The organism is Phycisphaeraceae bacterium (assembly GCA_020851465.1).
Classification (GTDB): Bacteria; Planctomycetota; Phycisphaerae; order Phycisphaerales; family Phycisphaeraceae; genus JADZCR01.
On record JADZCR010000010.1, the window covers coordinates 1 to 115,343 of the forward strand.

The 115,343-nt window shown below is 60.8% G+C and carries 106 protein-coding genes and 1 tRNA gene (1 of these 107 running past the window's edge); 56 read left to right on the forward strand and 51 right to left on the reverse strand.

Annotation, left to right across the window (positions count from 1 at the left end):
- The 3 genes from IT444_10875 to IT444_10885 form a co-directional block, all read left to right on the forward strand.
- On the forward strand, window positions 1-941 hold a 941-nt coding region (locus IT444_10875; GenBank protein MCC7193273.1), incomplete at its 5' end, for a hypothetical protein.
- A gap of 261 nt (window positions 942-1,202) precedes the next feature.
- Window positions 1,203-1,466 carry a hypothetical protein gene (locus IT444_10880; protein ID MCC7193274.1) on the forward strand — a complete coding sequence of 88 codons (264 nt, stop codon included), beginning with the start codon at window positions 1,203-1,205 and terminating at the stop codon, window positions 1,464-1,466.
- Between the two features lie 125 nt (window positions 1,467-1,591).
- Window positions 1,592-2,287 (forward strand): hypothetical protein, encoded by a 696-nt coding sequence (locus IT444_10885; protein MCC7193275.1) that lies wholly within the window; start codon window positions 1,592-1,594, stop codon window positions 2,285-2,287.
- A 186-nt stretch (window positions 2,288-2,473) separates the two neighbouring features.
- Here the strand turns inward: IT444_10885 and IT444_10890 are convergent, their stop codons facing one another.
- The 5 genes from IT444_10890 to IT444_10910 all read right to left on the reverse strand — a co-directional run bounded on the left by IT444_10890 (window position 2,474) and on the right by IT444_10910 (window position 10,819).
- On the reverse strand, window positions 2,474-5,596 hold the full coding sequence (locus IT444_10890) for a type I restriction endonuclease subunit R (GenBank protein MCC7193276.1): 3,123 nt from the start codon (window positions 5,594-5,596) through the stop codon (window positions 2,474-2,476).
- A gap of 15 nt (window positions 5,597-5,611) precedes the next feature.
- Window positions 5,612-6,106, reverse strand: coding sequence for a DUF4411 family protein (locus tag IT444_10895; GenBank protein ID MCC7193277.1), 495 nt, complete (start codon window positions 6,104-6,106; stop codon window positions 5,612-5,614).
- Window positions 6,106-7,239, reverse strand: coding sequence for an ImmA/IrrE family metallo-endopeptidase (locus IT444_10900; GenBank protein MCC7193278.1), 1,134 nt, complete (start codon window positions 7,237-7,239; stop codon window positions 6,106-6,108). Before IT444_10900 ends, IT444_10895 begins: the two co-directional genes overlap by 1 nt.
- Before the next feature lie 137 nt (window positions 7,240-7,376).
- On the reverse strand, window positions 7,377-8,708 hold the full coding sequence (locus IT444_10905) for a restriction endonuclease subunit S (GenBank protein MCC7193279.1): 1,332 nt from the start codon (window positions 8,706-8,708) through the stop codon (window positions 7,377-7,379).
- A complete protein-coding gene (locus IT444_10910; protein MCC7193280.1) occupies window positions 8,705-10,819 on the reverse strand; it encodes an SAM-dependent DNA methyltransferase in 2,115 nt (704 codons plus the stop codon). Before IT444_10910 ends, IT444_10905 begins: the two co-directional genes overlap by 4 nt.
- Before the next feature lie 405 nt (window positions 10,820-11,224).
- On the opposite strand from IT444_10910, the gene IT444_10915 reads away from it, so the two are divergent.
- Window positions 11,225-11,455, forward strand: a complete 231-nt coding sequence (locus IT444_10915; protein ID MCC7193281.1) for a helix-turn-helix transcriptional regulator — start codon at window positions 11,225-11,227, stop codon at window positions 11,453-11,455.
- The gene (locus tag IT444_10920; protein MCC7193282.1) at window positions 11,452-12,696 is read left to right on the forward strand and encodes a type II toxin-antitoxin system HipA family toxin; all 1,245 of its coding nucleotides are present in this window, start codon (window positions 11,452-11,454) and stop codon (window positions 12,694-12,696) included. The genes IT444_10915 and IT444_10920 overlap by 4 nt, the downstream gene beginning before the upstream one ends.
- A gap of 87 nt (window positions 12,697-12,783) precedes the next feature.
- Here IT444_10920 and IT444_10925 read toward each other — a convergent pair whose 3' ends face one another.
- The 3 genes from IT444_10925 to IT444_10935 form a co-directional block, all read right to left on the reverse strand.
- Window positions 12,784-13,860, reverse strand: coding sequence for a transposase (locus tag IT444_10925; protein ID MCC7193283.1), 1,077 nt, complete (start codon window positions 13,858-13,860; stop codon window positions 12,784-12,786).
- 730 nt (window positions 13,861-14,590) lie between these two features.
- Entirely contained in the window at window positions 14,591-15,292 is a 702-nt protein-coding gene (locus IT444_10930) for a hypothetical protein (GenBank protein MCC7193284.1), read from the reverse strand.
- Window positions 15,282-16,241: an RHS repeat-associated core domain-containing protein gene (locus IT444_10935; protein MCC7193285.1), complete on the reverse strand. Its 960-nt coding sequence runs from the start codon at window positions 16,239-16,241 to the stop codon at window positions 15,282-15,284. Before IT444_10935 ends, IT444_10930 begins: the two co-directional genes overlap by 11 nt.
- Here IT444_10935 and IT444_10940 point away from each other — a divergent pair.
- The 5 genes from IT444_10940 to IT444_10960 all read left to right on the forward strand — a co-directional run bounded on the left by IT444_10940 (window position 16,143) and on the right by IT444_10960 (window position 21,563).
- Window positions 16,143-16,493, forward strand: coding sequence for a hypothetical protein (locus IT444_10940; GenBank protein MCC7193286.1), 351 nt, complete (start codon window positions 16,143-16,145; stop codon window positions 16,491-16,493). The genes IT444_10935 and IT444_10940 overlap by 99 nt on opposite strands.
- Before the next feature lie 132 nt (window positions 16,494-16,625).
- The gene (locus tag IT444_10945; GenBank protein ID MCC7193287.1) at window positions 16,626-16,973 is read left to right on the forward strand and encodes a DUF488 domain-containing protein; all 348 of its coding nucleotides are present in this window, start codon (window positions 16,626-16,628) and stop codon (window positions 16,971-16,973) included.
- Between the two features lie 422 nt (window positions 16,974-17,395).
- The gene (locus tag IT444_10950) at window positions 17,396-18,481 is read left to right on the forward strand and encodes a GntR family transcriptional regulator (protein ID MCC7193288.1); all 1,086 of its coding nucleotides are present in this window, start codon (window positions 17,396-17,398) and stop codon (window positions 18,479-18,481) included.
- A gap of 80 nt (window positions 18,482-18,561) precedes the next feature.
- Entirely contained in the window at window positions 18,562-20,526 is a 1,965-nt protein-coding gene (locus tag IT444_10955) for a hypothetical protein (protein MCC7193289.1), read from the forward strand.
- Window positions 20,527-20,705: 179 nt separating this feature from the next.
- Window positions 20,706-21,563, forward strand: coding sequence for a hypothetical protein (locus IT444_10960; GenBank protein MCC7193290.1), 858 nt, complete (start codon window positions 20,706-20,708; stop codon window positions 21,561-21,563).
- Between the two features lie 65 nt (window positions 21,564-21,628).
- On the opposite strand, the gene IT444_10965 is transcribed toward IT444_10960, so the two are convergent.
- Window positions 21,629-22,072, reverse strand: coding sequence for an Rrf2 family transcriptional regulator (locus IT444_10965; protein ID MCC7193291.1), 444 nt, complete (start codon window positions 22,070-22,072; stop codon window positions 21,629-21,631).
- A gap of 121 nt (window positions 22,073-22,193) precedes the next feature.
- Here IT444_10965 and ric point away from each other — a divergent pair, with 121 nt between their 5' ends.
- The 4 genes from ric (at window position 22,194) to IT444_10985 (ending at window position 26,755) form a co-directional block, all read left to right on the forward strand.
- The gene (ric, locus tag IT444_10970; protein MCC7193292.1) at window positions 22,194-22,910 is read left to right on the forward strand and encodes an iron-sulfur cluster repair di-iron protein; all 717 of its coding nucleotides are present in this window, start codon (window positions 22,194-22,196) and stop codon (window positions 22,908-22,910) included.
- 107 nt (window positions 22,911-23,017) lie between these two features.
- Complete coding sequence (locus tag IT444_10975; GenBank protein MCC7193293.1) at window positions 23,018-24,073, forward strand: MFS transporter; 1,056 nt, start codon at window positions 23,018-23,020, stop codon at window positions 24,071-24,073.
- Window positions 24,074-24,075: 2 nt separating this feature from the next.
- Entirely contained in the window at window positions 24,076-24,477 is a 402-nt protein-coding gene (locus IT444_10980) for a cupin domain-containing protein (protein MCC7193294.1), read from the forward strand.
- A gap of 10 nt (window positions 24,478-24,487) precedes the next feature.
- Complete coding sequence (locus IT444_10985; protein ID MCC7193295.1) at window positions 24,488-26,755, forward strand: molybdopterin oxidoreductase family protein; 2,268 nt, start codon at window positions 24,488-24,490, stop codon at window positions 26,753-26,755.
- Window positions 26,756-26,823: 68 nt separating this feature from the next.
- Here IT444_10985 and IT444_10990 read toward each other — a convergent pair whose 3' ends face one another.
- A complete protein-coding gene (locus tag IT444_10990; GenBank protein ID MCC7193296.1) occupies window positions 26,824-27,930 on the reverse strand; it encodes a hypothetical protein in 1,107 nt (368 codons plus the stop codon).
- A 133-nt stretch (window positions 27,931-28,063) separates the two neighbouring features.
- Here IT444_10990 and IT444_10995 point away from each other — a divergent pair, with 133 nt between their 5' ends.
- Genes IT444_10995 through IT444_11010 form a run of 4 tightly spaced genes read left to right on the forward strand, consistent with a single transcriptional unit; the run spans window position 28,064 to window position 30,637 of the window.
- Window positions 28,064-28,708 (forward strand): 4Fe-4S binding protein, encoded by a 645-nt coding sequence (locus IT444_10995; protein ID MCC7193297.1) that lies wholly within the window; start codon window positions 28,064-28,066, stop codon window positions 28,706-28,708.
- Window positions 28,705-29,352, forward strand: coding sequence for a Rieske 2Fe-2S domain-containing protein (locus IT444_11000; protein MCC7193298.1), 648 nt, complete (start codon window positions 28,705-28,707; stop codon window positions 29,350-29,352). Before IT444_10995 ends, IT444_11000 begins: the two co-directional genes overlap by 4 nt.
- A complete protein-coding gene (locus IT444_11005; GenBank protein ID MCC7193299.1) occupies window positions 29,349-29,573 on the forward strand; it encodes a hypothetical protein in 225 nt (74 codons plus the stop codon). Before IT444_11000 ends, IT444_11005 begins: the two co-directional genes overlap by 4 nt.
- Window positions 29,570-30,637, forward strand: coding sequence for a tellurite resistance/C4-dicarboxylate transporter family protein (locus tag IT444_11010; protein MCC7193300.1), 1,068 nt, complete (start codon window positions 29,570-29,572; stop codon window positions 30,635-30,637). The genes IT444_11005 and IT444_11010 overlap by 4 nt, the downstream gene beginning before the upstream one ends.
- 64 nt (window positions 30,638-30,701) lie before the next feature.
- On the opposite strand, the gene IT444_11015 is transcribed toward IT444_11010, so the two are convergent.
- A complete protein-coding gene (locus IT444_11015) occupies window positions 30,702-31,448 on the reverse strand; it encodes an AAC(3) family N-acetyltransferase (GenBank protein MCC7193301.1) in 747 nt (248 codons plus the stop codon).
- A 124-nt stretch (window positions 31,449-31,572) separates the two neighbouring features.
- Here IT444_11015 and IT444_11020 point away from each other — a divergent pair, with 124 nt between their 5' ends.
- The 3 genes from IT444_11020 (at window position 31,573) to IT444_11030 (ending at window position 38,394) form a co-directional block, all read left to right on the forward strand.
- Complete coding sequence (locus IT444_11020; GenBank protein MCC7193302.1) at window positions 31,573-35,211, forward strand: DUF1800 family protein; 3,639 nt, start codon at window positions 31,573-31,575, stop codon at window positions 35,209-35,211.
- A gap of 68 nt (window positions 35,212-35,279) precedes the next feature.
- Window positions 35,280-36,578 (forward strand): DUF1501 domain-containing protein, encoded by a 1,299-nt coding sequence (locus IT444_11025; protein MCC7193303.1) that lies wholly within the window; start codon window positions 35,280-35,282, stop codon window positions 36,576-36,578.
- A 118-nt stretch (window positions 36,579-36,696) separates the two neighbouring features.
- Entirely contained in the window at window positions 36,697-38,394 is a 1,698-nt protein-coding gene (locus IT444_11030) for a CocE/NonD family hydrolase (protein MCC7193304.1), read from the forward strand.
- A gap of 69 nt (window positions 38,395-38,463) precedes the next feature.
- Here the strand turns inward: IT444_11030 and IT444_11035 are convergent, their stop codons facing one another.
- On the reverse strand, window positions 38,464-39,453 hold the full coding sequence (locus IT444_11035) for a zinc-binding dehydrogenase (GenBank protein ID MCC7193305.1): 990 nt from the start codon (window positions 39,451-39,453) through the stop codon (window positions 38,464-38,466).
- 171 nt (window positions 39,454-39,624) lie between these two features.
- On the opposite strand from IT444_11035, the gene IT444_11040 reads away from it, so the two are divergent.
- The 3 genes from IT444_11040 (at window position 39,625) to rsfS (ending at window position 41,427) form a co-directional block, all read left to right on the forward strand.
- The gene (locus IT444_11040; protein MCC7193306.1) at window positions 39,625-40,410 is read left to right on the forward strand and encodes a sugar phosphate isomerase/epimerase; all 786 of its coding nucleotides are present in this window, start codon (window positions 39,625-39,627) and stop codon (window positions 40,408-40,410) included.
- 83 nt (window positions 40,411-40,493) lie between these two features.
- Window positions 40,494-40,820, forward strand: a complete 327-nt coding sequence (rpsU, locus tag IT444_11045; protein MCC7193307.1) for a 30S ribosomal protein S21 — start codon at window positions 40,494-40,496, stop codon at window positions 40,818-40,820.
- A 139-nt stretch (window positions 40,821-40,959) separates the two neighbouring features.
- The gene (gene rsfS / locus IT444_11050; protein ID MCC7193308.1) at window positions 40,960-41,427 is read left to right on the forward strand and encodes a ribosome silencing factor; all 468 of its coding nucleotides are present in this window, start codon (window positions 40,960-40,962) and stop codon (window positions 41,425-41,427) included.
- Window positions 41,428-41,487: 60 nt separating this feature from the next.
- On the opposite strand, the gene tilS is transcribed toward rsfS, so the two are convergent.
- On the reverse strand, window positions 41,488-42,522 hold the full coding sequence (gene tilS, locus IT444_11055; protein ID MCC7193309.1) for a tRNA lysidine(34) synthetase TilS: 1,035 nt from the start codon (window positions 42,520-42,522) through the stop codon (window positions 41,488-41,490).
- Between the two features lie 192 nt (window positions 42,523-42,714).
- Between tilS and IT444_11060 the strand changes: the two genes are divergently transcribed.
- Both IT444_11060 and IT444_11065 read left to right on the forward strand, forming a co-directional pair.
- Window positions 42,715-43,311, forward strand: coding sequence for a hypothetical protein (locus tag IT444_11060; GenBank protein ID MCC7193310.1), 597 nt, complete (start codon window positions 42,715-42,717; stop codon window positions 43,309-43,311).
- A 168-nt stretch (window positions 43,312-43,479) separates the two neighbouring features.
- Window positions 43,480-44,355 carry a 4-hydroxy-tetrahydrodipicolinate synthase gene (locus tag IT444_11065; protein ID MCC7193311.1) on the forward strand — a complete coding sequence of 292 codons (876 nt, stop codon included), beginning with the start codon at window positions 43,480-43,482 and terminating at the stop codon, window positions 44,353-44,355.
- A gap of 12 nt (window positions 44,356-44,367) precedes the next feature.
- On the opposite strand, the gene IT444_11070 is transcribed toward IT444_11065, so the two are convergent.
- The 5 genes from IT444_11070 to mnmA all read right to left on the reverse strand — a co-directional run bounded on the left by IT444_11070 (window position 44,368) and on the right by mnmA (window position 49,596).
- Window positions 44,368-45,651 (reverse strand): hypothetical protein, encoded by a 1,284-nt coding sequence (locus tag IT444_11070; protein ID MCC7193312.1) that lies wholly within the window; start codon window positions 45,649-45,651, stop codon window positions 44,368-44,370.
- A 164-nt stretch (window positions 45,652-45,815) separates the two neighbouring features.
- A complete protein-coding gene (iscX, locus tag IT444_11075) occupies window positions 45,816-46,055 on the reverse strand; it encodes a Fe-S cluster assembly protein IscX (GenBank protein ID MCC7193313.1) in 240 nt (79 codons plus the stop codon).
- A gap of 58 nt (window positions 46,056-46,113) precedes the next feature.
- Window positions 46,114-47,214, reverse strand: coding sequence for a DNA polymerase III subunit beta (gene dnaN, locus IT444_11080; GenBank protein ID MCC7193314.1), 1,101 nt, complete (start codon window positions 47,212-47,214; stop codon window positions 46,114-46,116).
- Window positions 47,215-47,393: 179 nt separating this feature from the next.
- Window positions 47,394-48,329, reverse strand: a complete 936-nt coding sequence (gene murB / locus IT444_11085) for a UDP-N-acetylmuramate dehydrogenase (protein ID MCC7193315.1) — start codon at window positions 48,327-48,329, stop codon at window positions 47,394-47,396.
- Window positions 48,330-48,432: 103 nt separating this feature from the next.
- Complete coding sequence (gene mnmA, locus IT444_11090) at window positions 48,433-49,596, reverse strand: tRNA 2-thiouridine(34) synthase MnmA (protein ID MCC7193316.1); 1,164 nt, start codon at window positions 49,594-49,596, stop codon at window positions 48,433-48,435.
- A gap of 106 nt (window positions 49,597-49,702) precedes the next feature.
- Between mnmA and IT444_11095 the strand changes: the two genes are divergently transcribed.
- Window positions 49,703-51,457, forward strand: coding sequence for a hypothetical protein (locus IT444_11095; protein ID MCC7193317.1), 1,755 nt, complete (start codon window positions 49,703-49,705; stop codon window positions 51,455-51,457).
- 11 nt (window positions 51,458-51,468) lie between these two features.
- Here the strand turns inward: IT444_11095 and IT444_11100 are convergent, their stop codons facing one another.
- Entirely contained in the window at window positions 51,469-52,608 is a 1,140-nt protein-coding gene (locus tag IT444_11100; GenBank protein MCC7193318.1) for a hypothetical protein, read from the reverse strand.
- Window positions 52,609-52,699: 91 nt separating this feature from the next.
- On the reverse strand, window positions 52,700-55,156 hold the full coding sequence (locus IT444_11105) for a DUF4838 domain-containing protein (GenBank protein ID MCC7193319.1): 2,457 nt from the start codon (window positions 55,154-55,156) through the stop codon (window positions 52,700-52,702).
- A 118-nt stretch (window positions 55,157-55,274) separates the two neighbouring features.
- On the opposite strand from IT444_11105, the gene purD reads away from it, so the two are divergent.
- The 4 genes from purD (at window position 55,275) to IT444_11125 (ending at window position 59,743) form a co-directional block, all read left to right on the forward strand.
- The gene (purD, locus tag IT444_11110; GenBank protein ID MCC7193320.1) at window positions 55,275-56,558 is read left to right on the forward strand and encodes a phosphoribosylamine--glycine ligase; all 1,284 of its coding nucleotides are present in this window, start codon (window positions 55,275-55,277) and stop codon (window positions 56,556-56,558) included.
- 110 nt (window positions 56,559-56,668) lie between these two features.
- Window positions 56,669-57,685, forward strand: coding sequence for a phenylalanine--tRNA ligase subunit alpha (pheS, locus tag IT444_11115; protein ID MCC7193321.1), 1,017 nt, complete (start codon window positions 56,669-56,671; stop codon window positions 57,683-57,685).
- A 107-nt stretch (window positions 57,686-57,792) separates the two neighbouring features.
- Window positions 57,793-58,761 (forward strand): phosphoribosylaminoimidazolesuccinocarboxamide synthase, encoded by a 969-nt coding sequence (locus IT444_11120; GenBank protein ID MCC7193322.1) that lies wholly within the window; start codon window positions 57,793-57,795, stop codon window positions 58,759-58,761.
- Window positions 58,762-58,822: 61 nt separating this feature from the next.
- On the forward strand, window positions 58,823-59,743 hold the full coding sequence (locus IT444_11125) for a cation transporter (protein MCC7193323.1): 921 nt from the start codon (window positions 58,823-58,825) through the stop codon (window positions 59,741-59,743).
- Window positions 59,744-59,903: 160 nt separating this feature from the next.
- Here the strand turns inward: IT444_11125 and IT444_11130 are convergent, their stop codons facing one another.
- Complete coding sequence (locus IT444_11130; GenBank protein ID MCC7193324.1) at window positions 59,904-60,659, reverse strand: DNRLRE domain-containing protein; 756 nt, start codon at window positions 60,657-60,659, stop codon at window positions 59,904-59,906.
- A gap of 431 nt (window positions 60,660-61,090) precedes the next feature.
- Here IT444_11130 and IT444_11135 point away from each other — a divergent pair.
- Window positions 61,091-61,164, forward strand: a tRNA-Pro gene (locus IT444_11135).
- A gap of 218 nt (window positions 61,165-61,382) precedes the next feature.
- Window positions 61,383-61,802, forward strand: a complete 420-nt coding sequence (locus IT444_11140; protein ID MCC7193325.1) for an HTH domain-containing protein — start codon at window positions 61,383-61,385, stop codon at window positions 61,800-61,802.
- Window positions 61,803-61,847: 45 nt separating this feature from the next.
- Here the strand turns inward: IT444_11140 and IT444_11145 are convergent, their stop codons facing one another.
- Window positions 61,848-62,795, reverse strand: a complete 948-nt coding sequence (locus tag IT444_11145; GenBank protein ID MCC7193326.1) for a hypothetical protein — start codon at window positions 62,793-62,795, stop codon at window positions 61,848-61,850.
- Between the two features lie 397 nt (window positions 62,796-63,192).
- Between IT444_11145 and IT444_11150 the strand changes: the two genes are divergently transcribed.
- The 3 genes from IT444_11150 to IT444_11160 all read left to right on the forward strand — a co-directional run bounded on the left by IT444_11150 (window position 63,193) and on the right by IT444_11160 (window position 64,815).
- Window positions 63,193-63,558, forward strand: coding sequence for a hypothetical protein (locus IT444_11150; GenBank protein MCC7193327.1), 366 nt, complete (start codon window positions 63,193-63,195; stop codon window positions 63,556-63,558).
- 140 nt (window positions 63,559-63,698) lie between these two features.
- Window positions 63,699-63,968 (forward strand): hypothetical protein, encoded by a 270-nt coding sequence (locus IT444_11155; GenBank protein MCC7193328.1) that lies wholly within the window; start codon window positions 63,699-63,701, stop codon window positions 63,966-63,968.
- Between the two features lie 28 nt (window positions 63,969-63,996).
- Window positions 63,997-64,815 carry a metallophosphoesterase gene (locus IT444_11160; protein MCC7193329.1) on the forward strand — a complete coding sequence of 273 codons (819 nt, stop codon included), beginning with the start codon at window positions 63,997-63,999 and terminating at the stop codon, window positions 64,813-64,815.
- Window positions 64,816-65,013: 198 nt separating this feature from the next.
- Here IT444_11160 and IT444_11165 read toward each other — a convergent pair whose 3' ends face one another.
- Window positions 65,014-65,385 carry a hypothetical protein gene (locus tag IT444_11165; GenBank protein MCC7193330.1) on the reverse strand — a complete coding sequence of 124 codons (372 nt, stop codon included), beginning with the start codon at window positions 65,383-65,385 and terminating at the stop codon, window positions 65,014-65,016.
- Between IT444_11165 and IT444_11170 the strand changes: the two genes are divergently transcribed.
- Window positions 65,384-65,530, forward strand: a complete 147-nt coding sequence (locus IT444_11170) for a hypothetical protein (GenBank protein ID MCC7193331.1) — start codon at window positions 65,384-65,386, stop codon at window positions 65,528-65,530. The two genes, IT444_11165 and IT444_11170, sit on opposite strands and share 2 nt — an antisense overlap.
- A 188-nt stretch (window positions 65,531-65,718) precedes the next feature.
- Here the strand turns inward: IT444_11170 and IT444_11175 are convergent, their stop codons facing one another.
- Window positions 65,719-66,096, reverse strand: coding sequence for a hypothetical protein (locus tag IT444_11175; protein MCC7193332.1), 378 nt, complete (start codon window positions 66,094-66,096; stop codon window positions 65,719-65,721).
- On the opposite strand from IT444_11175, the gene IT444_11180 reads away from it, so the two are divergent.
- Complete coding sequence (locus IT444_11180) at window positions 66,095-67,837, forward strand: DUF4091 domain-containing protein (protein ID MCC7193333.1); 1,743 nt, start codon at window positions 66,095-66,097, stop codon at window positions 67,835-67,837. The two genes, IT444_11175 and IT444_11180, sit on opposite strands and share 2 nt — an antisense overlap.
- A 34-nt stretch (window positions 67,838-67,871) precedes the next feature.
- On the opposite strand, the gene IT444_11185 is transcribed toward IT444_11180, so the two are convergent.
- From IT444_11185 to IT444_11210, 6 genes are all read right to left on the reverse strand, one after another.
- On the reverse strand, window positions 67,872-69,443 hold the full coding sequence (locus tag IT444_11185) for a hypothetical protein (protein ID MCC7193334.1): 1,572 nt from the start codon (window positions 69,441-69,443) through the stop codon (window positions 67,872-67,874).
- 95 nt (window positions 69,444-69,538) lie between these two features.
- On the reverse strand, window positions 69,539-69,955 hold the full coding sequence (locus IT444_11190) for a hypothetical protein (protein ID MCC7193335.1): 417 nt from the start codon (window positions 69,953-69,955) through the stop codon (window positions 69,539-69,541).
- Between the two features lie 46 nt (window positions 69,956-70,001).
- Window positions 70,002-70,628, reverse strand: a complete 627-nt coding sequence (locus tag IT444_11195) for a ParB-like nuclease domain-containing protein (GenBank protein ID MCC7193336.1) — start codon at window positions 70,626-70,628, stop codon at window positions 70,002-70,004.
- A gap of 50 nt (window positions 70,629-70,678) precedes the next feature.
- Window positions 70,679-71,473, reverse strand: coding sequence for a hypothetical protein (locus IT444_11200; protein MCC7193337.1), 795 nt, complete (start codon window positions 71,471-71,473; stop codon window positions 70,679-70,681).
- A complete protein-coding gene (locus tag IT444_11205; protein ID MCC7193338.1) occupies window positions 71,470-72,186 on the reverse strand; it encodes an ATP-binding cassette domain-containing protein in 717 nt (238 codons plus the stop codon). Before IT444_11205 ends, IT444_11200 begins: the two co-directional genes overlap by 4 nt.
- 80 nt (window positions 72,187-72,266) lie before the next feature.
- Window positions 72,267-72,707, reverse strand: coding sequence for a hypothetical protein (locus tag IT444_11210; GenBank protein MCC7193339.1), 441 nt, complete (start codon window positions 72,705-72,707; stop codon window positions 72,267-72,269).
- 175 nt (window positions 72,708-72,882) lie between these two features.
- On the opposite strand from IT444_11210, the gene IT444_11215 reads away from it, so the two are divergent.
- Window positions 72,883-73,728 carry a LexA family transcriptional regulator gene (locus IT444_11215; protein MCC7193340.1) on the forward strand — a complete coding sequence of 282 codons (846 nt, stop codon included), beginning with the start codon at window positions 72,883-72,885 and terminating at the stop codon, window positions 73,726-73,728.
- A 119-nt stretch (window positions 73,729-73,847) separates the two neighbouring features.
- On the opposite strand, the gene IT444_11220 is transcribed toward IT444_11215, so the two are convergent.
- A complete protein-coding gene (locus IT444_11220; protein ID MCC7193341.1) occupies window positions 73,848-76,040 on the reverse strand; it encodes a glycogen debranching enzyme family protein in 2,193 nt (730 codons plus the stop codon).
- Between the two features lie 147 nt (window positions 76,041-76,187).
- Between IT444_11220 and IT444_11225 the strand changes: the two genes are divergently transcribed.
- Window positions 76,188-77,000 (forward strand): hypothetical protein, encoded by an 813-nt coding sequence (locus IT444_11225; GenBank protein ID MCC7193342.1) that lies wholly within the window; start codon window positions 76,188-76,190, stop codon window positions 76,998-77,000.
- A gap of 74 nt (window positions 77,001-77,074) precedes the next feature.
- On the opposite strand, the gene IT444_11230 is transcribed toward IT444_11225, so the two are convergent.
- The 4 genes from IT444_11230 to IT444_11245 all read right to left on the reverse strand — a co-directional run bounded on the left by IT444_11230 (window position 77,075) and on the right by IT444_11245 (window position 82,086).
- Window positions 77,075-78,259, reverse strand: a complete 1,185-nt coding sequence (locus tag IT444_11230; GenBank protein ID MCC7193343.1) for a phospho-N-acetylmuramoyl-pentapeptide-transferase — start codon at window positions 78,257-78,259, stop codon at window positions 77,075-77,077.
- 120 nt (window positions 78,260-78,379) lie between these two features.
- Window positions 78,380-79,993 carry a UDP-N-acetylmuramoyl-tripeptide--D-alanyl-D-alanine ligase gene (locus tag IT444_11235; protein MCC7193344.1) on the reverse strand — a complete coding sequence of 538 codons (1,614 nt, stop codon included), beginning with the start codon at window positions 79,991-79,993 and terminating at the stop codon, window positions 78,380-78,382.
- On the reverse strand, window positions 79,956-81,599 hold the full coding sequence (locus tag IT444_11240; protein MCC7193345.1) for a UDP-N-acetylmuramoyl-L-alanyl-D-glutamate--2,6-diaminopimelate ligase: 1,644 nt from the start codon (window positions 81,597-81,599) through the stop codon (window positions 79,956-79,958). Before IT444_11240 ends, IT444_11235 begins: the two co-directional genes overlap by 38 nt.
- 289 nt (window positions 81,600-81,888) lie before the next feature.
- Window positions 81,889-82,086, reverse strand: a complete 198-nt coding sequence (locus tag IT444_11245; GenBank protein MCC7193346.1) for a hypothetical protein — start codon at window positions 82,084-82,086, stop codon at window positions 81,889-81,891.
- 218 nt (window positions 82,087-82,304) lie between these two features.
- Between IT444_11245 and IT444_11250 the strand changes: the two genes are divergently transcribed.
- Window positions 82,305-82,739, forward strand: coding sequence for a hypothetical protein (locus tag IT444_11250; GenBank protein ID MCC7193347.1), 435 nt, complete (start codon window positions 82,305-82,307; stop codon window positions 82,737-82,739).
- Window positions 82,740-82,831: 92 nt separating this feature from the next.
- On the opposite strand, the gene IT444_11255 is transcribed toward IT444_11250, so the two are convergent.
- Complete coding sequence (locus IT444_11255; GenBank protein MCC7193348.1) at window positions 82,832-83,971, reverse strand: hypothetical protein; 1,140 nt, start codon at window positions 83,969-83,971, stop codon at window positions 82,832-82,834.
- A gap of 45 nt (window positions 83,972-84,016) precedes the next feature.
- On the reverse strand, window positions 84,017-85,078 hold the full coding sequence (locus IT444_11260; GenBank protein ID MCC7193349.1) for a hypothetical protein: 1,062 nt from the start codon (window positions 85,076-85,078) through the stop codon (window positions 84,017-84,019).
- Window positions 85,079-85,280: 202 nt separating this feature from the next.
- Between IT444_11260 and IT444_11265 the strand changes: the two genes are divergently transcribed.
- Both IT444_11265 and IT444_11270 read left to right on the forward strand, forming a co-directional pair.
- Window positions 85,281-87,005, forward strand: a complete 1,725-nt coding sequence (locus tag IT444_11265) for a peptide ABC transporter substrate-binding protein (GenBank protein ID MCC7193350.1) — start codon at window positions 85,281-85,283, stop codon at window positions 87,003-87,005.
- A 57-nt stretch (window positions 87,006-87,062) separates the two neighbouring features.
- Window positions 87,063-87,986 (forward strand): ABC transporter permease, encoded by a 924-nt coding sequence (locus IT444_11270; GenBank protein MCC7193351.1) that lies wholly within the window; start codon window positions 87,063-87,065, stop codon window positions 87,984-87,986.
- Window positions 87,987-88,026: 40 nt separating this feature from the next.
- On the opposite strand, the gene lgt is transcribed toward IT444_11270, so the two are convergent.
- The 4 genes from lgt to IT444_11290 all read right to left on the reverse strand — a co-directional run bounded on the left by lgt (window position 88,027) and on the right by IT444_11290 (window position 91,277).
- Window positions 88,027-89,070, reverse strand: a complete 1,044-nt coding sequence (gene lgt / locus IT444_11275) for a prolipoprotein diacylglyceryl transferase (protein ID MCC7193352.1) — start codon at window positions 89,068-89,070, stop codon at window positions 88,027-88,029.
- Between the two features lie 95 nt (window positions 89,071-89,165).
- Window positions 89,166-89,567, reverse strand: coding sequence for a YlbF family regulator (locus tag IT444_11280; GenBank protein MCC7193353.1), 402 nt, complete (start codon window positions 89,565-89,567; stop codon window positions 89,166-89,168).
- A 93-nt stretch (window positions 89,568-89,660) separates the two neighbouring features.
- Window positions 89,661-90,707 (reverse strand): hypothetical protein, encoded by a 1,047-nt coding sequence (locus tag IT444_11285; protein ID MCC7193354.1) that lies wholly within the window; start codon window positions 90,705-90,707, stop codon window positions 89,661-89,663.
- A 108-nt stretch (window positions 90,708-90,815) separates the two neighbouring features.
- Window positions 90,816-91,277, reverse strand: a complete 462-nt coding sequence (locus IT444_11290) for a hypothetical protein (protein MCC7193355.1) — start codon at window positions 91,275-91,277, stop codon at window positions 90,816-90,818.
- Window positions 91,278-91,384: 107 nt separating this feature from the next.
- Between IT444_11290 and IT444_11295 the strand changes: the two genes are divergently transcribed.
- Window positions 91,385-93,010, forward strand: coding sequence for a leucyl aminopeptidase (locus IT444_11295; protein MCC7193356.1), 1,626 nt, complete (start codon window positions 91,385-91,387; stop codon window positions 93,008-93,010).
- Between the two features lie 44 nt (window positions 93,011-93,054).
- On the opposite strand, the gene IT444_11300 is transcribed toward IT444_11295, so the two are convergent.
- The gene (locus IT444_11300) at window positions 93,055-95,484 is read right to left on the reverse strand and encodes a VacB/RNase II family 3'-5' exoribonuclease (GenBank protein ID MCC7193357.1); all 2,430 of its coding nucleotides are present in this window, start codon (window positions 95,482-95,484) and stop codon (window positions 93,055-93,057) included.
- A gap of 71 nt (window positions 95,485-95,555) precedes the next feature.
- Window positions 95,556-97,277: a sigma 54-interacting transcriptional regulator gene (locus IT444_11305; GenBank protein MCC7193358.1), complete on the reverse strand. Its 1,722-nt coding sequence runs from the start codon at window positions 97,275-97,277 to the stop codon at window positions 95,556-95,558.
- A gap of 480 nt (window positions 97,278-97,757) precedes the next feature.
- Between IT444_11305 and IT444_11310 the strand changes: the two genes are divergently transcribed.
- The 3 genes from IT444_11310 (at window position 97,758) to IT444_11320 (ending at window position 100,038) form a co-directional block, all read left to right on the forward strand.
- A complete protein-coding gene (locus tag IT444_11310) occupies window positions 97,758-99,242 on the forward strand; it encodes a phage portal protein (protein ID MCC7193359.1) in 1,485 nt (494 codons plus the stop codon).
- 84 nt (window positions 99,243-99,326) lie between these two features.
- Window positions 99,327-99,743, forward strand: coding sequence for a hypothetical protein (locus tag IT444_11315; GenBank protein ID MCC7193360.1), 417 nt, complete (start codon window positions 99,327-99,329; stop codon window positions 99,741-99,743).
- Window positions 99,744-99,834: 91 nt separating this feature from the next.
- The gene (locus IT444_11320; GenBank protein MCC7193361.1) at window positions 99,835-100,038 is read left to right on the forward strand and encodes a hypothetical protein; all 204 of its coding nucleotides are present in this window, start codon (window positions 99,835-99,837) and stop codon (window positions 100,036-100,038) included.
- Here IT444_11320 and IT444_11325 read toward each other — a convergent pair.
- Window positions 99,987-101,750 carry a recombinase family protein gene (locus IT444_11325; GenBank protein MCC7193362.1) on the reverse strand — a complete coding sequence of 588 codons (1,764 nt, stop codon included), beginning with the start codon at window positions 101,748-101,750 and terminating at the stop codon, window positions 99,987-99,989. The genes IT444_11320 and IT444_11325 overlap by 52 nt on opposite strands.
- A gap of 189 nt (window positions 101,751-101,939) precedes the next feature.
- Here IT444_11325 and IT444_11330 point away from each other — a divergent pair, with 189 nt between their 5' ends.
- Window positions 101,940-102,272 carry a winged helix-turn-helix domain-containing protein gene (locus IT444_11330; protein MCC7193363.1) on the forward strand — a complete coding sequence of 111 codons (333 nt, stop codon included), beginning with the start codon at window positions 101,940-101,942 and terminating at the stop codon, window positions 102,270-102,272.
- On the opposite strand, the gene IT444_11335 is transcribed toward IT444_11330, so the two are convergent.
- Entirely contained in the window at window positions 102,262-102,534 is a 273-nt protein-coding gene (locus tag IT444_11335) for a hypothetical protein (protein MCC7193364.1), read from the reverse strand. The genes IT444_11330 and IT444_11335 overlap by 11 nt on opposite strands.
- Window positions 102,535-102,604: 70 nt before the next feature.
- Here IT444_11335 and IT444_11340 point away from each other — a divergent pair, with 70 nt between their 5' ends.
- Complete coding sequence (locus tag IT444_11340; GenBank protein ID MCC7193365.1) at window positions 102,605-102,991, forward strand: hypothetical protein; 387 nt, start codon at window positions 102,605-102,607, stop codon at window positions 102,989-102,991.
- Between the two features lie 125 nt (window positions 102,992-103,116).
- On the opposite strand, the gene IT444_11345 is transcribed toward IT444_11340, so the two are convergent.
- The 4 genes from IT444_11345 to IT444_11360 form a co-directional block, all read right to left on the reverse strand.
- Complete coding sequence (locus IT444_11345) at window positions 103,117-104,760, reverse strand: AAA family ATPase (GenBank protein MCC7193366.1); 1,644 nt, start codon at window positions 104,758-104,760, stop codon at window positions 103,117-103,119.
- Window positions 104,761-104,763: 3 nt separating this feature from the next.
- A complete protein-coding gene (locus tag IT444_11350) occupies window positions 104,764-104,961 on the reverse strand; it encodes a hypothetical protein (GenBank protein ID MCC7193367.1) in 198 nt (65 codons plus the stop codon).
- Between the two features lie 195 nt (window positions 104,962-105,156).
- Window positions 105,157-106,971: a Mu-like prophage major head subunit gpT family protein gene (locus IT444_11355; GenBank protein MCC7193368.1), complete on the reverse strand. Its 1,815-nt coding sequence runs from the start codon at window positions 106,969-106,971 to the stop codon at window positions 105,157-105,159.
- A complete protein-coding gene (locus IT444_11360) occupies window positions 106,971-107,528 on the reverse strand; it encodes a hypothetical protein (protein MCC7193369.1) in 558 nt (185 codons plus the stop codon). Before IT444_11360 ends, IT444_11355 begins: the two co-directional genes overlap by 1 nt.
- Before the next feature lie 603 nt (window positions 107,529-108,131).
- Between IT444_11360 and IT444_11365 the strand changes: the two genes are divergently transcribed.
- Entirely contained in the window at window positions 108,132-109,100 is a 969-nt protein-coding gene (locus tag IT444_11365) for a hypothetical protein (protein ID MCC7193370.1), read from the forward strand.
- A 4-nt stretch (window positions 109,101-109,104) separates the two neighbouring features.
- Here IT444_11365 and IT444_11370 read toward each other — a convergent pair whose 3' ends face one another.
- A complete protein-coding gene (locus tag IT444_11370) occupies window positions 109,105-111,345 on the reverse strand; it encodes an N-6 DNA methylase (GenBank protein MCC7193371.1) in 2,241 nt (746 codons plus the stop codon).
- A 202-nt stretch (window positions 111,346-111,547) separates the two neighbouring features.
- Between IT444_11370 and IT444_11375 the strand changes: the two genes are divergently transcribed.
- The 6 genes from IT444_11375 to IT444_11400 all read left to right on the forward strand — a co-directional run bounded on the left by IT444_11375 (window position 111,548) and on the right by IT444_11400 (window position 115,151).
- On the forward strand, window positions 111,548-112,576 hold the full coding sequence (locus tag IT444_11375; protein ID MCC7193372.1) for a DUF5309 family protein: 1,029 nt from the start codon (window positions 111,548-111,550) through the stop codon (window positions 112,574-112,576).
- 278 nt (window positions 112,577-112,854) lie between these two features.
- Window positions 112,855-113,490 carry a hypothetical protein gene (locus tag IT444_11380; GenBank protein ID MCC7193373.1) on the forward strand — a complete coding sequence of 212 codons (636 nt, stop codon included), beginning with the start codon at window positions 112,855-112,857 and terminating at the stop codon, window positions 113,488-113,490.
- Window positions 113,491-113,568: 78 nt separating this feature from the next.
- On the forward strand, window positions 113,569-113,841 hold the full coding sequence (locus tag IT444_11385) for a hypothetical protein (GenBank protein ID MCC7193374.1): 273 nt from the start codon (window positions 113,569-113,571) through the stop codon (window positions 113,839-113,841).
- On the forward strand, window positions 113,816-114,313 hold the full coding sequence (locus tag IT444_11390; protein MCC7193375.1) for a hypothetical protein: 498 nt from the start codon (window positions 113,816-113,818) through the stop codon (window positions 114,311-114,313). The genes IT444_11385 and IT444_11390 overlap by 26 nt, the downstream gene beginning before the upstream one ends.
- Entirely contained in the window at window positions 114,313-114,570 is a 258-nt protein-coding gene (locus tag IT444_11395; protein MCC7193376.1) for a hypothetical protein, read from the forward strand. The genes IT444_11390 and IT444_11395 overlap by 1 nt, the downstream gene beginning before the upstream one ends.
- A gap of 56 nt (window positions 114,571-114,626) precedes the next feature.
- Entirely contained in the window at window positions 114,627-115,151 is a 525-nt protein-coding gene (locus IT444_11400; GenBank protein MCC7193377.1) for a hypothetical protein, read from the forward strand.
- A 14-nt stretch (window positions 115,152-115,165) separates the two neighbouring features.
- On the opposite strand, the gene glmM is transcribed toward IT444_11400, so the two are convergent.
- A protein-coding gene (gene glmM, locus IT444_11405) for a phosphoglucosamine mutase (GenBank protein MCC7193378.1) crosses the window boundary here: on the reverse strand, window positions 115,166-115,343 show its final stretch. 1,229 nt of this gene lie beyond the right edge of the window; only the last 178 of its 1,407 coding nucleotides appear in the window; its start codon lies beyond the right edge, outside the window — the gene reads right to left on this strand; the stop codon is at window positions 115,166-115,168.

A 115,343-nucleotide genomic window follows, 5' to 3' on the forward strand; every position in this document is an offset into this window, starting at 1 on the left:
AGAACATGAAGCGATCACATCTCATCGCGGTTCTCGTGGGGTTCATGGCCATCGTCGCCTTCGCCAATACGGCCTCGGCGTACTACCACCCTGGTCTGGGGCGGTTCACCAGCCGCGATCCGGGGCCAGCGCGCGTGGGATCGGGGGGAATGGGGGCTGGCGGGCAGTTCGTCCAGCGCGATGCTTATGCAGGAGGGATGAACCTGTATCAGTACGCAAGTTCGAATCCGATTGCCCGATCCGACGCCTGGGGCCTGAAAGACTACAAGATCGGAACAGGGCCAAAGCCGGACATCAAATGGGATAACGGATATGCATACGATCCAAACGCTGATTGGACGTGGGGTGATCTGTACGCCTGGAACAAATACGGCGCATTGTTAGGCGGTGCACAGGCATTGGGCCATCTGCCAAATGGCACCAGAGCATATCGACACTACCGGGATAAGACAGGCAAGGATCTCTGGGTCAACTACGAGAACGCCATTGCAGACGACGGAGGGATTGACAATGGCTTCAAAGCGGAACTGGCCGGAGCACAGGCCGACATCGAGCGAGAGCATGATGGAAAGACGCAGCAGTTCAGCGTGTATTCCACGTCGGCAAGGTTGGTGAACAGTAGCACTGAAGACTGGCAGAAAGCATTAGGTGGGCACAACATATGGGGGACCGGCACGGTCACCTATGACCCAGCCAAGTGCACCTATACGCTGCAGATCAAGGTGGACATGGAGGATTTCTACAATTTCAACAAAGGACAGGCTGATTTAGCGACAGGCCTTCCAGATGATGAGAACGGTAGATTTGAGGTCTTTGGATGGGCTAAGTCCTTTTACTCACGCGGGCAGGTAACCCGTACTATCACATGGAAGAAGGGAGAGGCCGATAAGACGACGCAGATCGAGGGCGACCCACGGCGCAGTGGATCGCGGAGACGTTAGCGCAAAGGTGTGGTCATGTATTTGACGCTATTCCTTCGAGGTATAATGAGCACTACCTTAGCTATGATGCTCGGGGTGATGGTGGCTTGCGTTTCCTCATGCGGTCGAGCGGCTCCTGCTGCCTCTGGGACCCGAAGCACCTCTGTTGCAGACCTGCTGAAGTTCTTACCTAACCTCAATGCCATTGATGTGACATCAGCCGACTACACCATCACAAAGAATTCCGCATCACGAGGCGTACCGTCTCCATCGGACATTCGAATGGAATTGCTCGGCACTGCTGATCTGTCGGAAGACGCGGCCAAGAAACTCCAGCAGAGCTTTGAGTGGAAAGCCGTGCATCACGAGAAAATGCCCGCCAAGATATTGACGATTCTGCCTTCGGGAGACTACCTAGCCAGTTCCAAGCTCAATGACAGCTTCTCGGGAAATCCGACGTATGCCCATGGCCGTGTCGTTGTGATAGCTGGCAACTGGGGCCGGCTCTATTTTCTGGCGTCGGATAGGGATCATCCAATCGAGTAAGGGTCTGCATCCTACGGGCCGACGATCTCTCCGCGTTTCCACGCGAACTTCAAATTTGTCACTCGCGCTGCGCTCGGGTCGGCGAGGACGACGCTAAGCTCCTTACGCGCCACGAGGCGGCGCTTGTGCTGTTTGACCAAGGCATCCAGCGCGGCGCGGTGCAATTTCCCCGCGCACGGGGCGCCGACGCCGAGCTGCCCGGTCTTACTGCGCTCCGCGACCTCGGGAAACTCAAGGCCTTGCGTGCCCGGTCGCTCGCAGCCCAGAATCGCTGGGACGACGCCGCGCAGGAGCTCGCCGGCCTGGAGTCGGCAGGCGAGATGATCTCGCGCAGGGACGCTCTCTTGATTCAATACCTCGTCGGCCTGTCGCTGCGTAACCTCGCCTGCAACGAAATGGCCGCGTTCGCCGCGCACGATGTGGTTCCCGATTCGGCGCTTAAGATCCTGAGCGATCACCTGGCTCAGGCGTCGGACCCGCGGACGTCGCTGATCAGCTCGCTCGCGGTTGAGTTTGACGACTTTTACCTCGTCGAGTTGGGGCGATTCGCCGCCAAACGGAACGCGGCGCTCTATTACCTCGCAGTGCTCGACGATCTGGCCGGAACTTCGAACGATCCCTCTCCGAAACGCGAGGCCGCAGCCTACAAGGTCCTTCAGGACACGCTTGACGCAGGAGCGAAGCGACTACGTGTTGAGCCACTCGATCTGTTGGCAACCATCAAGCTCGGCGCGGCTCCCTATCTCAAGGCTCAAGACATGGCGCGCGACACCAGCGCCGCTGCCATCCCTGCCGCGTTCCGCCTTGTGGATGAAGCGTAACCTGCGTGAATGCCGAGCCGGCGCCACGCCTCTTGATGTCCGTATAGAGCGCCGCGGCGACCGTGGCGTGCGAGGTCTTGCCGCTGGTCTACCACAACCCGCCGGCCAACATGCGCCGGGCGATTTCATGGGCGGTCAGCGGGCCATTTGCCTGCTGCAAGACTTGGACTGCGGCCTTCTTCACGCTCATGGCTGTACTCCTGCGCTCTCCGCCGCCGCTTGCTCCCGAATCTGGTCATACACCTGCCGGCGGAGCGTTTCCTCGACGACCTGCTGGAACCGCCCGTCGTTCATGAAGCGGTTGAAGATGTCCTCGTTCTGCTCCATGCGGTCGATGAACAGCCCCTCCAGCGCCCGCCGGAAGACGTAACTGAAATTGTCGATGGTGTTGGCCATCGCCGCCTGCCGGAGGTCTTCATTCGCCACGGCGTCCTCCCGCACCGAATCAAGGAAGAGCTGGTCGGCCGGCTTGAAGTCCGTCCCGAATCGCTCATTGAGAAGGTCGATCAGGCGGGAAAGCTCGATCTCCTCATCCTTCCCGCGGCTCGTGCCCACCGCCGTCGGCCCCTTAAGCTGTCCGCCCACTCCCGACTGCAACGCGATGCTTCCCTCGCTGATCTTCTGGAGGCGGTAGAACTTGAGGGCCACATCGTCATCGAAATCGTACTGCGGGCCGGTGGCTGGCCGCGGCAGCTTCGTGAGCAGGAAGCGCCCGTAGATGTAGAGCTTCTCCAGGTCCGAATCCTGGTACGGGATTACCTGCGACAGGAACGAATACAGGTTGCGGAACGCCTGGAGCTTGCCACGGAACGCCTCCTGTGCCTCTTCCTTAGCCTGTTTCCATCCCTTCTCCGATACCTGCGTCTTCAGTTCGTCCCGCATCGTCACGAAGCGCGAGACCGCCTTGTCGAGGATCGCGTTCATCGCCCCGTGGTCCGCGGGGGTATTCTGCGCCCGCGGCTTAAAGAACACCTGCGCGAACTGCTCTACCTCGTCTGTGTGGTACACGCCGGCGCCATTCAACTCGGATGTCAGCGCGTAGAGTTGCTGCGGGTTGGCCTGGTCGCCAACCGCCGTCACTTCGTAGTAGTCCTGGAACGCCTTGAGGATTTCCTCGCGGTCGTTGTAGAAGTCCAGGACGAAGGTGTCGTCCTTGCCGGGGTGCGTGCGGTTGAGCCGTGACAGGGTCTGGACCGCCTGAATGCCGGCCAGCCGTTTATCCACGTACATCGTGTGCAACAGCGGCTGGTCGAAGCCGGTCTGGAACTTGTCGGCCGCGATGAGCACCTGATATTCCTCGGTGCCGAACCGCTCCGGGATTTCCCGGCCGCCGATACCCTTGTTCATCCCGCCTTCCGTGTAGGTCTTGTTGGGGTCCAGGTCGTCGATGACCGTGCCCGAAAACGCGACCAGCGTTGCGATTTCCTTGTAGCCCTTCTCCAGGATGTACTTGTCGAACGCCTGCTTGTACCGCACGGCGTGGAGCCGCGAGCCGGTGACAACCATCGCCTTGGCCTTGCCGCCGATCTTGTGCCGCGTGGAGGCGCGGAAGTGCTCGACCATCACTTCTGTCTTCTGCTCGATGTTGTGCGGGTGCAGGGTCATGAACCGGGCCAGCGCCTTGGCTGCGGCCCGTTTCTCGACGTTCGGGTCTTCCTCCACCGACTTGATGAGGCCGAAGTAGGTCTTGTAGGTCGTATAGTTCTTAAGCACGTCGAGGATGAAGCCTTCCTCGATGGCCTGACGCATGGAATACAAGTGGAATGGGTGCGGCTTGCCGTCGCTGCCGGGGGTACCAAACACTTCCAGCGTCTTGTGCTTGGGGGTCGCGGTGAAGGCGAAGAAGCTGATGTTGGGCTGCCGCCCGCGCTTGGCCATCGTGCGGAGGACTTCCTCTTCGTAATCGTCCAGCCCCTGGGCCTCCGCCTCTTCCTTGGCCTTCTGCTTGATGTGGTCGCCCGCAAGCACCGCCTTGAGTTCCGTGGCCGTCTCGCCGGAATGGGAACTGTGGGCCTCGTCAATGATGACGGCAAACTGTTTGCCTGGCAGCGTCAGGTCATCGGCCGTGGGCGCTGGCAGCCCATTGGCCTTGGCCTCTTCCTCCGCCTGCTTGCGTATCTGCTCGGTCACGAACGGAAACTTCTGTAGCGTGGTGATGATGATCGGCACGCCTTCGCGCAGCGCCCGCGCCAGTTGGGCCGTGTTTTCGTCGATCTTCTGCACGACGCCGTGCTTGTGCTCGAACTGGTAGATCGTGTCCTGCAACTGCTGGTCGAGCACGATGCGGTCGGTCACGACCACCACCGAATCGAACACTTTCTTGTCTTGGGCGTTGTGCAGGAACGCCAGCCGGTGCGCCAGCCAGCCGATGGAGTTGCTCTTGCCGCTGCCGGCCGAGTGCTGCACCAGGTAGTTCTGGCCCGGCCCCTTGGCGCGGGCGTCGCCCTCCAGCCGCCGCACGCAGTCCAGTTGGTGATACCGCGGGAAGATCATCGACTCCTTGCGCACCGTCTTGCCCTGAAACCGCCGCTCCTTCACTTCCAGGTGGATGAACCGCGCGATGATGTCCAGCAATGAGTCCCGCTCCCACACCTGTTCCCAAAGGTAGAACGTGCGATGGCCACCGGAGTGTTCCGGATTGCCGGCGCTGGTCCCGTCGCCTAGGTTGAACGGCAGGAAGAACGTGTCCTTGCCGTTCAGCCGCGTGGTCATGTACACCAGGTCGGGGTCCACGGCGAAATGAACCAGCGTCCGCTTCCAGGTCTGAAAGATCAGCTCGCGCGGGTCGCGGTCCCGCATGTACTGCGTTCGGGCGTGGTTGACGTTTTGCCCGCTCATCGGGTTCTTGAGTTCCGCCGTCACCAGCGGGATGCCGTTGAGGCTCAACACCAGGTCGATGCTGTTTTCGCTTTTCGTGCTGTACCGCAGTTGCCGCGTCACTGTCAGCCGGTTTGCCTGATAGAGCTTCAGCGTGTCCGGATTCATGCCGTGGGCCGGCCGGAAGAACGCGACCTCCAGTTGTTTGCCGAACGTCTTGAAGCCGTGCCGCACCACATCGAGACTGCCCCGGCTCTCCATCGCCTTACAAAGATCGTCCAGCACGACCGTCGCGGTGTTCGCGCCGTGTAGCCCCTCCAACGTCTTCCACTTCTCGCCTTGCGTCTCCTGGATGAACGGGATCAGCACCGTCGGGTCGAGGGCGCGCTCGCGGTCGAAGTTCTGTGGGTCCGCCTTGACGAAGCCGCCATTCGTGAGCAGGTGCTCCTCGATGGCGACCTCGAACGCCTTTTCTTTGTATTCAGCCGGCACGGGGCTTCCTCCTGGCTACGGCGGCGGGGCCAGGACGAACCGCACCCGCTCCCGTCTCAGCATTTCATAGGGGTTGAAGCACTTGACCTTCATCCCAATGCAAACGGTGGGAATCTTCACCCGCTTCACCCCATCGCTGGCGATCTCATGAGTCACCACCGTATGCCCGTGCGCCAGCGCGAACGCAACGAGGTAATAATCCGCGTCCTGCAAGAACGCGTTGACCGCAGCCGGGCGGTAGTTCTGCCTGCGTACCCAAACAGCCACCTGGGTCAACGCGGGCATAGTCGCGTCATCGGGAGGCAGGAAGAAACCGTCTGCCCGCTGTTTGGCCCATTCGGCCAACTCATCGTCTCCGGCCAGCAACTCGTCGCCCACCTTCTCAATGCTGTAGACGCTCTTGGCCCGGTTGGCCGCAACCAGCCAATCCCAGAAGGCCGGGCAGAAATCCATCCCATAGTGCAGGTTCTTGGCCTGAATGAAGATGTTCGCGTCGAGGAGGTAAGCCATTACGGCAATACCTCCAGCATGCGCCCCAGTTCCCGGAATGTCTGTTCCTTCTTCACACCCAGCATCTGGAACGCATCCCGGTAGAGCGTCTGCCCCTCGGCCGTGCTGGTAATCACCGCGCGGGCGAATCGACGGCTGAGGCGCCTGACTTGTGCTAAGTAGAAGTCTCCGCCGCCGCTGCTGCGGGGCAGGCTGGCCAGCCGTTCGATTTCCGCATCATACGCCTGTTGGAACCGCTGTCGGCTGATACGACCCGCATCCAAGAGCCGACGCAGTATCACCAGCGTACTGACCTTGAACGCCCGCGACATGGCATTGACCGACTCCAGCGCGTCTCCCCGCGGCAGTTGTTTTCGCAACTCCGCCAAGGGCACCAGCACTTCGGCCGCCACGCGGTTGCACCACACTTCCACATCTTGCCCCGGCGCCGCCGCCATACCGGCATTGGTCACAGCGGATTCACCCAGCCAGATATGCGCCAGTTCGTGGGCCAGCGTGAACATCTGTGCGGCTTTCGTATCGGCCCCATTGATGAATACCAGCGGAGCCAGCGTATCGGCGAGCGCGAAGCCGCGAAACTCCTGCGGGTCCAGCGTGCGACGGTTGTTGCTGCCCACCACACCGCTGACCATGACCAGCACGCCGACGGCCTCGGCCTGTTCGATGAACAGCCGCAGCGCCTCGCTCCAGGTCGAACAGTCCCGCCGCGCGCTAACGCTGAAGCCGAGTTTCTCCGCGATTCCCTCGGCGACCGCATCCGGCGAACTTCGGAGGTTGACTGAACCGACAAACTTCCGCGGCTCTTCGCCAACGCTCTCGGCGTACTCCTGATACCACGCCTGCCGGCGCTGACACAGGTAGATCACGTCCAGCAGGTCCGGGCTGGCCCGCCGCACACCCTTCCCGGCAAATGTGCGCAAGTCCTTGACCGGCAATTGTTCTTCCGGCGGCTCCGGCAGCAGCAGATACCCGATGGGCACCCGCGACGCCTTGGCGAAATCCTCAAGCTGCCGCAGCGACGGGTTGGCGTCGCCCCTGAGCCAGTCCACGAGCCGAGGGAATCGCTCTTCCAGTGCGGAGCGCGCCCCCGAGCGCACCAGCGCCCATTCGATCACACTCGGCTGTACTTCCACGGCCGTCACCGTCGCTCAACCTCCAAAACCTTTATCCTACTCATCCTCGCCGGCAAGGTCAGTGCTCCGAACCTGCCGAGGGCCTTACAATCACGGCATACGCACTCTTGTCAGATCATCGGCCTGTTCAGCTCCGGTCATGCAACCACCTCACCTCGCACGTCGAGTTTGCCGGTGACCGCGGCGGAGATCAGCGCGGAGCGGTGCTCGTTCAACTGCACAATCGCGGAATCCACCGTGGCTACGAGCCTATCCATCTTATCCGTCTCAGCTTGGATAGCTGCGACGATTGCTGCCTGCTCAGGCATCGGCGGAACGAGCACCGGAAACCCGCCGAGATCACGGCGGTTGATCTTGGGCATTGCTACCCGAGACGACAACAGAACAACTGCCGTGGTGAATGGCTTGCTCACCATGTAATACATAAGGAGCGAGGCCAAGCAGTCATTGCGAGGACTAATCGGATACATGTCGGCGCTGCACAGCCCCTTCACGGGTGCAACGCACACCTTCGCGAGCGCCGGACGTATCTTGCTGTAAAGCACCATGCCCCGCTCGAACAGGTACTTGCCACTCTCGGCTGCTTGGTCGGCCGCAGAATCAAAGTCGAACAACCGCCCAGTCCCACTTTCGATATGGTTCGGAGCAATGAGCGGCAGATCGCAATAGCGTTCATCTTCCGGGTCCACCTGCCCATTCGGTATAGTCGCCGAATACCGGAAGGCTCGAACGATCCAATGCTCCGGCACGTCGCCAAGCCAGTCGATGCCACTGGGTTTCATGGGGGCGGCGGGGTTGAGGCCCTTGGTGACGGCGTGGGAGATCAGGGCCGTGCGCTTCTCCCGCAGCAGCTCGATCAGCCGCCGCTTCTTGGCCACCAGCGAATCAATCTTCGCCGTCTGGCGGTCCAGAAACGCCGCGATCGCCCGCTGCTCCGCCAGCGGTGGGAGCGAGAACTTCAAGTCCCCGAGGAACTTCCAATCGACGCGAGGCATCTTGGCTCCGAAGGTCGAGCCGTCCGCAAGCTCCGTGAAGGCGCGTTCCAGAAGCCGATACTGCATGTACGCGGGAAGAACGTCACGACCGGGGCGGAGGACGAAGAAATCGCCAACGGCCGCGCCTTCAGCATCGGCCATGAAGGCTTTGGCCAGATACGGGCGGAGTTTGCCGTAGAGAAGATCGTGAGGGCGGAACGCTGTGCCTTCGCCGTCGAAAATGGCCTCCGTGTCGAGGAAACGGCCGGTGAAACTTTCCACATTTTCGAGGCCGACTTTCAGCCTGTCGCCGTTGCTCTTTTCAGTGACGAGGGAAGTTACATACTTGAGCTTCCGCACGGCCCAACCGCTGGGCACGTCACCTAGCCAGTCGATGCCGCTGCCGGCGTAGGCGGGATACGGCGGAAATCGCCGCTTGGGCGTCTGCGGCAGTTCCGCCGAGGCATCGAAGGGCGTGGCGTTCGCGGTCTTCATCCGACCACCTCCCGCAATTCGGCCACGATGTCTTTTTCCAGCTTGGCGATGTCTGCCTCAATGTGCTCCAGCGGCCGGGGCGGCTGGTAGATGTAGAAGTGGCGGTTGAGGGGGATTTCATAGCCGACGATGCCCACCTGGCCGTCCTTCTCATCGACCTTGCTTTCGTCGATCCACGCATCGGGCACGTAGGGTTTGACCTCGCGGGTGAAGTAGTCGCGGATGTCCTGCTTGAGGGGGACGTATTCGTAGTCCCGCAGTTCCGGATCGGGTTCGGGGTTGCCGTCGGCGTCGGTGCAGATGGCGGCCTGCTCATCGCGCGTGCCCAGGGCGGTCACGATGGCTTTGCGGATCGGGGCCGGCAGCTTCACGCCGGCGACGTCGGCGAAGGATTCCAGATCGGGCAGGAATGCGGCGCGGTCCATCCAGACCTTGCCGGCGGGCATGGATTCCAGCAGCTTGATGATGGCCTGCTGGTGCTGGCGCCCGGCCTCTTCTTCTTCGAGGGCGGCTTTGCTGCCGTGCTTCTTCTTGCTCTTGGCCAGCCCCAAGAAGGCGGAGGCGGCGCGGAGGGCGTCAAGGCCGTCGGCGGTGACGGCAAAGCGCAGGCGGAGCGGACGCTCGACCGTGATCTTGCGGTAGCCGAAGTCGGCGTTGTCGAAGACTTTACCGGCGACCAGTGTGCGAGTGTCGCCGTTGGATTGGATGGTGCGGGTGTCGTCGTGGCGGAACTCGCCGTAGATGCGGGTGAGTTCGGCGATATGGTCGGGCTTGCCATCTTTGCCGTCGCCGATCTCGTTGCGCTTGTTGCCCAGGCTCTTGCGCATCTTGGTGAAGAACTGCGTGGCGTCGATGAGTTGGACCTTGCCGCGGCGCTCGGCGGGCTTACGGTTGGTGACGATCCAGATGTAGGTGAAGATGCCGGTGTTGTAGAAGAGCTGGTCGGGCAGCGCGACGATGGTGTCCAGCCAGTCGTTTTCGATGATCCAGCGGCGGATTTCGCTCTCGCCGGAGCCGGCGTCGCCGGTGAAGAGGGGCGAGCCGTTGAAGACGATGCCCAGGCGGGTGCCGCCGTCGGCCGGGGCTTTCATCTTCGAGATCATGTGCTGGAGGAAGAGGAACGAGCCATCGTTGATGCGTGGCAGGCCGGCGCCGAAGCGGCCGGCGAAGCCCTGGTTCTCATGTTCCTTGGTGACTTCGTCGGCCTCGGCCTCCCACTTCACGCCGAAGGGCGGGTTGGCCAGCATGTAGTCGAACTTGTGGGAGGGGAAGCCGTCGCGGGTCTTGCCGTCGCCGAGTACGTCGCCGAAGACGATGTGCTCAATGCTGTGGCCCTTGATGAGCATGTCCGAGCCGCAGATGGCGTAGGACTCCGGGTTGTAGTCCTGGCCGAAGATTTCCGGGCGGGCGTCAGGGTTCAGCTCGGCGATGTACTCTTCGGCGGTGGCGATCATGCCGCCGGTGCCGCAGGTCGGATCGTAGATGGTCGGGGCGATGCCCTTCTTCGTCAGGACGTGGCCGTCCGGGGCGAAGATGATGTTGACCATGAGCCGGATGACCTCGCGCGGAGTGAAGTGGTCGCCGGCCGTCTCATTGGCGTCTTCGTTGTACTTGCGGATCAGCTCTTCGAAGATGTACCCCATCTCCTGGGCGGAGACGCTGTCGGGGTGCAGGTCCACCTCGGCAAACTTGGACACCACCAGGTAGAGCCGGTTGGCGCCGTCGAGTTTCTCGATGTGCTCGGCGAAGCCGAACTTTTCGAAAATGTCGCGTGCCCGGCCGGAAAAGCTCTTGATGTAGTGAGTGAGGTTCTTGGCGATCTGGTTGGCGTCGCCCTTGAGGGTGGCGAAGTCGAGTTTGCTGGTGTTGTGGAACTGCTGGCCGGCGACGCGGTTGAGGATGCTCTCGCGGGCGGCGTCGGTCTTGTCCTTGTGCTTGTCGAAGGCGGCCAGCACCTTGGCTTTGGTGGGTGCCAGCACGCAGTCCATGCGGCGGAGCACGGTGAGTGGGAGGACGACCTTGCCGTACTGGTTGGGCTTGTACGGGCCGCGCAGCGCGTCGGCGATGCCGAAGATGAAGTTGACCTTGTCCTGGAAGCTGGTCAGTGCCATCGTGCTCGCGTTCCTTCGCTCCCACGGCCGCGGCCGTTGCGAAGCCCACGGTAGCAGACGGCAACTCGCCTGTGCGTCAAGTCATAGGGCTTGGCGTTGGTCCTTCGGGCACACGGGAGAACGGCGTGATTTTACAGGCGAACGCGAGGGAACGCCATGAGACGAGCGGTGTTATGCGAGCGGGCGATGACTATACGTTGACAGTGGGCGGCGCCGTTTCGCGCGGCGTCACCCCGTGTCCTGGGTCAGCGCCCAATGGCGCCGGTAGTAATGCTGCGACTGCGGGAAATGCCCGTTCGGGAATATTCTGTCTCCGAAGGGTCACAATCGCCGATACAGTTACCGTTCGGTAAAATCTGTTTGATCCGGATGCAGTTGTCGCGTAATATTACCGAACGGTAAACTATGGAAGCCAAGACTCCAGAACAACTCGGGGCCGCTATTCGCGCCCGCCGCAAGGCCATGAAGATCACCCAGAAAGAACTGGCGATGACCTGCGGCACCGGCCTGCGGTTCATCGTCGATCTGGAGAAGGGTAAGCCCACGTGTCAGTTGGGCAAGACGCTGCATGTGCTGCGGTCGCTGGGATTGAGCGTGTCGCTCGGCCCGCCCGCGATAGGAGGTGGCAGGCCATGAAGCGACTCACCGTGTACCTCAGCAGCGATGCGGTCGGGACTCTGGACCAGGACGACAGCGGGCTGCTCTGGTTCCAATACGACGCCGCGTGGCTGAACAAGCCCGACGCGACGCCGTTGTCACGGTCCCTCCCGCTGCAGACCGAGCCGTTCAAGGGCAAGCAGGCACGCCCGTTCTTCGCCGGCATTCTGCCCGATGAAGGGCCGCGGCAGCAGATCGCCGCCATTCTCGGCATCAGCGAGCGGAACGACTTCGCCATGCTGGAACGGATCGGGGGCGAGTGTGCCGGAGCGGTCAGCCTGCTGCCGGAGGATGGCCCGCGTCCGCGGCCGGGCGAGAAGCGAACCCGCAAGCTCAGCGAGAAGGAACTGGAACGGGTCATCGCAGAACTGCCCCGGAGACCATTGCTGGCCGGGGAGAGCGGCGTCCGACTTTCCCTGGCCGGAGCGCAGTCCAAGCTGCCGGTGGTCCTCCACTATTCCGCCATCGGCCTGCCGCTGGGCAATACGCCCAGCACGCACATCATCAAACCCGAGCCGGAGCGGTTTCCTGGGCTGGTGGCCAACGAGATGCTCTGCATGACACTGGCCCGGCGGCTGGAGCTGAATGTCCCGGCGGTGGCCCATCGCGCCGTGGGCGGTAAGCCCTGCATCGTCGTGGAGCGGTATGATCGCGCGGTCGCCCCCGACGGCACGGTCCTGCGCGTTCACCAGGAAGACTTCTGCCAGGCGCTGGGGTTCCCCCCGGAGAAGAAGTACCAGCAGGAGGGCGGGCCACTGGTCCGGGACTGCATCGGTCTGCTGCGCGACTGGTCCAGCGTTCCCGCGGTCGATATCCGCGATTTCCTGGACGGCCTGATCTTCAACATGGTGATCGGCAACGCCGACGCCCACGCCAAGAACTACTCCATCCTCTACCGGCAGGGCCAGCGGCGACTGGCGCCGTTGTACGACTTGGTTTGCACGTTGGCGTGGCCGGAACTGTCCAAGGTGCCGGCGATGAAGATCGGCCGGAGCGACTCCCTGAAAACGATCAAGGCCGCTCACTGGCAGAAGATGGCTACCGAGATTGGTGTGGGCTGGCCCATGCTGCGCGAGCGGATCGCCGACCTGTCGCAGCGGACCCTCACCGCCCTCCAGGACGCCGGCTTGCGGAGCGCCTCGAACGATCCTGCGGCCACAGACCGCATCGCCGGGATTATTGAGAAACGGGCGGCCGCCTCGCTGCAAGGGGCCAGTTGATCCGGCCTCGCGCGAACTTCCTGGGTGAACGCCCCAACCGTTCTATTCAAAAATTGCCGCCGCATCCGCAGGGGGATCGGGATTCGTCTACGCCGCCGTTCTTGTGTAGTGGCGCAGCAGGCCGCCTAATCGTGATTGGCATACAACCGCTGTTAAGTACCCCGTCATGCTGGATTGTTGAGGTGGTGCCTTCCCAATCGTCACATTGCCGATGCCCTGGTGCGGCCGCACCGTGTTGTAGAACTGCACATACTCGTTTACCACGTACGCAAGGTGTTCCTGCCCAAAGCAAATGAAGTCGTCCAGGCACTCACGCTTGATCGAACGAATCCACACCTCGGCGTAGGGGTTGAGGTTGGGCGATTGCGGCGTCAGTTTCGCGACTTTGATCCCCCGCTCTTCGAGCTTGGTGTCGAACTCTCGCGTGAACTTGGAGTCCCGGTCACGGAAGAGCATCACTGATTCTGGAGCCGTCTGGGTGGCGACCTCCTGGCTAAAGCGCTCGGCCTGATCGACCATCCAACCCGCGTCGGGGTGTATTGATGCCCCTGCCAAATGCACCCGCCTCGTTCCCAGATGGATGAAGAAGAGGACATAACAGGTCCGAAGCCGGAACCCGCTCCAGACCTTCTTGACGAAGAAGTCGCAGGCCCAGAGCGACTGGGTGTGCATCCTCACGAACTGCTGCCAGTTCTTCTCACCCTGCCCGGGGCTGGGAACGTACCCCTCCTCCTTCAGGATTGTCCGCACCGTATTGGGCGCCAATTGAATCCCTAACTTCTTAAGTTCGCCCACGATCCGGGTATACCCCCAACCGGTCTCCCGTGCGATCTTCAGGACTAGCTCACGGATCTCCTCCTTGGTCCTCGGCCGACCCCGCTTCCGCGGAGCTACTCGTAATGCGATGGACTTCCCCGCGATCATCCACCGCGCAATCGTGCGCGGGCTGACGATGCTCACCAGGGCCTGCACCGCCCTGCCTACCGGCCTTGCGAACTTCAAAAGCTTCGTCTTCTCCGCTGGCGTGACGTGGACCCTCTTGGGTAACTTGGCGCGGAGGATCTGGTTCTCCGCCTTCAAAAACTGGATCTGCTGCGCCAAATCGTCCAGATCCGACCGCGCCATCAGGAAGAGCACCGGGTTGAACCAACGGCGTTTCGACATGTTCCGTTCACCTCCACCAAGGCCGACTCGGGAGGTGACAGGATATTTGCATAGCGCTGGCGCGGTCCAGGCCCTTCTTGCTTGGGAAACGCCGCCAGCCTGGCCCGAGCCACCAAAGCCGGCCGGACATTCGACAAGGTCGCCACAGCCCTTTCGGAGCCAAAGGCGGGCCGTTTTTGGCCATGTCAGGGTCAAACGACCCTGACACGCGTAACTGCTTAATAATTAAAATGTTGGCTGTTTTTGTCGGCCCAAAACCCTGACAAAACTGACACCAAAACCGCCATATCAAGGTGTCCCTATGCTGTAGGGGGTATTTTCCAGCGCGAACGGTGGTGTCCCAAGGGTTGCTCGCGTCGCTGTCGACCTGGTACGTGTCCCAGTTGCCCGTCGAGGAGAGCGTCCAGCTCTGCCGCTGGTTCGTGGTCGTCAACGCCGTCTGCGTGCCGTTCAGATCGCCCTTGGCGGCGCTGACCAACCGGTCCAGGTTGTCGTGGCCGTACAGCTCGTCCTTGCCGAGCCTAAACGAACCCACACACGGGACGCTATAGCGGCACGTGGCTTAATTACTTGCTAAAGATCAAGAGCCGTCAGCTACGTGTCAATATATCACGTATACCTTACGGCAAATCGCTGATGTCCATGAGGTCTATTCTCAACCTCGTACTCTAATTATCAGTGATGCCCCGCTTGTCTTCTTTGTCTTCGCCCGTTTTGTTCTCGTAGATACTTAAATGTTACTTCCAGGCTCCAAGTGCTTAAGTCGTTCATAAAACTTCACCGCAAACGGATTTTCCCCGGCGCCATATTGATTTACCATCTGTTCCCACCGATCCCGCCGACTGGCTTTCATCAACTCGTCGGAATCGTTTAGACTTTTCGCAAGATCGACCACCGCCTCGGATGCTTTCCCCATACAATAGAGCAATTGAGCACGTATAAACACCTGCTCTATTTTCATTTCGCCTGGGATTGGGTTCAATTCATTGAATTGAAATGCTTCATCAAATCGATTAGCCGCAGCAAGCACTTCGGGAAGCATAATGATTGCAAGAGGATTGGATGGGTCCAACTTATGCGCTTGTAGCATTGCCGCCGTTGCACGCTGCGGATCATCCACATATTTTGCAAGTTCAGATAGGGCTTTGGATGTCGGGTGCAAAGAAACCGAATGAATTAATAAATCGAGATATCGCCCCCTATTCTTCGGACCCATCTCTAAAGCAAGCTCCAAACTGATAGCTGCTTGTAATTCCCGAGGCAACCCCTCGTGTTTTCCATGGGCATAGCACGTTCGGCAGATAGCTAAGTCTGGTTTCAGACTAAATTGTATAAATTCATTATCATCGTCATCGTCAACACCATATCCACAAAACATACATTCATAAAACCATTTGTTATGATTTGTATTGTTCTCGCCATTAGCCTCCATAGTAATATTCCATCATCATTAATGGATTTGGATCGAATATATTGCCCTCGTAATAATACTCATCTTCATCAGATTCGCGTGGGGTTGGAAGGTTGGGAAATTCTTCGTCTTCCCTGGCCGCATCCCGAATTTCCTGCATAGCTTCGGCGGATGGTTCAAGTAGATGAGGGAGAACCGCCTGGCCCGCTTTGTCATTTTTCATAAGCTTATTTAGATTGTCTGCAATATGAGCTGCTGGCCCAACCAAATCGCCTTTACCCTCCGCCACATTTTTCCGCCACAGCTTTAGATCTACGGATATTTCGTCGACCATCCGCTGATTCTCACCAGTGGCTTCATCACACACAATTCCCGCTAGGATTAGCCCACCCGCGATAATGGCGGCGCCTCCGGCACCTCTTCGCCGCGCCTGCTCTCTTGCCTCTTCAACTCTTGCATTGTTGGCTTGTCGCCAGTTGCGATATGCTCCTCCCTTTTTCTCAAATTCCTTAGCCTGCTTGGTGCTTCCGGACGACCAAGTGTTTGTTTTTGTGTCTAAAAATACATTGCTGTCGGGGAAATACTTCCGATTGCCGGATTGATTGTGCATGTGTGGCCCCGGATGCTCAGGCAAGGAGGGGTTCTTCGTTCTAAAGTCTGCATAACCGCCAGGAGCGTGATCTATATCTACCACCGCTGGTGTTCGCCAGTTATCGCCGTCGAAGTTTTTAACGGTCGCTAGCCCATAGCCATCTAGGAACTGTGTGGGACTTGATCCCACATACTCCTGCAGCCCCATCCCATCGATGTATCCGAGGGGATCACGCTGGAGCCACCTGCCGATGCCGGGGTGGTAGTCGCGGAACCGGACGTGGTACAGCCCGGTCTCGCTGTCGAGGCGGTAGCCGGCGTAGAGGACCCGGTTGTCGTAGTCGCTGGTGTTGTTGGCGTCGTCGGACCAGTCGCTCACCGCGCCGTCCGCGTCGGACGATGGTCGGTCAGCCCGTGGATCACGATGGTCCTCGACCTAGTAGTACTTCTCGTACTCAGCGTCTTTTTTCCAAAGCGGCGCGTAACTGCTCTCCCCCGCGCAGTACTTGCTTCTTTTCTCATCGTCGCCATTGCCGGCGGCTTTTCGTTTTCCGGTCTTCGTCGTGCGATGCCTTGCGGCCGTCCGCGTGCGGTTGCTGCGTCGGATTTTGCGCCGCTTTTTGTGCCGTGATTCGCGTTCTGTGTGTCATTCACCATTCACAGCAATGATCGCACTCAGCTTCCGCAGGGTGAAGCTTGGTGAACCTCTCGTCAGACTCCCTGTCGATCCAAGCCTAAGATTGGATGTCACCGGGAGATTGCAATGAACATCAAATTGAAGCGGGCTTATGAGAAGCCGGCCAAGAGCGATGGCCGGCGAATCCTCGTGGACCGGCTCTGGCCACGAGGGATTTCCAAAGTCAATGCGAAACTCGATCTGTGGCTGAAGGAAGTCGCACCATCAACGGAGCTACGGCAATGGTTTGGACACGATCCGAAAAAGTGGCCGGAGTTCCGAAAACGATATCAAGCTGAGCTGAAAAAAAATCCCGCACTGGCCACACTCAAAACGATGGCTCTTGCAGACGACATCACGCTGGTCTATGGAGCAAGAGATCAAGTTCACAACGAGGCAGTAGTGCTCAAAGAATTGCTGAAGCGCAGCAAGTAAGCCCGCTTCCACCAACCACCTGTCCTCAATGCGACGCTGTTTCTACTAAAAATGGCGCATAACAATTCAGGCATCCATGCCTGTTACGTCACACATCTATATCTAATGTCCGAGATTTCCGCGCGAATGGCTGGATCTGATGAGCCACCCGTGATCCTTATTCCGGCTTTGACTTGTCAGCAACACCACCTATTCAGAGGTCGATTTCTAAGGCTCCCACAGACGATGAACATTGATCAACCTTAAAAATATTTCTTAAGACTTTATTATTCAATAGTTAATAGTAAAATATTATTTTGCGTTTCGTCTTGCATTTTCTCGTATATTCGGTATCTTTACTATAGTTTAATACGGTCGAATACTATGGCAATCTGATGACTCAACGAATCAATCACGGCGGGCTAACCAAAAACGATTTGATCGTGAACGATCTTCGTCATCGAATCGTCAGCGGTGCCTTATTGCCTGGTGATCAGATTGCTAATCGCATTCAACTCGAGGAGACATTCCAAGCCAGCCCAGCAACCATTCAGAAGGCGTTGGATCGGCTCTCGCGGGATGGGTTTGTACGAGCGTATGGGCGGCGAGGGACTTTCGTTGCCAACGATCCGCCTCACTTGTGTGACTACGCTTTGGTGTTCGAAGATCATCCGCAGTCAGGCGGAAAGCCGTGGAGTCGTTTCAACTCCGCGTTGTTAGGGGCTGCCATCGCGGAAGGCCGATCGAGCGAACTTCGTAAAGGTGATGCAGCGGGAAAGTCTGGCCGAAAGCGGCGGATCAAGCTTTACTACGACATTCAGCCGCACGCTGACGTCGAAGATTACCAGCGACTGGTCGCAGACATAAAAAATCACCGACTTGCGGGCATTATTTATGTCACGCTCGACTCGGAGATCACGCAGACAGAGTTGTCCGGAACCACAAACTTGCCGCAGCTTTGTTTGAACACGGTCGAAGCGCCGCAGGTGAGCAGTGTGTTGCCGGATCAGGCAGCGTTTGTCCGCAAGGCCTTGGACTATCTGAAGTCTCAGGGACGCAGTCGCGTGGCGATGGTCAGCGCGGGATTGACCTCTACGTTCTACCAGGTCTTCGCCGCCGAGGTTGCCGCACGGGGAATGACGACCCGGCCATACTGGTCGCAGGGGCCGTTCTTCGCCAGCGCACCGGCGATCCGCAACACCGTGCATCTGCTGATGAATCCGGGGCAGAATGAGCGGCCAGACAGCCTGATCATCTCCGACGACCACCTGGTCGAACAAGGCAGTCAGGGGCTGCTCAACGCGGGGGTGCTCGTGCCTGAAGACGTGAGCGTCGTCGCCTACGCCAACTTCCCATTCCCGCCGACCAGCAGCGTGAAGGTCAAATGGCTGGGCTTTGATATTCGCGACGTACTGACAACTGCCATGAATCTGATTGACGAACAACGCCGGGGACGGCCGGCACCTAAGACCACGCTGATTCCGCCCGTCTTTGAAGAAGAAGTTCATGTTGGGAATGAGTTGGAGTAGGTTTACCGGCAAGAGGATCTCTGGTTTAGATCGCGAGGACCGTGTTCTGACTGAATCATCCAGGAGAAGGAAAAAGAGCCATGAAAAACAAACACCCCCACCCGTTCATCCAGCGTCGCGCGCCATGGATTGCCGCCTTGTCCATCGCAGCTATGTGTACCGGAGCATCGGCAACCCCGCTGACGTGGAACTACGCCTCCAACGGCATCTGGAACGACTCGAGTCACTGGACTCCCGTTCAGGTGCCTGTCAATGGTGATAGCGTCACCTTCGGCGCCACTGGTTCGGGCACCACATCCACGATGGATCTCAACGGCCTGAGCCTCAGCGGGCTGACGCTGGCGGCCCCGATATCCACGCCCCCGACGGCCCCGACGCCGATCGCGCATACGATCGACTTAGGCACCAACACGCTCAACCTCAGCGGAGCGGCCAATATCGTTACCACCGCGTCGGGCAAAAGTGCCAGCGGCAGCCTGACGGTCATCGGCTCGACCGGCTTGTTCCAGGCGGACCTTTCCAGCCTGAGCGTCGGCGTCAATGCGCAGAGTGGAGGCCCCACGACCACAAATACGACCACAGGCTCGCTGGATTTGAGCGGGCTTACCGGCGGCTATCTGAACGTCTCGGGGGCGACCCAGATCGGCTACAACTTCGGCAGCAGCGGCAGCCTGTCCCTCGGCTCAGGCATGGATGTGCTGCTGGGGGTGAACACTTCCAGCCGCGGCAGCCTCAGCGTCGGCTCGGGCTATGTCGCCGAAACCGGCAGCCTCCTCATGGGTGACGGCACATTCAACGCCTATCTTTCGAGCCTCTACATCGGCTACGAAACCCGCACCAATACATCTCCCTCTGACGAAGGCACTGTCGATCTGCAAAACGCCACTGGGGGAACACTGGACGTGGCAGGTCCGGTGCGAATTGGGGACGGCCGCGGCTCGACCGGAAAGCTGTTGCTGGGCGACAACATCAGCACGCAGATCGGCTCGACAAGCTCGCGAAATATCCTGAACATCGGCACGACCCATGACACGGTCTCGTCGATAGCCAGCGAACTCATCGCCGGGTCAAACACCTTCAACGCTTATGTGTCGAATCTCACGGTAGGGCAGGGACTCGTGAGCGCCACGCTCGACCTGACCGACTCGACGGGCGTGCTTGATGTTTCCGGCAATGTCATCATCGCACAGGGCACTAATTCCGCTGGTACCAGCGCCACAGGCCGGGTCTATCTGGGGGACGGGATGGACATGGTCATCGGCACATCTTCGAACCGCGGAACCTTGTCGATCCTCACGGGGACCAGCCCCACGGAAGGAACGCTCACCGCCGGCACCGGGACCTTCACCGCCTATCTGACGAGCTTGACCGTCGGCCGAAACACTCGAAGCAACGCGAGTACCAGCACGCTGCCGGGCACACTGGACCTGAGCCAGATCAGCAGCGGCGTGCTTGACGTCTCCGGCGATGTGGGCATCGGCTATAACCTGGGTGTCAACTACGGCAGGATCAAAGGCCTCGTGAAGCTGCACGAGACACAAGCATCAGCGCAGAACCTCTACGTCGGCGACACGACGACCCAGACGCAGGGCACGCTGGAACTGGACAACTCGATCTTCGCGGTCAGCGGGAACGTTTCTCTGAAAGGGACCAGCGGCTACCAGGGACAGGTTAAGTCCACTCTCAACGGCGAATCGTCCGGGCTGGACCTTGGAGCCTCCGCGACACTGACGGTCAGCGCACAGGGTTTGATTGACATCACCTTCAACTCTATCGGCCCAGGCCCCACGATTTATTGGGGCTTGCGCTGGGCGGGATCGCACTCGAGCGATCTCCAGACGCTCTACACGAACGGCCTGCTCCAATGGGATGACTCGGCACTGATCGCGCAAAGCCTGCCGGGGGCGAGCATCTTCGAGGATGGCGGCTACACGTATGTCGGCGTCCAGTTCATCCCATCGCCGGCCAGCGGTGTGCTGTTGCTGGCGGGGCTGGGGACGATCGTCACGCGGCGGCGGAATCGGTCATCCACCACGCCGGCTTGAAGCACACCGTGAACCGATCGTTCGAGGGTGAGGGAAAGGGATTGTTGCACACGCGGAGTAATGCCCTCATGGCTCGTGATCGCACAGAAAGCCAACCGTCTGTCGTCTCCGAAATTGATCTGCGATTACCAATCGCCGACGGTTTCGGCGCTTTCAGGGGTTCTCGGGGATTCACGTTGGTGGAGTTACTGGTTGTTGTCTCCATCATTGCGTTATTGGTTGCGCTCCTGCTGCCGGTTTTGGAGCGTGCGCGCGATGCCGGCCGTGACATCAAGTGCGCCTCGAACATGAGGCAGGTTTATGTCCTCTCGACACTGTTCCAGAGCGACTATGCCGCGATAATGCCCAACCAGTATTTTCCGCGCTACCCTCGAGGGTTTGACATGTCGGACCCGCCGGATGATCGCGGGAGCGCGTGTTTTTACGGGCACATGCTGATCAACATGGGATATGCCGTCGAGTCGGAGCGGCTTCCTCGCCCCACATCGTTCCCCGCACTCAAGAAAAACGCGATCACCGGAAATCGCCTTTTCGCCTGTCCGAGCATGTGGATGGACCATCGCAGCGGCTATTACGATACACGAAAAAAAGCCCTCCCCAGCGTTTTAATTACTGATGACATCGAGCGGCGCAGTGCTGCTTTCTGGTACGACGTGGGGTACCGCCTCGAGGGAAACACAACCATCGAGTACCACATGTTCAACGGCTATTACGTCAACAATCTGGCGGGTAGCGGGGTTAACTATCACCTTTCCGGCACATATCCGCCCAACCAAGGCGTCTATCCTCGCAGAGAATGGAAGAGCGCTCCGAGCAAGGTGGCGTACCTCATGGAAGATTTCATGTGGACGTCTGGCGGCTACTCGCAGTACGCGGACTGCATCACCCAGTACAACTATGCGTGGGGCGGCTATGGACCGCCGATCCGTCACAACAGCTACCACAGCACCAATATGATTTTCGCCGACGGCCACCGCTGGTCATTCCCCACTCCGACATACATGTACATCTCGAACATTCCATTCAAATTTGAATGATGTCTGTTGCTTGTGCCCACGCATGACGCTCGCAGCTTCTGTGCTGATCGACCAGCCAGGCGGAGTCAGCGCAATACGCTGGATTTAATCTGGAGAGCCGTGAACCGCTGAGGTCTGGTGACGAGGTCCGCCAGCGTGAGCCGGGATAGTTCCGCGAAGAATGCATCCTGCGCCTGCTTCAAAACGCGCTTCAGGCCGCACTCTGGCTCAATGGGGCAGCCGCTGTTTGCCTCGAAACACTCCACCAGGGTGAGCGTGTTTTCTGTTTGACGAACCAAATCGCCGAGATTGATCGATTCGGGTGCAACACCCAGCCGCAGACCGCCGCCCCGCCCGCGCGTACTGTGAACATAACCCAACTGTGTCAATCGCTGCGCCACCTTGGCCATGTGATTGGTAGAGGCGTGATAAGCCTCCGCCACCTCCTGAACAGTCGCTGACTGGCCCTGACGTACTGCCAGAAAAATCAGGAGACGCAAGGCGTAATCCGTGTGCATGGTCAGTTGCATGAAGAGCCCTTGACTCGGATAACCGGCATGTAGTATACTTATTTTAATCGGTATGTTGGATACCGATTTAAAAGGTAGTGGACGGGTTTGCATACGCGGCTAGAGCCGCAGGAGACCAATCATGCCAGTTATCGACGCAGAATCGACTGTCGGCCAGCTAGTGGTGGATCGCCCCTCTCGTTCCCGCGTGTTTCAGAAGCTGGGAATCGACTTCTGCTGTGGCGGCAAGAAAAAGCTGACCGATGTCTGCCGTGACAAGGGATTAGACACCAGCCAGGTTGTGCAGGCACTGGCGGCGGATGAGGCGGTATCCGAGCCGGGCGACAATCAGGCCTCCAGCATGACGCTTTCACAGCTATGCGACCACATTGAACGGACGCATCATGCTTATCTGCATTCCGAGCTGCCTCGTGTGGGAGCAATGGCTAAGAAAGTCGCCGCGGTGCATGGGGCGACCCATCCGTGGACGATCGAGCTGGCAGCCATCTTCGCGGATTTTGCCGCGGAGCTTGACTCGCATATGTACAAAGAGGAGCGGGTGCTGTTCCCCTGGATTCGCAGTCTGGAAAAAGCTGATCGATGCGAAGGCGGAAGCTGCGGCAGCTCGATCACCAATCCCATCCGCATGATGGAACACGAGCACGACAACGCGGGACGCTCGCTGGAGCAGATGCGCGAACTGAGCAAGGGCTATCAGCCGCCGCCGGGCGCGTGCAATACGTTCATCGCGATGCTTGATGGGGTGGAACGGATTGAATCCGACATGCACCTGCACGTTCACAAGGAAAACAACATTCTGTTTCCCAAGGCTGCACAGCGCGAACAATCTTCCACATAAAAATTTCCCCTGACGAGCTGACCGGCTATACCATACAGGAGTGGCCAAGGCTCAAGCGAGTCACGGCAGCGCGCGGTGAGGCCTGCCGTCGGACGCAAGGGGCAATGATGGGACGTGACAAATTATTTGCTGCGGCGACGGGCACGCTGGCGACGCTGATTCTTGCTGCACTGATCCTGCTGGGATCACGGAATCTGGCGCACTTTGATGCGGCACTGGTCGGTTACACCTTCGCCACCGTGTTTGCGACCTTTGGCATCGTGTATCGCTACACGATGTGGCTGCGGCGTCCGCCGACGCGGATGTACTGGCGGCGCGGATGGCAGGTGTTTTTCTTCCATCCGCGCTTTCTGCTGAGTAACCTCACCGAGCTGGCACGCCGCTTTGCGGTCGAGTTTGTCGCCACCCGGTTCATCTGGCGTCGAGGCAAGACAAGATGGAGTGCCCACTGGCTGATTATGTGGGGATGTCTCCTCGCCGCAGCCATCACATTCCCGCTGGTTTTCGGCTGGATTCACTTTGAAACTCTGCCCGGCGATCTGGACGGTTACCGCGCGTTTGTATTCGGTTTTCCGACCTTTTCGTTTCCGATCCACTCCTTGTTCGGAGTGCTGGTTTTCCACGGTCTGGTGTGGGCGTCGATTCTGGTAACGATCGGCGTGATGCTCGCGATGCGTCGCCGAATGATCGACCACGGTGCCGCAGCGGTGCAGCAGTTCGGAGAAGACTTCCTGCCGCTGATTCTGCTGTTTGCCATCAGCGTCACGGGCCTGATGCTCACCGCCAGCTACCGATGGATGAAGGGTTACGCATACGACTTTCTGGCGATCCTCCACGCCATCACCGTCATTTTTACGCTGCTGTGGCTTCCGTTTGGAAAGCTGTTTCACATCTTCCAACGTCCCGCGCAACTGGGTGTGAGCTTCTACAAAGATGTGGGGCGCAAGAGTGAACAGGCCGCCTGCCGTCGGTGCGGTCAGGCTTTTGCATCAAAAATGATGGTTCGTGACTTGATGACAGTAGAAAAGCAACTGGGGTTCACCTATGAAATGGACTCCGGTCATGCGGAGCATTACCAGCAGATTTGTCCCAGGTGCCGCCGAGCTTTGTTTGGCTTGGCGCAAGGCACGTTATGGGCGACACAACACGAGAGCGAGGCTTGACGATGAGTGAACAGGAAGATCGGCTGCGTCAACACCCGACCGAACGATTCCAGTCGCCGCAGCACCACATCGATCTCAAAGAGGTCGAAGCGAAGCTGCGTGCCGAGCCGCTGCCCGCGTCACGCAATCACCGTCAGGAAACGCTCTACCGTCACGGGGCGGCGACAGTGGCGCTGTTTCTCTTTGAACGCGGCGCACAAATGCCCCAGCATGTGGCTGAAGGCGTCGTGACGGTCCATGTGCTTGAAGGATGCCTGAAAATGGTGGTCGAAGGGAAATCACAGACGATCACAGCCGGTCAACTTCTCGTCATGGCTCCAGGCGTGCGCCACGATGTTTACGCTCAAGAGCACACCCGGATGTTGCTGACGGTATGCCTGGAATCCTCGAAGAATTCGCAATAGTGGAGCCGATGTGGCGACTCAACCGGTCAATCAGTTGAAGATCATTGAGGGATTCGGCCCTCATACTGCATTCATGTCGGGAGACCGGTTGTCAACAGCCGTCGAACCCGACGCTGTGGTCAAGACGCACTGTTGCTTCTGCGGTCAGCAGTGCGGCATTCAGTTAAAAGTCAAAGACAACACGGTGATCGGTTTCGACCCTTGGGAGGAGTTTCCCTTTAATCGTGGGATGCTCTGCCCCAAAGGGGTAAAGCGTTACCTCCAAGGCTCACATCCCGATCGACTGGTGACGGCCCTGAAGCGTGATCCTTCCGCACCGGCGGGGTTCAGCGCGATGGGCTACGACGAGGCGGTCACCCGCGTCGCGGGGGAGATCGAGCGACTTCAGCGTCAGCATGGCAATGACGCATTCGGCGTTATCACCGGCGCGAGCCTCACCAGTGAAAAAACCTACCTGATGGGAAAGTTCGCCCGCGTTTGTCTCAAAACCCGGCACATCGACTACAACGGTCGACTGTGCATGGTCAGTGCGGCGGCGGCGAATAAAAAAGCGTTCGGGGTCGATCGGGCTGCCAATCCATGGTCAGATATTCTCAAAGCAAAAGTGGTGTGGATCAGCGGAGCCAACGTCGCCGAGTGCGCCCCGATCACGACTGATTACGTCTGGCAGGCACGGGAGAACGGCGGAAAAATCATTGTCGTTGACCCTCGCATCACACCCATCGCTCGAACCTGCGATCTTTTCCTGCCGATTAAGCCCGGACGCGACATTGCGCTCTTTAACGGCGTGCTGCACCTGATGATCGAAAATGACTGGCTCGACCACGCATTCATCGAGCGGTACACCGTAGGTTTTGACGCAGTGGCGGCGAGTGTCCGCGAATGGACACCCGCTAAAACAGCGGAAGTGACCGGCATACCAGAGCGGTCGATCCGACAAGCTGCGGAATGGTGGGGCACCGCCAGCACCAGCTTTCTGATGCACGCGCGGGGAATCGAGCATCACAGCCACGGTGTCGTCAACTGTCTCGGTTCGATCAATATCGTGCTGGCGTCAGGGCGCATCGGTCGTGAGGGTTGCGGTTACTCCACCATCACCGGCCAGGCGAATGGTCAAGGCGGTCGTGAGCACGGGCAAAAAGCCGACCAGTTACCCGGCGGACGCGATATCGAAAATCCCGCCCACCGTGAATACATTGCGAAATTCTGGGGCATCAACGAACCGGATCTCCCCCACGTCGGCGTCGATGTCTATGAGTTATTCCGCAAGATCGACAAGGGTGAGATCAAGGGGCTGTTGTCGATCTGTTTCAACCCTAAAGTCTCGCTGCCTGACAACAACTTCATCACCAGGGCACTGGAAAAGCTGGATTTCTACGCTGCGATTGATTTCTTCCTCAACGACACTGCACGCCATGCGGATATCGTGCTGCCCGGCTCACTCCAGGAGGAAGACGAGGGCGTTGTCGCCCAGGTCGAGGGGCGTGTCATCAAAATCAACAAAGCCGTAGATCCGCCTGGTGATGCGAGGCAGGACTGGAAGATCATCCAGGACATTGCCGCGAAACTCGGCCGAACACACGGAATGCAGTTTCGCAGTCCCCGCGAGATATTCGACGAGCTGCGCATGGCCTCCAAGGGCAGCGTCATCGATTATTCGGGTATCACTTACGAGAAAATCGAAAAGCAATTCGGTGTCTTCTGGCCCTGTCCGAGCGAAGACCCCAACGGTAACAAGATCGACCATCCCGGCACGCCGCGACTGTTCGAACCGGGAACATGGAACCCTGTCGCCAAAGGTGCGGGGCCTTTTTATTTTCCTGACGGTAAGGCACGTTTCATCGTCGCACCGTACACGCCGCCGACAGAAGAAACGGACGCGGAATATCCGCTGATGTTGACAACCGGCCGCGTGGTTAGCCAGTTTCTGTCCGGCACGCAAACCCGTCGCATCGGCCCGCTGGTAAAGCAGTACCCCGAACCCCGACTCGAATTACACCCGCGACTGGCGGACAAATACGGCATCGTCGATGGCGACTGGACGACAATCGATTCACGCCGCGGCAGTTGCACGCTCCGGGCGCAAGTCGTGACCACGATCCGGCCTGATACCGTGTTTATTCCGTATCACTGGGGAGGGCCTAAGAGCGTGAATCAGTTAACCATCTCCGCGCAGGATCCGATCTCGAAGATTCCTGAGTACAAGGTGTGCGCGGTGCGCATCAGAAAAGCCGATGCACCACCTGCTTACTCTTACGAACGCGAACCACAACAGTAGTTCTTCACAAACCCGACAACTTCACCCAATGGCAGGCGACCGGTCGAGATCGTTTTGTCGATTTGTGTTCAATACCGCGCAGAGCCGGCAATCGAAACGAGCCGTTCGAGTCGTTCCAGTGTTCCGCTGGGAGGAAGCTGATCTCCCGGCGCTATCACCAGCGCAGGGCTGCGATGGCGCAATTCAAGCCAGGCTTCCGCCTGCGCATCGAACAATTGCAGCGGCACATTCGGGGCAAAGCTGTCCGGGGGAACACCGCCGGATAACACTAGTGACGATCCAGCTTCATCGCGGCATTGCCCAGGAGTCAGATCACCCCACGGAGCTGGCGTGACGGCATCGGCAGCATTGATCCCGCAATCCGCCAGGGTCTTGAGCAGCCCGCGCAGACGCCCGTCGATGTGAACGCTCAACGGCTTGCCTGCTTCACGAGCAATCGCGGCAATCTTGCGGTAATGCGGAGCACTGTATCGCCCGAACCACGAAGGGCTCTGCACGTCGGATGAAAGATTGTCAGAAAGAAACATCACCTGCGATGGTCCCTCCGCCAGCATTCGGAAGACCTGAAGATGAGCCACGTTGATCGTTTGAACTGTCTGCTCCACTTCGTCAGGTTCATCCATCGCCAACTCGATCGTCCGCTCGATGCCGGCATAGCGACTGATGAGAAATCCCATTCCCGTATAAGGCGTACCGACAAATGGAACGCCTATATCACCCAACTTTGCGTCGATCGCCCGGAACAGATCCCACAACGGTTCGTAACGGACCCGCTCAAAAGCGTAACGGATCACTTTCAAGTCTTCGGCGGCATTGACCATGTGCTGTTCAATTCCCCAGCACCAGCCTTCGGGAAGCCAGCGCCGCACCTCGCACACTTCGCCGACCGGCGTACGGAGCCGCGAGGTGAATACATCGCCATCCGTATGTGATTCCGCGATGACCTCGGGCGCATGGATCTCGCGGTAGAAGCAGCCAAGGTTAAGGTGGATCGCTATATCCAACCGTCGATGCAAGGCCAGGAGCGCATCGACGCGCTCATCATTGCCGGTGGTCAACGGGACGAATTTGCCGCCGCCGTGCGCCGCGTGCCACCAGGAGATATCCGCCAGCACCGGCACGCGATCGGGGACGCGGCCATGGAGCACGCTCAGGAGACGTTCGCGATGTGTCACTTTTTTCTCCAATAACCAGCGTCGCGGCTGGTATCAGGGATATCATGAGACATGTGCACTGTAGTTGACTGAATTTTACAGCACAAGTCATTGGTGCTTTCAACCAATGACTTTGATGGCTAAATTACAAGCAATGTCTGTACCTGATCATTTACATTTTTACATCGATCCCAACCGCTGCATCGGTTGCCAGGCCTGTGTGCAGGCTTGCGCGGAATGCGATACGCACAAAGGCGACTCGATGATCCATCTCGAGTACGTCAATCGCGGCGAGTCGGTACAGACGGTGCCAGTGGTCTGCATGCACTGTGACCAGCCGACGTGTGCGGAGGTCTGCCCCGCCGATGCAATCAAACGCACCGATGATGGGGTCGTCCAGTCGGCACTGAAACCACGATGCATCGCCTGCGGCAACTGTGTCCTCGGATGCCCCTTCGGTGTACCCGAGGTCAAGATCGACCAGCAGCTCATGCAGAAATGCGATATGTGCTACGACCGCTCATCGGTCGGCAAAAAGCCCATGTGTACCACCGTCTGTCCCAGCCAGGCACTCTTTTTTGGAACCCGCGAACAGATAGAGCAGCTCCGCCCGCGTTCACGGCCTGTCCGGGAATTTCATTTTGGTCGCCAGACGATCACCACCCGCGTCCACATGATGGTTCCCAAAGACGTCCAGAAAAACTACGTGGACATCACCGCTGCGATGGAGGAACGAGCGGCGGCACGCCACGTCGCTTTGAAAGTAATCGACGACCCATTCGCCGAGGTGCAAGCGTGACCAAACCCGACGATCCCCATGATGTGAATACGACGGGACGACCACTGCCGTCATTAACCGATGGTCTGACCGGAGTTCGTCCCGCGACGGGGTACAAGCCCGGCCCTGAACGCGAGCAATACACCATCGCCCCTGACGGCCGCCCGCCTGAACAACAGCCCTCCTGGCGCCGCGACTTTCCCATCGACTGGCCGCAAAGTCACTACGTCGCTCGACGTGACTTTACGAAATTTCTGGTACTCACCAGCTTGGCGTTTACCGTCGGACAGTATTGGATCGGCGTACAAAATTATTTCCGCAGACGACGTGGACTCCCGGAAACGAGAAAGATTGCAACGCTGTCTGAACTTCCGGTCGGCGGCACCATCGTTTTCAGATATCCCGGTCCGCATGACGACTGCGTTTTGATTCGCACCGGTGAAAATACGCTTCTGGCCTACAGTCAGAAGTGTTCACATCTGGCCTGTGCCGTGGTGCCACGACCAGAAAAGGGTGACATCCACTGCCCCTGTCACGAAGGATATTTCGATTTGAGTACTGGTCGTCCGCTGGCCGGCCCACCGCGAAGACCGCTGCCTCGCATTACACTCAAGACTCTTGGCGATCATATTTACGCTACTGGCGTGGAGGCGAGAACCGTATGAGACGGCCATTCACCCGCGCACAGCGATTGATCGTGGTTTATGGAATGGTCTGCATCGTTCTGACCATCGTCGTCCTCCAGCTATGGCTGTTGACTGCCACCATGAATGCTTTTCTGGGCGGTGATGAATCCGTCATCTGGCCTGCCGCTGCGGTCAGTACCGGCTGCCTGATCCTGAATGTCGGCTTGCTGCGCTACCTTTACAGAATGGAGCGTTCGTGACCGCACCCACTGCCGCCCCGCCCACTTCTCCGACATCCTGGTTGGCGGACCTTCCGCCGAATTATTTTGCGATGGCTATGGCGACAGGCATCGTATCGCTGGCTTGTCATGTGACCGGCTTTGAAGTCCTCGCCAAAGTCCTGTTCTGGGTGACCGTCCTGTGTTTCGCCGTTCTCTGGGTATTGCTGCTGACGCGGCTCGTGCGCTATCCCTCACGGATGGCGGCGGATCTCCTGAACCACGGAAAGTGCGTCGGTTTTTTCACCATCGTTGCCGCGACCTGCGTACTGGGAAGTCAGTGTCTGATTGTCGAGGAATCTCCGGCTGTGGCGGTGAGTCTGTGGGTTTTCGGTATCGCGCTCTGGGTCATCCTCAACTACACGATCGTCACCGCGCTGACCATCAAGGAAAATAAACCCAGCCTGCCGGATGGAATCAACGGCGGCTGGCTCCTGATCGTGGTGGCGGCCCAATCCGTCGCGGTGCTCGGCGCACAACTCGCCGCGATTCTGAAATGGACGCATGGCACAGCCCTCTTTTTCTGTCTCGCTGTCTGGCTGGGAGGCGGGATGCTCTACATCTGGATCATCTCGCTGATTTTCTACCGCTACACTTTTTTTCGTCTCAGTCCTTCCGATCTGAGTCCGCCGTACTGGATCAATATGGGCGCGGTCGCCATCTCGACCCTCGCGGGCACAATGCTCGTCGCCAACGCATCACATTCGCCCATGCTGGCGGATCTCTTGCCCTTCATCAAAGGATTCACACTGCTGTTCTGGGCGACGGCTACCTGGTGGATTCCGATGCTGGTCATTCTCGGTCTGTGGCGGCATGTGTATCAAAAGTTTCCGTTGCGCTACGACCCGCAATACTGGGGCGTGGTCTTCCCCCTGGGCATGTACACCGTGGCCACCTTTCGGTTGGTTCAACACCTGAACCTGCCGTTCCTTTCTCCCGTTCCGAATGTTTTCGTTTTCGTGGCGGTAGGTGCGTGGGGCCTGGCCTTTCTTGGACTCGCAGGAAAACTTTTGCGCCTCGGCAAGCCTCGCAGCGGAAGCAACTGAGTTTAATGTGGATGCTCGATCGACTTCCTGCTTATTCCGATTGGTCTTAGTCCTTCAGCTTCCGCTACTCTTCCCACCATTTACAGGCCTGTCGCGGATTGGCCGAGGCGAAGGCTAGCATTGTGTCCACAAACTCACGGATGGAAAAAAGCCGGCTATCCGCTGCGCCGATCTTGTCGCGTGATATCCAGCCGATTTCATCCCACTTCGCACCAAGTGCTTCACGGTGGACATAGTTGTATTTGGCTGATGGATTCTGCGCAAGCCGACGGTTCCACCACATCACTTCAACGACGTGCAGATAAGTTGAGCTGTGATAGTCAACGCCGAGCATGAGTATTTTCCCGTTGGCGGCATAAGCACGGATCAGCGGCGAATGTGTACCGTAAGTCCTCCCCCAAGGTTCCAGATCCCAAGGCGAGATCATGCCCTCCCGATCACGGTGACCAGCGACGAACTCTGCCGCTCCCTTGCCCCGCGCAGCCACGGAGTGAGAATAGTGGTCCGAGCGATAAGTCCCCGGCATGGTGCGGAAATATTCGCAGAGATATCCCGTCGTCGCGGGCGAGTGAGCCAGATCCCATGTGCCGGCCCGATCACCATCGACGAGGTTAAACGAGGGCATCAGCAGCAGGCCGTTCGGACCGATCACACGTTCCATCGCTGCGATTACCGCACCCGCTCCGCCTTCGACCGGCCCGATGGAACGGAACGACGAATGGACAAACAGCGTGTCACCCGCGCGGACGCCGAGGCGTTGCAGGTCCGCTGCCAGATCGTCCACTCCCACCTTGTTGACGGCATTGGTCATATTCGATTCCAGACCCAATCATTTGCCGCTACAGAGCGGGAAACGTCAAGACGGTCGATTCCTCTTCCGGCTTTCTGCTTCACGCATACAATAAACATCAGCTCATTCAATTCAGGATTGTCCCATGCAGCAGTGCCGGATTTTGCGCAGATGGTGCGGTTTGTTCCTGCTGATAACCACCCTTTGGCTGGCGCAGGCGTCCGCGGAGACACCCGCTGCCCTGAAAGGTACGCCTGCTTTCTATACCACCCAAACCATTGCATGGCTGGGGCGCACCCAGGTCATCCCGTTTCGCCTTGACTCCCCCGCTTCTGAGGATCGCACGTTCACTGCGATTTCCAGCAGCAGCGATATCGTTGAAATCATTCGCCCACCGGCGATCCTCAAGGGTGAGACGATCGGATATCTGCGAGTCCGCGCGCGGAAAAGTGGTTCGACCACACTGACGCTCGGTGCAGCAAAACTCGTCGTGGATGTTCGTAAGTCCACCGTTGATACCGCCGGCTTCGACCCCAGGCCGGCCATCGTCAGCCCGGCTCGCGGTGCGGCAGTATGGGGAACGATCGACATCGGCGTTGAAGTCTTCGATGACCCGTCCGATCAGGCTGCCCCGTCACCCGTTACCCTCGTCCTTCCAGCAGGCAAGACGCTGACCGAATCGCGCGATCCGAGCGTCGGTTCACCTCCGCTTCGTCGCGCTGTTTTTCGTGTGAATACGGATGATCTCCCTGCCGGTGCCGGTCAGTTTGTCGCCCGGATTACCGCCCGCGACGGCACCGTTCTGGAGAGTACGCCGCTTGTTTTGAACATCATCAAGCCAGCAGCTAACGATGTCATTTCCGACGAGTGTGAAAAATATCTTGAGCCCGCACGACCGCTGCGGCCCGGAATGCACAACCTGCGCGTCGGGTCCGATCCATCGGCATCCGGCAAGCGGTTCGTAGCCTGCCCCGGCACGGAGCCGGTTTGGAGTTATCCCTTCGAGGTGAAGGAAGGCGGCCTTTATCAGGTGATGATGACGGCTCGCGGTGACTTCGGAGCCGGTGCCTTTCCCTCATTGGGTGTGACTTTCGGCGAGTCAGATCGCGCTGTCACCGCGTCGCGCCTCGTGGACCACCGCTGGCAGCGCACTCCGATCGGCTACCCCGTTGAACTCAAGACCGGCAAGGTTTTTCTGGGTGTGAAGTTTCTCAACGATTTCTACGCACCGGATAACTATGACCGCAACCTCTACCTCGATCGCTTTGAGATCGTCAAGGTGCAGTCGCTGGCCAAAGATGCTCCTGCTCCGCCTGCGGGCGGCATGGCCATGGTGCCCGCTATGGCCATGGCGATGGCAAAAGCACCGGGCACTTACGAGGCGAGCGACGACTTCCGCGTCGCACTGCTGCGGCCGGTTCACGGTTTGTCGCTTCGGGGTGATCTGACGCTCACCGGTCTGGCGTGGTGGCGGCAGGCTGCGACCGTCACCCCGCCGCGCATGTGGATCGCCATTAACGGCACACCCCTGATGGAGCAGCGAACGGCGGACCCGGTCTTCCGAATCAGCACCGGGTACTTCAAGCCGGGACGGAACGCCTTGCAACTCATCGGCGAGCTGGACAACGGACTGCGCGCGGTATCACCGACCGAATACATCGATGTGAATGAATCAATCACCGGCAACAAACCGCGCGCGTATTACCGCTTTGGCATGACCGATCCGGCCTGGGGTGCCTCGCTCAAAGACAAGCTCACCTCGCTTAAGCATCAGGACGGCCACATGCTCGCGCTGTTCGCCGGCGAAAGTGAAGCGACACTCACTCTTCCCGAAGACCTCGCGGGGACATTCGAGCTTTATCTCGATGCGCGAGGCGATCAGTACGAAGGCTTCCCGATTATCGCCGCCAAGCTGCGGGCCGGCGGTGTGGACAAGCCCATTGCGGTGAAAACGACAAACCAGTGGTTTAACGATTGGAAAGTGGGAAATGTCGAGTTGACCAAAGGCCCCAAGCAGCTCGTGGTCTCTTTCATCAATGATGCGTACAAGGAAAAGGTAGGTGATCGAAACCTCTGGCTCCGGGCGGTGAGCCTGCGCGAAGTTGCCGGCGCGGACAGTGCTCCGCCATCACTGGAGATCGTATATCCCAGAAATAATGGTCAGCACGTCGGTCTGGCCGATGCTGTGGTGGTCGATGCACGTGATGACGATGCGTTTGCGTGGATTGATTTGGTTGTGGACGGACGACGGCTGGGCATGAATGCCCCCCTCGATCCGGCGTTGGGACGAATCGTGTTCCCGCTCCTCTGTCGTAATCTTCCGCCCGGTGAACACCATGTGAAAGTGCGCGGCGAGGACCGTTCGGGAAATCAAGGCGATTCAGAAGAAATCACCTTCATCGTCAATGCCGCTACTCAAGGCAATACCTCCGAGCTGACTCCTTACGAAAGCGCAGTCCGATTACTCAACCGATTCGGCCTTGGTCCCGATCCTGAAGAGCTTGCCGCAGTGCTCGTCATGGGTGAGCGGGCCTATCTTGAAGACCGCTTAAGCCGCGGAGCCAGTGATCCCGGTGAAATGGCCGCGACCAATAAAGCACGCACGGTTTTCTCCGGCTCTGACGGAGGCTACGACATCGCGGTCAACACCATCCACCAACTTCAACTAACGCCTAATCCGGTTCGCGCTCGATTTGTCATGTGGGCGGAAAATCATTTTTCGACTTGGCTGCGCAAAACTGAAGGCTGGCGGAAATGGCAGGAGCATGAAGCGTTTATGAAGGCGGGTGTCGCTCCGTTCGTCGATCTGCTCGTGACCTCCGCCACCAGTCCCGCCATGCTCGTGTATCTCGACCAGCAGCGGAGTTTCGCAACCAAGCTCAACGAAAACTATTCGCGGGAAATCATGGAGCTGCACACGCTGGGAGTACACGGCGGCTACACGCAGGCGGATGTGACCAGCCTCGCAGGTCTGCTCAACGGCTGGACTGCGATGGACGAGGCGGACACCGGCGGTCGCGGCTATCCGCTTGAGTCAGTCTATCGCTACGACGGCACGCTCAACGACGGACTGCCCCGCCGTATTCTGGGCATGAGCTACGAGCCAGCCCTACCCGCGCAACGATTTGATCGAGTACGGTTGGCGCTGGAGACGCTCGCAGCGCATCCAAGTACCGCTGAGTTCATATGCCGAAAGCTCGCGGAGCATTACGTCAGCGATCCCGCGCCAGAGGCGATGGTCACGGACCTTACCCGTGTGTATCACCAGACTGGCGGCGACATGAAGTCGGTCCTGCTGGCGATGGCGGAGCATCCGCAGTTTCGACGGGCGGACCTGCCGATGAAGGTGGCGCGTCCGATTGACTTCGCTCTCCGTCTCAGCCGCGTCACACGGGCGGATGACTCCTGGACGATTCACAATTTCCTTCAAAGCAGCGGGATGGGGCTTTTTGATTGCATCACACCGAATGGTTATCCCGAGGCGGACGATCGCTATGCCGACTCCAACGCGGTGCTTCAGCGTTGGAAACTGGTACGCACATGGGATTGGCGGATGGCGAGCCTCGTGCCCGGCACCTGGCGATGGTCCGCCAAGTCCGATCCGGTCAGCGGTGCGCAGAATATCGTGGACGCGGTGGCGGTGGCACTGACCGGGCGAGTGCTGGGACCTGAGTCCAATGCAGCAGCCCTGCGCGTCCTCGCGGAAGCGACCGGCGACATAGGTTCCAAAACCCAGCAAACCGCGGTATTTGTCGGCATGTTGCCAGAGGCCAATATGAGATAGGGGCACGCAACCTGACGTGTTTATTTCTTCAACGCAACGTCCGGCAATTATTTTTCGTGGAGTAACCGATGCAGATCACCCGACGATTTTTTCTCCAGTCCACCGGCGCCATCGCCGCCTACTGCGGTGTGATTCCCCAACTGCTCCTGGCCCAGACGGGGAATAACGCTCCGGCGACCCAGCCCGTTGTGGAGGCAAAGCGAAACAAAACCCTCGTCGCCCTCTTTCTGCGGGGCGGAGCCGACGGACTTAACCTCATCATCCCGCATGGCGATGCTGCCTACTACAACCTGCGACACAACCTGGCAATCGCTGCACCCGCCAAAGGTAATTCCGCAGCGGCGTTGGATCTTGACGGCTTCTTTGCACTGCATCCGCGCATGAGTGCGCTGGAGCCGCTCATGACCGCCGGTGTCGCGGTCGCTGCCCATGCTGTCGGCTACGACCGCAACTCACGCTCCCACTTTGAGGAGCAGGACGTGTGGGAGACCGGCATCGTCGGGAATACCGTCAACTCGGACGGCTGGCTTAACCGCCATCTGGCAACCTCGTCCGGGCCGGGTCCGCTGCGGGCGGTTTCCGTAGGTGACTCGCTGCCGCGAATCTTGCGCGGCAAAGCCAACGCCTATGCGATTCGCGGCGTGGAAGACCTTACGTTACCCAAAGGCAAGGGTAATCAGGCGTCGATCGTCGCCGGGCTTGAACATGCTTATCGTGCCGATCCCGCTGCCCATCGTGAACAGGCACGGGAGCTGCTCGATCAGACCGGTCAGGTCACACTCGCCGGCATGAAAGAACTGTCCCGCCTCACGCGAGAAAAATACACCCCTGCTGCCCAGTATCCGAAAACCGAGATCGCTCGACGACTCAGCCAGGTCGCACGGCTGATCAAGTCTGATGTCGGCCTGGAAGTCGCGGAAGTGGACTACGACGGATGGGATACCCATCTCTATCAGGGTGAGACCATGCAGGGGCCATTCGCCAATCTCGCGGGAAATCTCGCCGATGCGCTGGCGGCTTTTGCTCATGATCTCGGTGACCGGCTCAATGATGTCCTGGTCATCACCCTCAGCGATTTTGGACGAACGGCTGCGGAAAACGGGACCAACGGCACCGACCACGGCTGGGGCAACTGCACACTCGCCCTGGGCGGTCCGGTTTTAAAAGCTGCCGGTGTTCACAAGAAAAAAGTGATCGGGAGATGGCCTGGACTCGCGCCGGATCAACTCCACCAAAATCGTGACCTGCTGCACACCACCGACTTCCGCGATGTGCTGGCTGAAGCTGTAAAGGTGCAGTTGGGCAACCCGAACCTCACCAATCTGCTTCCCGGTCGGGAATTCCAACAAGTGGGTTTGGTGGCGTAAGACGATCGTCCATTCCCTGCCCGCGGCGGCTTATTTTCGAGCGGACGGCTCCCCCACCGATTATCCTTCAGCAACGTCGCGGCTGTCGCATGCTGACCAATACTTCGGAGTACGACGAATGGGTGACTATCTCAGGCACGTGCGGATCATGCGTAATGTCCGTGTGCCAATGCGTGACGGCGTAGAACTGGCGACTAACGTGTATCTGCCACGTGAAGGAACGAAGTTTCCCGTCGTCCTTGTGCGCATGGCGTACAACCGTGCTCATATCACCGGCGGCGAGCTAATCGAGCGCGGTCTGGCTGTAGTCTCGCAGGATACGCGCGGCCGCTATGCCTCCGATGGAAAGTTCTATCCGTTTATTCACGAAACCAACGACGGCTATGACACGCTGGACTGGATTGCACGCCAGCCGTGGTGCAATGGGAAAGTCGGGATGTACGGCGACTCCTACCTCGCCAGCGTGCAACTCGCTCTGGCGCATACCAACCACCCGCTGCTCACCGCGCTTAACCCGCGGTTCATGTCGGCGGATATCTGGCGGCAGGGCTATTACTGCGACGGCGCATTCAGCGAAGCATTGACGTTCAGTTGGCTCTGCCTCGAGGTCGGCTCGCGCACCAGCGAAGCCAACCTCATGCCTTTTTTCAACATCCCCATGCTGCTCCGGGAGCGGCCGATCGTCGATCTCGACATTAAGAGCGGTAACCGGTCGGAGTATTACCGTGACTTCGCCACCAACTACGCGCGAAATCAATTCTGGCGTGATCTTTCCTATCGCGAGACTCTTCCCGCCTGCCGCGTGCCGAGCCTCCTGACCGGCGGCTGGTATGACTACTACCCCAACGAAGCCTTCCGCATGTACGCGGACCTTCTGTCCGGCGATGCACCGGAAGCAATCAAGCGATCGCATCGCGTACTCGTCGGCCCATGGACACACGGCATCCACGGAAGATCGAAACTCGGCCAACTCGACTTCGGCCCCGAAGCGACAAAGGAAAACGACCATTCCTCCCGCTGGCTCGAAACGATGCTCAAGGGCGGTACGCCGCAGGACTATCAGAAAGCACTGATCCGCCTGTTTGTCATGGGTGACAACGTATGGCGTGACGAAAACGAGTGGCCGCTGGCGCGGACCCAATTCACCAGGTATTACCTGCACTCGCAAGGCAGCGCAAACACCTGCACAGGTGATGGCACGCTCTCCACTTCACCGCCTCAAAACGAGTCATCCGACAAGTTCACCTACAACCCTGACGACCCGTGTCCCACCATCGGCGGAAATCACTCCGTGGGTACTTATAACCCCGGCCTGTATGAAATCTGTCTGCCCGGACCTTACGACCAGGGGCCGGTCGAGACGCGACCCGACGTGTTGTGCTTCACCTTACCCGTACTCGAAAGTGACACGGAAATCACCGGGCCTGTCTGGGTTCATCTGTTCGCTAGCACTTCAGGACGCGACACCGATTTTGTCGCGCGGCTATGCGATGTGTATCCCGACGGCAGGTCGATCAACATCACCGAAGGTGTGCTGCGCGGACGCTTCTACGAACGGAAGTGGGATGCACCGCGACTGCTTGAGCCGGGCGCGATTTACGAGTTCCGCATCGAGCTTCAGCCGACCGCGAATGTCTGGAAGAAAGGCCACCGGATCCGTGTCAATGTCACCAGCAGCAGTTTTCCGCTTTGGGAGCCTAACCCGAACACCGGCGGCGATCCTGCCACGGAAACCCGCTGGGAGATCGCGCAACAGACGACCTACCATGATGCGCAACACCCTTCGCATGTGGTGCTGCCAATCATCCCTCGGTAGTCACTGACCACACGCGGATTTTGGCTGTGGATTACGGATGAGGATTGCTTCGTACCGGCCGTGGTGCGATTATCGCACCTTCACCACGGTTTTACCGATAGCACGCCCCGACTCCTGCAATCGGTGCCCTTCCGGAATTTCTTCAAGTGAAATTACCTTGCCGACGTGAGGTCTGAGTCGGCCTGCGTCCACCAGCGCGGCGGCGGCACGCAAGGTCTCACTCTGTGATTCGGGGTGAATCCCGTGAATTGCCGGCACACCCATGAACTCCAGATGCAGTGTTGCGTTTTTACGAAAGAGAGCCGGACCGATCTTTGCTGACTCGTTATAGACGATCGTCACCATGCGCCCGTTGATGGCGACGCATTCGAGCGACTTGTCGAACACCTCTCCGCCGACGGTATCTACCACCACGGCGCAGCCTTGATTTTTCGTCTCCTGCTGCACGCGAGTGATAAAATCTTCCTGCGCATGGTTGATGATGACGTCCGCACCGATTTTGCGGCAGAGGTCGATGGTCTCCGGCCGACTCGCGGTCGTGATGACTCGGCAGCCGGCGATTTTGGCCAACTGCACCGCGATGTGTCCCACGCCGCCAGCGCCGGCATGGATGAGCACCGTTTCACCCGCCTGAACAGCACCGCGCTTGTGGATGCAATCCCACGCTGTCAGCGTCACCAGAGGCAACGCCGCTGCCTGCACATGATCGAGTGAGTCCGGCTTATGGGCCGCGAGACGGTGATCGACCGCGACCCGCTCCGCATTCGCGCCGGGGCGCGCAAGGCTCGGCGAGGCGTATACAGCATCTCCCACCTTGAAATGCTGAACATGACGACCAAGCGCCTTGACGATGCCGCTGACGTCATAGCCTTGAATAAACGGCATCTGGCGCACAACGCCGCCGTAGTTCACCGTCTTGCGGATTTTGTAATCGACGGGATTGATCGCCGTCGCGTAAACCTCGATAAGCAAATCGAGATCACCCACGATCGGCTCAGGCAGATCGAGGAGTTTGAGCACTTCCGGTGAACCGTGATCCGTGGTGGCCATCGCGCGCATAAAGAATTTTCCTTTCCGTGGAAGTGTAGGGCGTGACGATCGCGCCGCAAACGGCAGCAGCTCTCAAGCTCGCGGATTGTCCCTCACGGAATGATCCTCTCATTAGCCGAGCTTTGCGACGGACGCAGGATAATTCGTTATATTTCGATGATTCACACCAGGAGACTGCTCGTGCCACCATCGGTCATCGGCGCCCAGCTCTACACGCTGCGCGATTTTCTCAAAACTCCGCTCGATATCGCCAGGACTTGCGCGCAAGTCAAAAAAATAGGCTACGACGCTGTTCAGGTTTCCGCGCTGGGACCTATTGAGGTCAAAGAACTGGCCAAAATTCTCGACGGTGAAGGCTTGTCATGCGCCGCGACGCACAAGTCGATGGATGACATGAAAAACACCGATGCGATCCTTGACTATCACGCAACCCTCAAGTGTCGTTACACCGCGATCGGTGGTTTCGGCTGGGGCGGCAAGACACTCGCTGAGTGGCAGACCTTCGTTCGAGATTACAACCTGATCGCCCGGACGCTCGCCGCCAAGGGCCTTCGAGTCGGCTACCACAACCACGCCCATGAGCTTTGCCGCGTGGCAGACAGCCCGCTCACCATGCCGCTCGAACTGCTCGTCAACACCTGCGAACGATCGGTGTGGTTTGAGATTGACACCTACTGGATCGCGTTCGGCGGGGGCGATCCCGCTGCGTGGATCGAACGAGTGACGGCCTCCGGCGCTGACCGCATTCCGTGTGTCCATTTCAAGGATATGCTCATCAGTCCCGACCAGAAGGAGCACAAAATGTGCGAGGTCGGCAGCGGAAATCTCAACTGGACGCGCATCCTCAACGCCTGCACCAAGGCTGGCGTCGAGTGGTATCTCGTCGAGCGGGATTCAGGCGATCTGGACCCGTTTGAATCGCTGAAAATCAGCCTCGACAACCTGCGGGCGATGGGTTTGCACTAACGAGGCATACCCGCTGAGGCATTTGCAAAAAACCTCGTGATGAAGGAAGATACACGGCTCAACGAAAACCCCGAGGAAAGCTTATGGCAATCAGGATCAAGGCACGCGCGGGCGAGTCAGCCGAGCAGATGATGCGTCGGTTCAAGAAAATGTGCGAGAAGGAAGGTCTGACCAAGGACATCAAGCGCCGTGCGTATTACGAGAAACCCAGCGAGCGCAAACAGCGATCGCTCCGTAAGTCGATCAAGCGGGCTGAACAGATCGCTCTGGGCGTGCCGCTGAAGAAAGGCCCGCCGGGCGCCAAGCCTCCCATGGGTGCGCAGCGCGGCGGTCGTCCGGGTGGACGCCCGCAAGGCCGTCAGGGCGGCGGTCGGCAGATGGGTGGCGGTCGGGGCGGCAAACCCCGCTGATTCCGCCTCGCTCCCTGCGTGACCGCAGAAATCGGTCGGGGGAGATTTTCACTTTATGCTGATACCAGAGAAGCGGCACGTGCCGCTTCTCTTTTTTTGTTGCTCCCACAACATCGACGCGACACTTATCATGTCCCGCATGAGCAAACAGTCCGCGAAAAAGTCGGGAACCACCCGGTCCGTGAAAAAAAGTTCCGCGCCCCGGACGCCTCGCCAGGCAACCTCGGCACGCAGCGGTGATGCGAAACTTCGCAAGTTCGCCATCGAGTCCGCGCGTCTCCTGTCTGACCTGCACGCGGAAGACGTAGTGCTCTTTGACGTACGCAAGATGAGTGACGTGACCGATTACATCCTCATCGCCACCGGCACCAGCGACCGCCAGATCCGTTCGCTCGGTGATCGGGTTGAAGAGCTCAGCCGGGAAATGAAGATCGATCGCTACGGACGTGATGCCGACGGATCGGCGACGTGGATTGTCGTGGATTTCGTGGACACAGTGATTCACCTCTTCGACCCCGCAGCTCGGGCTCATTACGATCTCGAAATGCTCTGGGGTGACGCTCCGAAAGTGAAATGGCGGCGAGTCACACGATCGGCGGCTGACTGATCCATCACCCGTGATGACATAACAGGCAACCGGAAAGGTGTGCTGCATCGGACAGCGACGCTATTTTCGGCGGACCTCGACAGCCTCCCGCGTAATCACTGAGACCACACGATTCCCAAACTCAAATCGCCGCTGACCTCCCTGACAGTCCCGCACCGCCCGCACCAGTGACCCCAGAGGCCGGGTGCCCATTTGATCCGCACCCACTCCCGCATTTTGAAGGAGCTGCCGCAGAACTTCCGCAAGAACCACACGAGGCCAAAGCCTCGCTTCATTGCGCGGCACGATCCATGTCGCATTCGTCTCTGTGACGATGTTTAACGCCTGTGCAGCGGCGGCGTCCACCACGCGCCCCACGTCCCGCAGGTGATCTCCGAACCGCACAGCTCGACGCCCCGCAATCGGACTGATCGCGCGCAACTGCGGCAGCACCTCGTGTCGCAGTCTTGCGCGCAGCCGCGAAATATCCAGATTGGTGTGATCTTCGCACCAGGGTTGCTTGATCTGTTTCAGGAACGATTCCGCGGCGGCGTGATCGACAGCCAGCATCGGTCGAAGGATGACGATGCCCTTTTCGTTGACTCCGCTCCCAGCCGGTCGTCTCCAGGCCATGCCCTGCAAACCTCTGATCGACGCTCCGCGCAGCAGACGCATCAGGATGGTTTCCAGTTGATCGTCCGCATGATGGGCGGTCACGATCATGTGGGAGCGACAGGCCTGCGCGGATTCCATCAGCGCGCGGTAGCGTTCCCGCCGTGCCCAGGCTTCGACGTTTTCCTTCCGGCTGGGCTTGGGCAGGTCGGTTCGACAGAAGGGTACTCCGAGTTCTCCTGCCCATTTTTCGACCAGACGGGCGTCGTTTTCCGCGTGATGATCGTCCCGCAGATGGTGCTGCACATGGCCGACACTCAGCCCCAGCTTCCAAGTCCGCCGCCCCGCCAGTGGTGCGATCGCGCGCAGCATCGCCACCGAGTCCGCCCCGCCGCTGACCGCCAGATGCAGGCGATCTCCCTCACGGACACCGCAGCGGGATTTGAGTGCCTGTGCCACCGCCTTGGCGAAGGGATGCTCGACGATGCGCGACAGAGTGGCCATGGTTGAATCATAAATCAGCGGGCTATGAGGCTGCACGGTCGATAAACTTTTATAGGCGGGTATTGCCGCCATGCCGGAGAGCGTAGAGGTGAAATCCATGTCCGATCATGTCGGCGTCAATCTCCATCAGGCGCATCAAGATGCGGCTGAAGCTGCAGCACGGGGCCGACTCGTCGCGCAGGGAGGTCAACGATGATCCTCTCCCAGACGCTTATCTCGCTCGCCACGGAAAGACATGGAATGACTCCATCGTCCAGCCATCTCTCAACCGCTATCGGACAGGCTGCCCCGATAGTCGCGGAAATCACGCTCAACAAGGACGTGCTCCTCATCATCGGCCTCGGGTTGATCGCCTTCGGGTTTCTCGTCCGCGCCAATAGCAAGCCGCGCGTGGACACCAACCTGCTTCCAGAGGAGCAGATTGAGCGGCTCCGCCAGTCGCACGGCATGCGGGGCGATCTGGATCGTGCCATGGAGGAAATCGAAGATCTGACCAAACGGCTGGGGGATCGGCTGGACCAGAAAAGCCGGAGCCTTGAGCGGCTGCTCGCCGAGGCCGATGAAAAGATCGCTGAGCTGAAGCGTCTCAAGGGTGAACCCGCCGCACCCGCTGCGCCGTCACCGCTCAAGTTTTCCTCTCATGCAAACGTATCGCCGATGTCCGATGATCCGCTCGCCCGGTCGGTTTATGATCTTTTCGACGCAGGCCACGCACCGATTGAGATCGCCAAGCGACTCAATGAACAAATCGGCAAGGTGGAATTGATCCTCGCCCTGCGTCGCGCGTGAGTCAGCACAGAAAACGGCACCCCCCCCGACATCTCCTCTGCCGCAGTAGCCGCCCTATCCTGCGGAGGGCGACCATCGCGCATCTTCGAGGGCAAGGCTGCGTTTTGCCCATCGGCCCGCTCCCATTTAAAGTACGGGGCTTCGCACCCCTGAACCAGAGGTTTCACCATGTTTACCGGCGCCATGACCGCGATGACCACGCCCTTCCGCGGCGGGCAGATCGATTACGACCTGCTGACAACCCAGGTGCGGTTTCAGATTGAAAGCGGGATCGACGGCCTTGTGCCAATGGGCACGACCGGCGAGTCGCCGACACTCAGCCACGAGGAACACCGTCAGGTCATCGAACACGTCGTTCGAGAAGCAAAAAAAGCCAATCGCAAAGTTCCCGTCATTGCCGGTACCGGTTCAAACTCAACGGCGGAAGCTCTGGAACTCACCGCGCACGCGGCGCAAGTCGGCGCAGACGGCGCGCTGATGGTGAACCCCTACTACAACAAGCCGACACAGGAAGGGCTGTACCGCCACTTTGCGACGATCGCGGATCAGGTCCGCATTCCGATCGTGCTGTACAACATCCCCGGCCGCACGGGTATCACCATGTCGCCGCAGACGGTCGCTCGGCTTAACAAGCACAGCAATATCGTCGGCATCAAGGAAGCAACCGGCTCACTCGACATCGCCAGCGAGATCGCCTCGCTCTGCGGTATCACGATTCTCTCCGGTGATGACTCGCTCACTCTGCCGCTAATGAGCATCGGCGGCAAGGGCGTCATCAGCGTCCTGTCCAACATCATTCCCGGTCGTGTGAAGGCATTGACCGCCGCGGCTTTATCGAATCGCTGGGATGAAGCACGCCGGCTGCATCTGGAACTTTTCCCGCTTTTCAAGGGTATGTTCATCGAAACCAACCCGATCCCGATCAAGACCGCGATGGCGATGATGAAGAAGGACACAGGCGAGCTGCGCCTGCCGATGTGCGAATTGTCCGAAGGGAATCGCCGTGACCTGGAAAAATTGTTGCGCGATCACCGCTTGCTCTGACCGCTGTGCAGATCAGGATGGACCGGCCGCAGCCATCTCCGCGCGCCGGGCGGGGGAGCGGCGAACGCGAATCCAGTCACGGATCTGTTTTTTCTGTCCCGGCCAGGTACTGCTTACACGCGACTTGATGAATACGCCGAACAATCCGTCCATCGTCTCCGCCAACCGACGGATCAGCACCAGCCGGTGCTCGATGATTTCACGCGGGGTGGTCGCATCGGGATTTTCCGGTATCGTTGCGCCGGAGATGATCCACCTATCCGCCTGAAGCGACAGCTCCCACTGCAATCCATCGCCCCCCGTGTCGGCGACCAGCAAACCTGCCTTGCGCGGCCATTTGCCGGTCAACAGCGCATCGCCCGCCTCGGCCAGTTTCGTCGGCCCTGTCGCGCGAAGCGTCTGTTTGCCTAGCACGTTCCATGCGCAATCCATGTCGAGCGATTTGTCGATCATCACCGCAAGCTCCGAGCGAACTCGCTTTTCATGAGCGGGCAGCTCGATCAACCCTTCCGAGTTTTCGAGTTTCCACCAGAGCCAGATGAGGAACTCATTACCGAGGAAGTCCTTCAGATCGGTGGACGTGTGTGACCAGGGCACCTGCGGGAACTTGAGATCGCGCGGGCCGTCGGCGTTTTCAAGATCGATTACGGCTTCGGCGGGAGCAGGAGTGAACTCCGAGGGATGGAAGTCTTCGTAATCCCGCCCCTTGCCCGAAGCACGCAGCCATTCCCCCGCCAGCGCACCAGCCGAGAGCAGGGAGAGTTTGCAGTTAAAGCTCTGATAAAACTGCGAAGCAAGCAGCTCGATCACCTTGCCTGACGGCACGGAGCAGTAAAGCTCCCGTCTGGCCAGATCCCAAATCAGCGGAACCGATTTCGACCGCCGATGCTTACCTGCAGCAAGCTCTTCATGAATTTGCTGATTCGCAGTTTCCGCGGCCTCGCGGCGCTGGGCACGGGAAACGATGCCGCTGGGATTCTCTGCCGCCAATGCTGCTTCGTTCATCCGCTTATAGGCATTTTTGATGGCGGAGGGCACGCGATGCGAGTCGATCCGCAGGGCAAAGAGCAGCAGCGAACCGTCGTCGCCGTAGCCGTTTTTTTCGTAGCTGAACTGGGTATCGAGCAAATGTTCGCCGGTGGTCCAGCCGGCCTCGATCTCGTCCGATGCGCCGACCTCGCGCTCACGGAAGGAAAACTCAGCCAGTATTCCCAGCGTGGTTTCATCCACGGCGGCGGGTGCATCACCCTCGACGCGGAACCGGCAAAATGTCACTCGGCCTGAATGGAAAGGCATGGGATGCTTTTCAGTTTGTTAACGATGACGAAAGAGCCGCGGCGCGGCTCTTGACTGATGTGACGAATGGTACGAGATAGCGCAGCCGCGCGGCGTTATCGCCAGTTTTTCAACAGTGCGCCAGACCCGCAATGCCGCAAACCGCCGCATGGCTCGCGTGAAAGTTACTCGTCCTCGTCTTCCCCGTCGCCGGCATCGAGTTTTTCCTCGTACCACCGGGACTGGATCGTTTCGAGGATTTTTTCGTTCACCGGATGCTTAGGCTGGGCTTCAAAGTCGTGGAGAGATTCGACCATCTGCCGCAGCTCGGTGAAGCGCACGGACAGAGGATCGCGGTCCGGATACTTTTCGAGCAGACGCTCCGCGATCTCATCGACATCGAGCCAGTGGATTTTCTGAGGCATCGGATCACACGACTCTGAGGCTTTGGTGCGACGAACCATTTTACGCTGCAGCGGAATACTACTGGATGTTCACCGGCATGATGACATAGAGAAAATCAGGACCGCTGCGAATGACGCCGGGTTTGTTGGGTGCTTTGAACTCAAAGGTCACCTGCTCCGCGTCCACGACTTTGAGAGCATCGAGAATAAACGTCGGATTAAACCCGATTTCGATCGGGTCGCCCTGGTAATTGGCGAGGCCGACGTTGACTTCTGCTTCGCCCATCTCTGGAGCGCGACTCGAAAGCGTCAGGCCGTCGGCCTTGAACGAGAGACGCACGCCTTTTGACTCATCGTTGGTCAGCAGACCGGCACGGCGAGTGGCACTGGCGAGCACGTCGGTGCCGATGGTCGCCTTCTTATCGCCGTCGCGCGGAATGACGTCTTTGTAGGGCGGGAAATTGCCTTCGACGAGGTTCGACGCCAGCACCGCGTTTTCCGTGGCGAAAAGCACCTGGTTATCCGCGACACGGACCTGAACCGGCTTTTCGGAATCGGTGAAGATGCGAAGCAGAAGGTTCAATGCTTTGGTCGGCACGATTGCTGAGCGGCTGTCGCCTTTGTTGGCTTTGCAACTGCCCTTGGCCATCGCCATACGCCGACCATCAGTGGCGATCACGGCGATCTTGTTCCCTTCGCGTTCGATCAGTACGCCGTTGATGGCGTAACGGCTGTTCTCCCGCGCGGTGGCGAATATCGTCTGGCTGATGATTTTGTGCATGTCACCGGCGGGAATCTGGAAGTCCGGTTCGCCGGTAAATTCCGGGATCGGCGGAAAATCCGTCGTCCGGTAGCCGTTGAGCGTAAACCGCGAATCCTGCCCGCGGATCACGGTCGATTCGTCTTTGTTCGTAAGGGTCAACGTCGAATCAACCGACTCGCGGACGATCTGGATCAGCTTGTCGGCGACGATCAACGCTTCGCCGGCCTCCTGCACTTCAACACGCGGGGTGCTGACACGCACGGAAACTTCCAGATCGGTCGCCGAGACCGTGAGAGTCGAATCGGCGGCAGTCAGCTTCACGCAGCTAAGCACCGGCTTGGGTGTGCGCGAGACAATGACCCCGCTCACGAGGTTGAGCATTTCCACCAAGGCTCCCCGATCGCAGATGACTTTCATGGCCGTTCCCTCGTCTTTGAGAATTGGATGAGGTTAACGGTTCAAAGTATCTCCGGCAAGAAGCGGGCTTGCGATGCGGAGAACCTGTTGATTTCCGTGAAAACACCGGGGCGAATTCGCTGCTGGACTTCCCGTGATTCGTCTATCCGGCAGTGTGGTCGGTATGGCGGCAGCAGAGGTTATGGCCAGACCACGACTTCGCGTTCGAGTCGGATGCCGTGGACTTCCAGGACGCGCTTCTGGGCGTGTTCCATCACCGCCAGCAGGTCGGCGGCTGTCGCACCGGGATGGGCGATGACGAAATTGGCGTGTTGAGATGAAATTTCCGCGCCGCCGATGCGAAAACCCTTCAGACCAGCCTGATCGATCAGTTTGCCTGCGGAAAGTTTTTCGCCGCCTTCGACGGGAGTTGGATTTTTGAATGCGCAGCCGGCGGAGTTGTCCCCCATGGGTTGACTGTTTTTCTTATACAGGAAGATTTCCTTAAACCGCCGAACGAGTGCGTTCGGATCGTCGGGAATCAGCTCAAACTCGACTTCGATGATGTACCGGGCGGCAATGTTCGACTTGCGATAAGAGAAGATGAGGTCATCGCGGTCGCGGTGGTAAACATGGCCGGTGGAGTCCATGACTTTGACCCGCCGGATGGTCTTGCCGATGTCGCCGTAGATTCCGCCGGCATTCATGCGGACCGCGCCCCCGATCGTGCCTGGAATGCCCGCGAGCACTTCAAGCCCGCCGAGACCTGCCTTGGAAATTTCCGGGATGACTTTGAAAAGATCGCAACCCGCGCCGAGCGTCGCGATGTTACCTTCGATTTTCACCTGCTTAAACGCGGGATCGCTGAGCTGGATAACCAGGCCATCCACGCCAGCGTCGCTGACGAGCAGGTTCGCCCCGCCGCCGAGGACATAGGTCGGCACGCCAGCCTCATTAGCTCGCGCTGCGATTGCGGCGAGCTGCTCTACCGATGACGGCTGCGCCAGAACCCTGGCCGGCCCGCCTACGCGATACCACGTCCACGGCGCGAGGGGGACATTTCGCTGGAAGGGAATGTTCAGACCTTCGAGAAAAGTTTCGATGCCTGATTCCTGATTTTCGATTGTCGAAGCCATCCGTTGATCCCGTCCGCAGGAAGCTGTGTCACACTTAACGTATGACAATCAATCGGCTATGGACTGGCGATTGGTCGAAAATCACAAGCCCTTTTGCGTTTTTCTATTTGATCCACCCGCCGCCGATGAGTTCATCACCGACGTAACACACCACCGCCTGCCCCGGAGTGACGGCGGAAGCCGGCTCATCAAACTCGACGCGGAGCGAGTCCCGCCCGGTCGCGCAAACGGTGCCCGCAAGGGCTGCGCCGTTGTAGCGGACCTTCACCTGACAGCGGAGCGGTTCGGACGGCGGATCCATGAGCCAGTTGGTCTGGTCAGCTTCGAGGCTGGTGGTGAGCAGGTCATCCTTACCCCCGACAGTAATGCTGTTTTGGCCGGCATCACGACTGAGGACATAGAGCGGCAATGAAGCGGTCACGCCCAGACCTCGGCGCTGGCCGACCGTGAAGTGCTGCTGCCCCGGATGCTCGCCGATCACTCGCCCCTGCCGGTCGAGTACCTTGCCCGGCTGGACCTGCTCAGGGCTGCGTCGGGCGACAAAAGCGGCATAGTCATTGTCGGGTACGAAGCAGATTTCCTGACTGTCGGGCTTGTTGAAAACCGGCAGCTTGAGTTCTTCCGCCAGAGCACGGACATCTTTTTTTTCCATCCCGCCGATGGGAAGCAGCATGTGCGCTAAATCCCCTCGCTTGATGCCGAAAAGCACATAGCTCTGGTCTTTTCGATGATCGATGCCGCGCAGCAAGCGTGAACGGCTGTCACTCTTGCGGGGTGATGCTGATGATCCGTTATCCGAATGGTCCACCCGCGCGTAATGTCCGCTGGCGATGTAGTCGGCGTCGATGGACCGGGCGTATTCCGCGAGTTTGCCGAACTTCAACCAGTCGTTGCAGCGAACGCAGGGATTGGGCGTGCGGCCGGCGTTGTACTCGGCCACGAAGTAATCCATGATCCGGTCAAAATCCTTGCGGAAGTTCAGTACGTAAAACGGCACGTCGAGCACCGCTGCCACCAGTCGCGCATCGGCGGCGTCATCCACCGAGCAGCATCCCTGTTTCGACGGACGGGAGCGAGGATTCGCACAGGCGGTCGAGGTCACTTGATCCGCGCCGGCTGCGGTCTGTGTGTCTTCATGCTCGCTGCCCAGGCGCATGAAGCAGCCGACGACGGAATAGCCCTCGTTCTTGAGGATCGCCGCGGCGACGGAGCTGTCCACCCCGCCGCTCATGGCGACGACGACTTTTTTTCCCTGTCCCGGTTTCACGAGTGCCTTATTCTACGCCGTCGAGGATTGGCACGAAGCTCTCCGGTGCGTAGGCTTATGCGTCTGGATGGGGATCGATCAAACCTGGAATCGCGGAGCACGCATCATGAAAACCAACGGTCGCATCACTCTGTTCACACTCAGCCTGGTCATGCTCGTTCTGGGGATGTCCGCCCGTGCGGACCTGGCGTTGCTGGATCAGGCACCGGCGCAGGCTCCGGTCGTCATCTATGTGCCTAACCTCACCCAGTTGAGTCAGAAGCTCTCGACTTTCAACGATGGCGCAGCCCTGAGCATGCCGAATCTCGTGGACCTGCTGGGAATGTTCAAGCAGCAGCTCGGCGCGACCAAGGGTCTCAAGGATGACGGCTCGATGATGCTGGTGATGACCGAGATCCTCGCTGGAGACACGGACGTTCCGCCTGCGATCCTGTTTGTCCCCACGACCAGTTATGCCGACCTGGTGACGGGCATGGGGGGTAAAGCCGAGGAAGCGATCACCACCGTCAACATTTCCGGCGCGCGCAAAGGTTTTGCGCGGAAACTCGAAGGCTTCGCCCTCATGTCGTCTGATCGCTCTCTGCTGGAAAATTATCAACCCGCGCGTGCCGGCGCGAAGATTCAGGCGTCCGCGGGCAAGCTCGGTGCGCAATACCTGGCGACCAGCGATGCTGTGGCGTACATCAACATCGAGACGATCGCCCCGCTGCTCAAGGAAAAGATCAAGGCGACCGCAGCAGAGGCAGCCCAGCACAGCAGCACGGGGCATGCGGCAGATCTGCCCTCCACGCTCACCACCAATTTCGCCAACACGCTCATCGACGATTCCAGCGGCATGGTGATCGGGTTCGACCTCAACGACACCGGCCTGGGCATCACCAGTTCGCTTCAGTTCAAACAGGGTTCGTATCTGGCGGGGCTGTTTACCACCGGTAACGACGCGGGCACGACGCTCAACAAACTGCCGGCGCTGCCTTATATGTTCGCCTCTGCTTTCAATGCCGACGGCATCAATCTCAAGAAAATCGTCGAGGACGCCGTCGCCAAGCTCCCTGCCCAGCAAGCCAACGGGATGGCGGACATCATGAAGCATTCGATCGCCATGATCGCTGACGCGCAAGCCTGCGCACAGGTGTATTACGTGCCGGCCGCCGGCAGCGGTATCGCGGAAGGAAACTATTTCAACGGCGTCTCCGTCGTCCAGACCAAAGACCCGGCAGCCTATGTCAAAACCTACCGCGACTATCTCAACACGCTCGCCAACCTTCCCGCTGCCGGCGGCGGAGGTGATCTGGTCTCCGTCCGGTCCAACTACACCGAGGGCGCACTCCAGCTCGAAAACGTCAAAGCTGACGAATATCACATCGAGTACGAGCTTTCACCCGAAGCCATGAGCCAGATGGGAATGATGGCTCCGATGATTGCCGGCCTCGGCGGTACGCAGCAGAGCGGATACCTGGTCAACACCGGCAAAGAAGTCCTCATCACCTCCGTGCGCAACGATCAACTCCTGCGCAAAGCGGTGGCGTCCGTCAGAGATGACAAGGGGATGGGCCTCGATACGTCGCTGAGCCGTATCCGCAGCAACCTCACGCCCAAACCTTCCGCTGAGGCGTACATCAACATCGCGGGGATCATGAACGCGATCAACGGCGCGCAGGCTGAGCTGGGTGCTGAGGCCACCAAGATTCCCGCTGACGTGCTGCCGATCGGCGCTTCGCTGAGCGTGCGGGAGAGCGGCATCGCGGGACGGTTTTTTATCCCGACCGCCACCACGAAATTCCTGATGCAGAAGGTGGTGCCGATGGCGTCGATTCTCATGGGCGGGTCGGGTGCGCTGCCGCCGTCCGACGCCTACTGATTACCGGTCGCTCAAGGTGTGTGCGGCACGGCGGGAGCCTGCGCCAGACGGGTTTGGAGCCATCGTTTCACCAGATCGTAAGCGGGCTTGCCCCGGATGCCGTAACCCGTATCCGTCGGCCCTCCGCTCATATAGACATCCCACTTGTAAAAGCAGACGCCGGTGAACCGCTGCGGGTTGGGCGAGGTTCGCAGCAGGTCATCCCATGCAGCGAGAAATGCCTGATAGCCGCGTGCCTGCACCGCTGCGTCGGATTTTTCCGAGTCGGACGCGACGTAGTTCCAGGGATCCTTCAAGCCCCAGGGCAGACTCGGATAACCGATCTCCGTGAAAAATACCGGCTTGCCCTGCGCCTCGGCGAAGGCGAGAACTTCCTTGCGCACGCCTTCCCATCGCAGTGCCAGCGATTGATCGCTCGGCGGGTTCTCCTTTGCACCGCGGGTCATGTCCCAGTAGCAACTGATCCCGATCATGTCGAGATGCTTCCAGAAAGTCGGCTTCTGGTAGTGGTCCCAGTTGGTCGAGTAACTCAACCTGCCCTTGAAGCGATGACGCGCCTGGGCGATCAGCGTTTCCCAGCGGTCGAGCTGCTTTTCCGTGCTCAGCAGTTCCGAGCCGACGCTGAAAACCGAGACATCTGACTCATTGGCGATGTCGAGAAAGTAGTCGATGTTTTTTTGATAGGCCGCCCACCAGCGATCCCAATGCTCCGGCTGGATTTTGCCGCGCCACTCGTTGCCGCGAGGATTCTCAAAAAGAACCATCGGCATCAAAACCGTGGTGAGTCCTTTCGCTCTCGCGTACTTGAGAACCTTAACGATGTCCTTCCGCGCTGGACTCTTGCCCGGCCCCACCACGATACGCATGGATTCCGAGGCGCCGTTGGCCTGGAACATCGGCGTGAGCAACTCGACGGTGTTGAACCCCAACGCTGAAATCTCATCGACCGCCTGGAGATAGGCATCGATGTTGTCGGTGTGATGGAGATTCAGCGCAAACCCCAGCATCAGTTGCGCCGGGGGCGAGGTCGCAGCGGACGGTTGAGTCGTCGGGGTCGATTCCCCCTGCGCCGCCCGTGGCGCCAGGGCCACACCGACAAGCGCCAGTACGTAGATTCCCAATGCCGCAAGGATGGCAAGTCGGACTTTCATTGACGATCAATGATAACGGCACGGAAGGGACGGCAGCTCAACCCTACCCCTTACGCATTCAAGAGAGCAGTCGGATGAGTGCTTTTGCCTATCAAGGCGAGGATGATTTTTCGTCCGAGTTTACTTTGGGTGAATAGAGGAACAACGGCCCTTGAAAACCTTCCGAAACCTGGACGCGGCTGAGCGTCGTGCTCACGCGCACGCCGATCACGTTTTTGCCCGCTTTGATCCGTGGTGTGGCGTCGAATTTCATCTCCGCCGGCCGGATGTAGGCTTCCTGATACGGCCGGTGACCGACAAACTCACCGTTGACCCACACCCACGCCTCGGATGCGACGATCGGCGCATAGACGCTGATCGGCTTACCGATCTTGTCCTTGGGTACGTCAAGCTCGAAGATGTACCAGATATAGCCGACATACGGCGCACCGCGGTGATCCAGCCACGCGGGGTCCTGAAGATAGAACGGCGTCGCAGTATCGACGAGCTTCCACCCGGAACGGTCGTAGCCCGGCTCGTGCCATCGACCGTAACGCCCCACGTCCAGATCGTCGATCGCAAACCGCGCTTTTCGCGGGGCCTTGGCGACCAGTTCCCCGGTTTTGCCGGTGAGCATGTCACGCACCTTCTCGTAATGAGCCTTGCGCTGGGTGAGGTTCCAGTAATACGAACCGGAGAAGTATTTGCGACGCGGATCAGTCGATTCAGGGATCGAGAAATAGGGGCTGATGTGGTTCAGCGCGGTGCGCTCGGCGAACATCAGGTCCGCCTGTCGGATCGCTTCGTCGTAATCGCCGACGAACTCCGCTCGATTCATTTTCATGTAGCCCTTGAGGTGATTGAGGATGTGCCGATCAACACGCACCCGTGTCGCAAAGGGTTCCTCTTTGGCTGCGGCTTCCGACGCCTGCTGCTGCTTTTCCAGCTCCGCGAGCAGTTGATCGGTGTAAACGTAAGGCAGGATGCGATCCTCATGCCCCAGCAGCGGTGTGCTTTCGAGTGCTTCCTCGATCGCGTCCCAGTACGCCTGCGATGACTTGGCCGCCGGGCCGTACCACTTCTCAAAGTAGTCGGTCAGGTACGCCTTCGCGTCGGTGTCCGCATCCCAATACATGCGGGCGCGAAGGTAAAACGACGTGATGCCATGCGCCATCCAGGGGAATGTCTGCTCATCCTCGAAGCCGATAATCCCCCACTTCTTCATCAGCGGCGTGTTCCGCGCGATCTTCCGCGTCAGCGGCATCGGCGTCAGGCCGGTCACCAGCATCGGGAAGTTGTAGTTGTAAACAAACGTCCGCGAACAGATCTTGCCCCAACGCTCAAGCATCTGGCCCTGAACCTGCTGCTGCCAGCTTTTCGGATCGTCATACGAGTGCAGCAGGTCCGCCCAGATCGCCGCAAACATCACACCGACATTCGGGTGCAGCTTTACCCCTTCCGGCGGCATCGTGCGGTTGGTGTAGCCGTTCGTCGTAATGATGAAATCGGGATAGGCCTTGGTCACCTCTTCCGTCACCTTGTTGATGAAGCGGAACCACTCCTCGCTGACGGAAAGCTCTGTCACCACGCCCTCGCGGCCTACCAGATCGGTGAACCCCAGGTTCTGCTTCAACGCTTCCGGCGACAGATCCATCGGGATGCCGTCATCGGGCGCAAAGCCCAGCGAGTGAAAGGACGGATTCTTCTCACGCCTCTTTTTGATGTCCTCGATGACTTTGCCCGCGACGTACTTGGGAGCATCGGGGCTGGTCAGGCTGATCATGTGCTCATCGAGTGTGCCGTCGAGCCGCTTGGCGAACAGCTCCGGGTGGGTCTTCATCATTTCCTTGGGCGGCATATAGTTCCGCAGATAGGAGTCGCCGGGAATGGCGATGAAGGCGTTCTGGTCAATCGTCGCCTTGTTGCGAAGACGGAAGAGCGCATCATCAGCGGCAAGCTCCGGCGCGAGGTTGCCGTTCCAGTTCCGCACCAGAAAGTCAGGGGTCTGTCGAACCTTGGCCTTTTTGAACTCAACGGTCGTCATCTTCGGCACCACCTCGCCGAACTCACTGGGCATGACCCACCGCACTCCCAGCCGGTTCAGCGCATCGGCGACCGCGTAGTACGTGCCCATGTACGGGCCGGCATCATTCCCCGCCAGCACGAGCGTGTCACCTTCCGCGTGGATAATGAATCCCTCTTCCTTTCGATCTGTCGTCAGCCCCGACGGAATGTCGAGCTTCATCGGCTCAACCAGCTTCGATGCGCCGATGTACACAGCCGCGCCGTCCTTGGGTGCCGGCTGTTCGTCGCTGACGATGGGAAGTTTCGCGCCGCTGATTTTTTCGATGTACCGCTGGAAGTCTTCCGCCGCCAGTTTGATCTTCTCCGCGGCGGTTTTGGCGGAAGTGCCGACCGCCGGCTCCCAGGCCTGCGCATCAAGCGCCTCGCGGTTGATGATGATGGTGGCGACCGGCTTGCCGTCTTTGACGAGTGTGACCGCCCAGGCAGGCATGGTCATGAACAGCAGTGCCGTCAACGCGGTCCAGATGAGACGATTGGTTGGCATGGTGGGATCCTTAGCATTTCGGGGTTCATTACCTTACCGCATTTCACGATCTCCCGTTGGTCGTCATGGCGACTCCGAGCGCGCGACGATCGCGCCGAACGTGTAACATCGCTTGTCTATGAACGTCCTGATTATCGGTAGCGGCGGGCGCGAGCACGCGCTGGGTTGGAAGCTCAGGCAGTCGAAACGCTGCGGCAAAATCTACTTCGCACCGGGTAACGGCGGCACGGCGGAGGTCGGCGAAAACGTCTCCCTTTCCGTGGATGTCGTCGATACCAAAACCGTCGATGCCATCGACTATTTCGCTCGACAAAACAAGGTCGAGCTGATCGTCATCGGCCCCGAAGACCAGCTCGCCGCGGGCCTCGCCGACCGGCTCGCCCGACCCGGCCGCACCATTTTCGGTCCCACCAAAGACGCCGCCCGGATCGAGGCTGATAAGGCCTATTCCAAACAACTCATGCGCTCCGCGGCCATTCCCACCGCCGAGGCGAGGACTTTCACCGACTTCAGTGCTGCGATGACCTACGTGCAGGCGCGTGAGACGCCGGTGGTCGTCAAAGCTGCAGGACTCGCCAAGGGCAAGGGAGTCATCGTCTGCGACGATGCCCAACAGGCCGGTGAAGCCGTGCGGACGATTATGGACCAGAAAGCCTTCGGCGACGCGGGGAATACGGTCGTCATCGAAGAACGGCTCGTCGGTCAGGAGGTTTCCGTCCTGGCACTGGTGGACGGTAAAAATATTTTCGTGCTCGACCCCGCGCAGGATCACAAGCAGGTCAACGAAGGCGACACCGGGCCGAACACCGGCGGCATGGGTGCCTACTCGCCAACCCCGCTAATCAGCGACCGACTCATGGCGGACATCGAGCGGCAGATTCTCGTGCCGACGGTTGATGTCCTGCGCCGTGAAGGCATCACCTATCAGGGCGTGCTTTATGCGGGGCTGATGCTCACCGCAGGCGGGCCTAAGGTCATCGAGTTCAACTGCCGTTTCGGTGATCCCGAAGTGCAGTCGCTGATGATGAGGCTTGAGGGCGATCTGCTCGACATCCTGCTGGCGACCGCGCAGGGCAGGCTCGATGAAGTGGACCTGAGCTGGAATCGGCGCTGCTGCTGCTGTGTCGTCATGGCCAGCGGCGGATATCCGGGAGACTACCGGAAAGGGCTGCCGATCACCGGCATTGAAGACGCTCGGAAAGTCGAAGGCGTCACCGTCTTCCACGCAGGCACCGCCCTTAAGGATAAAACGCTGGTGACTGCCGGCGGACGTGTGCTCAACGTCTGCGCCCTGGGCAAGGATTTGAAGGAAGCCCAGCAGCGGGCAAACCAAGCCTGCGCGAAAATCCATTTTGAGGGAGCGCACTATCGGCGCGATATCGGCTCGCGTGTCATGAAGTAAGCCGTCTGCCCCTCGGCTGCTGCCGACGGACGCTTTGAGAAGGGGGAAAGGCGGGATTGTCGTGACATCATGTCGCGCGGAGCGTGCGATTACGCTATTCTGTTCCCGCCATGTTTGAATCTCTCGACCAACTTCGCGTCGATCTGCAAAAGCAGTTCGATGCCATCAAGAACAGCCGCGACCTGGAGCAGGCTCGCAGCGTGTTTAACCGCGGCGTCAAGGCGGTGATGGAAAAGCTCAAGGAGATTCCCGCCGACCGCAAGCGGGAGTTCGGGCAGCGCGCCAACGAGCTGCGCACCTGGGGCAGTGAAACACTCGACAAGCTCAAGGCTACGCTGGGGGCTGCTTCAAGCAAGCCCGCCGCCGGCCCCCTGCTCGACATCACCGAACCGGGGCTGCCGCCGCGTCTGGGCAGGACGCACGTCATCACTCAGACGATTGACGAGTTGATCGATGTCTTTGGTCGGATGGGTTTCGATGTCGCCACCGGGCCGGAGGTTGAGGACGAGTTCCACAACTTCAACGCGCTCAACATCCCCGAATCGCACCCGGCCCGCGATCCGCTGGACAATTTTTACATCGATAAGCCGGCGATCTTCGGCGGCGCGCCGGAATCGTCAGGCCAGATGCTGCGCTCGCAGACGTCCACCATCCAGATCCGGGTCATGGAAAAGACCAGACCACCCGTGCGCGTGGTCGCCATGGGACGTGTTTACCGACCTGATGAGCACGATGCGACCCACTACTCCATGTTTCATCAGGTCGAGGGGCTATACGTGGATCGCAAGGCCAGCATGACTGACCTCAAGACCACGCTGCTCCAGTTCGCCCACGCCTACTTCGGCCCGGAAGCGGAAATCCGGCTGCGGCCGAGCTTCTTCCCCTTCACCGAGCCGTCCGCCGAGATGGATGTGAAGATGAACGTGCGCGGAACGGTCAAATGGGTCGAGCTGGGCGGCTGCGGCATGGTCGATCCGCACGTGTTCCAGGCTGTCGGCTACGACCCCGAAGAGTGGACCGGGTTTGCCTTCGGGCTGGGTATCGAACGGCTGGCGATGCGGAAATACGGCATCACCGACATCCGCTGGCTCTTTGAGAATGACATCCGGTTCCTGCGGCAGTTCTAAGCGCTGTCGAAAGCCGCCGTCGCCGCGACGCTCGCCCTCCGCGCAACGGTCGTGAATGTCGATCGGGCTGCGAGGGCAAATCCACGGGAAACCTGTACCTTATCGCCATGGCTCAAGCCCTGCTTTCGACCAACCTCCCGCTGCCCAACCGCCGTCAGGGCAAGGTGCGCGACGTGTACGACGCCACCACCTCCGACGGCTCACCCGCGCTGGTGATCGTCGCAACCGATCGGCTGAGTGCCTTTGATGTCGTCATGCCCAACGGCGTGCCGGGCAAAGGCGTCGTGCTCACGCAGATCAGTCGATTCTGGTTTGACATGATCGGCAGCAGGCTCGGCGGCAAACTCCAGCATCACCTCATCAGCACCGACTCGGCTGACATTGCCGGCATCAGCGATGAAGAGCGACGCCGACTTCGCGGACGCATCATGATCGGACGCAGAACCAAAGTGATACCGATCGAGTGTGTCGTGCGCGGCTACCTGGCAGGCTCCGGCTGGGCGGAATATCGCACCCGCGGAACCGTCTGCGGACACAAGCTGCCCCCCGGTCTCCGTCAGTGCGACAAACTGCCCGAACCGATCTTCACCCCCGCCACCAAAGAGGCGACCGGCCACGACGAAAACATCTCACACGAGCGCTGCTGCGAAATCATCGGCCGCGAGCTGGGAAACACCCTGCGCGATTTCTCGCTGGCGATCTACTCCATGGCACGCGACTTTGCCGCATCACGCGGAATCATCATCGCGGATACCAAGTTTGAGTTCGGCATCCCGGTGGAGCAGACGTCGGATCGCTCCTCGAATCAACCATCATCACACAAGCCGATCCTCATCGACGAAGTCCTCACGCCCGACAGCTCGCGTTTCTGGCCGGCCGACCAGTATCAGCCGGGGCGCGATCAGGTATCCTTCGACAAGCAGTTCGTCCGCAATTACCTGCAAGAGCTGGTTGACCAGGGCAAGTGGCATAAGTCGCCGCCCGGCCCGACCCTGCCTGACGACGTCGTGCAGGGCACGCTGGGCAAATATCTGGATGCCTATCGCATTCTCACGGGTAAAGATCTGACGCTCTGATTTTCTCCTGCTCACCTCGCGCAGAGGCAGAGCAGCCGCCGTACCGCTTATCATTCCGGTAATGCCCGACCCGCAACCCGATCCTCGTGCTGATGTGGTGCGCAAGGTGGCACTCAACGCCCTGCTGGCGGGGATCGCCATCATGGTGTTGAAGTTCGGCGTCTATTTCGTCACCAATTCCGCGGCGGTACTCAGCGACGCGCTGGAATCCATCATCAATCTCGCTGCGGCGGCGATGATGATGTATTCCATCTACCTCGCCAACCGGCCCGCCGACCGCGAGCACCCCTACGGACACGGCAAGATCGAGTTCATGGCGGTCGGTCTGGAAGGGTGGATGATCCTCACCGCGGGGGTCATCATCATCTATCAGGCCATCCGACGACTCATTACCCCTCCTAAATTGGCCTATCTCCAGGTGGGCACCTGGACACTGGGTGTCATCGGTCTGCTCAGTGCAGCACTGGCGATCTACGTCTGGTTCAATGGCCGCAAGCTTCAGAACGCGACGCTCGTCGCCGACGGCAAACATCTGCTCACGGATGCCGCCTCGACGCTTGGCGGAATCCTCGGCCTGATCCTCATCCAATACACCGGCAAGGAGTGGCTCGACCCGCTCGTCGCCCTCATCACCGCAGCGGTCATCCTTTTTACCAGTTGGCATCTGCTCTGGGTTTCCATCCACGGTCTGATGGATCGCACCGATCCCCAAGACGAAGCTGCGATCAAAGAAATCCTTGATGACGAGGTCAAAAGCGGCAGCATCCGCGGCTATCACAAAGTGCGCCATCGCCACACCGGTGCTTTTCACTGGGTGGATCTGCATCTCCAGGTGGACGGCCACCTGAGCGTCCGCGAGGGTCACGAGCTGGCCAGCCGGATCGAGTACCGCATCGAGCAACGCCTCATGCCGGGCAACGCCACCGCCCACCTTGAGCCGTATGAGCCAGCCGAAAAAGCTGTCGATCCAGCAGCCGGCTGATTCGCCGGTTGACAAATTTATCTTGCGTTTTTTACGCTCAGCGCAGAGACATGATCTGTTGCGCGCCGTCGCTCAAGGCTTCCTTCGTGAAAGCTCCTGCCGCCTCGACGCACCAACCGTCGAAATGCTGCTCAAATCTTACTTATGTCGGCCCGCAGGTTCAGGCAGTCTTACGTCGCATCAGCACCATACCGCCCAGCAGGAGCAGACCCGCCGACGCCGGCTCAGGGATCAGCTCATAGGTCACGTCCAGATAAGTAGTGGGAGAAGAGGGGTTCTCTTTGGTGCGAAATTGTGTGAAACCAGATGTACCGGGCGTTTCCAGCACCCATCCAAAGTTCGCCGACGGGTTCGCATACCAGTAGCTCACGTCGCTGAGGACATTCAGCGCGGGGTCGGACAAACTGCCATTGAAAGATACCGACGCTGCGGCGACGCGGTCGTTGCCGTCGCTGGCGGCTCCGGGCGTCGTCCAGGTGTTGCTGCCGCTCTTGTCCCGGCTGAGGTAGGTCGCGCCCGATGTGCCGTACGGGGACTGGTTATACAAACCGTTGCCCTCAACCCAGGAAACCAGCAGACGGTGCAGCTCAAGGGTCGGCGAATTGGAGTTGCCGATGGGTTTCATGTGAAGCGTCGCCGAGGTGATCGTCATATTTGCGGGGATGGACGAGAGGTCAAACCGCAACAGCCCCTTAAAAGGCTTGTTGTATCCCGCATACCCGATATACATATCGACCTGGGCTCCCGTGTTGTTGTTGCTGGCGGTATTAGAATTGTAGATGTTGCTGCTGCTGGTCATAATCTCAGCGTCAGCCGTGACGGGGATGATTGCCGCCCGCACCGCCGCCGGAAATAGAACCGCCGCCATTGCCGCCGTGATCAGCGACATCCGACCGTAGGTATAACCGATCCGCATATCTCAACCCTCCTCATTTATTGAAATAGCGACCCGAAAGCTTTCGCGTAGTGAACTAGAACATACCGCGCCGATCCTCGGCGTCAAGCTAATTCCAAGGCATATTTGTGTTTTTTTGCCCCCGCCGCCGTCACCTATCCTCAAAAAACCCTACATGCGGTTCCGCGAGGGAAGGCTCAGTCGGGCAACGATACCGCCCAGCGACTCGGCCAGCCCGTGAACTCGGCGGCGGCGTGGCGCAACTCGTGGAGAGAATCACCCTCACGGAAACATCATGAACCAGAACTCACCATCCGCCTGCTATCCGCTCCAGATCAGACAAATGAGAACCATGTGATCGAAGCTGCGGAACGACCTCTGCATGAGGTGCGTATCTTTTGTCACCTGCCCGTGGACCTGCTACGATTACGGGTTCGTCGGATGCCGCACGACGGGGTGTAGCGCAGTTTGGTAGCGCGCTTCGTTCGGGACGAAGAGGTCGGAGGTTCAAATCCTCTCACCCCGATTTAGCTGGACTGAAGGCCGTTCCGTTAGCTCTCGGAACGGCTTTTTCTTTTCCAGATAAAGACCCGCGATATGCAGCAACCATTTCAACCGCACCCGCGGCCCAATCACCCGCTGATCTCTGCTTCCTTCCTCTCCGCTTCCTTGCAGCTCTGCATGCACGAGCAGGTTGAAGTAACCTGACGCACCACAGGAACATCGCATCGCCGGAGCACTGACGTGAGAGATAAGTACGGCACTCAAGTCGGCAGGATCAACAGTCATTCAAAACCCCTCGATGCTGAGTACGCCCGTCTTCATCGCGTCCTTCAGATCATCCAGCTGATTCAGCAGCAGGATGGCTGGAACGCCAAATCTCTGGCCCGCGCCTGCGGCGTTACCGAGCGAACCATCTACCGTGACCTGATCTTGCTGCAAGGCGCCAACATCCCGTTCTTCTTCGATGAGGAGCGACGTTGCTACCGCATCAGGCAGGACTTCTTCATGCCGCCAATCGACCTGGCACTGGACGAGGTACTGGCTTTGGTGGCGCTGGGTGAGGAGATCGGCAAAAAGGAACAGATCCCCTTCACGATGGCCGCGGCGCCGGGGGGAAACTCATCCGCCGGCGCGAGTGCCGGCATTGCGGGCGGCGCATGACGACGTGGGAACAGAGGATTGGCTTGGAGGCCGCGCCACACTGACCTAAAGGCCATACTTGAGTTGGATTTCGTCCGCTAACCACGTGAGGCGTGCATGGTTCCGCAGGACCGACAACAGCGACTGCCAGGTCATTCGTTGCAGCCGATGGGGATCGCGCAATGCGTGCTTGACCGTGGTATAAGCGACCTCCCCACGGCCATGCGGGCAGAAGGCGGGATTTCGCTTGTCGTACAGGAGCACAGCGTAACCGCGCATGATCTCCCCTTGGTCGCTGAGGGAAGCGGCCAGGACATTGCGGACCAGTTGGTAGGTGTCAAACAGAGGGCACCGGAGATGGTCGGCGTCGGCCGACCACTGGAACAACGCGGGGACAAACTCCCAATACCGCACGCCGATGGCGGTCAGGGAGCATCGCTCAGTGCGAGCACACTGAAAGGAATAGCTGCCGTTGCAGCGTTCCGGGTCGTCTGCCTTGAGACGGGGACGAGAGCAACGTCCCACATCCGTTTCTGTGAACTTGCATTCAACGGCGACGCGGGGAATCGCCTCGACGAACACGTCAACCGAAGTCTGTCGCGGCTCCCGCAACACCTCAATCTTGCGCTCCAAAGAGATGGCCGTCCCTTGCGGGTCCAAAGCCTCAAACGGCCGGAGCCCTTCCTCGGTCATGACGGGGTTGAGAAGATGGCAGAGTCGCATCGCCTTAAGGTTACCGAAGAGCGACTGTGCGAGGGCCTGAGAACTCTTCATGCTGCGAAACCATCGGTGTCGTTCCTGCCGCGGGAGGAACGAACGCACCGCATCGGCCTCGGAGGCGTTGAGGGAAGGATCAACGAGCACGTTACGGACGGCTGCCGGCTTCACGAACACAGGCGGCCGGCCATCCTCACGCGCCTGCCTGTCGAAGAGCGCCGGGTCCGAGCCGAACCTGCTCTGGCGATATTGCCAGAATCGATCAACAACTTGGGTGATGTACGAGGGCGTCTGCATTCAGGACTTCGATTGTAATCGAAGCGAAATGCTGTCCGCTATGCCGGCGTATGTCTACCGGCGTAACAACCTGCGTCTCCTGACAACTTTCCCCTTCCGACGGCCGGCACCTCCGTCGATCACGCGACGGTGGTAACGAAGCAGACACAACATTCCGACGCCCTGGTTGACCAGCATATGGCGCGGGCACGCGAACTGGCCGACCAGGTGCGCGATCTGGCGAGGAAGACTGCCGAGCAATACAGCGGCTGACCGAGAAAAGTGAGGGGCGCAAGGATAGCATAGTCACGCTGGCGGGCGGATGAACCGCGCCTCGCTTCCGGCAGCGTCAACGCGAGACGGGCCAGACCACGCCCCGCCTTGGCGAACGTGTTCTTTGCCCTCTTCGGCATTATTCATGAAACTGACGACAGCACGAGGTGACCACATGGCAATGGGCATCACATACGTCTGCGGAGGGTGCAAGCACGCCATTATCGCTTGGGATGACGGCAACCCCTATTACATTGATAAGTCCGGGGCTAAACAGTACGCCTACCACCCGGACCATGATAATCTGGCTCGGTGCATCGGAAATGACTCGGAGCACGTTTGCCTGGCCTGTGGCAAGGAGTTCATGGTCGATTCCCGATCACCCGTGGAGAAATGTCCAAAGTGCAAGTCGCCTGACATTGTTGACGTGTGCGACCTGGGAGGCCGCCGTTGCCCATACTGTCGGGCAGGCGTGTTCGCTGCCGATCCGAGCTCGTTCTGCATCTCGTAGCAACACCCGAATCACCACACGCTTGATGAGCTGCGTGCCCAGTGCCGAACGTGTCGTCGGCACCAGCATGACCGCAGGCGTCGCACGATGGCTTGCTGCACTGGTCTTACACCTGTAGCCTGTGCCGACAGCGTCCGCACATGGGGGCGAGTTGGACCATAGACGCGCCCTACCGCGAAACCCGCGAAGAAATCCAGCAGCACCAGGGTGATGGTGTAATGACTGTTGAGATGGAGGCTTCAGCCCTGTTTGCGGTAGGCACGTATCGGAAGGCAGAGATCGCTGCCGCTTTCACAGTCAGCGACTACGTTGCCGCTGATCCGTGGCAGCCACATTTTGATACCGATGCGACCAGTCGAGGGCTCCAAACTTTGCTCGATAATGCCATCACCGTCCTCAACGAAGCCTAACCCGGCATGACCATGGGCGAGAAACGCAATGCGAATCGTGGAGCTTCAACCCGCGCCCTTCCACACGTTGCCTTACTCGAACGTGTCGAGCAGCCGCCAGGTCGTGGCGGCGCAGTTGCCGTTTCTACGCGCGACGGTGGATTCTTTGCCGGCGGCGCTGGATGCGATCATTGTGGCAGCGGACCTGCAAGGCCGGGAGATGGCCGACAACTATAGCCGGCCCACCAAGTTGCTCGGGGAGATGCTGGCTGCGGAGATCGGCGTCTTGCGCGAACGGGGGGAACTCCCGTCCAAAGACAAAACGGCTGTCATCGTAGCCGGGGACCTGTTTGCTCGCCCTGACATGGATCGCCGTGGCGGATCGGGCGACGTTCGGCCGGCTTGGCTGGCCCTGGCGGGTGCGTGCCGGTGGATTGTCGGCGTGGCGGGAAACCACGACGTGTTCGGTCCAAGGCCTTCGATCCCCGACTTCCAGGCCTTCCTGCGCACGCCCGGGGTGCATTTCTTGGACGATGTCATGGTCGAGATCGATGGCCTAAAGATCGCCGGGCTGTCAGGCATCGTCGGCAACCCGCGCAAGCCATTTCGTCGCGAGGAGCAGGCATTTGCCGACGCTCTGGGGTACTTGGCGTTGGCCGGTCCCGATCTGCTTATCGCGCACGACGGGCCCGACATCGAGAACACTGACCTTCGCGGCTGGGCATCAATCCGTCGTGCGCTGGAAGCTTCACGACCGACCCTCATGGTTCGCGGCCACGCCCATTGGGACAAGCCGGTGGCTTCCTTGGCGAACGGCACCCAGGTTCTCAACGTCGACGCGAGAGTGGTCGTGCTCCGCCGCCGATAGGAGTCGAGCGGCACATGCTGACGCTCGTAGCGACGATTCAAATGCGCTCTCAAATGAAGGACCTCCGGCGTTATGATGCTTCCTCGTCCAGACCCGAGCGTAGCGCGAGTGCAAGCGTTCGCGTTCACCTGGCACCGAGGGGTAATCGTCGCGACGTAGGCTGCATATTACAAATCGAGCCGTAACGGATGCGGACCCTTACTCGATTGGATGATCCCTATCCGACGCCAGAAAATAGAGCCGGCCCCAGTTATCAGCTACCACTACGACACGACCATGGGCATACGTCGGGTTTCCCGAGAAGCTGTCATTGAGTTTGGTGCTGACTTGGCAATCGCCCGAAAGCAGAATTGACAATAACTTCGCCGGAATGTCCTTGCGATTCGCAGCTTTCCACTCAAAGCTATGCTGGAGTTTCTTGGCTGCATCTTCCGACAGATCAGCAGTGCCCAGCAATTCCATTCGAATGTCCGATGGGGATGGCACGCCTCGTGATGCGGAATCCTTTGTGACTGCGTAGTCGGCGGATACCACATCAATCGCATTAAGGTTCGGCAAGAACTTCAGCATGTCTGCAACAGAGGTACTTCTAGTCGTTGAGGCGGCAGAAGTTGCTCGACCGCACGAAGAAACGCTCATCACCAATACCCCAAGCATGATGGCCAAGGCAGCGCCGATCATAGGCCGAATATGTAATGTCGAATGCATTGAGTAACCCCGGAGTTAACGCCTCCCCGATCCACTACGCCTTGGGTCGCCATCAACCTGCGTCATTTTTTCGGCCTCACCCTTCTTCCATGTGATAGTGCGTGTTACTTGCCCTCGCGAGTAAAATGACTTTGCCCAACCAAAGACCTCAAATCGGCCATTCTCATTATCCGGAAGGCCAGTGGCTATATCAGCCTATCCCTTGTTGAAGTTGTGGAAATCCTCCATGTCCACCGCGATTTTCAGTGTATAGGTGCATTTGGCTGGGTCATAGGTAACCGTACCGGTTCCCCAGATGTTGTGCCCGCCTAGTGCTTTCTGCCAATCTTCTGTGCTACTGTTCACCAACCTCGCCGACGTAGAATAGACACTAAACTGTTGCATCTTCCCGTCATGCTCTCGCTCAATATCGGTTTGCGCGCCGGCAAGTTCCGCTTTGAATCCATTGTCAATTCCCCCATCGTCTGCAATCGCATTCTCTATTGGCTGGCTTGGTCGCTCCATCTCGATGGCTTGCTGCACTGGTCTTACACCTGTAGCCTGTGCCAACAGCCTTTTCCAGAGCCTTCTCATGACGATCACCTGGTGGACCACGCACTCCCTGGCCAAAATCTTTCCCGACAGCCAGCCCGGCCATGCGCCCAGCCGGCAGATCGAGCTTTGGGCCGCCCGCGGCGAACGCGAGGACGCCCAGGTAGCCATCCTTCCTGCGTCCGTGCAGGAAGGCCGAATCATCTCCGGCGTGCGGATCAACGGAGCTAATTTTTCCTTCAGCGCTCTGACAGGCCCGCGCGGGGCGAAGATTCCCCGCTCCTGTCTGGAGGGCTTCTGGCAGTGGTACGTCTTCGTTCACGATAATCCGCGGGGCAACCGCGATCGCTCGACCGTGCTCCGCACCGCCCCGGGATTTTTTCCCGACGCCTTTCTCGAAGACAAGCAGACGACCCTGCGGGGCGGCATGACCACGCCCTTGTGGGTGCGGCTGAGCGTCCCCGCCGACGCAGTCCCCGGCGATTACCGCGGAAGCCTGACCATCCGCCTGCCTCAGCCAAACGGCGAGGTGCAAACCATTCGCGTCCCGATCCGCCTGCACGTCTGGCCGTTCACGATTCCCGCTCGGCCCAGCCTGCGGCATACCGAGTGGTGCTACCCCAATCTGGTCGCCGACTATTACCACGTCAAACACTGGTCGGAAGAACACTGGCAGTGGCTTGCCCGCATCGCCCGCGACATGGTCGAGCATCGCCAGGACACCATCTTCACCCCTTTTAGCAATCTGGTCATCATCACCCGGCAGGACAATGGCCGCCTGCACATGGACATGAGCCGTCTGGACCGCTGGCTGGACACCTTCCTGGGCGCCGGCCTGCAGTGGATCGAAGGCACCCATGTCGCCAGCCGTGTGGGCGACTGGCACTCCCAGTTCAGTTGGAACCGCTTTGCCATCCGCGATCAGCGCGGCAAGGTCATCGACACTTCCGTCAAGGCGATGACCGATGCCCAGTTTGAGCCGATCATTCGCGGCTTGATCAAGGCTGTTTATGCCCACCTGGAAAAACGCGGCCTGCGGAAGCGCTGCTTCCAGCACGTAGCCGACGAGCCGCTGCCGTCAAACCTCAAGAGCTGGAAGCGGCTGGCGGGAAAAATCCACCGCTGGATTCCCGATGTTCCCCGCATCGACGCGGTCATGAGCGAAGGGCTTGAAGACTACTGCGAAATTCGCGTGCCCCAGATTCAGGAGATCCACGGACCCGCCAAAGCCGACGGCAAGGGGCAGATGTGGGCCTACACCTGCCTGGCGCCTCAGGGCATCTACCCCAACCGCTTCCTCGACTTCGCCTCGATCCGCAACCGCATTCTCTTCTGGCTGGCTTGGTCGCTCCATCTCAAGGGCTATCTGCACTGGGGCTATGCCTACTGGACCCGCTGGCCGCAGGTGCCCGCTGAGGTGCCGCTTTCGCCGTGGTTCGACGCCGCCGCCGCCAGCCACTATTGCTGCGACAGCCAACCCCTGCCCGCGGGTGATCCGCACATCGTCTATCCGGGCAAGGATTCGATCTGCTCATCCCTGCGCTGGGAAGTAGTCCGCAAGGGCATGGAAGATTACGAGATGCTGAAGCTGCTCGAACAAGCCGTCCGCCGCCCGCAAAAGCGCGACCGACAGGCTTTGGCCAAAGGTCGGGCCTTGCTCGAACAGGTCCGCACCGCCATTGCCCCCAGCCCCGCCGGGCACAGCCATGACGCCGAACAACTGCTGGACATCCGCCGTCAGATCGGTGACACCATCGCCCGCCTGACTCCGCAGGCGCGATGACGCTCATTCCGTGCCGCGACTTATCGCGCTTGGATCACCAGCGGCGGTGCTTGACCGGGGCGGTTCCCTTTTCCAGATTCACCAGCATGTAACGCAGCGCATCGCACACGTGGTCCGGGCCATCTTTCACCGGATTCGGGTCGTTGGGTTTCTTGATGTTGAAGTGATATTGCCTCAGACCCAGGATCAAGGCCTCGCACCGCGGATGGATGATGAGCGTGCCGCGATCGAGGCGGCGACGGATGATCTCGATGCCGGTGCGGATCGGTGACGCCATGCGCCGGATTCGATAGCCAAACCGACGCAGACAGGCGATGTCCGACACGCCGGTCTGCGAGTTCCGCGAGTCGCCCGCCGGATCAACACCGATCCATTCCGGCCGGGGCCACGCGCGCTGCTCGATCCAGCGGCAATGCGTGTCCATCGTCAGGCCCGCCTGCAAATACTCATCCACAATCTCAACGACACGATCCGTCACCGGCGCATCAGCCGGCCCGTGCAATCGACCCCACAACATCACCAGCGGACTGCGAATGCCAAAGTCCATCCCCGCAATAAACATCCCATCGCTCTCAGACGATTTCCGCTCTGCCGACTTCGGCTGCGACTGGACAGACGCGGACGCTTTCTCCGTTTCCTCCACCTTCGGCGGCTCAATCACGTGCTTTTCCGGCACGAATGAGGGATACACATTCGCCTCCACGCTCGGACGGCTGCACATCATTTCCGAAGCCCACGCCTGATCGCTCGAGCGCCGAAATTGCGCGATCACGTCATCCACCTTGACGAATCCGTCCGCATCCCGCGCACGACCGCGGCAGTCGGCACGGATCGGACACCCTTCACAGGAACGCGCGGGCAGGCAGCGTTCGATCACATCCAGCACCGACCAGCGGATCACCCGGAAAGGCGAAGCATGAGCCGACTCGCCGCCGGCTCTGTCATCCGTCGCCGGGCCGATGATCTCGTTCATCAGGCCAAAGGGCCGGTGAAACGTGGAGAGCGCCTCGATCGTGCCGCGCACCGCGACACCGCCGAGAGTCGCCGAACGGGTGACGCGCTGGGCCGCGTTCCACACCGTGCGATCAAACAGCTCCAGTTCATCGCAGCGGAGCTTGTGCACGCGCTGGCCGCGCACGGATGTTTCCGACTGGGCGAGCAGTTCCACTTCGCTGCCGTTGACCAGTCGCATGCGGCGCATCGTCGGGTCGTCCACGAGCAGCGGCCGCAGCAGCGGCACGGCCATCATGTTCATCAGGTGGCGATACATGTGCTCGGATTGATCGCGGCTGCCGCCAAGGATGCGGATCTGAATGCCGGGCTTGAAGAGCATGTCGAGTACCGTGGCGGCTGCGCCCAGACAGGTCTTTCCTCCGCCTCGGCTGGCCCACACCGCCAGGTCGCGGCCGGATTCAAAAAACGCGGACAACAGGTATTGAAACGGCGCATCGTTGCCCTCGACGATCGGCTGACGCGGCACCTTGAGGCGCAGCACGTTCTGAACAAATTGATGCAGCTCGACTGCGGTGCGCGGACGCAGTGCTTCGATCTGCTGCATGATGGAGACGGCGCGCGGATGACGCGCATGATGACGGAGCGTGGTCATGGTCAACTCCAGAGAAGTGAGCGGACATGGAATGAGGACGAACCTTAAACGGTCGGCGATGGGCAAAACGACGGGCGGTGTCGGCGTGTGAGCGGCTATTCGTCGGCTTCGGAATAAATCAGCGCGCGGAGCTGTTCGAGCGTGGCGGGCGCGGCTGCCGGGGCGGCGGGGCTGCCCTCGGTACGCTTCAACTCCAGACGGAGCAGATCGACGCATGCCTTGCGCGTCAGATCGGGATCGGCAGGCGGCTTGCCCTCCTCCTGCTGCGGGGTCGCCAGCCCGATGAGCCGTGCCGCGGCGGATCGCCGGTAACAACTGAGCATCACCTGCGTTTGCAGGTCCGCCAGCAGACACATGCCCGTGAGCGTGCTCTGCACCGATTCACGGCTGACCCACGCGGCAAGCTCGGCCGGCTTGAGCTTGTACTTTTTCGCCAGGTCGATGGGATCTTCGCCGTTGGCTGAGAGAATGTCGCTGATCATGCGTTCGGTGATTTTGTCTCCGGGTTTCATCGCAGTCCTTTCGTGATAATTGAAATGGGTTCCAGTGTTCGAGCGGTCAGGAAACGCGCAGCGAATCGGCAGGCGCCGTCGATCCGTCAGTGCGATCGACGAGCGACATGAGCGCCGCCTCGCGCGACTCGCCCAGCTCGCGCAGCCGCGCTTCCAGACGACGGCGTTGCTGAGGCAGGAGAAAAAAGTGAACCGCTACGGGAAAATCCGCCAGGGCTTTGGGCGGAGCCGGAGGCGGCGTCTGCCGCAGCGCAAGCAGCGCTTTGAGGCTGTGGAGATCTTCCGGAAGATCGCGCGTGAGTGTTTCCAGCTCAACCCCCCGCCGCTGCGCCAACTCCTCAAGCAATGCCGCTCGCTTGTGCGGATCATCCCGACCCGACAGCCGATTCAACGTCGAAAGCAGCAACAGCGCTTCACCTTCATCGACCGGCCAGACCAGACAGCGGGCTTCACGCCGCCCAAGCTGCGCCAGCGCTTTGACCCGGTGATGACCATCAAGGATCTGATACACAGGCTCGCCTTCCTCAGCGGACAGCGGGCGGACGATGATCGGCGGATAACGATCCGTGCGCTCCAGATGAGCTGCGAGCTTGGCAAACAGCGGCGGCGGCATGACGTTGGCGTTCGCAGGATGCACACGGAGCTGCGCTATGGGAATGAGTGTCAAAGACATGGCGACTCCTTGAAGTAAGAGGCAGTAAAAGACGCAGAACAACTACGGAGTTACGACGACGCGAGGCTGGATCGATGAAGGTAGTACACCGGCTCGCAGAGCAGTCGGCGGCGGGCGGCAGCGAGCATGTCGCGCACGGGCGGCCTGCTCCCGCGCTGCTTCTGCGATCGCGCGTACCAACGAGTCAGCTCTCGGACCAGCCAGGCGCGATCAGACAGCGGCAGCTTGTCAATGCGGGTCACGGTCAAGTCAAGCAGCCCAAGGCTGACGACAGCGATACCGACGCGATCAAGCGCAGCGACCAGCCGCGCATCATGCGCATGCGGCGGACGACGGTAGGCGGTCATGCCTGCCCTTTCGAAAAAAGGATTGACCCGCCCCATCGCCGCCAATGCTTCGGTGTAAGGCGTCGTCGCCGTCCGCAGCGCAGCTCGCACCAGACGCACCGCCAGCCCCAACCCGCGCCAACGCGGATCCACGACCACACGGCTGATGCAGCGAATCTCCGCGTTGAGCAGCGACGCACGAGTCACGGGATCACGGATGGCTGCGTAGCGGTCACAGGTCGCCTGATCGCGCAGACGGCAAGCGAGACTCGGAAGCGACTCAAGCAGCACCGCTGCCGGCGTCGAGTCACCGCCGCGACGCCACCGGGAGCCGGCGCGAGCCGGCTCAGCCAGGACCAGCACACGGGTGATCGTTGCCGGCTCGCCGGCCCGGTAGTGATGCTTCGCCAGGACGCGGTAGTCCCGGCGCGTTCCCGCACGCAGCTCCAGGCCAGATTCGATCGGGGCGGCAGGGAGTTTTGCGAATCGTTCCGCCAAGTCGGTGATGGATGTTTTCACGGCTTGGCCTCCTGCGCTGCGCGCGTGTGAAGGTCCAGCCGTTCGCCCAGATGTTTTTCCAGCAGCAGATCGGGATCGAGACTTTCGAGCAGATCATCGTGCGTCGTGGCGGCGATGAGGCAGAGGCCGACCCGCTGCCGAACCAGACGGCTGAGATTCCGCGCGATCACCGCAGCAGTCAGCCGGTCGAGCGTAGCACCGAACTCATCGGCCAGCAGTACGACCATCGTGTCGCTGTCTTCGCAGGTGACGACATCCGCAGCAGCCAGCGCGTGAGCCAGACGCAGACGATAGCGCTGGCCCTCGGAAAGCTCGGCTGTCGTGCGCAGCAGAACAAAGGCGTCACTCAACCCCGCCAATGCGAGGAAACGCAGCGAGCCGTCGAGATCGTGATGAGCGAACGTGTCCACCAGCGGCAGGTGCTCCGGGATGCGGGCGTCGAGGACGTTCAGGTCGATCACGCGGACACGCGGCTGAGTTTTCAGGGCGGCGCTGATGAGTCGCAGCAGAGAGCTTTTTCCGCTGCCGCTCGGACCGGTGATGAAGACCACCTGCCCGCAAGTGAGCGTCAGGGAGAACGGCGCGATGATGGTCATATCGCGCTGCGTGTCGAGACCCAGGCCGAACATCCCCGCCACCGCCAGGACGTTGGGTGATGGTTGAACAGCCGAGGGACGAGTCAGCGACAGTGGGAGCGTGAGAGTGGCGGGCATGAGAGTCCTTTCAGGAAAGGTGAGGGTGCGGGACGCCAATCAGCGGACGAGATGGCTAGTGAATCGACGCGGAGCCGGGATCAATCGGAAGTGATGTCGTCTGACGAGCGGCAGGCGGGAGCGATGAGCGAGCGGGCCTGATCGAGCTGTTTGCGGACCTGATGGAGCGAGAGGTTCCGCCGTCGCGCGACGCTGCGGAGCGACAGACCGTGAAACAGGGCGAGCCGCACCGTGGGTCGTATCCGCGCGGGCAGGGAATCGAGGTGAAAGGCAGCGGCTTCGAAAAGCGGATGACGGGTGCGGCGCATGATCCTGCGGAGTCGGCGGACGACGCGCCAGCGCGGCAGACGGGCGGCACGCGCAAGCTGAGTCGGGGTGGTTCCCCGGCCGAGGATTTCCTCAAGCAGCGCACGATCCGTCGGCGGCAGAGCGCGGGCGGCGTCGAGTATCCGTTCGACGCGGCCTCGCCGTGCAGCCAGACGCGCTCGACCGTCGGGCAGGATGTGAGCGGGCTGGTTCATGCTGATCTCCCCTGATTGGGCGACAGGGCGGAACACTTGACTGCGACCCGCGGCCGTTCAATAATCCGTTAAACCCGGCGGCCTTTCCGGGCGGTTGATTTAATCATTATATTACTCGGCTCAACTAAAGGCAAGTTTGGTTTTGTTTTTATTTAACTCATCCGCGGAGTCCGTTATGAAAACCGTTGGCCAGATCATCCGGGAGCGTCGCGAGGCGATGAATCTGACGCTCGCCGCCGTCGCCGAACAGGCGGGGTTGACCAAGAGCTACCTGTCGATGATCGAAAATCACAAGGTGAGCAATCCCCCGTCGCACAAAGCTCTGGAGGAGCTGGAAAAGGCGTTGCGCACGGACCCGGGGGAGTTGATCCGGGCTGCGGACTGGCAGAACACGCCGGCGGAGCTGCGTCAGCGGCTGGAGATCGCCGAGGACGCCGCCCGTCGCGGCCGCGATCTGGCGGTCTGGCTCAAAGAGACGCGCAAGGATGCCGGAAAGAGTCTGGACAAGCTGTTCACCAGCGGCGAGCTGGCCAGGCGGGTAGCCGCCGCTTTCAAACGCAGCGACGAGGAAAGCGCGCAGGCGTCAGCCGCAGACGAAGCCGCCAAGCTCAAGCTCGGCCAGCGAGTGCCGGTGATCAACCGCGTGCAGGCCGGTTATCCAACCGACTTTACTGATCTGGGCTATCCCGCGCGGGTGGCTGATGAATACCTGGCCTGCCCGGACGTGGGCGATCCCAACGCCTTCGCCACGCGCGTCGTCGGCGAGTCGATGCTGCCCGAATACCGCGAGGGAGACATCGTGGTCTTTTCCCCGTCAGCTAAGGTGACGGACGGCAGCGATTGCTTCGTGCGTCTGGAACCAGATCACGAGACGACCTTCAAGCGGATCTTTTTTGAAAAGAACGGGCGCAAGCAGCAGATCCGACTTCAGCCGTTAAACCCGAAGTTTCCGCCGACGGTGTATGACCGCGATCATGTCGCGGGCCTCTACCGCGCGGTATGGCGCATGCAGCGGGTGTGATCGTCGCGCGATGATGCAATCGCGGCACAGCGAGAAACGCCACGGCTCTGAATGTCGCGCGGTCGTGTTGCGCTGTTGATTCCTCACAGCGACTGGCCGCGGCACGCTGCGCTTTCATTTCAACACAGCGCCAGCACGCGGAGGAGTTCCGCGACGCTCCACGCCTGGGCCATACATCCCACCGGGCGATGCGGCCACCGCGCTTCGTGAATCTCATACAACTGTCCCAGGCTGCGTTTCCGCATGAAATCCAGCAGGGGCAGCAGCACTCCGCGCGCCTCCGCCTTTGCCGAGTCGGAAAATCGGCCTATGCGCAGCACCGCCTCGGCGTACGGTCCGATCAGCCACGGCCAGATCGTCCCCTGGTGATAAGCCGAGTCACGCTCAAACTGCGGCCCGCTGTAAATCGCGTGATAGTGCGGATCGCTCTCCGGCAAAGTGCGCAATCCATACGGCGTGAGCAGTTCCGACTTCACCGCGGCCATCACGTCCGCCTGCCGCGTCCGCGGGATCGGCGAATTCGGCAGGCTCACCGTCAGCAGTTGGTTCGGCCGCAGCGAGACATCGCGATGCTCCACCCCTTCCGCATCGACCCATACGTGATCGATCAGGTGGCGACGCTCCTCATCCCAGAACACCTTGGCGAATGAACGGGTGATCCGACCGGTGAGCTTGCGGTAATGCTGCGCCCGGGCGGGATCGAGCGGCGGATGCTTGGTGAGCATCGCGGTCATCACGGTCAGGGCGTTAAACCACAGCGCGTTGATGTCCACCGCTTTACCGGCACGCGGGGTGAAGATCACGCCGCCGCTGGCGGCATCCATCCACGTCAGTTGCGTCCAGGGTGCGCCTGCGGTGATCAGGCCGTCGCCGGCCATGCGGATCAGCGGTGCCGCGTCATCGTCGCCGCCGGTGCCGCGGATGTACGCCTCGATGATGCTCACGCACGCGGCGCAGAGCCACTGGCTCCAGGCGTCCGTGTCGCCGCTGGCGTTGACATATTCCACCGCTGCATGGATGTACCACAGGCTCGCATCGACGGTGTTGTATCGGGCTGCGGTGTCGTCGTAGTCGTTGAACAGATTGGGAATCAGGCCGCCCTGGATCGCGTTGGCGAATGTTTTGAGGCACGACCGGGCGTCGGCATAGCGGCCGGTGGTCAGGAACAATCCGTGAAACGCGATGAACGTGTCGCGGCCCCAATCGGCAAACCACGGATAGCCCGCCACGACGGTCGCCAGTCGCTCGCCCTGAAAAAAGCGATCCACCACGAAGTCATCCGCCGCCAGTGTCAGCAGGGTCGGCAGCTTCGGATCGGTCGGCGTGCTGACACTCCCGCCATGAACCGACGCGGCAGGCTTTTGCCCCGCCTTGCCGACGGCGGCTGTGACCTTCTCCAGCATCGGACGCAGATGATCGATCCGAATCTTGTCATCGTCCGGCGCGGGTGGAGCTGCGTGATCTCCCAGCGCGACCGTCAGGACGATCTGCGTTTCTCCCGCTGGGTCGATCTGTGCCTCAAACTGACCGGGCAGGTAGTAATCCTCATGGTCATCCTGTCCGCGCTCACGATCGACCGGATAGTGGACGGCATACCACCACTGGGCGTGACCGGTGAAACGCGAGCCGGGACAGCGCAGCGTAACCGTGGCGGCGGGACGACGCACCGTCACCGCGTCGGCGGTACGCGCCAACGTCGGCGGCGTCGCCATCGAAGCGAAGATCTTGCCCGCCTGCCCGACCGTCGGCATCCCCGCCTGCGCCGCAGTCAGCGACTCCACATCGTCACGCCGTGACAGGCTGTGAAAGTCCCGCAGCGTCAGCATCGGCGCAAGCCGGAGATTGACCGGCTGGGTCGGCTTGTCCTTCGCCGACGAGGGCAGCATCTTCACGCGATAGCGGATCGTCGCGGCCTGCTCTTTCCAGTGCAGGCTCAGCGTGCGCGTCATCTCGACGCGCTCATGACGGTAAGTCCAGCGAACTCCCAGCCCGCGCTCAAAGCGGCGCAGCCAGCGATCGCCATGCGGCTCGGTGATCAACTCCCCGCCGGAGCCTTGGAATAGACAGGAGGTGAACCCGATGGTTTCTGAACCGATCTGGATTTCTTCGAGGACCTGGTTAAGCGTCATCACGCGACCGACGGGCGGCTTGGTCGAAGCGATGAGCAGGCCGTGATAGCGCCGGGTGTTGATCCCCGCAGCGGTACCCATCGCGAAGGCACCGGTGCCGTTGGTCAGCAGCCACTCGCGTTCGCGCAGCGCGTCATCCGCGCCGTTGAACTTCAGATCATGCGTGATGAAATCGGAGTGCATGAGACGGTTAGCGTAACATTTCTGCGCCGGCGCGCGGCTCGTGTGGATTCTCCGCGCGCTTTCGCAGGCGTCAAACGGCTCAGCGCAGGATAAGATGCGTCGCGGCGGCTCGATCGAATCAGTCACTCAACCCTCTGGGAACCGCGCATGTTTGAAACCTACTGGCAGCAGCGCACCCGCTGCAAAATCCGCGAGACGATCGCCTATGTGCTGCCGGCCCTGATTTATCTGGGCCTGCTGGCGGCCTATCTGATCTCGCCCGATTTTTATCTGACCTATCTCCTCGAAAGTTCACAGCGCGAGTATCAGGCGGTGGAGCTGGCGACCTTCGCCTTCGCGCTGGGCAGCACCGCCACGCTGGGCTGGGCAGCCGTTTCGATGTACCGCAGCACCACGCAGGCGCGGGAGCGAGGTCTGATCTCCTTTCGTCCGGGACTGGCCGGGGCGGGTGACGGCCGGGGCGGCGCGATCATCGTCGCCGTCGTCGCGCTGGCGACGCTCTTTCTGGCTCTGGAGGAGATCAACTGGGGTCAGACGTTTCTTCACTGGGGCACGCCTGACTTTTTCAAATCCGACGCCACCAACCTGCACAACAACATCCCCAAGGTGCAGACGCTCGGCTCGCTCTTTGTCTCCACCGTGCTCTGGCTGATTCCGCTGCTCTGGTGGATGAGGCCGCGAATCCGCCTGCCGCAGGACTGGGCGCCGGCAATCGCCGAGGGGCCGGTCATCATCGCTCTGCTGGTCGCCTACATCCCGTCGGAAGTGAAGTGGCTCTACCGCTACGCGGTGCCGGATTACGAGCATCAGACGATCTACATCAATTATCTGGAGGAGCTAAAAGAGCAGAAGGAAATGCTCGTGGCTCTGTCGCTGATGATCTACGGGATTTACCGCGTCTTTGCAGCCAGGACGCTGGCGCGGGTGGTCGCCCAGCTGACGGGCGCACCGCGCACCTGAGCCGGACGGCATCGCTGCGTTTTGTGTGTTTAACCGTACCGAAAAAGATCAGCCGTGCGTCGCCGGCCCTTCGTTCACCGCAGCTTGATCGTCGCCAGCGCGATGGCAGCCAGGATCGCGCTGATGAGCCAGAAGCGCGTGACGATCATCTGTTCGTTCCAACCTGAGAGATGGAAGTGATGGTGGATCGGCGTGCATTTGAAGATGCGCTTGCCTTTGGTGAGCTTGAAATAGACGACCTGAAGGACGACGCTCCCCAGCTCGAACACGAACACCCCGCCGATGATCAGCAGCAGAAACTCCTGCCGGATCACCACCGCGATGTAGCCGATCAACCCGCCCAGCGGCAGCGAGCCGGTGTCGCCCATGAACATCTGCGCCGGATGGCAGTTGAACCACAAAAAGCCGAGACAACTGCCGCACATCGCGCCGGCAATGATCGCCAGCTCATCGCTCCGGGGGATGTAAGGCACCAGCAGAAACTTCGCCAGCTCCTCACGACCGGCGATCAACGCGAGGATCATGAACGCAAACGCCACGATCGCCATGATCCCGCTCGCCAGCCCGTCCATCCCGTCGGTCAGGTTCACCGCATTGGACGAGCCGGCGATCACGACGACGGATAACGCCACGAACGACCACGTGCCCAGCACGATCAGTTCCGGCGAGGGAACCCAGTTGCCCATCGCGTTTTTAACCCAGGTCTTCGCCAGCGGCAGCGTCACGCTGTGGCTCATCACGGAAATATGATTGGGGTCGTCCAGGAGCTTCGTCGCGCCGTGGTGGTGAATGAAAATCCCCAGCAGCAGCGCCAGCCCAAACTGAAAGAGCAGCTTCTCCGGTCCGTAAAGCCCCTCACGGCGTTTGGTCTTCTGCCGCGCACCCGTGAGCTTGAGCCAGTCATCCACCAATCCCAGAACATGCAGCCACACCAGACAGATCAGCCCCATGTGAACGTAAAAGCTGCGCAGGTCCGCCAGCAGCAGCGTCGTCACGAGAATCGCCCCGGCGACGAGTATCCCGCCCATCGTCGGTGTGTTGGCTTTGCTTTTCGTCAGCTCGTTGAGCGACTGGTTGTAAAACTCCGGCGAATCGCCGATCTTCAGCTTCAGCAGCCAGCGGATCGTCCGCTTGCCGAACATCAGCACAAACAAAAACGCAAAGATCAGGCCGATGATCGCGCGGAACTCCGGGTATTCCAGCACGCGGAAATAGCCGGGCAGGTATTCGCGGAAGTAGCTGACCAGGACTGGAATCATCGGATGCTCTTTGGGGCCGATCATCGGCGAGCGGCACGGATCACGAATAGTTTAGTTTTCCGCAGTCACCCTGCTTGCATGCAAATCATCAGGCCGCCGCTGCTCCATCAGGCGGCATCTTCAACGAAACTTCTCCTCGATCGCCGGCAGCAGACGCTCGAGCTTCATCCCGCGTGACGCCTTGATGAGCACCGTATCGCCGCCCCGGAGCAACGCCGCCACCTGCGCCGGCACGGAATCATCCCATATCGGGAAAGCCACGATGCGGTCCTGCGACCAGAGCTTCGCCAGTGCTTCCGCGGCAAAGAGCGAAAGCTGCCCGATGAAGATCACCAGATGGATTTTCGGATGGTTGCGGTCCGGCTCGCCCTCCCAGGTCTGCGTGTCGCGTTCGGCGATGGTCCGGCCAATGCTCCGATGCAGATCGGGCGCGTACGCGCCCAGCTCGAACATATCACCCAGGATCGCCACGCGCCGACCGCCGGCAGGCAGCGCGAACTGCCGGAGCGTCATGATCGCGCCGGTGACGGACGCGAGGTTGGCGTTGTACGCATCGTTGATGATGGTGATCGCACCCGCTGCCGATGCGAGACGGCGGACGTTGAGCCGCATCTCCACCGGCACGGTGCGCGCCAGCGCAGCCGCCATCGCGTCCAGTTGCACGCCCAGCCGCCGACCGACGCACAGCGCCGCCAGCGCATTGACCGCGTTATACCGCCCCACCAGAGGCAGCGTCACCCGCACCGCGCCGCCGTCCACTGTGAAGGTCTGCGCTGCGTCGTCCTGAATCACCTGCGGGTCATCGGAAAAATCACAGACGCTCTGTGCATGGCGGCCATAGATCACGACCTCCAGATGAGGCGGGAGCAGACCGAGCCGCTGGAAATAGGATTCCATCACCGCGCCTTCGATCACCGCTGCGCCGTCGGGCTTCACATATTTCAGGATCGCCGCTTCCTCGCGGGCGACGCCGTCGAGCGTGCCGAAGAACTCCATGTGCTCCTCGCCGATCGACGTGACCACCGCGATATCCGGGCGGACGATCTGCGCCAGCGATTCGATTTCACCGGGATGATTGGTGCCGACCTCGACGACCACGAACTGATCTCCGGCAGGCAGTGCCGTCGCTTGCTGTGCTGGCGAAGCGTCCGTTGGTTGAGAAGCGATGCGTGTGCTCAGGATGGTCAGCGGCACGCCGATGTGGTTGTTGAAACTCTTGGGGCTTTGTGTGCCTTTGAGGGTCGAGGAAAGCGCGGTGTGGATGAGATTTCGGGTGGTGGTTTTGCCGTTGGAGCCGACGACCGCGATGACCTTGCAGCCCGCCGCCGCCAGCGTGTCACGGTAGGCTGCCGCGAGTTGTTGCAGAGCGGCGAGCGTGTCGGCAACGAGCAGGACGCCGGTAGAGCGCTCCGCGTTTTCCTGTCGGCTGCTCAGAAACGCCCGCGCCTTGGCTTCGTCGCTGACGATCAGCAGGGCTGCGCCGGATCGAGCGGCCGCATCGAGAAAATCGTGACCGTCGAACTTCGCACCCTTGAGCGCGATGAAAGCCTCGCGCGGCCGGATCTCACGCGAATTCGTGCCGACACCCGACAGCATCACGTCCGGATCGGCTGCGGCGAGCCAGCTCCCGCCCGTGACCTTCGCGAAGTTTTTCGGCGTCCAGAAATCCATGACACCTCGAGCGCCGATGCGCTCCTCAACTCCTGGCCCGGAGCGCCCTGGCTGCTTCTTCACGGTCGTCAAAGTGCCGCTTGGTTGTTCCAATGATCTGGTAATCCTCATGCCCCTTGCCCGCGATCAACACCGTGTCTCGTGGTGAGGCGGATCGGATCGCCCGCGCGATCGCGGCCGCGCGGTCCGGTTCGACTTCCACTTCCAGCCCGCCGTTCTTCGACTCCGGCGCGCGCCGCGACATTGCGACGATCTCCGCCGGATCGACTCCCTCGACCTCGAAAGTGCGAACCCCCGCCGGCCGCAACGCTGCAGGCACACCCGTGAGCACCTGACCGATGATGAAAGCCGGGTCTTCCGTGCGCGGATTGTCGCTGGTGACAATGACGTGATCCGCCAGACGACAGCAGACCGCAGCCATCTTCGGCCGCTTCGTGCGGTCTCGATCACCGCCGCAGCCGAACACTGCGATCAGCTTTCCAGGCGTCACCGGTCTGAGTGCCGAGAGCACGTTTTCCAGTGCGTCATGCGTGTGTGCGTAATCGACCAGCACCGTCGGGAGCGTCGAGGCATCCCCCGCTGACGGGCGCACCGGTTCGAGTCGTCCGGGCGGCGCGGGACATTTTTCCAGCGTGTCGTGGAGGCCCTTGGCGATCGAGGCGACGCAGTTCGCAGCGGCCATCGCTTCCAGTGCGTTGATGACGTTGTGTCTGCCCACCAGCGGCAGGTCCACTTCCACACCGCCCCACGGACCGTCAAACTGAACACGGCTGTGCGACGCACCCAGATGCAGAATCGTCGCGGTCGAGGCGATCGCACTTGATGCGCCCTGCGTGTCGGACGCCAGCGGTGACACCGCCCTGCCTTCCGTATCGCTTTTGATGACGCGGCATTCGACCACGCGAGCGCGGCAATTTCGCAGCATCCGGCCCGCCCAGGCGTCGTCACGATTGACCACCGCCCAGGCGCTGGGCTTGAGATTCTCAAACAGCATCGCCTTGGCTGCTGCGTATTCCTCCATCGTGCCGTGGTAGTCGAGGTGATCACCGGTGAGATTGGTAAAAATGGCGACGGCGAAGTCGAGGCTCCCGACCCGGCCCTGATGCAGGGCGTGGCTCGACACTTCCGCGATGGCGGCGCGGCAGCCGTTTTCCACCATAGCCGCCAGGTGACGGGAAAACTCGATGCCGCCGGGGGTGGTCAGCTCCGCTGCGGTGCGTGTCGCGCCGTTGTCGATGAGCACCGTGCCGATGACGCCGGTCTTGACTCCCGCGTTTTGCAGCAGGTGTTGCACGATGAAGGTGATCGTGGTCTTGCCATTGGTGCCGGTGACCGCGATGAGCTGGAGTTTTTTTCCCGGCTCGCCGAAAAACCGCTCCGCGAGGCGCGAGACGAAAGCGTGATCGATTTTCGCGGCTGAGAGCAGCGTGACTTTTTCACTCAGCGCGATCGCAGGCGGTGCATCACCCTCAATCAGCACCGCGGCTGCACCTTTGCTCAGAGCGTCGGCGATGAACTTCGAGCCGTCGGACTTCGTCCCGCTGCGCGCGATGAACAGCGCGCCGCGCTTCACGAGTCGTGAATCGTCGGTCAGGTCCGTCACGGCACACTGGGCGTCGCCGCGGATGAGTTGGAGGCCCAAGCCTTCGATGAGTTCGGAGAGTTTCATGTTGATCCGGGCCGGAACCACGGGGCCGATCCCGTCTCCAAGCCCTTCCACCGCGTGATTTATCGGTCTTGGTCAGGGCGCGTGAACATATTTTCCACTTGCGATCCTTCACCCGCAGTCTGACGAATTCCACTTCTCGCGCTCGACGGCGACGCTGACGTAACCATCGCTTGATAAACCCCGCCTCGGATGACGAGGCGACCGGACAAGTTGACTGCCAACCGACGGCACGACACAGCCGCCCCGCGACAAGTCGGGCGGGAGTCAGACGACCCGGTTTCCACGGGATTTAGTGGGACGGCGCGACCGTTACCGAAGGCGTTGAGCCTTCGCGCACCCACCGGCTAAGACGGCCGCGGCCACCCTGCGCCAGCGAGAGTCGGCGGAGGTAGTCCTCCAGCGCGTGCTGATTGAAATGCACCAGAAAGCTTTCGTCGGCGGTCCGGTTCATCGTGCGGATCGCTTCGATCAACTGCTGCTTGCTCATTGTGCTTCTCCAGCGAGGTCGGGACTCTACGACACGTGCCCCTCCGGGCGTCCCAGCCCAACGCAGCCTTCCTGGCTCGCCAACCATCGGCACAGTGAAGAAAAAACCTTGAATGTGTAACTCACACGGACTCGCCGGCACACCTGCTAAGCACGATCTGCCCGGATGAATCCCGTTCCGCACTTCAAGCCGTCCCGCCGGTTCGTTATCCTTATGTCATGGGAATCATCGTTAACGGCCCGTTTTCGGGTAAACCGGTTAAGGTCCGCGATCAGGATGTCGGCCGCGCAGTACGCGACGAGGAAGGGCGCATCTTCTACGTGCTGCCTAAGAGCGACGGCGCAGGGTACTACGGCGCACCGACCCGTGCAGGCGGAAAGAAAGACGAAGAACGCGCCATTCAGATGGAGAATCGTCACGCCATCGCGCGCGGGAATGTCCACGAACAGGTCGAAGCAGTCCACGACGCCACCGGCAGGCGACGCGGGATGCGCGGCAAAGTCGTCGTCATCATTCTGCTGGCGATCTTCGGCGGGCTGGTCTGGTTCGCCAAGTGGGGACCGATGGGCGATCTGACCAAAGCCTGGACGAAGAGCGAAGCTCCGCCGAAACAGATTCCCGTCGATCCGCCGACCGCAGAACCAAGCCGGTAAACGGCGCAGCTCGCCCAACCGCACACCGCAAGCGGCTGCGCTGACTGACACGGGTACTCGATTGCGAGGCTTCCGCTGATGCGGTGCGGCTCTTAATTCCACGTCCAGACGTTTTCGTACACGACATCCGGCTGAGGATTTTTCCAACTGGGGATGTTGCGCGCGTGGTCGCGCTTCCACCACTTGGCGCGGCCTTCACGCAGCAGCCAGATCTGCGTCCGAACGGTGTGTTCGGCTGGCGGACCGCCGGGCAGGAGAATGTCACCATCGCCGGCGACCTTGCCGCGCGGACCTCGATATTGCAGCAGATCACGCATCGCTTCGACGGTCGGCGCACGCTTGGCTTCATCCAGCAATTGACGCATCAACTCGCGCCGCGGATCCTGTGCCGCCCAATAGGCTGTGTCAGCGCATACCGGCGGCAGCCCGCGCATCAGACGCGAGTTTTCACGGCAGGTCTTCGCGTGCGCCTGAAGCTCCGGGTCTTCGACAGCCATCCCCGTGACGAAACCGAATCCGTCCGGCTTCCAGCGCACCTTCATCTTCCGCGTGGTTTTCTCGATCTCGGCGACACGGAGATCGCGGTCGATCACCATCCGGTTGCCCGGTCCCCAAAAATCGTTGTACCGCTCGAGCATCTCGACCGCTTCGGCTGCGGTGCGGCAGTAGCGCGCCACCAGCGCTTCCATCGGCACGGGGAACAGCTCCGGCGATACCTCATCGCAAGGCAGGTTGCAGGAGACGCCGTCGAAGATCAGAAACTCGTTGCAGATCGGCCAGTAAGGCGGAGTGATGACGGCGTCGGCGTTGACATCCCAATTCTTCGCGCAGATCGGGCCGGCATCACTGGTGGGGAAAAAGACCATCGAGCACTCGTTGCGGCCCCAGGTCAGACCGCGACCGGCTGCCACTTCACGCACGAGAAACAGCCACCCGCCGCAGTACGACTCCCAACGCGCTTCGTCGAGCTGCGCGCCGTCACGCTGGCCACGCCAGCGCGCCTCCACCAGTTCACGCACTCCGCGCAGCTCAGGATATTTCGTCAATGACGGCCGGGCAGCCAGACGAGCGCGATTGAAATTCCGCAGCAGACGCACCGCTTCCTCACGCGGAACCTGCAACTCGTCCTGAATCGATTGCAGATACTGGTCGGCGTGCTCACGCACGACAGCAGCGATCGGAACCGTCTCCCTGAATGCTGCCTCATACCACGATTGGATCGTCCATAGCATGTGCGGACTCCGGCAGGATGCGAACACCGACCAGACGAAGCGCATTCAGTTCCAGAGGAAGACATCCTTCTGCTGGATGTCTTCTTTTCTGTTGAGCCAGCTGGGGATTTCCCGCTGATTATCGCGCGCCCACCAGAGCGAGCGGCCTTCCGCCAGACAGTGGATTTGCGTCTTGATCGTGTGTTCGATCGGCGCATCGCCGGGGAAAAGCACGTCGCCGTTACCGGCGACCAAGCCGTCCTTTTCACGGTACTGCATGATGGAGCGGAGCTTTTCGACGGTGGGGTTATGTCGCGCCTCGTCCATGAGTCGGTTCATGAGGATTCGCCGTTTGTCCTGCAACGCCCAGTACCGAGTGTCGTTGCAGGGATTGGGCAGGCCGCGTTCGGCGAGCGACTCAATCCGCCGCTGGTTGACGAAGGCCCAGAGTTCCGGGTCTTCCTGTGTCATCGCGGTCACGAAGCCGAAGCCGTCCTTGCTGCGGCGCACGGCGACACGGCAGGCGGTTTTCTCGAACATGGCGACATCGTTCTGACGATCCGCCAGGAGCATGTTGCCCGGACCCCAGAAATGGTTGTAGCGTGTGAAGAGTTCCACGGCTTCGCTGGTGTTGCGACAGTAGCGACCGGCGAGCGTCCAGACCGGCGCGGGAAAAATCTCCGGTGACTGCTCATCGAGAAAGACGCCGCTGGACACGCCGCCGGCAACGAAGTGTTCATTGATCGCCGGCCACTGCGGCGGCTGGTACGGCTCGTCAATGGTCGTGTCGAGATTGCTCGCCAGCAGCGGGCCGTGATCGCTGCGCGGGAAAAAGGCGACCGAGCAGTTGGCCTTGGGCTTGACCCTTCCGCAGCAGATTTCACGGTGATAAAAGAAATATCCATCGGCGTCGATGGCGGCTTCGAGATCGCTGAGTCCCGCCCCTTCCTGGATGCCGCGGCGTTGCGCCAGGATCAGATCGTGCATGCCGCGCAGCTCCGGGTAGCGCGTCAGGCTGGGTACCGCGTCGATCCGACGCCGCCACGAATCCTGAAGCGTCCGGGTCAACTCGTCCAGCGGCATGTCGGGCAGCTTTTCCCGGTAGGTGCCCAGGCGGAAGTTGGCCATCTTCCTGATCTGGTCCGCGTTTTTCCGGGCGTTTTCCCGCGCGGACAAATACCATGATTCGATTGTCCACATCATTGCATTTCCAGTAAGGGGGAGAACATGAAATTGTAACCCGATCCTCCCGCGATTTCCGCAGCCTCAAGCGGGCGCGACGTCTCGACCGATCCAGCCATTCCGGGCGGGAAATACGTATGCTTTGACTATGCGATACCTCATGCCCCTGATGCTCGCGCTCCTGCTCGCCCTCTCGTCCTGCGGACGATCTCCGGAGCCGCGCGAAGCGGACCTCATCTTCGTCTCCATCGAACATAAGTTTCTCGACCCGCAGCGCATGACCTGGCTGCATGACATCCGCATCGGCGAATGTCTCTTTGAGCCGCTGCTGCGCTTCCGGTTGACCGACATGACGGTCGAAGGCGCGACAGCGGAGCGATGGGAAGTATCCAAGGATGGTCTGACCTACACCTTCCACCTGCGGCCGGCGGCGCAATGGTCCAACGGCGACCCGGTCACCGCGCAAGACTTCGCCTTTGCGTGGCGACGCGCGCTGCTCCAGGAGTTCGCCTGCGATTACTCGCAATTCTTCTTCCGCATCAAAGGAGCACGCGATTTCTTCGACTGGCGCACCGAGCAACTGGCACGCTTCAATCAGTCCGGTGCCGACAAACCCGGCGCGGCAAAGCTCTGGGAGCAGACGCAGAAAAAGTTCAAGGAGACGGTCGGCATCGCCACGCCTGATGACCTGACGCTCGTCGTCACGCTCGAAAAGCCATGCCCTTACTTCATCGAACTCTGCGCGTTCACCACCTTTGTCCCCAATCACCGCGCCAGTCTCGAAAAGGAAATCAAGCTCAACGACAGCACCGGCCTGCTCGAGATGGACGACACCTACTGGACCGATCCCAAGCGGCTCATCGGCAACGGGCCTTACGTCCTGGTCCGGCGCAATTTCAAGATCGACCTGCTGCTCCACCAGAACCCCTGCTACTGGAACAAGGCGGGAATGGGCAACACTTCGATCCTCGAAAAAGTCAGTGAAGACCCACAATCCGCCATGATGATTTACAACAACGGTGAAGCGGACTGGCTGCCCGACATGCCCACCGCGTCGGCACTGGCGGCTGATCTGGTCGCGCAGAAACGCAGCGACGTCCACCTGGTGCCCTCGGTGGCGACGTACTTTTACAACTTCAACTGCAGCCAGACGCTGCCCGACGGCCGAAAAAATCCGCTGTCGGACCCGCGCGTCCGACGCGCGCTGTCGATGGGGATCGACCGTGACACGATCGTGCGTCAAGTCACGCGGCTCAACCAGCCGACCGCGGTGACCTTCACCCCGCCGGGTACGCTGCCCGGTTACCAGTCACCCGTCGAGGCCGGCACGCACTACGACATCGAGGCCGCCAAAAAACTGCTCGCCGAAGCGGGCTATCCGGGCGGCAAGGGTCTCACCGGCATTTCCATCCTCTTCAATACCGGACAGGGCCATGAGACCGTCGCTCAATTCATCAAGCGGACCTGGGAAGAAAAACTCGGCGTCGTGGTAACGCTCGAACCGATGGAGCAAAACAACTTCGCGGATCGGCTCAAGAAACATGAGTTCACGATTTCACGCGCCAGTTGGTTTGCCGACTACCGCGACCCGACGACGTTTCTGGACAAGTTCCAGACCGGGAACGGCAACAACGATCCGGGCTATCAAAATCTGGGCTACGACGAGCGACTCCAGCAAGCTGAGAGCGAGACGGATCCGGCGCGGCGGATGGCGATCCTGCGCGACGCGGAGTCGCTGCTGATGAGCGAGCAGCCGATCGCGCCGATCTATCACTACGTCAACCTGCACGTCTTCAACGCTGACAAAGTTAAGAACATGAACCTCAACGCATGGAACTTCCGCCGACTGGAGCTGGTGAAGGTGGAGAAATAGTCGGCACGGGCGGGCCTGATCCTGCGGAGCCGCGTGCGGTTCATTACACTTGCACCCATGCCTCGCTTCATCCTCTGGCGGCTGTTGCAACTGCCCCTGATCGTCGCGGTGGTTTTCCTCGTGACGTTCACGCTGGTGTGGTGGCTGCCGGGAAATCCGCTGCTGCGTCCGGACAATCGCCCTTCGCCGGAGATCGAGCGTGCCCTGCTGGCGCAGTACCACCTTGATAATCCGGTGACGTTCATGGGTGAGTATCTGCGTGATGCGCTGCACGGCGACTTCGGGCCGAGCCTCCAGTTCCGCGATCAGCGGGTGTCCGACATTCTGCGTGCCGGCCTACCGGTCAGCGCCGCGATCGGTGCGGCTGCGCTGGCGCTCGCCGTCGTCCTGGGTGTCGCCGCCGGAATGCTCGGCGCCGTCAGGCCGGGAACCTTCGCCGACTGGATGAGTCAATCCGTCGTCCTCATCGGGGTGAGTCTGCCCGCCTTCATCACCGGCTCGGTGCTGCTGGTCATCTTCGGCGGGCTGCTCAAATGGTTTCCCGTCAGCGGCTGGAAGTGGAATGATCCGGGCTATCTCGTCCTGCCCGCCCTGACCATCGCGCTGGGGCCGGCCGCCTACATCGCGCGACTGGTGCGGCTGGGACTGGCGGACATTCTCAACGACGACTTCATCCGCACCGCCCGCGCCAAGGGTTTGCCGCCACGAAAGGTGCTTTTCAAGCACGCGCTGAAAGTCGCGTTCCTGCCGGTGCTCTCGTTCCTTGGTCCCGCAGCCGCTGTCACGATGACCGGCTCGTTCGTCGTCGAGCGTGTGTTTTCCCTGCCGGGCATCGGCACGCACTTCGTCACAGCCGTGCTCAACAAGGACCAGTTTCTGATCCTGGGAATCGTGACGATTTTTTCGACGATGCTGATCGGGTTTAACCTGATCGTGGATGTGCTATACGCAGCAGTCGATCCGCGGATCGAGTTGACGTGAGAAAGCCGCGGTGCAGAAAAGCCGCGGCGTGCCTAGTCGGTCAATGTTCAAGACGTTGACGGCGCCACGACCCCATTTTTTCCGTCTTTCGTGAGCCGAAGAACGCCACGATCACGACGCCCGCCAGCAGGAGCAGGACGCTCAGCAGTTGGCCGCGGGTGACACCCCAGGTCTGGAATTCCTGATTGATGATCTGTGCATCGGGCGTGCGGAACTGCTCACCGATGATGCGCACGATGCCGTAGCTGATCGCAAACCATCCGCCGATCACCAGAGGCCGACGCGGCTTGCGCCACAGAAACACCAGCACCGCAAACACGACCAGCCCTTCGAGCACCGCTTCGTAAAGCTGCGACGGATGGCGTGCGGTGAGCACCGGCTCGATGATCCGCGCGACCTGCTGGTTGCCTTCCTGAATCGCGCTGATGACCGCATCGATCTGCTGTCCGCTCGAACGCCAGCCGTGGATCGGTTTAGGCAGCAGGTCCACCGCGCGCTGGAGGTGCTCGCCCATCGCGTCGGTCCAGGGGATCGCCGGCGTGCCCCACTCGTTCATTTCCTGCGGAAACTTCACCGCCAGCGGAAACGCCGGATCGCACAGACGACCGAACAACTCGCCGTTGATGAAGTTGGCGATGCGGCCGAAGAAAAGTCCCAGCGGCGCGCCGAAGGCGAAAAGGTCGAGGAGGAACGGCACGGGTTGCTTGTGACGCCATCCGAAATAAAAGCAGGCGACGATTCCGCCGATCATTCCGCCGTGGCTGGCCATGCCGCCCTGATTGAGCTTGAACACGCCCCAGTAAGGGAACGTGTCATCGAACTGCGTGAACAGCGACGGGCCGTAAAACACGCAATATCCCAGCCGCCCGCCGAGGACGACGCCCAGCGCCAAGGTGACGATCAGGTCGCCGACCTGCTCCGGTTTGAGCGTGGAGATGCCGACCTTCGTGACGCGGCGGATCACGGCGTACGCAATGGCGAAACCCAGAATGTAGGAGAGTCCGTACCAGCGGATCGGGCCGTCGCGCCAGAGCATGACGGCATACGGATCGATGTTGTGCAGCCACGCCGCGAGCAGGAGCATGGCGGGATTGTATGTCCTGACGGCCTGCGCACAGCGACCTTAGCTGAAAACTTTTTCAGCCGTCATTCCCGGACCGCCAAAGACGGGCCGCCGCGTCAATTGAGTTTTCGACCGATGTCAGGATTGACCAGCGGCGAGCCGACGACCGGTTCGGGTGCCGCCGCTGCGCCGCCGGGTGTCAGCGCTTCATCAACGCGGCGCATCAGGTCGAGGTAATCCATCTGCACGATCTGGAAATCGCGGAGCGTGGGATTGCGGATCACGCCGGTCTGAAGCTTTTCGAGCTGCTGCTTGTCGGCGACTTCGATGGGCTGGCCGGCCTGCTCTTTTTCGCCGAGCTTCTGGAGGTGGCGGTTGTAATCGTTGAGGACGCGCTGGGCCTCGACATCGGATTGGAGTTTGCGGATAGTTTCCTCAAACTTTTTGGCAGCGGGATGCTGCGCGATGAGTTTGCCCAGTTCGCGTGCGGACGCCAGGATTTCTTCGGTGGTTGCCATAGACATCATCGTAGGGAACAAAACCAGCACGGGCCACGGCTGACGAGATCAACCGGAGGGCGGACGCTCTGCCGCCGATTGCGCGACGTGCGGCTACTTGTTGTCGGCGACGCGCAGCTCTTCGGGCTTGAACGAGAAAGGCGCCGCCCTGAGGATCGTCCGCCAGTCCTCGGTGCGGAGATTGATTTCGGCGATGCGCCGCAGCGAGATCTGCTCTTTGATGTCGGCGGGCAGACGCACCGACGGAGCCAGCTCCGCAGCGGCGTAGCGGAGCGAGTAGTCCGCGCTTTCGATCATCGTCCAGCACTCGCCTTGACGTTCCGCCGAGAGCTTGCCTGCCGCCAGTCCTCCGCCTGAGAGCACGAGATAGCGGAACGAGGTGAGCGACATCGAGCGCAGCGTCGCGTCATCGACCGAGGCTTTATTGGCGGCACGCTTGGAGACGATGCGGCGGTGCAGCTCACGCAACGCTTCGATCTCCGGTCGCAGCGGCAGCTCCGGGTCTCTCAGGTGCATGGCCACCCGCAGATTCAACGCATCGAAAAGATTTTTGGCGGCATCGGCGATGGTGAGCTTGGCCACGGCCGTCAGGATCTGGCGGATGACTTCCGGAGAAGTCTCCTTGGTCAGGACTTTATTGAGGTCGGTCAGGAGTTCCTTCTGCTGCAACTCGTTGAGCGAGACGTTGCCGTTGGCGTCGGGCGTCAGCGCGATGTTGATCGCCCGTGCTGCACCGTAGCGCACCGCGGCGTTTTCATCGCTGGTCAGCGACTTGCGCGCCACGACGACGACACCCGGATCCTTGATCGAGCGGGCGATGACCATGGCGTTGATCCGCGCGATCGGACGATCCGACGCCAGCGGGATCGACAGGTGACGCACGACGGACGCGGCATAGGCGGCATTGAAAATGTCCGTACCGCCGACCTGCAACGGTTCGAGCAGCTTGGCGCGGGCTTCGACGACCCGGTCGTCTTCCTCAGCGGCGAGCTGACCCATCCACATGCTGACCTCGGTGTCCACCACGTTCTGCTGCTGCGAGGAGAGCGCCGAAGTGGCTTTGATGATCTCGGTGGGAATTGCAGCGTGGGTCGGCCGCGACGCGAACATGGCAAGGAAACCCAGCGTCAGCGCGGCCATGAGCGTGATGCGTCGCCGAAACCTCATGAATCGTCTCCGGATGCAATACCAGTGGGCCGCTAAGGATAGACGAAAACAACTCATTCCGCGACTGTCCCACCCGCGCGGTCAGCGGCTGATCGCCGCCGATGCGGGATTCAGCAGCATCAGGGCGATTGCCGCGACGTAGAACACCAGGCCGGCGAGCATCAGCACGATGGCGAAACGGTAAAAGCGAGTCTTGCGGTCACGGTAGCCGAGGGCGTGGCCGAGCCAGTCGCGCGTTGATTTTCCCGGATGCTGCGTCAGCCACCACAGATGAAGCACGCCGACGACCACCAGCGCAGCCGCCGTCAACACCAGCACGACACCCAGGACGATGAGCCATTGCGCGGGTCGGCTCGTGCCTGCGATGAGGCGACCGGAAAACCCGGTCGTCGTCACGACGATTCCACAAAGGCCCAGCAGCACCTGCGCGCGGTTGTGCAGCACGGTGAATTGCCGCTCAAGCATGGTCATGATCGCGGCGCGGTTTCCGTCGAACATTTCCAGTATGTGGTCGGTTTCCTGATCGCGGTTCAGTGGGGGCATGACAACAGCATAGATTGTCCACCGGGATTAGGACTTTGTTCGGGATCACTACCCACCCTGCGGCGCATCCTTTATCCTGAACACAAATCAGGCCCCAGGAGCCTCGCATGTATCGTCGTATCGCGCACGCACCATCTCGGCCAGGTAACGCCTTCGCCATTGCACTGTTTGAAAAACCTGCCGCACTGCCGACCGGCTATGTTGCGCTGGATCGCAAAAGCGGCGGCGTGATCAGTGCTGCGATCAAACGCGCCGAGTTCAGTGCGGCGCGCGGTAACCTCACCACGCTCTACGGTGCTGACGATCCTAATCAGCGCATCTTCGTCCTGGGTCTGGGTGAGAGAGAAAAGTTCAATCCTGAAGTGCTGCGCATCGGTGTGGCGAAACTGGTCCGCGCCGCCTTTGCCGCCAAAATTGAACGACTCGAATTGCAGATTCTTGTCGGACTCGAAGGCAAGCTCGATCCTGATCCCGCCGGTCGCGCCATCGGTGATGCGCTGGCGATCGCCAATTTCGACTTCGATGCCTTCCGCGGCACAGCAGGCAAGAGTAACGACGTCAAGGCGCCGCCCGCCAAGCCGCTCGAACTGATGGTCAGCACGGAACGAACCGCCGCCGACGGTCTGGAGCGCGGTCTGCGCATCGGTGAATCGGTCAACCTCGCCCGCACGCTGGCCGCCACGCCGCCGAATGTCGCCCATCCGCAGTACATCGTGAACTTTGCAAAGGAGATGGCGCGGGAGGTCGGCCTGCAATGCACGATCATTGATGCCGAGAAAGCCAAGTCGCTGAAGATGGGCGGTCTGCTGGCGGTCGGTGCCGCCGGCTCGCGTCCGCCGGCGATGATCGTCCTGGAATGGAAGGGACAGGGATCAAAGTCCAAGGCTCAGTCGGACAAAAACCGCGGCCGCGAAACCGCGCACGGCAACAAGCCCGCGGCGATGGGGCCTCTCCTGCTGGTCGGCAAGGCCATCACCTTTGACACCGGCGGCGTGTCCATCAAGCCGGCGGAAAACATGGACAAAATGAAGTACGACAAGTGCGGGGGCATGGCGGTGCTGGGCGCCATGCACGCGATCGCGCGGCTGAAGATTCCTCAGCCGGTCGTCGGCATCGTCCCCGTCGCCGAAAACATGCTCGGTGAAAATGCCTACCGTCCGGGCGACATCCTCACGCATCACAACGGCGTGACCAGTGAAATCCTCAACACCGACGCCGAGGGCAGGCTCATCCTCGCCGACGCTCTGGCGTACGGCACGAAGACCTACCAGCCGCGCGCGGTGATCGATCTGGCGACGCTCACCGGAGCCTGCGTCGTCGCGCTGGGGACGGTTTGCGCCGGTGCGTTCTGCGGCAATCAGGCTTTCCGCAGCCACCTCTTTGACGCGGCGGAATACACCGGCGAGCGACTCTGGCACATGCCGCTCTGGGACGAGCATCGGCAACAGATCAAGGGAACACACGGCGACATCCTCAACGCAGGCGGCCGCGAAGCCGGCGCGTGTACCGCAGCAGCGTTCCTTTCGTTCTTCATCGAACCCGACGGACCACGGAAACTCCCCGACCTGCCCTGGTGCCATCTCGACATCGCCGGTGTCGCCGATGTCAAAGCGGACAGCAGCCTGTTTCTCAAAGGTCCGACCGGCTTCGGTGTGCGCCTGCTCGTGCGGGCGATCGAGACACTCGACATGCTCCAGCCGCGACGCGGCACCTTGCCGACCGTCGGCGCGTAACCTGCTGATCCGTCGGCGGTGAATAAGCTGCGCGACGAGTCACGTCAGCGCCGTCCGTGATGACGGCCGCGTTTTTTTCTCATCTTGAACCGCTGCGCCTGCTGGTGCGATTTCTTCGCGCCCGGCGGCTGCGTGCGTCTGGGCTTGCCGGCCTGTTGCGTCTTGGTTTTTCGAGCCGGATCGCTGATGACGACCAGATCCATCTGGCGGCTCTGAGGATTGACGCGCGCGATGCGGACGACGAAGCGGTCGCCGATGGTGATGGACTTTCCGCTGCGTTGTGCGACCAGTGCGCCGGTGTTACGGTTCATGCGCCAGCGGTCGTCAGGCAGGCCGGGCAGGTCGTCGAGTTTGACGAATCCTTCGACGAGATAGTGATCGATCTGCACAAAGACGCCGCCTGCGGTCACGCCGGAAACCGTGCCCTGATAATCCTCACCAAGCTGCTGGCTGAGCAAGTCGAGCACGAGATAGGTTCGCAGCGCGTCTTCGGCGGCCTCGGCGTTGCGCTCGGTGGCGGAGCAGTGGCGTCCAAGCTCGGTGAGCGCTTTTTCATCCGGGCAGCGCGGGTCGTTGCGCATCAGGTCGCCGATCTTCGCTTCCGAAACCTGCCGCGACTTCTGCCGTGATCGCTCGGCGGAGCGTGACGCCGCCGACCGCGACGCCTCGAAATAGGCGTCCAATCCTCGATGCACGACGAGGTCGGGGTAGCGGCGGATCGGGCTGGTGAAGTGCGTGTAGTGCCGGCTCGCCAGCGCGAAGTGTCCGATCGGCAGCGGCGAGTATTCCGCCTTGGAGAGCGTCTTGAGCACCGCCAGGTGGACGGCGTGCTGCGCGGGCTTGCCGCGAACCGCGTTGAGCAACTGCTGAAGTTCCTTGCGGCTGGGGCGGTTGGGAATGTTGTATCCCGCCACCCGCGCAAACTGCCGCAGCTCCGTGATGTCGTGCGCATCAGGATCAGGATGGATGCGGCGGATCATCGGCACGCGCAGCGAATCGAACAGCCGCGCGACGGCTTCGTTCGCTTCGACCATGAACATCTCGATGAGCTTGTGCGTGTAAGCGTCATCGGTGGGCTTGGCATCGACGACGCGGCCTGAGTCATCAAAGACCAGCTCCACCTCGGGCAGTCCGAGCACGATCATGCCTTCACGGTCGCGCCGCTGCTGGATCACATGGGCCAGCTCGTTCATCAGCTTGAGCGTGTCGATGAGCTGGGAGGAATACTTCGGCTCGGTGCGCGCGTGACGACGAGCCTCGCGAATGTCGCCGTCGATCAATGCCTGCGCTTCGAGATAGGTCAATCGCTTGGCGGAACGGATGACGGTGTTGGCAAAGCGTGCGCCGACGACCTGACCGAGGCGGTCGTAACGGACAATCGCGCTTTTGCAGAAACGGTGGACGCCCTCCTGGAGCGAGCAGACGCCGTTGGAGAGCAGTTCGGGGAGCATGGGCACGACCTTGCGCGGCAGGTAGGCGGAGTTTCCGCGCTGCCTCGCCTCGGTATCGAGCGCGCTGTCGAGCTTGACGAAGTGTGAAACGTCGGCGATGTGGATCGCCAGCTCCCACGCTGCCGAGCCGGTCTCCGCGCCGCGCTCGAAGGCGTGCCCCCGGCGGGATGGTTCATCGCCGCCGTCGAGCCGGCGGATACTGATCGCGTCGTCAAAGTCCTTCGCATCAGGCGGGTCGATCGTGCAGACAAACTCCTGCGTGAAATTCTCGCGCTCCGGCGGCACGATGCCGTCGTGAAATCCCTGCGCCGCGGCGCGCGCATCCTGGAGAACCTGAGGCGGAAACGCCTCGTGCAGACCGTAGGCGTGCATCACTGCCAGCGTCTCGACTTCCGGCTCGCCCTGCTCGCCGAGCACCTGGGTGATGACTCCTTCCGCCGGCGCGGTTTCTGTCGGGTATTCGAGCAACTCGACAACGACCTTGTCGCCGATCTTGGCGTTGTGGGAATGAGGATCGCGGACGATCACCGGCTGGCTGAAGACGCGGCCGTCGATCTCGACGACGTAGCCGGAGCCGCGTTTGGCGAGATTGCCGACATAGCGTTTCTCGGCACGCTGGATGATGTCCACGACCTGACCCAGATAAGGCGACTTGCCCGCGCCGCGATTTCCCGCGTGGATCACCCGCGCGCGCACGCGGTCGCCGGTCATCGCTCCGTTGGTGTTGCCCTGAGGCACGAACAGGTCGCCGTGCTCGGTCGGCGAGTCGGGCACGATGAAACCGAAGCCCCGCTCGTTGAGACGAAACCCGCCGGTCATCTCGCGTCCCGGCGGAGGCAGCACGACCGCGTTGCTCGTGCTCAGAACCACCTGACCGTTTTCGATGAGATGCTCGACGCTGCGGCGAAACTCATCGCGCTCCGGGGCGTCGATGGACAGATCGGCTGCCAGCTCCGCCAACTGCCGCGGACGGTAACGCTGATCGGACAGATGATCGAGGATGCGTCGGGTGAACCGATCCATGCGGTAAATCCAGTGAAAGCCTTCGGTGACGGCATCGCGGCGACGCGCAGCGCAGCCTGATGACGGTTGCTTCAATCCGCTGTTTCGATTCCGAAATCGCGGACCTTTTTATTGAGCGTGTTGCGATTGATCCCCAGGTAGTCGGCAGTTCGCGTCTTGACACCTGCGTGCCGGTCGAGGCTCTCGCGGATGAGCTGCCTCTCCACTTCACCGATGACCACTTCGTAGATCGTTCCCGGCGTGCCTTCGCGCATCTCGTGCTCCTTGATCGCGTGGGACGCCAGCTTGGACGCCAGACCTTCGAGCGAATCTTCCACGGAATCGCCGCGACCCTGATGAGCAAAGAGGCGGATCTGCAAGGGCAGCAGATCTTCGGTGAACTCCTCGCCCTGACTGAGCACGACGGCGCGTTCCACCGCGTTTTCCAGCTCGCGCACGTTACCCGGCCAGGGATAGCGCAGCAGCGTGCTGAGGACTCCGCCGCTGATTTTCCGCAGGTTTCGCCCGTTTTCCTTGTTGTAGCGGTCCAGAAAATAGTCGATGAGCCGCGGAATGTCCTCGCGCCGGCTGCGCAGGGCGGGCAGGTTGATCGTCACGACATTGAGCCGGTAATACAGGTCCTCGCGGAAGCGGCCTTCCTTGACCTCTTTTTCGAGATCGAGATTGGTCGCAGCGATGACGCGGACATCGACCTTGATGGAACGATGATCGCCCACGCGCTCAAACTCGCGCTCCTGGAGCACGCGGAGCAGCTTGACCTGGAGCTGCGTTTCGAGCGTGCCGACCTCATCGAGGAAGAGCGTCCCGCCGTCGGCTGCTTCGAACCGGCCGAGCTTGTCCTTCATCGCGCCGGTGAAGGCGCCTTTGACGTGGCCGAAGAGTTCGGACTCCAGCAGCGAGGTCGCCAGCGCGCCGCAGTTGACGCGGATGAGCGGCTTATCCTTGCGCGGGCTGTTGTAGTGAATGGCCTTGGCGATCAGCTCCTTGCCGCAGCCGGTCTCACCCAGCAGCAGCACGGTCGCGCGGCTGGCGGCGACCTGGCCGATCGTCGCCAGCACGTCGAGCATGGCCGGACTCGATCCGATGATGTTGTCGAACTGGTAGCGCGTGCGCAGGTTGTCGCGCAGTTGCTGGTTTTCCTCCAGCCAATGCGACTTCTCCACCTGCACCAGATGATGAATGCGGATCGTCTGACCGATCGAGCCGGCGATGATCGTCAGCAGCCGCGCGTCGGCGTAGAGCGTCGGCTCATCGACGAACGGCTCATCAATGCTGATCGCGCCCACGAAACGGTCGCCATCCTTGATCGGCACGCAGATGAAACTGATCGGCGGCTGGCGCGAGGACAAGGCTGTCGATGACGACCGGGACGAGCCGGCCTGAAGCACCGACCGCGAATCTTTTTTCCCCTCCTCACCCCACCAGCGATCCTCACCCGCCTTGACCCCGCCTTCGGTCATCATCACCCGACTTCCGGTGCGGTTGAGAAAACCCGGTTCAAGGGAAATATCGGGAATGATCTGCGGTTGGCCAGTGAGCATGACCCGTCCGGTAACGCCCTCTCCCGGCGCATAACGCCCGCGGGCTATCTCCTCAGGAGACAACCCAACCGCAGCAACGATGCGCAATTGGTCAGAGGCCTCATCCCATAACACCAGCGAGGCATGTTGCACGCTCAATCGCTCGCTGAGCAGCGTCATTACCCGCTGAAAAACCTGATTTAACTCCAGGCCATCGCCGAGGATTTGGCTGATGCGTTCGAGAATGTCCAATTCCTGTTCAGCTCTGTCCATGAGGTGCCTATTAAATCATCATCGTTTTCGGACGCAAGGTGCGAAACTGGCGTTGGGGATTGAGGCCACCCATGCCGACTGCGATGGCGAGGGGAAAATCCGTGTGGAAAAAGCCGCCACAGATCACAGGATCAGACCGAACGATCGAATCTTTACGTCTTATTCTATAAAGTGTTACACTTGATTGCGGGACGCGAAGGCTCATCAGATCGCCTGATGGCGACGACTAGCCTGGAGCATCAACTCCGCCCTTGCGTCACCATAACCGCCACCCATTCACATCTTTACGACATGCCGCCCGCACAGTACCGAACACAACGCGAACATTCTGTCGCCTGAGTAAAAAATTGTTGGCGTTTTGGGTGCAGTCGGCAGCAGGGTTTACCGCCAGTCGGCCATTTTCTACGCCATCTCCGCGCGCACAAACGCGCTTTTGCGGCCCAGGGTGTCAGCTTCATTCACCCGACACCGGGGGCACTCATGACCGTTCTTTCATCTCAACTGCTCGACGTGCTGTTAACGGAGCACAAGACCGTCACGCTGCCGCGGCTGGAGCGGCTGTGGGATTACTACCGCAATCCGATGCACACGCTCTCCGAGGCGGAGATTCGCGGTCGGTGGTACTCGCTGGGTCAGGAGCAGGGATTGCCGCGACGTTTTCAGAACAGCGAGCGGCCAAGTGACCAGTCGCCTCGTGAAGTGGTGATCGAGAACGACATCGCCTGGCGCATTCACGCGCTGGTGGATTTCATGTTCGGCAAAGGGGTGACGATTCAGAGCACCGCGGCTGACGCCACCCGCGCGACGATCATCGAGCGATTCCTGCGCGATGTGTTCGACCGGGCAGGCGGGGCACAATTTTTTCAGGACCTGGCCTTGCTCGGCGCGGTGTACGGCTACACGGATGTGCTGGTGCGCGTCAGCCCGACGGGTGATGCGAGCCGGGCGGCTGAGGCATTCTCACTCGATCTGGTGGAAGCGCCGCGGGCTGTTCCGCTGCTGCGTTGTGATGATTACCGACAGCTCGACGCCTATGTCGTCCACTACCGCCGCCTGACTCACGAGGTCGAATCGGGCGGCTTGTTCACGCGGCTGCGCAGGCGGATGGTCGGCTGCGAGCCGGCTCGTCGCGCCAGCGTCACCAGCACCGAGGTTTGGACGGCCCGACAGGTCGAGCGGTTTGAGGACGACGACTCGGGCAAGCGGCGACTCATCGAACGATCCGTCAACGCGCTGGGCCGCATTCCCGTCGTCCACATTCAGAATCTGCCTCAGCCGTTCTTTTACGACGGGCTGAGCGAGGTCGAGCCGCTCATCCCGTTGCAGGATGAGCTGAACATCCGGCTGTCCGACCGCGCCAACCGCGTGACTTTTCAGAGCTTCAAGATGTACCTGGGCAAAGGCATCGAAGGTTTCAATGATAAGCCCGTCGGTCCCGGCCAGATGTGGTCCACCGAAAACGAACGGGCGACGATCGAGGAGTTCGGCGGAGATGCCAACAGCCCCAGCGAGGAATCGCACATCGCGCAGATCCGTGAGGCGATGGACAAGACCAGTGCCGTCACCGCGCTGGCGGCAGGTCTGATCCAGAACCGTCTGGGCAACCTCACCAGCGAAAACGCGCTGCGCGTCACCATGATGGGCCTGCTGGCGCGGACGGAGAAAAAGCGCGTCACCTACGGCGCGGGAATCCAACGTCTCTGTGAATTGCTCCTGCACGCGGCGGATACGGCAGGCATCCTGCGCAATTCCCCCGACGAACGCGGCATCCGCATCGACTGGCCAAGCCCGCTGCCCGAAGACTCCGGCCAACGCCTCCGCGATGCCAAACTCAAACTCGACATCGGCATCCCGCCACGACAAGTGCTCACCGAACTGGGTTACCACGACCTCAACCCGTCCCCGGAATCTCCCAGACCCTCGGAAGCGTCCGCGGAAACGCCTCGCGCGGAGCACGCCTCGTAAGCGCGCACCGGCCAGCACGTTCGCAAGCTCATCGGTAATCGTCGTCACTGCTGAAGATCAACCCCTGACCCCGTGGAAACAGCCATGCCCAAGAAAAATGAAAACCCGACGCCTGAAACGAAACCCGCTGACGCATTCGATGTTGCGGCTATGTCGGCGGAGTTGAACGCAGCGAAGGAAACGATCCGTCTCCTGGAGCGGCGGCAGAAGATCGACGCGCTGCTGGCGCAGTCCGACACGATTGATCTGCACGCGGCGCGGCTGCTGACGGAGGCGGCGGTGCAGGAGATGGATGAGCCGGACCTGAAGCTGGCGATTGATGATCTGCGTCGGCACAAGCCGTATCTGTTTCGTCAGCGCGAACCGGGACCGGCGGCGATGCCCGCCCGATCGACTCGACCCGTGCCGCAGCGGGCGGCGGACCTGGCGGCTCAACGGGCCATCCAGACCGGCAACCGGCTCGACCTGATGAAATATCTGCGCGCCAGACGCCAGTCGTGATCGCCGCTGCGTTTTCCGTTGCGTCATTTCTTCGTCACTGCGTTTTTGCGCATGCACCCCTCTGACCTTTTTCAACACAAGGAGCCTGCTCATGTCATTTACCGGAAAAGCCACCTACTCCGCCGGCGCGTCCCTGCCGGAGCTTGCCGAAGATGTGTCGGACATCATCGGCATTGTCAGTCCGTTTGAGACGCCGCTGCTCGACGCTTTGGGTGACGCCTCCCGCGCGGCGCAATCGACGGTTCACGAGTGGCTGGAGGATGCGCTCGTTCCCCGTCTGGAAGCAGAGAGCTGAAGAAGGGACCAAGTGTCGGTTGGCAGGAACAAACGGCCCCGCTTGGCCTCGGGGTCGATCTCGATGCGGTCCACGCAGTTGTGGATGACCCGACGCAGCGTTTCAGATGTTGGCTTGCCACGAAGCGCACCGGCGAGGTCATGTAGCGTCGCGGTCGCCCATTCCCTTGCCTGCTCGTCGGTAAACCGGGCTGCTGGCGAAGCGGTGTTCGCCTGCCGAGCATTGAGCGTCTCCCGCCGCCGCTTCATCTCCGTCAGGGCCTGCTTGACCTCCGGAAGATCGTTCAGATCCCCATCAGCGAGCGTGGTGACGAGCGCCTTGATGCGACGGTTGACCGCCGCCAACTCCTTCTCGATTGCAGTGCCGTTGTCTTGTGCTGCGGCTTTTGCGGACAGGGCAGTTATGAACCGCTGGGTGGCAGCAGCCATCGCCTTCTCGTCGGCGGGAATGATGGCGCTAACTCGCTGCATCACGAACTCGTCCAATGCCGCCGCCTGGATGTGCGTTGAACGACAAACGCTGATTCCGCGGGCACGATAGCCGCCATCGGTGTAGTAGCGAATCTCGCCGGCGTCGTTCTTTAGGATCGCGCCGTGGAAGTTGAACCCACAGTGCATGCACTTGATCAGGCCGGAAAGAAGATACCGCTTGGTCGGGCGAGCCAGGCCGCCTTTGTCGCGTCGTCGATCCATCTCACGCTGGGCTTTCTCGAATACCGCATCGGAGACCAGCGGCTCGTGTACGCTTTCGATTACGATCCAACGGTCCTTCGAGTTGCGGGTGCTACCGCCTGCCTTCTTAGGGCATGGCGTCCCGTCGGCTGCCACCGCATGGATCTTCCCAAACGTCCTGCGATTCCAGACCAATGCGCCGCGGTAGACGGGGTTCTGGAGGATCGTCTTGATCGCCATGCGGTTCCATTCGGATCGCATCGGCCCTGCGATGCCGCGTCGGCTTAGCTCGATCACGATGGAGCGGAACCCGAATCCCTTGGCACACATGTCGAAGATCAACCGGACGACCTTGATGTGCTCGGGGTCGCCGGGCACGAGCCGAACAATGTCGGATTTTAGTTTCTTCCCGAGCGGCACGTCGGCGTCGATGAACCGCATGTGCCTGCCTTCGGCATCGAACTCCTGTCGGCGGCCATCGCACAGCGTGCGTATGGTCCGAAGCGGCTTTCCATCAGCCATCTGATACTGCCGGTCGTAGCCATAGGGAGCGCGACCACCCATGGCGCTGTGCCGGATCGTCACCGTCGAGTGCTGACCCCGAATGCTGTCCCGCGACAGCTTCACGCTGTACTGGCGGGCCTGCCAGGACTTCACGCCCTGTAGCAGTTCGCCCTCATCGCCCTGCGGAATGCCCTCGGCACAGAACACACCTTCCACCCCGACCATCTTGAGGCGGTGCAGGTAGTAGCCGGTCTCGTTGGTGCCGCCGCGCGAAAAGCGAGAGATGTCGTAGCAGAGCACCGCATCGAATCCGCCCTTACCCCCCTCGGCGTCGCGGATCATCTGTTCGAATGCATCTCGGCCGCGTGTGCTGGTGCCGCTGATCGCATCGTCGACATACCAGCGCAGGATGCGGTATCCATGCTCCTTGGCCCATCGCTCCACAAAGGCCTTCTGGTCGGGGATCGACCTCTCCTGCATGTCCGTCGATCGGCGGGCGTAACCCACCGCCAGGATTGTTTCTGTTGTTGCGTGCATACACGTCTCCTTTCGCCAGCCAGCCCTACCTCCAGTGCCGGAGAACATCAAGGCATAATCCTCGTAACTCGTTATTCAGTAATGTTTTAGCTTGATCCTCCCGCCCGTTGAGGTAACTGATTGCTGCTCGCATGCCGAGCCGCCCGGGCGCGTGTCCGGGCGAACCGAAACCCGTAGCAGGAGACTGCCATGTCGAAGAAGAGCACCACCCCAAAGGCCGCGAAGACCACCAAGGCGACCAAGCCCGCCAAGGCCGCAAAGGCGAAGCCCGCCACCACCCCGGCGAAGGCCGACAAGCCCATGTCCGGCCTCGACGCCGCCGCCAAGGTGCTGGCCGACGCCAAGGAGCCGATGAACGCCAAGGCGATGGTCGAGACCATGCTGGCCAGCGGCCTGTGGAAGACCGGCGGCAAGACGCCGCAGGCCACGATCTACGCCGCGATCATCAGGGAGATCGCCGCCAAGAGTAAGGACGCCCGGTTCAAGAAGACCGACCGGGGCCTGTTCACCGTCAACGGGTAACATCGGCCCTCCCGGCTTCTGACCCCGGCCCGACGCCGGGGTCTTTCTCGTTGGTCACCACCATCTGCCGCGCCACCGCCTTCAGACGTTCCCATTCCGCCAGCGGCACGAGCACCACGTCCATGTCGCGGTAGCGCCGGATGCCCAGCGGCCTGCCGGTGCGCATAACCTCGCGGCAGGCGAAGCCGAGAATGGCCCGCACGTGGCTGATCTGCATGCCGAAAATGGGCTCGTCGTCGTGCATCGAAAAAAAGAAGTACAACAAGAAAGTCTTTCGCTACTGGTTGGCGTTCCCACGGCCATCACCTCGCCGCAGGCCCGCCGGAGTACCTATGGCCGGTCAGGTTCGGAATTTCCGAACCTGCCGCAGGTGGCGATTTCCCCACCTGCCTTCTGCGCCGTTGGCCCACCCTTGGCGTTGGGGCGGCCCACGTCGCGTCCTCGGGCCTCGCCTTGGCCCGACCTACCACCGCGCCCGTCGTCGCGCCCCGTGGCGGCCCGTTGGCCGGTCAGGTCAAACATTCTTTGACCTGCCGTTCGCCATCGCGCACAAACAAAAACCCCGCGCCCGACCGTTCCCCCGGCCATCGGCCAGGTTGCTGGTGGTGAAGGAACCGGTCCCGCCCGCTGGTCGTTGGCCGCGATTCCAATTCTGCGTTCGGCGATTCCCGTTCCGCCGCGCCTCGGCTGCTGCAAAGGCAGCGATGGTCGGTGGTTAGCGTCATTCCAATTTCCAATTCCAATTTCCATTCCTTCCATTTCCGGCCCTCATTCCAATTTTCATTCCAATTCCAATGTCCCTATAGGGGACATTGGAATTGGAATGGAATTGGAGGGCGTGTTTTCAGGCGCTGCTGATGACGTCGCCATCCACGTTGATCAACCGCTGCTCGTGCAGCTTGGCCAGCACGCTGTACCTGGTGGATTGCCGCATCCCGGCGGCTTCACATGCCTTGTGCCAGTCCGAAACGCTGGCCTGCCCATCGTCACCTTCGCCGACCAGGCGCTTAGCGATCTTCAGCCCCGTCTTCTGCCACTTGCCCGACATCGCGGCCTTCGCCTGCGACATGATCGCGCTGGTATCGGCATCGAGCACCTCGACCGCCGCCGATGTCACCGGGTTCTCGTAATCATCCAGCAGGTCGGGCAATTCCACCGTGACCAGGCGTAATGCCACGGGCGTCGGGGTCTCGGCGTCCTTCATCTTCGTGGCGGTGAGCAGCAGGCCATTCTCGTTCTCCAAGCGATATTCCGCATCGAGCGCCGCCTTCAGCGCGATGGCACCGCGCGCACGACTCTTGTCGCCATGACCAGCGTGATGCACCACCAAGATCGTGCAGTCGTAGCGCTGGCGAATCAGGTCGCATGCCGCCACGAACTTGCTCATGTCCTGGGTGGAGTTCTCGTCGCCGCCGCCGAAGCAGCGGGCCAGCGTGTCCATCACGATGAGCGCGGGCCTGCCCACGGCCGCGATGCCGGTGTCGATGGCGGTGAACAAGGCGACGAGGTCGGTCGGATCAGGGATCGCCACCGATGGGACCTGGTACAACGGAACCCCGGCCAGACTGACGCCGTGGTGCTCGCTCCAAGCCTGGATGCGTCTGCCAAAACCCTGGCGGCCTTCGCCCGCGACGTAGACGACCGGGCCGCCCTTGACGGGGTGCCCGCGCCACGGCGTACCCGTGGCGATCCGGCAGGCCCAGTCGATGGCCAGGAAGGATTTGCCGCAGCCGGGGTCGCCGAAGATCAGCGCGAACGTGTCGCGTTCGAGCATGCCCCGCAACAACCACTGCGGCGGGCGAATCTCAATCTGGTCGGCGCGGGTCAGCCTGATCCGTGGCGGCGGCGGCGGTGGTGACGATGGTGGTGTAACCAGATTCCCCTGCGGCGATGGCGGCATGCGCCACGGCCGAACGGGCGCGGGTGCGAGCATGGGTTCTCCGAGTTCTTCCAACGGCACCACCTCCAACGGTCTCGGCGGCGGCACGATCCTGTTTCGGCGAATCGGCCCGCCGGCCCACAGCTCCACCGCCCGCAGCCAGGGGCACAGCAGCCTGGGGTCGAAGATGTCCAGGTCGGCGGTGTCGCTGTCGTGCCACAACATCGTCACGTAGGCCATCGCGTGATGGCGACCGCGCATGCGGGCCGCGGGCACCTCGTGCCCGGGGCGATAGCCGAGATGATGAGTCTTGGGTCCGGCGTCTCCCGCCCCGTACACCGTGAATCTCTCACGCAGTCGATGGCGCTGCCGACCGGCCTTCTCTTCCTCGGCCAGTGGGTCGCGACGGGGCTTGGCGAGGATCTCCCGCATCGACACCGGCTCGGGGTCCGGCGGCGGCAGCGGGCCGGGCGGGTGCGCCCAGTCACGCACGATGCGGCGGGCTTCCTCGACGAAGGCCTTTCGGTATGCCTGTTCGACGGCGCGGTCCTCGGCGGCATGGTCGGGACCATCCTGATACTCGCGCACGATGTCTGTGGCAGCGACCATGATTCAGTTCCTCGCCGCGATGGTCGCCAGCTGCTCGCGCTGCAGTTGTTCTTGTTCTTCCTCCCACAGTTCCAGCAGCAGGTCCGCCAGCGCGTCGATGCGCTCGTTCCACCGCTCCTGGGACTCCGGCGTCGGCTCGGCGGGCCGGACGGTGAAGGTGAACTTGCCGACGCGTTCGGGCGCGTCCTGCGCGAGAATCATGACCATCTCCAGTTCGACATGCAGGCATAGCGCCCGCGTTTCCCTGCCCGCCAGGGGCACGAGGGATCGATGGTTCGGTGGGATGGTTCGCTGATTGGATCGGTGGGTGGTTGGTTCAGTTGATCAATTTGCTCAACCGGCACAGGGAAAGGGGCGGGAGGTCATGGACACCCTCCCGCCCCTCGAACAGGAGACCTATGCCGTTCCCTTGCTCCGGACGCCCGCCCTGGGATCAACCAGCGCGGAACCGAAGTCGTGGTAGACGCGCCAGTGCGCGGCGAGCGTGTTGATGTTGGCTTCGAGGCCCTGGTACTCGATGGTCGGATTCTGCTGGCCATTCAAGAACGCGACCACCATCACCGTCGCCGCCGGAGGGGCGAACAGATACCAGTGGGCGTTGCTGGCCAGGTTGCCGAACTTGGTGGTGTTGGCCAGGCGCGGCTCGACCTCCAGCTTCACCACGTTCCGCAGCGAATTGCCGGTGGGCAGGTTCACCGCCGCCTGAATGTACTCCGACTCGAGCAACGCCCGAGCCAGCGTCTCCAGCGCCGGAGGCACCAGCAGGACCGCCGGACGCAGGTCCAGGTCGTTCCCCTCTTCATCCTTCTGGCCGAGCATCGCCTTGATGGCGTTGGCCAGGGAGTCGAAATTGAGGGCCGAATCGACGCCGGAGATGTAGTTCCCATTGCCCGCGCCGAAGAAATTGTTGGCGTTGGCCAGCAGCACCGAGAACACCAGGTCGTTGAGCTTCCGCATCGCCGCCTTACCCATCGCGGCCGAGGCTTCGGCGAAGACGCCCAGGTCGTCGTTGATGAGGTCGCGGCGGTCGATGCCCAGCAGCTTGCCGTAGGTGTCGATCTTGTAGCTGGCGGTCCACTCGCCGACGCGCCCATGTTTCAGTTCACCGCCCGGGGCCACCTGCTCCAAGCCGCCCGTGAACGAGGGCCTGATGGTGGTGTTGGTCTTGAAGTCGGCCACCGACCGGATCGCCGCGAACGAGCGCCACGTCGCGGGCGCTTCGGCGTAGGCATCCAGCAGGTTCTTGTTGGCCAGGTCGCCCAGCGCCGTCGGCAGCGACATGGTGGACAACGCCGCCTTCACCATCGCCTCGCGGTTGTTGGGCACATCCATGCCCTCCGCGACCAGGGCCATGCGGCACAGATCCAGCGAGTGCGTGATGCCCAGGCGGTGGGCCTGCTCGAGCACATCGGGTTTGAGGTGTTTCTCGGCCACCTGGCCCAGGCCCATGCGGAAGGCGAAGGCCGCCTCGATCACCTCGGCGCTGGCCACGGGCGCGTAGGTGTTCACGAAGGGCGGCTTCGGACGCGAGGCCCGCAGCACCTCCAACTCCGTCTTCGTCGCGTCCCACCCCTCCGACACCGCCTTGGCGGCGATCTCGGGGTTCTTGGTGGTCAACTTCATGATCGCGGACACGCGCGTGCGCTCGGCGGCAAGAACATCATCTTCACCACCGTCGATCGCGCCCTTGCTGGCGGCGATGGACACGGCGGTGTTCCGATCGGCGGCGACCGCCGTGATCGAAACCTCCCGCAGCACCCCGCGCTTCACCAGCACCATGCCTCCGGCCGGGGCGGTGATGTTCTGGCCGTTGACGGAGATCTTCTCACCGCCGCCGACGCGCACATGCTCCACCGGCTCCAGGCCGACCGAGGCCCCGAAGCGGAATCCGCCCCGGGCCAGTTCGATCACCTTGCGGGCGGCGTCGGTCGCCTCGGCGATGCTGCCGGTGACGAACAACTTCCCATCCCGCACCGCCGGGGTGCCGTGGCCGACGATCCCGCCGAGGGTCGAATCGTGATCGACCAGTAGCGGAATGGTGTCACCGGCCTGGATGCCGGAAAGGTCAACGGCCAGCGGACCCCAGCCCGTGATCCTCATGATCGCGCCGGAGTAGGCCAGGACTGACACGGTCGGCTGCTTGCGTTCCGCCGCCTCGATGGTGACCTCCGTGGAGGCCAGGATGATGTCGTTGTGGATCGTCGTGTTCATTACCGCACCTCCTGCAGCTGCTGCTGGAACTCGGCGTTGTCGTGGTTCACGGAGAACCACTCCTTGGCCTGCTCCAGGTCGATGGGGGTGTAGGCCGGGTCGGCGATCCCGCCGCAGCGGATGGCGGCGGTCAACTCCTCGGGGCTGACGCCCACCGCCTCGGCCGCCTTCCGGCGACGGGTGTCCAGGACATGCCGCAGGCCTTCGCGCTCCTCGGCGTAGCTGATCCCGTCGTTCTTCCGCCGCAGCGCGAGACCACTGAAGCGGTTGGCCGCGACCAGCGTCTCGGCGACCCGATCCACGTCAGCGGCGTGCAGGACGTAGTTCCTACCGATCCGCTGCAGCGATTCCAGGTCGCAGAACAGCGCGAAGTTGTCCTCGTTGACGTTCAGCCCGCGCGACTTGAGTTCGGCGATGGCACCGGCCACGGAGACCGGGTAGCGCCGCTCCCAGGCCCGCTGAAAGCCCTCCTCGTCGTGGGGGAACGCCGCCCGCAGCTGGCGCTCCTGCTCGACATCCCAATCCGTTCTCGAACCGATGAAACTTGGCAGAGGCATCTGCATCTCCTTGTGCTTGTGGCCCGGGGCGTCCGGCCCCACGCCTATTAGTCGATTACCCGGCTGTCGGGCGATTTGTCGGTGAAATCACCGGTTTCGCGCTCGACGACCCCTTCCTTCACTACCTACCCGCACCGCGGCCCAGGTGTCCGGCGATTCCGCGATGCTTCCCTCCCTTTGTTACCTATGCCGTTCGCAGGCCCGCGTCCCGCGCCTGTTCATCAATTACCCGGCCGAGCGACGAACTGGCGGCGACATCGCGCGACAGGCCTGCGGGCGGCATCGCGATCCTCCACTGTTGTCTTTTCGTGGAATCCGGCCGAGTTGAACACGGAAGCTCAGATTTTCTCCTGACGAAGGTCCACGGCGTGACGCCGACCTGGCGGTCGCCACTTGCCATGCATCGACAAGCGGCGCGGAACTTTGAGGGGGAAACGGAGATTTTCCGGCCAGACGATGAAATCAGGTCTACCGGTAGAACGTCGCAGCAGAAATGCGCCGACCAGGGCCCAAGTCCAGCGGCGCGGCGTACTCGGTCATGTTGTGTGGCAAACATCACCGTGATACGCTTCCTCGGTTCTTCGCGACCGAGGTTCACCGCCCATGGCAAAAGCAAAGATCCCAGAGCAGGTTGCCCCATTCCCAGAGGTGCCAGCACGGGCAGTAACCATCGATGCCCTTGCTTCGCGCTATGCTGGAGCCACTCCAGAGGCCCTGTTTGCTGTCCTGTGCCCTCTGCTGATTCCAATCGACACGCTTGACCGCACAATCCAGAAGCTGCCAGGCCAAGGCCACTTCCGGGCTTCATTCACGGTCAGGATCACGCCCGAGAACCGGGTTGTTCTACAGCGAGGCCGCACCGGGAAGTTTGTGCCGGCTGCCTATGTCCAGGGCACCGGGGTTTGGCGCGAGATATGTAAGGGTCGGATCATCGACGTCGATGCCGCCGCAGGCGTGGCCCATGGTGAGGTCTACACCGGGGACAATAACCGCAAGGCGCTCGAGTTGGCTCTCAGGGAACTGGATACCACATCGCATCTGGAGATCGACCAGTACGGTGCTTCAGCCAAGGTACTGAGCGGCTTGGCGGAATACTTCTTCGTTGAGCACGCCCTGGAAGAAGGGTTCACTGTTCGCCGCATGTCCGAAGACATGGCCCGCCATCTGGGTGCGTACAATAACTACGACTTTGAGGTCGAAAAGAATGGAGTTACCAAGCGCATCGAGGTGAAATCGATCTGGGGCACCGATACGGCATGTGCGCGGCTCATCCACAGCACCACTACACCACCCAAGGGCGAACCTGCGACCTGGACCGAGAAACAGCGGCAGAATTTCTACCCTACGAGCAGCTGCAAGTTCATCACGCAAGACATCTTCGCCGTAAGCCTGTTCTTGCGAACGGGAAACATCAGGGACTTTGCATTTGCGCGATCTGTTCCGAGAGATGAGAAGCCGTATGGATTACCCCGCTGCGTCGAGTATCCAGAGCATGTGCATCAGAATCCGCCATGCCAGATTGGAAATGGGTCGTGGTTCGCGACCTTATCCGAAGTGTGGAACCTTGAATGATCATTCACGCACCGGTCTCGGCCGCTACCGCAGCGTCGAAATCGCGCTCTAGGTCGGCGACCTGATGACGAGCCCGAGTCACTCGTTCGGCCAGCGAACCTAGTTTCTCCATTGCCGGTGGCTTCAGCGGCAGAACAACCTTCGGAAGACAAGCCTCGTCGAAGGCTGGGTACGCTATGCCGATGTTGTTGCGGAGCAGTTGGAGGTTGACAAAATCCATCTGGAGAACGCGAGCCAAGACAAGAGAGTGCACCTGCTTCGGACGCAGCACTGCGATCCCCGTCGAGCAAACCGCACCATCGAGCCACGGAGGGACAATGCCGATGGCCTTCCGTTCCGGCCGCACGGTCGAAATCAGCACATCACCCGCCGCGACGAGTTTCCTCGCTCGGCTCGGAGCGTTCTTGCACGGCACTCGGCTGGAGCGAACCGAGGCCGATGTCCCATCAATGTCGGAAATTTCAATGTACTCGAACTCTCCATCACCAAACCGCGAAGGGTTGGTGCGATCATTTACGAGGTCGGCGAAGTCCCCGAGCATCGTAGCTTTCCCATCCTTCGCCTGGAGTTGGTCCATGACGAGATCGGAGAGCCCCGCGTGAAAGGTTGCATCCCACCGGGGTTCGTCTGAGTCAAAGGACCGATAGCGCCCCAAGACGGGGGTCTGTTGACCAGTGGCTTCCTTCAACACGGCATCCAGATCGTTGCGATCTGTCCTCATTCGCACACGCTGTGAGCCCCGTTTTGACACATCAAAACCGATATCCTGACAGATCGCGAAATACACCTTCGGTGTGGCCGTACCACCAACCTTCTTGCGGAGATGCAGGATGGAGGTTTTCGTGTTCGTCCCGGCGGCGGCGAACGTCACAGGCGGGAGCGATATCACGCTGATAAGGTCGATGTCGGCGGCTAGGCCGCGACGCAATGAAGCAAAGATGCCCTGGTTCGTGAGGATACTGTCTGGCACCACCGCCACGAGTACTCCCCCCGGCGCGAGCCAGTCCATGTATCGCTCCATGAAAAGTATCTCACTGTCGATGGTTGAAGCGGAGCCGTTTGCCCAAAGGCGGGCGACCCGAAACGCCCCTACGTCCGAACGGTCAAACTCAGCACCAAAGGGTGGATTGGTCAGGATGAGAGCGGCGCGTCCCTGAAGGTCATCCATCGTGCGACCTTCGTTCCCGTGACGTGCAAGTGCGTTGGCGAGGTGCAGGTTGACCGTCGGCGCGCCGAACATTGCCAGATTTGTCAGCGCCAAGCGGATCATGCGTTCGCTCTTATCGACCCCGACCAACACCTTCGTCATAGTTCTTGCGATCCACTTCGGTAACACCTGCGCTCCGTGATGTTCGCGCATTCGCCCGTAGAGCACGCGCATGGTCTCGGCCAGGAATGACCCAACGCCGCATGACGGATCGAGGATAACTGGCGCAGCACCGCCAGCTTCAGGATCACAGATCAGACGCATCTGTTCAGAAGGCATTGAGTGGAGCCCCAGCCTAACCATGAACCGCACCACTTCTGGTGGGGTCAGATATTGGCCCAGTTCCTTCTCGTCGGAGAATGAATCAACTAGAAACTGTCCAAATGTGTCGTTGACAAGGTCGGCGCTCCCCGCATCGCGCATCTGACGCATGATCTCGGGCGACGCGAGGCGACCAAAGCAGTCAATGAGGCTGTTGGCCAAGGCATGTTCATTGTCCCTCAATCGAAGATGAAAGTCTGCGGGTGTCACCTCGTGTGCCAGCGAAACCGGCAGGTGGAGTCTGAACACCCCTTCGACGAAAGCGCGTAGCGATGGTGCCGCGCTTGGGCCGCCCAGCAGATCTCTGTTGATGCCTGGTCCCCCTGTGTCAATGGATATAACGTGCGCGAACAGCAGCTTGGCAACTTCGTCGAGCGCCTCGTGACGTGAGGAAAGCCGGCCCGTGCTGTGGAGTACCTCTCGAACCTGCCTCAATGTCGCAGAAAGCGCCATACGGACTGTTGATTCGGCACCACCTGCGGCTGGCAAGAATAGGGAAGGCTGTGCATCATCTGGTACTAGCCCACGTTTGATCGCCAATGAACGTATCTGCCGTTCGACGTCCGGTTGGGGCCTGCTGCGTCCGCCAAGCCAACGAGCCAAACTGGATTCCGAGGCACCGAGCCTGGCGGCAATCATGGCGCGCCCGCCCTCTTCCGATGCAACCAGGGCGGCCAGAACCTCACTTATGGACATGCTCGTGTTCTTCGTATTCATGCCAGATATACTACACGGCGTGTAAGGCTTCTGCAATCATCTTTGGTGCATGGTTTCGAGATGACCATCCAGATTCCCTGCGGCGACGATCTCCCTCGGAGCCGGGTAGACCCGAACGCCCACATCCACCTTACGCTGAGACCCTGTGGCGATGGATCATTGTCGCACGACGAGAATCTGGTTTTCGTGCCAGGTAAACGTGGTGCGTTCCAGACGGGGAAGCTTCTCGGACGAGCTGCTGCCGGCGGGGGACGCGATCAACGACGCGACCTACACCAACGCCACGACGGACACCTCGTTTGTCGTGGACAACGGCTCGCGCTTCCGCGTCGGCGATCAGATCCAGGTCGCCAATTCGCGTGAGGTGATGCTGGTCACGGGTGTTTCGACCAACACGCTGACGGTGGTGCGCGGTTACGGCGGGACGACCGCTGAGCCGCTGGCCGACAACAAGGCCCTGCGCATTCTGGGAAATGCTGCGCTGGAAGGCGACGACCGCCCGGCGACACGCTTCACCAACCGCGCACGCAAGAGCAACTACACCCAGATCTTCACCGCGGCGGTGGAGGTTTCCGGGTCGCAGTTGGCGGCCAAACAGATCGCGGTCGGCGACGAACTCGACTACCAGAAAGCGGAACGGCTGCGCGAGCTGCTGCGCGATCTGGAGCAATGCGTGGTCAACGGCGTGGCGCCGGTCTCGACCCCCGAAGGCTCCGCCAGTGTGCGCCGCACGTTGCGCGGCATCATTCCGCATCTGGCGACCAACGTATTCGTCAACAACGCTGCGGGCTTTCCCGCAGGCACCGGCGGCTCAAACAACCAGCTCACCGAGGAGCAGATCAACACCGCGCTGCGATTCATCTGGGAGCAGAGTTCCGCCAAGATCGACACGATCGCCGTCAGCGGATTTCAGAAACGGCGCATCAATTCCTTCATCACCAGCAACCAGCGTTACACCGCGAGGCAGGAGAGTTTCAAAAATCTCGTGAGCAGTTACGAGAGCGACTTTGGCGTCTGCCGCGTGGTGCTGTCGCGCTGGGTGCCCGCCGACACGGTGCTGCTGCTCGACAGCTCGCGGATCGAGGTGCTGCCGCTGGCGGGCCGCAGCTTTCACTTCCGCAAGCAGGCGAGCACCGGTGACAGTGAGGTCGGCCAGGTGATCGGCGAGTACACGCTGGAAATGCGCAACGAGAACGCCCACGGCCTGATCCGCGGGCTGGCGACTTCCTGATCCTGGCCGGCTGCCGGAACCGGAGCGGCGCCCGGAGTGACTTGCGCCCCAGGGCCCGCCGGCATACGCCGCTTCGGTCCCGGACTGGCCGACCGTCGAAAGCTCTGCCTGCCGCCGCCGCGCGAGCTCGGTGTCTCACGCGGTCACTTCTCTCCCGTGTCCCTCCACGGCACACCGCCTCGCGTCCGGCTTAATCGTCGGACGCGGGATTCGTCCCGGTCATCACCTTTGGCCCGCCCTCCGTCATCGGACGGGGGCGGCAAATCACGGAGCCTTCCATGTTTTCCACCGATCGCGATCTGCTGGCGTATGAACCCTCGGTTTTTGCGGACGCCGCCTCGGTCGCCCTGGAACGCTGTCGCGCCAACGACGGCATCATCAGCGGGACGACGCTCAGCAGCGCGGCATCCGACTTTGCGGCGCAGGGGGTCGAGCCGAGCTGCGTGGTCGTCGCCGCCGACGTACCGCTCGAGGTCATTTCACGAACCGATGCGCACACGCTGGTCGTCTCAAAGCTGCGTCCCAACCGCGCCGACACGCCGACGCCTCCGACGGCCGGCATGGGGCTGGAAATCATCGTCCGCTCGTTCGCGCCGCAGGCAGCACTGGTTCACGATGCGCTGCTGCTGATGCTGGGGATCGATCCCGACGAGAGCGACGGCATGATCAACAAGGACATGATCGTCTCGCTTTCGGTGATGGCGCGACTGGAGACGCTGGGCACGCTGGAGCGGATTTACACCGGCGCGGTGGCGTTGACGGGAGACAACGGCGAGCTGTGGAAGAAGGCCTCGGAATATCACCGCCGCTTCGGGACGGCCTGCCGTTCCGCGCGGATTCGTCTGGACCTCGACGGTGACGGACGGGCCGACTTCACCCGCGAACTGGGCGTGTTGCGCTTCTGCCGCAGATAAAAACCCGACATCAACGCCCGCAACGGATCGCCCACACGCATCCGTCACGTCATCGAGCAAGCGCAAAGGAGATTTCTCATGCCTGCGGAAATGATGCAGCAACTGGCGCAGTTCGGCGTCGCGGGACTCATGGGCGTGCTCTGGGTCTGGGAGCGGCTGCACTCACGCAGACGCGAGGAGCAGCTCAGCGAGGCACACGAGCGGATTCTCTCCGAGCGGCAGGAGCTGCACGAAATGGTCGAGCTGGTGCGGCGGAACATCGGCGCCATCGAACGCTTCGAGCAGACCCAGACCCGGCTTCAACAACTTCTCGAAAGGATGCACGATGAAACGCGGAAACAGACGGCTTGACTGTTTGATGATCGCCGGAGGACTGGCGCTGGCGGCTTTCACCGGCTGCACCAGCCCGCCTTCGGTGGCTCCGCTGCTGCGGATCAGCGAGCAGGCGATGCGTGCGGAAGCGGAGAACCTCACCGCTGATGCCGCGAGAGATCGCGCCGGTCTGGATGCGGCGCGGGCGTCCATCGCTGACGGGTTCGATGCTGATCTGCGCGAACAGGCCGCCCCGACGACGGAGTGGATCCGTCAGGCGGCGGAAGTTTACGCGGCAGCGCGTGAGGAACTGATGCGGCAGGAACTGACCCTGGCGCAGCAGCGACAGACTCGCGCGGACAATCTCCGCGCCGCTGCACAGGCCCAGCACCGCGCGATTGAGCTGCTCGAACGGCAGGATCAGCTTCTGACCGAAATCACCGGCGCGGACCTGTGGCGTCTGCGCTTTGCCCGCCCTTCTTCCCTCCCCGCTACACAGGAGAACCGCTGATGGAAACGTCCTTCCTCCGTGATCTGGTGTCACTCCGCATCGGCCAGCGCTGGGAAAACTGGTCGCGCGCTCATCCGCATCTGGCGGCGGCGATCGACCGGGTACGCCTCATCGACTCGGTTATCACCAGCCTGCGAGAAGATCCGGAATTCATCCGGGCCATGGAACAGGCACAGGCGGATGAAAACAAGCTCCAGGCTGCGACGCAGTTGATCGCGCTGGCGGAGCGACTCATCGCGCGGTTTCTGCCCCTTTGAGCCTTCCTGACGACGAACCGCTTGCCCGGCGGCGACGGGCTGTTTAATCTTGATTCATGGCTCGTCATGTCCTGTCGCTCATTTTCGCGGCAATCCTCCTCACCGCCGTCACCGCGTGTGCCCAATGGAAAGGCGGTCCGTTCGCCAAGCTCGGCCGCGCCGTCTCATCCGATGAAGAATCGACGTGGGAGCCGCGCGTGGTGCGGCTGCGCGTCTATCCGTCATCGAGATTGGTGCAGGACGGCCAGACGACGCTGCTGGAGACGCGCATCGAACTGCTCGATGACATGGGCGATTCGCTCAAGGCGTCGGGGCACTACCACTTCGACCTGACGACGGCTCTGAAGTCGGGCGTGGTGGGATCGGGCGACCGCCTCTATTCGTGGGATGTGGCGGTGCTGACACGCAAGCAGCAGATTCAGTTTTACGATCCGATCACCCGTGCGTATCTGTTTCGCCTCAAGCTCGACGAGCCGGTGGACCCGCAGTTGGCCACGGTGCTGCGTCTGACGCTGACGAAAGCGGACGGCCAGCAATTGACGATCGAGACACCGCTGGCAGCGATGACCGGTGTCAAATAAACGGGCGGCTCTCTCTACTGCAACCCCAACGCGGCGCGGACCTGGGCGATGACATCGCGGGCGGCTGATTCCGCCGGTGCTTCGGCGATGATGCGCAGGATCGGCTCGGTGTTGCTCGGTCGGACATGAACCCACATGCCCGGCGCGGGAGATGGCCAGTCGATGCGCACGCCGTCCTGGGTGTCGATCTTT

Bases quoted from the DNA above. Each gene is read 5' to 3' on its own strand.
- IT444_10880 (MCC7193274.1), top strand. From the start codon at position 1,203: ATGGAATTGCTCGGCACTGCTGATCTGTCGGAAGACGCGGCCAAGAAA.
- IT444_10895 (MCC7193277.1), bottom strand. From the start codon at position 6,106: ATGGCTTACCTCCTCGACGCGAACATCTTCATTCAGGCCAAGAACCTG.
- IT444_10905 (MCC7193279.1), bottom strand. From the start codon at position 8,708: ATGAAGACCGCGAACGCCACGCCCTTCGATGCCTCGGCGGAACTGCCG.
- IT444_10910 (MCC7193280.1), bottom strand. From the start codon at position 10,819: ATGGCACTGACCAGCTTCCAGGACAAGGTCAACTTCATCTTCGGCATC.
- IT444_10915 (MCC7193281.1), top strand. From the start codon at position 11,225: ATGGAAGCCAAGACTCCAGAACAACTCGGGGCCGCTATTCGCGCCCGC.
- IT444_10920 (MCC7193282.1), top strand. From the start codon at position 11,452: ATGAAGCGACTCACCGTGTACCTCAGCAGCGATGCGGTCGGGACTCTG.
- IT444_10925 (MCC7193283.1), bottom strand. From the start codon at position 13,860: ATGTCGAAACGCCGTTGGTTCAACCCGGTGCTCTTCCTGATGGCGCGG.
- IT444_10930 (MCC7193284.1), bottom strand. From the start codon at position 15,292: ATGGAGGCTAATGGCGAGAACAATACAAATCATAACAAATGGTTTTAT.
- IT444_10945 (MCC7193287.1), top strand. From the start codon at position 16,626: ATGAACATCAAATTGAAGCGGGCTTATGAGAAGCCGGCCAAGAGCGAT.
- IT444_10955 (MCC7193289.1), top strand. From the start codon at position 18,562: ATGAAAAACAAACACCCCCACCCGTTCATCCAGCGTCGCGCGCCATGG.
- IT444_10965 (MCC7193291.1), bottom strand. From the start codon at position 22,072: ATGCAACTGACCATGCACACGGATTACGCCTTGCGTCTCCTGATTTTT.
- ric (MCC7193292.1), top strand. From the start codon at position 22,194: ATGCCAGTTATCGACGCAGAATCGACTGTCGGCCAGCTAGTGGTGGAT.
- IT444_10975 (MCC7193293.1), top strand. From the start codon at position 23,018: ATGGGACGTGACAAATTATTTGCTGCGGCGACGGGCACGCTGGCGACG.
- IT444_10980 (MCC7193294.1), top strand. From the start codon at position 24,076: ATGAGTGAACAGGAAGATCGGCTGCGTCAACACCCGACCGAACGATTC.
- IT444_10995 (MCC7193297.1), top strand. From the start codon at position 28,064: ATGTCTGTACCTGATCATTTACATTTTTACATCGATCCCAACCGCTGC.
- IT444_11005 (MCC7193299.1), top strand. From the start codon at position 29,349: ATGAGACGGCCATTCACCCGCGCACAGCGATTGATCGTGGTTTATGGA.
- IT444_11015 (MCC7193301.1), bottom strand. From the start codon at position 31,448: ATGACCAATGCCGTCAACAAGGTGGGAGTGGACGATCTGGCAGCGGAC.
- IT444_11020 (MCC7193302.1), top strand. From the start codon at position 31,573: ATGCAGCAGTGCCGGATTTTGCGCAGATGGTGCGGTTTGTTCCTGCTG.
- IT444_11025 (MCC7193303.1), top strand. From the start codon at position 35,280: ATGCAGATCACCCGACGATTTTTTCTCCAGTCCACCGGCGCCATCGCC.
- IT444_11030 (MCC7193304.1), top strand. From the start codon at position 36,697: ATGGGTGACTATCTCAGGCACGTGCGGATCATGCGTAATGTCCGTGTG.
- IT444_11035 (MCC7193305.1), bottom strand. From the start codon at position 39,453: ATGCGCGCGATGGCCACCACGGATCACGGTTCACCGGAAGTGCTCAAA.
- rpsU (MCC7193307.1), top strand. From the start codon at position 40,494: ATGGCAATCAGGATCAAGGCACGCGCGGGCGAGTCAGCCGAGCAGATG.
- rsfS (MCC7193308.1), top strand. From the start codon at position 40,960: ATGAGCAAACAGTCCGCGAAAAAGTCGGGAACCACCCGGTCCGTGAAA.
- tilS (MCC7193309.1), bottom strand. From the start codon at position 42,522: ATGGCCACTCTGTCGCGCATCGTCGAGCATCCCTTCGCCAAGGCGGTG.
- IT444_11060 (MCC7193310.1), top strand. From the start codon at position 42,715: ATGATCCTCTCCCAGACGCTTATCTCGCTCGCCACGGAAAGACATGGA.
- IT444_11065 (MCC7193311.1), top strand. From the start codon at position 43,480: ATGTTTACCGGCGCCATGACCGCGATGACCACGCCCTTCCGCGGCGGG.
- IT444_11070 (MCC7193312.1), bottom strand. From the start codon at position 45,651: ATGCCTTTCCATTCAGGCCGAGTGACATTTTGCCGGTTCCGCGTCGAG.
- iscX (MCC7193313.1), bottom strand. From the start codon at position 46,055: ATGCCTCAGAAAATCCACTGGCTCGATGTCGATGAGATCGCGGAGCGT.
- dnaN (MCC7193314.1), bottom strand. From the start codon at position 47,214: ATGAAAGTCATCTGCGATCGGGGAGCCTTGGTGGAAATGCTCAACCTC.
- murB (MCC7193315.1), bottom strand. From the start codon at position 48,329: ATGGCTTCGACAATCGAAAATCAGGAATCAGGCATCGAAACTTTTCTC.
- IT444_11095 (MCC7193317.1), top strand. From the start codon at position 49,703: ATGAAAACCAACGGTCGCATCACTCTGTTCACACTCAGCCTGGTCATG.
- IT444_11100 (MCC7193318.1), bottom strand. From the start codon at position 52,608: ATGAAAGTCCGACTTGCCATCCTTGCGGCATTGGGAATCTACGTACTG.
- IT444_11105 (MCC7193319.1), bottom strand. From the start codon at position 55,156: ATGCCAACCAATCGTCTCATCTGGACCGCGTTGACGGCACTGCTGTTC.
- purD (MCC7193320.1), top strand. From the start codon at position 55,275: ATGAACGTCCTGATTATCGGTAGCGGCGGGCGCGAGCACGCGCTGGGT.
- pheS (MCC7193321.1), top strand. From the start codon at position 56,669: ATGTTTGAATCTCTCGACCAACTTCGCGTCGATCTGCAAAAGCAGTTC.
- IT444_11120 (MCC7193322.1), top strand. From the start codon at position 57,793: ATGGCTCAAGCCCTGCTTTCGACCAACCTCCCGCTGCCCAACCGCCGT.
- IT444_11125 (MCC7193323.1), top strand. From the start codon at position 58,823: ATGCCCGACCCGCAACCCGATCCTCGTGCTGATGTGGTGCGCAAGGTG.
- IT444_11130 (MCC7193324.1), bottom strand. From the start codon at position 60,659: ATGCGGATCGGTTATACCTACGGTCGGATGTCGCTGATCACGGCGGCA.
- IT444_11145 (MCC7193326.1), bottom strand. From the start codon at position 62,795: ATGCAGACGCCCTCGTACATCACCCAAGTTGTTGATCGATTCTGGCAA.
- IT444_11150 (MCC7193327.1), top strand. From the start codon at position 63,193: ATGAAACTGACGACAGCACGAGGTGACCACATGGCAATGGGCATCACA.
- IT444_11155 (MCC7193328.1), top strand. From the start codon at position 63,699: ATGGGGGCGAGTTGGACCATAGACGCGCCCTACCGCGAAACCCGCGAA.
- IT444_11160 (MCC7193329.1), top strand. From the start codon at position 63,997: ATGCGAATCGTGGAGCTTCAACCCGCGCCCTTCCACACGTTGCCTTAC.
- IT444_11170 (MCC7193331.1), top strand. From the start codon at position 65,384: ATGTCTGCAACAGAGGTACTTCTAGTCGTTGAGGCGGCAGAAGTTGCT.
- IT444_11165 (MCC7193330.1), bottom strand. From the start codon at position 65,385: ATGCTGAAGTTCTTGCCGAACCTTAATGCGATTGATGTGGTATCCGCC.
- IT444_11180 (MCC7193333.1), top strand. From the start codon at position 66,095: ATGACGATCACCTGGTGGACCACGCACTCCCTGGCCAAAATCTTTCCC.
- IT444_11175 (MCC7193332.1), bottom strand. From the start codon at position 66,096: ATGAGAAGGCTCTGGAAAAGGCTGTTGGCACAGGCTACAGGTGTAAGA.
- IT444_11185 (MCC7193334.1), bottom strand. From the start codon at position 69,443: ATGACCACGCTCCGTCATCATGCGCGTCATCCGCGCGCCGTCTCCATC.
- IT444_11190 (MCC7193335.1), bottom strand. From the start codon at position 69,955: ATGAAACCCGGAGACAAAATCACCGAACGCATGATCAGCGACATTCTC.
- IT444_11195 (MCC7193336.1), bottom strand. From the start codon at position 70,628: ATGTCTTTGACACTCATTCCCATAGCGCAGCTCCGTGTGCATCCTGCG.
- IT444_11205 (MCC7193338.1), bottom strand. From the start codon at position 72,186: ATGCCCGCCACTCTCACGCTCCCACTGTCGCTGACTCGTCCCTCGGCT.
- IT444_11210 (MCC7193339.1), bottom strand. From the start codon at position 72,707: ATGAACCAGCCCGCTCACATCCTGCCCGACGGTCGAGCGCGTCTGGCT.
- IT444_11215 (MCC7193340.1), top strand. From the start codon at position 72,883: ATGAAAACCGTTGGCCAGATCATCCGGGAGCGTCGCGAGGCGATGAAT.
- IT444_11220 (MCC7193341.1), bottom strand. From the start codon at position 76,040: ATGCACTCCGATTTCATCACGCATGATCTGAAGTTCAACGGCGCGGAT.
- IT444_11225 (MCC7193342.1), top strand. From the start codon at position 76,188: ATGTTTGAAACCTACTGGCAGCAGCGCACCCGCTGCAAAATCCGCGAG.
- IT444_11230 (MCC7193343.1), bottom strand. From the start codon at position 78,259: ATGATTCCAGTCCTGGTCAGCTACTTCCGCGAATACCTGCCCGGCTAT.
- IT444_11240 (MCC7193345.1), bottom strand. From the start codon at position 81,599: ATGAAACTCTCCGAACTCATCGAAGGCTTGGGCCTCCAACTCATCCGC.
- IT444_11245 (MCC7193346.1), bottom strand. From the start codon at position 82,086: ATGAGCAAGCAGCAGTTGATCGAAGCGATCCGCACGATGAACCGGACC.
- IT444_11250 (MCC7193347.1), top strand. From the start codon at position 82,305: ATGGGAATCATCGTTAACGGCCCGTTTTCGGGTAAACCGGTTAAGGTC.
- IT444_11255 (MCC7193348.1), bottom strand. From the start codon at position 83,971: ATGCTATGGACGATCCAATCGTGGTATGAGGCAGCATTCAGGGAGACG.
- IT444_11260 (MCC7193349.1), bottom strand. From the start codon at position 85,078: ATGGCCAACTTCCGCCTGGGCACCTACCGGGAAAAGCTGCCCGACATG.
- IT444_11265 (MCC7193350.1), top strand. From the start codon at position 85,281: ATGCGATACCTCATGCCCCTGATGCTCGCGCTCCTGCTCGCCCTCTCG.
- IT444_11270 (MCC7193351.1), top strand. From the start codon at position 87,063: ATGCCTCGCTTCATCCTCTGGCGGCTGTTGCAACTGCCCCTGATCGTC.
- lgt (MCC7193352.1), bottom strand. From the start codon at position 89,070: ATGCTCCTGCTCGCGGCGTGGCTGCACAACATCGATCCGTATGCCGTC.
- IT444_11280 (MCC7193353.1), bottom strand. From the start codon at position 89,567: ATGGCAACCACCGAAGAAATCCTGGCGTCCGCACGCGAACTGGGCAAA.
- IT444_11285 (MCC7193354.1), bottom strand. From the start codon at position 90,707: ATGGCCGCGCTGACGCTGGGTTTCCTTGCCATGTTCGCGTCGCGGCCG.
- IT444_11290 (MCC7193355.1), bottom strand. From the start codon at position 91,277: ATGCCCCCACTGAACCGCGATCAGGAAACCGACCACATACTGGAAATG.
- IT444_11295 (MCC7193356.1), top strand. From the start codon at position 91,385: ATGTATCGTCGTATCGCGCACGCACCATCTCGGCCAGGTAACGCCTTC.
- IT444_11300 (MCC7193357.1), bottom strand. From the start codon at position 95,484: ATGGATCGGTTCACCCGACGCATCCTCGATCATCTGTCCGATCAGCGT.
- IT444_11305 (MCC7193358.1), bottom strand. From the start codon at position 97,277: ATGGACAGAGCTGAACAGGAATTGGACATTCTCGAACGCATCAGCCAA.
- IT444_11310 (MCC7193359.1), top strand. From the start codon at position 97,758: ATGACCGTTCTTTCATCTCAACTGCTCGACGTGCTGTTAACGGAGCAC.
- IT444_11315 (MCC7193360.1), top strand. From the start codon at position 99,327: ATGCCCAAGAAAAATGAAAACCCGACGCCTGAAACGAAACCCGCTGAC.
- IT444_11320 (MCC7193361.1), top strand. From the start codon at position 99,835: ATGTCATTTACCGGAAAAGCCACCTACTCCGCCGGCGCGTCCCTGCCG.
- IT444_11325 (MCC7193362.1), bottom strand. From the start codon at position 101,750: ATGCACGCAACAACAGAAACAATCCTGGCGGTGGGTTACGCCCGCCGA.
- IT444_11330 (MCC7193363.1), top strand. From the start codon at position 101,940: ATGTCGAAGAAGAGCACCACCCCAAAGGCCGCGAAGACCACCAAGGCG.
- IT444_11340 (MCC7193365.1), top strand. From the start codon at position 102,605: ATGGCCGGTCAGGTTCGGAATTTCCGAACCTGCCGCAGGTGGCGATTT.
- IT444_11345 (MCC7193366.1), bottom strand. From the start codon at position 104,760: ATGGTCGCTGCCACAGACATCGTGCGCGAGTATCAGGATGGTCCCGAC.
- IT444_11350 (MCC7193367.1), bottom strand. From the start codon at position 104,961: ATGATTCTCGCGCAGGACGCGCCCGAACGCGTCGGCAAGTTCACCTTC.
- IT444_11355 (MCC7193368.1), bottom strand. From the start codon at position 106,971: ATGAACACGACGATCCACAACGACATCATCCTGGCCTCCACGGAGGTC.
- IT444_11360 (MCC7193369.1), bottom strand. From the start codon at position 107,528: ATGCCTCTGCCAAGTTTCATCGGTTCGAGAACGGATTGGGATGTCGAG.
- IT444_11365 (MCC7193370.1), top strand. From the start codon at position 108,132: ATGGCAAAAGCAAAGATCCCAGAGCAGGTTGCCCCATTCCCAGAGGTG.
- IT444_11370 (MCC7193371.1), bottom strand. From the start codon at position 111,345: ATGAATACGAAGAACACGAGCATGTCCATAAGTGAGGTTCTGGCCGCC.
- IT444_11380 (MCC7193373.1), top strand. From the start codon at position 112,855: ATGTTTTCCACCGATCGCGATCTGCTGGCGTATGAACCCTCGGTTTTT.
- IT444_11385 (MCC7193374.1), top strand. From the start codon at position 113,569: ATGCCTGCGGAAATGATGCAGCAACTGGCGCAGTTCGGCGTCGCGGGA.
- IT444_11390 (MCC7193375.1), top strand. From the start codon at position 113,816: ATGAAACGCGGAAACAGACGGCTTGACTGTTTGATGATCGCCGGAGGA.
- IT444_11395 (MCC7193376.1), top strand. From the start codon at position 114,313: ATGGAAACGTCCTTCCTCCGTGATCTGGTGTCACTCCGCATCGGCCAG.
- IT444_11400 (MCC7193377.1), top strand. From the start codon at position 114,627: ATGGCTCGTCATGTCCTGTCGCTCATTTTCGCGGCAATCCTCCTCACC.